The following is a 115343-nucleotide window of genomic DNA, read 5'->3' as shown; positions in this document are numbered from 1 at the left end:
ACATACTTGGCCACCAAGTGCTCTTGCCTGAAGGTAGGCCGCAAGGAGTAACGGATGCCAGTGGGCAAATTATAAGCCTCGATAAAACCCGCGAGCTTCGACAGACGATATTAGGCTTGCGCACGAACTTCCGGGACCTTTTGGCTGCGATGAAGGGAACAACGTGAAATTTTTCGCACCTTCGTTTTAGGTTTTTTTGTAAGTATGTCCTTCAACAGCTCTCCCAAGGCCTCGGCGACAAGGGGCGGGACAGCGTTCGCGACTTGGGTAAAGCGCGGTACTTCGCGCCGCCGCCGATCTCCTCCGGTCGTATACTTCCCTTTGAATGAAAACCAATCGGGAAATGACTGGAGCCGGGCGTTTTCACGCACGGTCAACGTCCTTGGCTCGCGATAATGTAGGAGGTCGTCCGGCATGCTGGTGATGGTCGGAGCCGGAAGGTCCGGGTCGAGCACCCTCAATGCTTGCTTTTTAAGTCCGTAGCGGGTCCGAAGTGCATTGCTTATCGAGGTATTGAGCCTTCCCTCCAGATGGCTTTCCTTGATGATGTGTGAGAACCGCTCAACGATTTCCGCAGAATGTCGTGCAAGGCGCAAATCAGATGTGCAAGTCGCTCCGCTTGCCATCAGTTTTTGAAATTGCGTGCGCGCGCCGGCATGGCAAATTTCTTCAAAGCCCGCCGTATCTTTTGAGGCCTGAACTCCCCCTCTAGCAACTTCTAAGTCAGAGATTGCCGACCAAGCACCAACGGGTGCCTTAATGCCTTTTGTCCTAAGGAAAGACGGCAAGCGGCGGCGTAGCAAGGTGAATGGATTTTCTTCGCAAAACCCTGGTTTTATCGCAATCAAGAAATAACGTGTCCGGGCTTGGGGTACTCCAAATTCAGAGACGTTAATCAATTCCTCGTAAACGTCATACTCTTCCGAAAGGCGGTTGCGGAGCTTTTGCGCATAGTTCTTGGACTTGCCTTCCGTATCAAAGTCGAGCGTAAAGCCACGCACGTTCTCTATGAGGACTGCCCTCGGCTGTAAGGCATCAACTAACCGCAAGTACGACGCAAAGAGTTGGTTTCGCGGATCATCATGTTGCCGGCGCCCGGCGCTTGAAAATCCTTGGCAGGGCGGCCCGCCGACAAGAAGGTCAATCGATCCCTTGAGTGCTTCAAGCTGGTGTTTATTCTTCTTTAAGAAAGTGCCAATTGAAACTGGCTCCTTTCGGAGCCATTTCGGCCATTGAAATTTGTAACGGGTGTCGGCGCCGACTAGGTTCGTTGAAAGGGTTTCAAATGCGAAGGCATCGTGCTCGATTGCGAAGCGGCCAATCAGGCCTGCTTGCATGAGCCCGAGCGAGAGGCCCCCACACCCGGCGAAGCAATCCGCGAACCTGATAATTTTTCGCCGCTTTAATGGCATGTTTTCCGGCGACCGCATCTTCAAATCCAATATGCATCGGTTTGAAGATGAGAGCCAGGTGCAAATATTTCGTTTAGGAATTTCCTAACCCGCTATTTCTGCCTCGAAAGGGCAATCGTCGCCTTCGACAGCCAAACTGGTAGATGAAATGAAAGTCGCCGACTCGAATGAACAGCCGGCGATTTTGACATTCAAGCCGCCTGATGGGATTTGCGTGTCTTTTTCGACGGCGCAGCCTGCTTCTCTGACGTGCGCTTCGGCTTAAACGTTCCGCTCAAGGCAAGTTCGATCTCCCCATCGACCAGCCAGAAGTCGCAGTATCGGCGATAGAGGGTTGAGGCCTCCGAGGTAGCACCGGCTTCCTTCATGGCCTCGATGACAGTTTCGAGGGTGACGTTGATGAAGGGCACGAGTCCCGCCACCGGCTCCTTGAGCTGACGGACATAACCGTTCGCAGCACTTTGGACCAAATGGTTGAGCCGTGGCGCGATGAGGACGAAATAGCCTTCATCATAGAGCCCGTTTTGGATCATGATCTGCGCGAGACAATGTTCCCGCCAAAGCTGCTGGAGCGGATTTGTGCGCAATTCCGCGTTGTCAGCATCGACGAAGAGGCCCGTTTCGCGGGAAAGTTCATCGTAGCGAGGCCGAAGGGTCGGCACGGGTTCCGTGCAGCTCTCCGAATATTTCACCTCTACGGCGATGAACCCGCGACGGCCGGCGTCGGTCGTATAGCGCATGACAGCATCGAAGGCGGTGCCGTCATGCGTGAAACGCGGGTCTCGGCGCGCTGGGGAATGTTCGAAGATGACCTGGGTGATCGTGCCCATGAAACCAGGGATGATCTTTCTCATGACAGCGGTGGCCAGTTCAAGGTCAAGCCGCATTGGTCCGATCAGGTTGAAGACCAAAGGCGTGGACGATAACAAATTGCAGTAAAGCCTCTCTTCGTCGATGGCCGCGCCGATTTCCCGGTAGCAGACTTCTTTGAAGGCGAGAGCTGCGATGTCGCGGGAAATGAAGTTCGCGCCGGTCCTGGCCGCCGCTGAACTAAGACGGCTGCCGAGCCGAACCGCTTTGCCCTCGGACGAGATATAGGTCCCGGCCGGCAATTGCTTATCGGTTCGCCAGAGCGCTTGGAGCAGGCGAGCGGAGGCCCGAAAGCGCGAGTCGTGCGGTTGATGAACCTGATGCTTCCGGAGAACGGGCTCGGGGATAAGCGGCAAGTAATCGAACTGTTCAGGGAATTCGGGTGCCATGAAAACCTCCTTGTAGGCGAAGGAGATTCACGGCGGTCGATCCGTTGTTGCCAAAAATTAGTGACGTTCTTGCATCAGCGGCAGTTTTTCGCAGGGCATTTTCGAGAAAAATCGCTGTTTCGGGCCAAGTGGCGGTCGCTGGACTCTATATTACACGTCGGGGACCGTTTCCGGTCTTCATCGGGACGCTCCGACACTCATGAAGTGAAGGAGATTGTCCAATGTTGGCTATAGACGAAGAACGCGCGCGATATGCGCATATCGACCTCCGCCCGCTCGACGGCATGTCAGTCCGGGATGCGTGGCTTTGGATTCTCGATCTCAAAGACCCTGACCATCAAGCCTATGCTCTCGTCGAATACGTTATTTATCTGGATTCAGACGATCTTTTCAATCTCGGGCGTTCGCTTGTCAACCGCTGCCAATCTCGGCCAGACCGTGGAGCATTTGCTCCTCCCGCTCTCGCCGATCTTCAAAAATGTTACGCAGAGCACGACTCGTCAGTGTTGCACTTAGCCCTGACCGGCCGCGTGACCAAGCGCAAAAACCGCGCATATGTTCAGCGGCCTGGGTGGTACTACTTCTCCGGTATTGAGGCGTCCTTAAACGGGCAGAAGACCGGCGCTAAGCAGGACCCGAGTTCGCCCACCCCCTGATTTCAGATCCTTAGCCAAACGGATTTCAGAAAGCCCAGCGCGTAAAACTGCCGCGCTGGCATTGAAATCAAATAGTTGGCTGCATGCTGATCGCCACTCCATGCGCTGCGAAGCCATTGGTCAGTGGCGCAGATGCCGAGCAGCTTCCCACGACGAACCGCATGGCGGGGACGGGGCTATTGAAGACCCCGCTCCCGCGACGATCCCCTAAATTCATCGGAACTGCAATGATAAGTGATGACACAATTGAATGGCTGCGGAGCTTCACCGACCCTGCCGACCGCGCACGAGCTTTGATCGGGTCCGGCCTTGCCGGGCATCCTGATCCGCGTATCCAAGAACTGGAACGGTACGCTGGGGGCTTCGGCGATGAACACCGAGAGGTCCTGCGCGTCCTGACGCGTCAGCCGAAGCGGACCTTGGAAGTATGGAACCAGCAGCAGCGGGCGGCCCGTATTTATGGTCCGCGCCCCCCGCTGCCGAAATTTGGCGCGACCCTCCCGGATGATGGCTGGGAGCCAAAGCCGGAAACCGTCGAAGGCAATCAGGGGCAAGCTAGTTCGTCATCGGCATCTGTCGCGGGACAAGCCATCGCAGCCTCGCATCGGGACACCGATGATGGTCGTGCCGACGGCGTGAAGCGCGGTGACGAGCGGGAGCTGAAAATTTCTCGTGAACTCTTCCTCCGACTTGAACTGGCAGTCAACACCGCGGCGTCCGGAGCCTTACCAGGGGCCGTCGGTCGCGTACCGACCACGCCAGTGGCTATCGATCCCAATAATCCCTTCACACGTGGGCCCAAGCTGCGCTCGTCCGTGTTGACCCTAAAGGACGCGACGAAGATATACGATGGGATGGCCTTCGCCATGTGGCGTCACGGCGCGATCATGAATGTGCATGTCACGATCGTTTGGAGCGCCGCGAACGTGCAGCCGTCGGCGGCGACCGTGATCTTGGGCAGATATCTTAACGAAGCGCAAAAATGGGCGCGTCGCGGCAGGCCGTGGCATGAACGTCTACGCCGCCGTGCGGAGATGCGAGAAGGCGACGAATTGTTTTGGGTTTACGTCCATGAAAATGGGCACGCGCGCGGCTTTCATACCCATGTCATGGTGTCCCTGCCGGTTAAAAACATCAAACCCTTTGAGGCTTGGTCGCATCAATGTCTTAGGCGGCTTTGTCGGCGCGAGCGCTTGCCGGGCAATGTGTTTCGATTACGCCGGTCCTATGCGACTTCGGAGGCCGAAGCCGTGCGGGCTGGCTGGCGCTGGTATCGCTACCTCATGAAGCAGACCGATCCTGGCGCAAAGATTAGGCCGCCGAAGTCATTAGTCGAGTTCAGCGCTCGCCAAATCTTGAAGCCCTATCGGTTTAGAACCTCGTTGCCCGTGCAGTGCGCGCAGTTGGTCGGGCTCAGTCAAAATATCTCGAAAGGGGCGCAGAGGCAGTATCCCTTTATCAATCGCCTGAAGCGGGGCGAGCTTCACGCCATCTATGATGGGAAGGAACTCGCCGAAGGGCGCGTCTGGCGGGAACAGGACCCTGAATATCTCGCTGCCCTCATCAATGCTTGGTGCGAGCGGCCTTAACAAGATCGGCGGTGCGCGAGTGCTTGTCGATTTCAGAACAGTAAGAGATTCGATTTCCGAATTCAGCGTAGGGGTTTCCAAAAAACTGACAAGAAACCAATGATTTACACCATAGGCGACGAAGAGTTGTTCTTCTGGCGAATTGGCCCTGAAAGTCGAAGGAAGAGGTCAGGCTGATGAAAAAGACGGCCAACGAGGTGTGTCGGCGTCATGCCCGGCGAAACACGGCGAAGTCTGGGACGGTGTGGTCGGTCTTAGGATGCAAGGAGGCAGGAGGTGAGGTGGGCGGCCATCACCGCACATAAAAATTCCCTCTCCCCCGGGGGTAAAGCAGTAAGTAAAAGAACTAAACTAAGAAACTCTGACAGTATTTAGACAGTAAGTCTCAAGAGCTTGACGTTGAATGTCAGTGTTTAATAAAAATGGGGTCTGTCAAGACTTTGACAAGCCCCATTTTAACGCATGGTCAGAGCGTTTTGGAGAGTGGCCTCAAGCCGTCGCTTGGCCGGGGCAATGAGGCGTCTGCATCGAGCAGTTTGAGAAAAGCGTTCAAGCCACGAACCAGCTCTTTCTTTTGGCCGTCCCGCTGAATCGAGCCCGTACCTGGGTAGAAATTATAAGGCCCAACTTTGAGCTGATAGTCCGATGTCCGCCGCAGCGGATAACCGGCCCGCAGGATTTCCTCTACAGCCTTCGTCAGGATTGCCGGGTCGCCCCTCAGATAGAGGTCAATGTCGCTTTTCTTCTTAGACATTGGCAGCCTCCCGAAGAGGGCGTGATGCCAGCCAGCGAGAGGCTTCCTCGACCGTGACAAGGGTCCGGTGGCCAGCCTTGACGGCTGGCGGATTTGCTCCCATGCCAAGGTGCGGCCGATGCCGGCCCAGCGGGCAAAGCGGTCAACCGACATTGCGCCTTGAGGATGTGGTTCTTGGATTTGAGGCATTCTTCTTTACTCCTGCGCCGCCTGATTGACGGCGCAGGGATATAGGCGGCGACATGAAGAGACTTCAGGCGACCGAACGCGACTTGCCAAGCGTTTGCGGGGTGTTGGTTGACGGCTCTTCTTCGGTGGAGAGCGCAGAGTGTTTGTTGAAATCTCTGCGTCACCATAAAGCCCAGTGGCCTCTAGGCATCGTGATTCATTGCTGATGCGACAGCACTCGGATCAAGCAGAAAGCTGTTTGCAAGGAGGTAGGCTGAGGTGAACCCCGCATCCAGGGGTCCACGCCAGCTTGGCCACTGAAGATCATCGTCTAGCTGTTAGCTAAAAGCCGCCTCCTGCGACTTCGTCAGGCGCCCACGTCATCTGCCTTCAGGGTCCAGACCGCATGTGTTTTGTCGCCGACTTCAGCCAACAATTGATCGACGTCGACCGGAACGTGCTGCTCGGTCATCGAGGCGATCGGGTGAAATTCGGGTGTGTGGCTGGTAACCCGGCCAAATTCATCGCAGTGATGGTGCGCGGCTCCCGGCAGCATCTCCATCGGCAGGGGGATTTTGGCAATGGGGTTGTGATAAACATTAAGACCCTCGATCCAGTCCTCATCGTAGCCGGTCGAGTTCACGATCACCTTGAAGAGCTTCGGATGCGTCGCATTCGGGTTATGGTCGACCATCATCCCTTTGCGAATGACCAAGACGCGCTTGGACCCGAACTTGCCGAGGACGCCCAGCCGATTGAACTTCGCGATGGTGCCCGCAGTGGTAGATATAACCGCGCTGACGTTCTCCGCGCCCGGTAGCCTGAAGAAGCCAGAGGGGATCGTCTTGTCCTCCCACTTGTGCTCGTCGATCCGTTGGGGCAGCATCGTCAGGTTGCCGTGCGCGTCGGTTTTCGCAACTTGTTCATAGCCGAACAGGTATCGTGTGAGGGCGGATGCCGAACGCACCATCGACATGGGAGCGGAAAAATCGGCGACAGCGAGGACGAACGGCGCCCCAGCGACGTGCTCTTGTTCCCAATACTTCTTCTTGAGCTTCGAATAAAGCGGGCTACCAAACTTGATCGGCATGTATTGCTTCATGAACAGATCGATCTCTTCCGGCGTTTCCGTAGGCGGCGCCGGAACGAGCTTCCCGTTCTTCAGCGTCGGTCCCACGGTCACGGCTTCGACGAAAAGCGAGCCGAGCATCCCGTCGCAGCAGAAGTCTGGCGTGTTGTGACTGCGGTCCAAAACGTAGCCGGCTTCGATTAGCATAGCGAACAGGTACAGCTCCCAGATGCGTTGATCGAAGCCGGTCGTCTGGAACTGCTCGACGAAGTTGCCGTCGGCATCTTCGTGCCATCGCATCAGTGACTCGATGATTCCGCGCGCCGGCGAATAGCCCTCGTCGTTGGTGAGCCGCACGAACGAAGGGTTGAGCCGCCCTGCGTTGTGCAGGTGGGCGAAGAAGTCGACCGGCTGTCCGTCCTCGTCACCCTGGTAGTGATCCTCGGCCCGCGCGCAGGCGGCTTCCCGCATTCCTACGAACAGAGATTCCTTGCCCCCTTCGGGCGTCGGGTGGAATTCCGTCACGTTCACGGCACGGAACCGCAGCTTCCGGTCCCGTGCCATCACGATGCCCCCAAAGTCCCGGTCCGCGATATCCCTCGTCGCGATACCGATCACGTCGCCACCAGCGGCTTCGAAAAACGCCAACTCGTCGAACACCAGCCACGAGCCTGGCGCGCGGGCATATCCGCCCAAAGCGTTGAAGCGGGTGAACGAGATCTCGGTTATCTGGGGGTCGTCCATAGGCTCATCATCGCACAGCGACTGCCGACTCGCCAGCGGGGACGGTGGTCTTGTCCCTTTTTGCAATCGGGTTCAGCCATCCCACGACGGCGAACATGGCCCGCTCACGACGATGGAACGGACGCCATTCGTGGGTAACGACGTCTGCCTTTTAGCTTGCGAAGTGCGCAGCAGTGCAAATCGTCAAAAGTGATTGTTCAGACTCATTTCGTTTAGGGCGTTGAGTAGCCAGCTCCGCATGTACTCAATACGAAGGACAACTATTCCTGTATCGCCCGTGCGCCAGCGGCAGACAATGCCGCTTACACGGGCCTCTGCCGGTGTCCATGCCTGATCGGCAGATAGGCATTCCACGTAGCGCGTGTTCCAGACAGTTGAGCCACTGAAACCAGGTGGCAGCGGCAGACTACGATCGCCATCGATCATCTCAGCCTTTTCAGGCGAATGATGGAGCGTGAAAAAGAACCGGCTGTTCAATCCATCTGGTAACTCCGCCATCTCCTGCGTTCCATAGGAGGTGGAACCGCTAAGCAGGTTCTCGAAGTGGAAGCTCGAATTCTCCTGCGCATAGCCACGGAAAAACAGGATTTCACGAGGGACGGGGACATGCGCCCAAGTGATCAGCGCTTCGGGAATAGTCGCCGCTTGATGGCTTGCCTCCCACACCTGGGCAGTGATCGGAGCGATTGCGCAGTCGATCGGGTATCCTGCGGAGACCTGCCCATTCAGCATCCGAAAGACATTGTCGGTTCCTCGTAGACCGTACGCTAAATCCGGGAAAGGATCGCCGGTCTTATCGTCGATCAGCACATGTTCGTTCGTCAATAGAAAGCGCCGACTGAATATCTCGATGAAGGAGCCAGTGCCAGACAAGCGGGGCACATCGTTCGGCTTCTCGTACGAGATAGGCGAGACAAACGGGGCCGTAAAGTTTTTCATCTGCGCGACTGCCTGACGTGCATGTGCCTTCCATTCGTCTTCTGTCATGACCTCTTTCATTCGGGCGCCTCCGTTGATGTCCAGCAGCAAGCAGACGAAGATCCATATGATTTTGTGTGGTTGTATTCTACCCCACGGTCGTCCTAAACGGACGCGCTCGTCCTTCAAGGGACGACAAGGCTCAGAGGTCGCTCATCTGCGAGGATTGAATGACAGCAGACGGATGCAAATAGGCGATCATATAGCGCCCGTAATGTGCCGCGATCTTTAACGTGTTTGCTGCCGAAGATTTTGCGTTTAGGATGGGATCGGAGCAAAAAGATCGGCAGAAAAACACCCGAACCCGACTACAAATTTTTAATGTTGGTACACGTGTTGGTACAAAAAAATATATGCTTGTAAAATACAATATTTTTCAAGTGTATAAGTACATAATTCGGTTCCCTCTTGCTCATTAAATCCATCAAAACAATTACATTTGATTTTGGGGTTGGTCCAGCCGCGGGCTGATGGGCTCAAGACCCCTCGCTCCGCGCCCAAGACCCTGCGCGACGAATGCCCCCGGAAACGACTCGAATAGCTGACTGAGTCCTCCCTGAGCGGGTCGGTACATCGATTTCTTTTGCGTCGTGCGATCCCTCCGCGCACCTGGCAGCGGCCCGCCGTGCCGCTTCATCGGAGCCGGGCACACCAGTTGCCTAGATGAATCCCCGCGCCGCCAATTTGAGGCGAGCGCGGGGAAAGGGCTGGGCCCTGCGGAGTTCAGCTTTTGAAGCGAACCAGAGGGCGGTTTTTGGTCCAAAGGACGCTGAGGTCGCCCTTCGTTATCGCCACTTTGCTGAGGACAGGAATGGCAAGCGGAACGCAGAGCTTGCCCTCTTCGTCGGTAAAAACCGCCGTCCATAGGGCTACCACCGCGCTGTCCTTGGACTCGAAGAACTTGCTGAAAGCCTTCACGCCGCGCTCTTGGATGGCAAGGCCGTCCGCAATTCCCAAGCACCCGTCGAGCAAATTATTGCTCTTCAGGTGCTCGTAGGCGTCCAGGCCCGTGAACTTGCCGTCTCCCTGACCTGCGATGAACGAGAGATCCATGTTTGTTTTGAGGTCGTATTCGGCCGGACCGGTCAGTTCGAGTTCAGGGTGCAGCGGGGTTTTCATCCATTCGGGATGGGCGGGCGCAGCCGTCCGGTCCACATGGAGAACGGAATCGATCTTTTCTTCCACCGGGGCGGCTTCTTTTATTTTTGACTTCTTAACCGGGGCGGCCCCAGGGCCTTCGTCGGGTTCTGACATGACATGCTCCTTGTCATCAGTGAGTTCGTCCACTCGGGGTGGCGCTGATGGCTTGTTTGCCATCGCCGATCATAGCCCAGAATGAGCCCCTTCCGCGACGGCAAACGCACGTAGGTCAAAAATACAAGCGCCGATAATCCCATACAAGACTCAAGCCGCGTCAAAAATCCTGCATACTTGCGGCAGTTGGCACTTACCGAATGGCCGACCTCTTCGCCGGCCGCACTATCCGGCTGCTTGCAGGATCAGCTGGGTGATCTCATCGGGGTGGGAAATCAGCGAAAGATGGCTCGCCTTCACTTCGATGGTCGTGGCGCCCATGCGCTTGGCCATGAAACGTTCGAGATCGGGGTTGATCGTCCGGTCTTCCGTCGAAACCGCATAAAAGCTCGGCTTCGACCGCCAGGCAGCATGCTCGGTCTTGCCGGCTAACAGAGCCTTATGAAACGGCTGCTGGACCGCATAGAGAACCTTCGCCCTTGCTTCCGGCAAGTCGCCCGCGAAATCGCGCAGGAACGCCGCCTCGCCGAGACGCCCCTCATCGCCGTCGAAGACGATTCCAGCGGACGCCGGCGGCGTCGGATATGTCTTGGCCAAGGCTGTGTAATCCTCGCCCGCATCCGGTGCCCGCGCTGCGATATAAACAAGTGCCGAGACGCTCGGATGCACACCGGCCTCGGTGACGATCATTCCCGAGAACGAATGCCCGACCAGCACGGTCGGGCCATTTTGCTGCGCCAGTACGCGTTGGGCCGAGGCCACTGCTTCTGGCAGCGTTGTCAGAGGATTTTGGACGGACGTGCAGTTGAAGCCTTGCGGCTGCAATCTCGCTATCACCTCGGACCAACATGACCCGTCAGCGAATAGCCCATGCACGAAGACGATGTTACGCGCCTTCGTCGGAGCCGGGTTTGCGGCCATGCCGCGGGTCGAAATCAATGAAGCGGCGGCGCCGGCAACAATGGCGCGCGAAAAAATACGTCTGTTCATCATCATAATCTTTCTTCCTTCGATCATCGGGAAGGCCGAGTCATTCCTTACGCCTTCCCAGCAAGCCTTGGGCTCCCGGCGCTGGCACCGGGAACCGTATCGTCACGTCGCGAGCGCGGCTTCCTCGGGTGCGAGTACCTTGTCTTTCGTTCTGATTACATAGAACGTCGGTATGTCGCGCCAAGCTGCCGTATTGACTGGAAGCCCGTCGGCCAGTCCATGCACCGTTATTTGATCGCACGCCGGATGACGGAGGCTGCATTTCTACTCGAATCAAGTGACGAGGGGATTGCACGTCGAGCGGGCTATGAGACTGCCACTGCATTTTCGAAGCTGTTCCAACGACATCACGGCCGCGCATCAACCGCTATACGCTTTTCCTTATTCCGCTCTAGCGACAGCCGCCTTCCGATCGCCGGCATGCCTCATCACAAAAATGTTCCCGCTCGCCCGGGGCGCGCGAGCATGGCCGAAGCCTTGGTGGCCGAACAAAACTCACAAGGCACTCATGGGAGCGGCGGACGAATGCCGGGCCTCCATTGCTTATGAAGGGACAGGCATTTTTGCGGACAGCGATAATCTCTCCAATATCGCATTCACGAAATTCTTCGGGTCATTTTGAAAAAATCAGCAGCTTGGACGCAATAAGACTTTATTTGCATAGGCTTGAGACGTCCGCTGCTTTTGTCTATATCTGCGTATCGGACGTCCCCGCGCGGCCTTGTTCATCTGTCGCGTGGGTTTGAACGGAGTGCGCGGAATGCATCTAAGTCGTCGCGGCTTTATCAAGCTCACTGGCGCCGGTCTCGCTGCAACCAGTCTTGGTGCTCTTGGCTTTGGCTTCGCAGGTGCCGCGCTTGCGTCTTCGCTCCGGCCTTACAAGCTGGCAGCCACAACCGAAACCCGCAACACCTGCACCTATTGCTCGGTTGCCTGCGGCATCCTGATTTACAGTCTTGGCGACCGCGCGAAGAACGCCAAATCCGACATCATCCATATCGAAGGTGATCCGGACCATCCCGTGAACCGCGGCACGCTTTGCCCCAAAGGCTCGGCTCTGCTCGATATCGTGCATGCGCCCACACGGTTGAAGTATCCGCAATATCGGGCGCCCGGCAGCAGCGAGTTCAAGCAGGTCTCGTGGGATTTCGCATTGAGCCGCATAGCGACGCTGATGAAGCAGGATCGCGACGCGAACTTCATCCCCAAGGACTCCGCCGGCACGACGGTCAACCGATGGCTCAGCACGGGCATGCTGGCGGCCTCCGCGTCGTCGAACGAGACGGCTTATGTGACATGGAAGGTCGCCCGAGCCCTCGGAATGGTGGTCTTCGACAACCAGGCACGCGTCTGACACGGACCGACGGTGGCCAGTCTGGCCCCAACATTCGGTCGCGGTGCAATGACCAACACGTGGCAGGATATCAAGAATGCCGATGTTGTTGTGGTCATGGGCGGCAATGCCGCCGAAGCGCATCCGTGCGGTTTCAAATGGGTGGTCGAGGCAAAGATCGAGAACGCGGCCAAGCTCGTCGTAATCGATCCGCGCTTTACGCGCACGGCAGCGGTCGCCGATGTCTATGCGCCGATCCGTCCGGGAACCGATATCGCGTTCCTCAACGGCATGATGCGCTATCTTCTGGAGAAGGATGCGATCCAGCACGAATATGTGCGGGCCTATACCAATGCCGGCCTGATCGTGAAGGAAGGCTACGGCTTCGAGGATGGGCTGTTTACCGGTTACGAAGCGGATAAGCACGCCTACGACAAGTCAAGCTGGGACTACGAACTCGACGAGAACGGCTTTGCCAAGATCGACGACACGTGGCAGAACCCGCGCTGCGTCATCAACCTGCTTCGCCAGCATGTAGACCGCTACACGCCGGAAATGGTGTCGCGTATCTGCGGCACCCCGCGCGATAAATATCTGCAGATCTGCGAACTGTTCGCCTCGACCTCCGCGCCCGACAAGGCGTTGACGAGCATGTTCGCACTCGGCTGGACCCAGCATTCGATAGGGACTCAGAATATTCGCGCTATGGCGATGGTCCAGCTCCTGCTGGGCAATATCGGTATCGCCGGCGGCGGGATGAATGCTTTGCGCGGTCATTCCAATATTCAGGGGCTGACCGATATCGGCCTTCTGTCAAACCTGATGCCGGGTTATCTCACGCTTCCGAGCGATAAGGAGACCAGTTTCGAGGACTATATGAAGAAGCGGCTCTTTAAGCCGCTGCGTCCCGGACAAACCAGTTACTGGCAGAACTATCGGAAGTTCTTCGTCAGCTTCCAGAAGGCGATCTACGGCGACGCTGCACAGCCGGACAATGACTGGGCCTATGATTGGCTGCCGAAGCTCGATATCCCGCTCTACGACATCATAAAAGCCTTCGAGATGATGGCGAATGGCGAGATGAACGGCTACATCTGCCAGGGCTTCAATCCGCTGCAGGCATTTCCGGACAGAGGCAAGATCCGCAAGGCGCTGGGCAAGCTGAAATTCCTCGTCGTGATGGATCCGCTCGACACGGAGACATCGAGGTTCTGGGAAAATTTCGGTCCGCAGAACCCGTCCGATCCGGCCTCGATCCAGACCGAGGTCTTCCAGCTTCCGACAACCTGTTTCGCCGAGGAGGACGGCTCGCTCGTCAATTCGTCGCGCTGGCTGCAATGGCATTGGAAGGCCGCAGAGCCGCCAGCCGAAGCGCAGAGCGACATCTGGATCATGTCCGGCATCTTCCATCGGCTGCGTGAAATGTATCGCAAGGACGGCGGCGCGTTTCCAGACCCGCTCCTGAACCTGACCTGGAATTACACGAATCCGGTCGATCCGAATCCGGAGGAATTGGCGAAGGACATGAACGGTCGCGCCTTGGTCGATATCAAGGACGCCACGGGTGCAACGACATTACGCGCCGGTCAATTGCTGGATGGTTTCGCGCAATTGCGCGACGACGGCACGACCATGTCAGGCTGTTGGATCTTCTCGGGCTCCTACACCGAGAAGGGCAATCAGATGGCGCGCCGCGATGCGACCGACCCGCGCGAGCAAGGCATTGCGCCGAACTGGGCCTGGGCCTGGCCGGCCAACCGCCGGATTCTCTATAACCGTGCCAGCGCGGATCCGGCCGGCAAACCCTGGAACCCAGAGAAGCCGATCATCGAATGGAACGGCACGAAATGGGTCGGCATCGATGTGCCCGACTACGCGCCGACGACGAAACCTTCCGATGCGGTCGGTCCCTTCATCATGAATGCTGAAGGAGTCGGGCGGCTTTTTGGGCGCGACCAATTGGTCGAGGGACCGTTCCCGGAACATTACGAACCGTTTGAATCGCCGTCGCCCAATGTGCTGCACCCCAAGGTCAGCACCAACCCCGCGGCGCGCGTATTCGCCGACGACCGGGCGGACTTCGGAACCTCGGCGGATTTCCCCTATGTCGCGACCACCTACCGGCTGACCGAACACTTCCACTTCTGGACCAAGCACGCGCTAATCAACGCGATTCTCCAGCCGGAGGAATTCATCGAGATCGGCGAGGTCCTAGCGAAGCAAAAGGGAATTACGCAGGCCGGATGGGTCCGCCTGACGTCGAAGCGCGGGGTGATCGTGTGCAAGGCCTATGTCACCAAACGTATCCGTCCGCTGATGGTGGACGGAAAACCAACCCATGTGATCGGCGTGCCGCTGCATTGGGGCTTCACCGGCCAGGCCCGCAAGGGCTATGGCGCCAATACGCTCACGCCGTCGGTCGGCGATGCCAATACGCAGACCCCTGAATTCAAGGCATTCCTTGTAAACATCGAGAAGACGACACCGCCCGTCGCTTAAAGCGGCGTCGTTTCAAGTTGAATGGTGAGCACGCTTTAAGCAGTCGTTTAACCGCATGATCCTGTCCAAAAAGTCTGCTGCTTTTTGGGATCATGCTCTAGAGCGGGATGAGGAAAAGTGTGAGCGGTTTTCCGCCCGCGTCCCGCTCTAAATCATCGTGATGTAAGGAGCCGTCGATGGCAGATCTGCAATCGCAAGATTACATCCGGCGCTCGGCGTCGACCCTGACGCCGCCGTCGGTTCGCGATCACGAGCAGGAGGTCGCGAAACTGATCGACGTGTCGCGCTGCATCGGCTGCAAGGCCTGTCAGTCGGCGTGCATGGAGTGGAACAATCTGCGCGGCGAGGTCGGATATTTCGAAGGCACCTACGATAATCCGCTCGACCTCGATCAGAACACCTGGACGGTGATGAAGTTCACCGAATGGGAGGATGACAAGGGCAATCTCGAATGGCTGATCCGCAAGGACGGCTGCATGCATTGCGAGGACCCTGGCTGCCTCAAGGCGTGCCCGGCGCCCGGCGCGATCGTGCAACATGCCAATGGCATCGTCGATTTCATCAGCGACGCCTGCATCGGATGCGGCTATTGCGTCAAAGGCTGCCCGTTCAACATTCCCCGCATCAGTCCGGAGGATCACAAATCCTACAAGTGCAGCCTGTGCTCGGATCGGGTCTCGGTCGGGTTGGAACCGGCCTGCGTCAAGTCATGCCCCACTGGCGCGATCATGTTCGGGTCGAAGACCGACATGACGACATGGGCGGGGGAGCGTATCGTCGATCTCAAGTCGCGCGGCTTCGCCAATGCCGGCCTCTATGATCCGCCGGGCGTGGGCGGCACGCATGTCATGTATGTTTTGCAGCATGCCGACGACCCGACGATCTACGCGGGCCTGCCTAAGGACCCGCATATCAGCGTCTTCGTCTCGATCTGGAAAGGACTTCTGAAGCCCGTGGCTCTGGCCGGCATCGCCTTCGCTGCCATCTCCGGCTTCATGCATTGGATCACCGTCGGGCCGAACGAGGTGCAGCCGGAGGACGAAACGGAAGCGCAGCGCCTGCTTCGCGAGGAGCCGCCAAGCGTGAAGGATGCTGCACAATGACCTATCCCAGAGGAACATTGATCCGCAATCCGACCCTCACCCGGGTCAACCACTGGATCACCGGCGGCTGCTTCGTCCTTCTATTGCTCTCCGGGCTTTCGATGTTCGACCCGTCGCTGTTTTTCTTGTCGGCACTCTTTGGCGGCGGTCAACAGACGCGGGCGATCCATCCGTGGATCGGCATCGTGCTGTTCATCAGCTATGCCGGGCTGATCGTACAGTTCTGGCGCGACAATATGTGGAGCCGCGACGATATCGCCTGGCTTCGCGCGATCAATCGTGTGCTGGTGAACGAAGAAGAAAATGTTCCGGAAGTCCCCCGTTTCAATGCTGGCCAAAAATTCGTCTTCTGGTCGATGGCGCTGCTCGTGCCAGTGCTGCTCTTTACGGGCCTGGTAATCTGGGAATATTATTTCTCGACTTACACCTCGATCGAAACGCAACGCGTCGCGGTCCTGATCCATAGTCTCGCGGCAATAGCGGCGATCCTCGTGTGGATCATCCATGTCTATGCCGCGATCTGGGTCAAAGGCTCGCTTCGGGCGATGACGCAGGGCTATGTGACGCCGGGCTGGGCGTGGCGGCACCACCGCAAGTGGTTCAGAGGGCTGGCGGCAAGTGGCTCCCGCGGGCCGACGCCGCGCGCCCACAGCGACGCGCCGCGCAGATGAGAAGCAACGCATGAGGCGGCGTCGATGAGACAAGGCGAAGTTGGTTCTCAAGGCGTCTGGATCGGCGATCCGCAGGGCGGCGTCACGGCGCCCGACGCGCTGATCCTGCCCAACCTCGCGACGCGATTTTCCCGGACCGCCGCCCGGCTGGAGGTTCTGTCGGCCGGCCATCCATTGGAGGAATGGCTGCGCTTCATGGCGCAACTTGCGAAGGCTCAGCACCTTGCCGCAACGAAGCTCGGGCCGTTCGCCGGGCCGGATCTCGCCGCGGTGGAGCAAGCGGTCGAAGCGGGCATGCCACCTCTCGCGGCCGACGGCCATCGGCGCGACCCCGTCTGGCGAAACGGACTGGCTCTTGTGCTCGATGAGCTCGACAAGAGTGCCGCGCCACCGGAAGCCTTGGCAGAGATGGCGAAGCTGCGGGCTTATGCGCCGGAAGCGGTCGAAGCTCTCGCCGACGGCTTCCTGCATGGCAGCGTCGATCCTTCCGATGCGGGCGCCGCGCTCTATGTGGCGGCGGCTCTGCAAGTCTATTTCACGAGCCTGGCGTCTCGTTTGCCCGCGCCGTCCTTGTCGCTGTTGCCGCAGCGCGGGCTTTGTCCCTGCTGCGGCTCGACGCCGGTTTCCGGCGTGGTGACCGCGTCGGGCAAGACGCCGGGCACGCGTTATCTTTATTGTTCGCTCTGCTCTACGGCATGGAACCATGTGCGCGCCGTTTGCATCACCTGCGGCGAGGCGCGCTCCTTGATGCAGGAGGGAATCGAAGGCGATTCAGGCGCCGTCAAGGCCGAGACCTGCAACGAATGCCACAGCTACGCGAAAATGCTCTATCAAACAAAGGATATCAACGTCGATCCTTTCGCCGACGACCTCGCGACATTGGGGCTCGACATTCTCGTCGGCGAGGCGGGCTGGTCGCGCCACGCGCCAAATCCGCTGCTGCTTGCCGGATAATCCGTATCTAAAATTTCAACGCGATCGCAAGCAGGCCGGCGGCGAGCCCGAAGCCGACGACCGAGGCCGAAACGAAGGCGAGCACTTGCGGCCGGAAGGAGCGGGCGAGCATCGCGAGCGACGGCGCGCTGATCGGCGGCAGCGTCATCAGCAATGCGCCAGCGGGTCCGACGCCCACGCCGAGCGCAAGCATCGCCTGAACGATCGGCACTTCGCCAGCGGTCGGGATGACGAAGATCGCGCCTGCGACCGCGAGTGCCGCGATCCATCCGATATGATTGCTGACCTCCGGTCCGACAAAAGGAAAAAGCCAGGCGCGCGCCGCGCCCAGTGCCAGGACCAGTATGATGTATTCGGGAATCAGCCGCACCGACATGCGCGCCAGGATTTGCATCCACCGCGTGAAGGTGCCGGATGTCTGCGGTTTTTCGGTCAATTCCGCGAGTTGCGTCTGCGCCGCCGTGGCTTCTTGCGGCGTGACCATCAAGTTCACCAGATAGCCGATCCCAAACACCATCAAAATGCCGAGGCCGAGGCGCAAGGCCGTCCAATCCCAGCCGAGCACGAAACCCATGAAGACAAGCGTCGCCGGGTTCAGCACAGAATTGCCGAGCCAGAACGCGATCGCCCCGCCGGGTGACGCTTGACGCTCGCGCAGCCCGACGACGACAGGCGCCGCGCAGCAAGTGCACATCATACCGGGGAGCGCCAATAAACCGCCCGCGGCGACACTGCCGAAACTCGTCCGGCCCAAAAGTTTCGCGACCCAATTGACGGGCAGCAAGGCCTGGATGGCGGAACCGAGCAGCAGGCCGAGCACCATGGCCTGCCAGATCGCCTTGCCATAGGCGAACGCATAATCGAGCGCGGCGCTGAGCGAAGGAGCCGGCGGACTTGCGGCCTTGCCCATCAAAATGGATTGACCGATCGAATGATTGGCCGCGGCGACAAAGGCGCGATTATAGTAGGGGAACCACTTCACGTAGAAGAGGCCCAAGACCGCGATCAGGAGAAAGGTTATCCATCCCAGAGCTGGATGAGGAAAAGTGGGAACCGGTTTTCCGCCCGCATCCGGCTCCAAATTATCTGATGCCGGATGGGGCTGGCGCGCTGTGGTCATTGATCCCCCCAAAGCTAATGTGCGATGCGGATCGCCGGTTCGCCTTGTGCGACCGACCCGATGATGCTGACGCGCGGATAACCCGCGGCCTCGATGGCAGTTCTAATAGACTCAGCGCGATCCGCCGCGCAGGCGACGAGCAGTCCGCCCGAGGTTTGCGGATCGGTGAGCAGGGCGCGCTTCCAGGCCGGCAAGTCCGCCGGCAAGACGACCCCGTCCCCATAGCTCGTCCAATTGCGTCCCGATGCGCCGGTGGCAAATCCCGCCTCAGCGAGAGCTTCCGCCTGCGTCAGAAACGGGATGCGCTTGTAGTCTATGTCGAGGCTGACGTTGCCGCCGCGGGCCAGTTCAAGACCATGGCCGAGGAGCCCGAAGCCGGTCACGTCCGTTATGGCATGCACATCCCCGTCATGCGCGAGCTTATGACCGATGCGGTTCAGCAGAGTGGTCGAGGCCATCATCTCGGCATAGGCATCATCGGGGAGCTTCTGCTTTTTGAACGCCGCCGAATAGATGCCTATGCCGATCCCCTTGGTCAGGATCAACACATCGCCGGGGCGGGCGCCGGAATTGCGCCTTATGTTGCCCGGTTTGCATAGGCCTATCACGGCGAGGCCGTAGATCGGCTCGGCGGAATCGATCGAATGTCCGCCTGCGACCGGAATGCCGGCCTCGGCGCAGATCGAGGCACCGCCTTGCAGGATCGCGCGCACCGTCTCCACCGGCAACTTGTCGAGCGGCATTCCCAGGACCGCCAGCGCCATGATCGGCGTTCCGCCCATGGCGTAGATGTCGGACAGAGCATTGGCCGCGGCAATGCGGCCGAAATCGCGCGGATCATCGACCATGGGCATGAAGAAGTCGGTGGTGGCAATGACGCAGTTTTCGTCATCGATCTGCCAGACAGCCGCGTCGTCGCCTGTCTCCGTCCCGACGAGAAGATTCGCAAAGGGGCCCGCTTGCGGCTGATTGGCGAGAAGCTGCTGCAACACGGATGGGGCAAGCTTGCACCCGCAGCCTCCGCCATGCGCCAAATCGGTCAGGCGAGGGGGCGATTGGGACATGGATGCGCTTTCCGTCATCGAGATCCGCTCCGGGAGAAGGCTGGCGGAAGAGAGTGGGAGTCGAACCCACCTGAGACAGGCTCGCAGCCCCACTCGGATTTGAAGTCCGAACGCCCCACCAGGGACGATTCTCTTCCATGTTGATCGGCGGATGAAAGCCCGGCGGGGCCGAACAGATCCAACCGATGTTTATTGACGCGGCGCAGATCGCCTTGACGGAGCGTGACGCCGTGCCGGTCGAAAAATTCAAGGATCTGGATCGCCACCTTGCGGCCGTTGGCCAAGCGGTCACGGAGCTGCGCGGCGGCGAAGACGCCATCTCCATCGGCGGCTACACTTTCAATCATTGCCGTCATTTCATGGACGGTCGGCCGCAGGAAGAAATGGTCATGCGCCACCTCATCGACCAGACCCATGCGCCCAGCGAGTTTGAGCAGGCGCCTGACGTCGGCCTCTGGGTGCGGCATCGCCTTTGCGATGTCGCGCACGCGCGGCGGCTGAAACCGGTCCGCGCCGCCGAGCTGCGGCGCGATCGCGGCAAAGGCCGCTTCGTCCTTCGGCGTAAAACGCGCCGCATGCGTTGAAAGCCGGACGAACGCACCGTCGAGAACCACTTCGCCGGTCAGGGCCGCTTTTTGCAAGGCGATGACGAAGGCCGGCGTAGTGAGCCTCGGTTGTAAAAGCAGACGCAGCTTCTCGCGGCCGATGCCCTGAAGATCGGGGGTCTCGGCGTGGAAGGTAGCAAGCTGATCTATGAGGCTCGCCACGAACATCTGCCACCGCGCAGGCGAGATTGCGATGCGAGACACGCCATTGTCGAGGAGAACGAGTCCCAGCTCATCGGCAAGCCGCTGCGTCTGCGCGGCTGTCAAAGCGCGGTCGCGACCGAAGCCGGCCAAATCCCATGCATAGGGCGGCGTCGCGAGCAGGGCCGCGAAAGCGGCACGCGGATCGGCGATGGCAAGAGCCGCGCGCTGTGCTTGGCGTTCCGGCGTGCGCCGCCGCCGCGCAGGCGGACGCAAGTCGATGAACCGGCCGCCGCCGATCGTGCGTTGCGCCGATGCGTCGCGAATGACAAAGCGATCCTGCTGCGCGGCGGCGATCGGCCGTTCGAGCACGAGTTGGATATCTGCCACGGCTCCCGCCTGGATCGGCTCGTCGGCGAGCACGACGATACGCGCGCCGACCTCCGCCGCGGCGTGATGGAGCCGCACCGGAAACCATTGGCCGACCGGTTTCGTCTCGCCCGGAAGCAGGCGCAATCTCGCATCGATGCGATCGGTCGGCGCATGCAATTTTGGATCGAGCACGACGTCGCCGCGCTGGATTGCTTCCTTGTTGATGTCCTCGCCCACCAGATTGAGAGCGCAGCGTTCGCCTGCCCCGCCAATCTGCGCTTCACTATTCTGAGCGTGCAGCGAGCGCACCCGCGCCGCGCGGCCGGATGGGCTGATGAGCACATGGTCGCCGACTTGCACCGACCCTGAGAGCACAGCGCCGGTCACGACGACGCCGACGCCTGAGAGGGTAAAGACGCGATCGACCGCGAGACGGAAGCGCGCGTCTGCCGCGCGGTCCACGGGGTCGGAGGCGGCGGCGATAAGGCGGGTGCGCAAGGCGTCGAGACCTTGTCCCGTGACGGCCGAAAACGGCAGTATGCCGGCGCTCTCGAGCACCGTTCCGGCGATCACCGCCCTTATCTGGTTCTCGACATCTGCCAGCCGCTCGGGCGTGGCGATATCGGCCTTTGTCAGAACCACCAGACCACGCTTGATCCCGAGCAGGTCGATGATCGCGAGATGCTCCAAGGTCTGCGGTTTGACGCCATCATCCGCCGCGACCACGAGAAGGACGAAGTCGATCCCGCTTGCGCCAGCCAGCATCGTATGCACGAAACGCTCATGGCCGGGCACATCGACAAAACCCAGAATGGGTCCGGCCTCGGTTGGCAAATAGGCGAAGCCGAGGTCGATGGTCATGCCGCGTGCCTTTTCCTCCTTGAGGCGGTCGGCATCCACGCCGGTCAGGGCTTTGACCAGAGCTGTCTTGCCATGATCGATATGGCCGGCGGTTCCGATGATCATGGCGTCACATCCAGCCGCTTCTGCTGCGCCTGCCGTTCGGCCTCGACGATCGCCGCGGGCGAAAGTGCCGCGCGGACAGGCCCGAGAAATGGCGCGGCCAAACGGCTGCCGCCCGCCTGTCCCCGCAGCAAATAGACGAGCGCCATCGATTGGTCCGCGAGCGCGCCGCTGCCAAGATGATGCGCTGCGCCAAGCATCGCCTGCGCATCGGCGTCGTCAAGTTCGGCGGCGCGCCGCCACCACTGCACGGCCGCGGCCGGATCGCGTTCGACGCCGATCGCGTTGTGATAGAGCATTCCCAATCGCGTCATGGCGCTGGCTACTCCATTTTCGGCGGCGGACCGGGCCCAGCGATGCACCTCCGTAAGATCGGCCGAGATCGACTTATCTTCAAGCAGCAGGAAACTCAGCATGTCCTGCGCGATGGCGTCGCCTTGCGCCGCCGAGGCCCGGTAGAGTTCGGCCGCGCGGGCTATGTCCGCCTCAACTCCCGCGCCCTTATAATAGGCCGTCGCCAGGTTTCGCTGTCCGACCGGATCGCCGCCTTCGGCTGCGAGCGTCAGCCATTTGAGGGCAAGCGCAGGATCGCGCTCGACCCCAAGACCCTCAGAGAAGCAGGCGCCGATATTGTTCTGGGCGCGTGCCACGCCCGCATGGGCAAGCGGCCCCCATAGCGCAAGGGCCGCAGCATAATCGCCTGCGTCGGCCGCGGCGCGCGCTTCGGCCAAAACATCGCGGCGCGGATTGCGCCGGCCTGTGATCCACTCAAGCCAACGCATGCGTGTTCAACCTCGAGAGCGTGGACAAAAACGCCGCTTCATCGGTCAGGCATCTCAAATCAAGCACGAGGCCTCCGTCCTCGATCCGCCCGATCACCGGGCGATCGAGTCCACGCAACGCCGCCGCAAGTCGTTCGAGCGCCCCACCTCCGGCGCGGGATCGGATGACGAGACCAGCGCTGGCGATCGTGTCGAGCGGCAGCGCGCCGGACCCGATCTGGCTGCGGCATTCGCATAGAGCCACCATGAAATTCGCGCCGACGGCTTGCGTCACGGCGGGCAGCAGGTGCTGCGCCAGCGCCGCGATCTCAGGCAGAGGCCGGGCCAGCAGCCGCAATGTCGGAAGGCGCTCGGCGAGGCGATCAGGGTCACGGTAAAGTTTCAACGTCGCCTCGATCGCTGCCAGCCGGATCTTGTCGACGCGCAATGCGCGTTTCATCGGATTGCGATTGACCGCCGCGATCAACTCGCGCTTGCCGACGATGAAGCCGGCTTGCGGTCCGCCGAGCAGCTTGTCGCCGGAAAATGTGACGAGGCCGGCACCTTCGGCCACGGCCTCGCGTACGGTCGGTTCCTTCTGCAGACCATAGTGCGAAAGATCGACAAGCGTGCCGGATCCGAGGTCGTTCATCAAAGGCACATTCGCTTCGCCGGCAATCACGGCCAGTTCGCGCGCGCCGACTTCGGCGGTGAAACCCTTGATCTGATAATTGGAGGTGTGGACTTTAAGGATCACACCGGTCTGCGCATTGAGGGCAGAACGATAATCCTTGGCGTGGGTGCGATTTGTCGTGCCTACCTCGACCAGCTTTGCGCCCGCTCGTGCCATAATGTCCGGCATGCGGAAGGCGCCGCCGATCTCGATCAATTCGCCGCGCGAGACGATCGCCTCTCGGCCATCCGACAGCGTATTGAGACAGAGCAGAACAGCTGCCGCGTTATTATTGACGAGCGTCGCATCCTCTGCGCCGCTGAGCGCGCAAAGCAGCGAGCGCACATGATCGTCGCGCTCGCCCCGTCCGCCCGCTGACAAGTCGAACTCCAAAGCCACGGGCTCGCGCATGGCCGCCGTCGCTGCCTCGATCGCGACTTCGGCCAGGACGGCGCGGCCGAGATTCGTGTGCAACACTGTGCCTGTGAGATTGAACAGCGGGCGCAGACCGGAACGGTCTTCCGCCTCGAGCCTGTCGCGCGCTTCGAGCGCCAGCTCATCCGCGCTTAGGACTGAGGATGCGCCAGACCGAAGCGCCGTGCGCGCGTCCCCAAGCGCCGCGCGAATGGCGCTCGTCGATGCAGCGCGGCCAAACCGCTCCAAGAGCTTTGTCGCCGCGGCAGTGTTCAGAACGGCATCTACGGATGGGAGATCGCGCAGACGTGCCGAGCCTAAACCTTCCATGTGCACCTCAGAACCGCATCGCCGGTCACGTTGCCTCGCGAGCGGCCACGTCAAGCATTGCCAGTGGGCCCAGCCTCATCCGTCCTCGAACTCGGATTTCGGCAATGCCACCGCTAAAACCGGGATCATTCCGCCCGGCTTTCGGCGGACCAAGCCGCCCGCCTCGAACCTATATAGTGGAGCTTGGCACGCGCGGCCACTCATGGAACTGTCGCCGTTTTGCCAGGCAGAGGGCTCCATCGGTCTTCGAGCTGGTCGCCGCATTTGTTACGGACACCCCCGACGGACGCTCAAGGCCGCACTGGCGCAGCCTAGGCGTATTTCAGGCGGCTCAGGGCTCTTTTCCTGCTGGCAAAAGCAGTGATGAAGGCAGCATAGCTCCAGGTAAGGTTTTTGGCTGACGTTTGCGCGCCGCTCGTCTGATCGAATTGCTCCGACAATTCGCCGGACGCTGGCGTATGTGCCCGCACCACGTCCATGAATCGATCGCCGCGGTCCATGCAGGCTTCGAAAAGCGTCTCTCTATGTCGCGGTTCGAGCGAAGGGACTGCGAGCGCTTCGGGCGATAGGCCAAGCATATTCGCCAACAGTCCGCGGTTCTCGTCAGCAACCGGAATCGTTTCGCCTCGCCCGATCGATTCCGCATAGCGGAAATAGAATTCCGCCGCGCCAAGCGTCGCAAAATAATAGGCGCCCCCGCTATAATATTTATCACCGGCATAGCGTCCCATCGCGGCTGCGCCATGCGGGCCTTGTTCTTTATTGATCCTGTACTCTTTGATGAAAAGCTGTTCGAGCCGGGCCAGCGTCGCGAGAACTTTCGGATCGAGCACGCTATGGGGTCCGTTCGGCCGTGCCGCGTGGAGGACGCCGAGGATCACGGCAATATCGAGCCGCATGGCAAGCAAAGAGCCGCCCGTCTGCGGCGTGCCGGGCAAAGGGCTGAGATAGACGCCTTGACCGGGATCGAAATGATCTTCGAGATGCAAGACGAGCTCTTGCGCCGCAACACGATAGGCTTGCCCGCGCGCTCCATCGCCCCGCATCTCTGCCCACGCTGCACCGTCGCTCAAGGCCGCATATTGGACGATGCGGGTGTGGTAGTGATAGGCCGAAGCCTCCTCCCAAATGTCGAAACAAGGCTCCTGCCAATGGCGAAGCGTGAAATCGAGATCGCCTTCGAGCAGGGACTGCAAAACCGTGTCGCTGGCCTTATCGCGAGGGCCGCCAAGATTCCAAAACCGCAGCAAGGTGAGAGCGCGCAAGGCCGGACCGTCGTGCTGCGGGCGCGACCATTTGCTGATATCGAGCGTTCCGTCGGGATTGAACCGCGCCTCGCCCAGGACACGCTCCCCAAAGAGCGCTTCGAACTCGGCGTCGGGCCGGACATAGGCGCGAAACGACGCATCGATCGCCTGTCTAAAGTCGGGGCCGGCCAGAACGGCCCGGCCGTCGAGCCGCGAGAGCGCCGCGCTGAACTGGATGAAATCGTCGAAACGCGCGACGGCCTCGAAGCCTGACGATTGATCTTCGATCAAGAGGCGCAAGGCGTCCATGACCAGGGCCGAGTCGCGCAGCCAATGAAAGAAATAATCGGGATCTGGATCGTAAGACGCGCGTTCCGTTGAAGCCAAGATGGAGCCCCGCACGGGCCTGATCGTCTGAGCGAAGCCGCGTCGTTCCTTGACGAGATCCGTGGCCGAAATGGCACGCGGCATCGCCACGGCGCAGAATTGATATTGCCGCATCATCCAGTCGGGAAGCGTGCCGGGTTTTATGTCCGCTGCGTGCTCTTCGGCCAAGGGATTCAATTCCTCCGCGCATGGCTCTATTTCAGATGCGGGCTTTTAAAGCCGAGGCGGCGCAAGCCCGATTGAATGTCGGGATCTTTCATGAACAGACTCCACAAAAGGCCCGTGCGGTGGTTCTCCATCATGCTGACGATGGGTCCTTGGTCGATGGCAAAATAGCTCTCCGAGACCCAATCGGCATCCTCGCTGAAGGCATCGTGAAAACCAAAACGGCCCCAAAGCCTACCGCCCAACTTTTCATAAAAATGCCGGGCGGCGCGAAGCGCAGCCTCGGGCGCGTAGGGAAAACTCGATAGAGCGGCGGTGGGAGCGATTACGCCATTATCATTGTCCGGCGCATGTACGCTGTAGCCTCGGGGATCGTCGCTCGCCGTGAGGCCCCAAGAGGAAGGCCCGTAGCCCTTATGATGTCCGGGATTGCGGACGCAATGTTCGAAATTGATCCGCACATGATTCACATTCTGCCGCCAATAGTCGGCATAAACATCCTCAAGCCCGCGTGGATCCAGACCGCAGAAGGCGTAATGGCAGAAAAACAGGGGACCGCCATAAGGCGGTCCGAGCGGCAGTTCGACGTCGTAATAGGTGCGGCCGTTGAGAAAGCCGCGGCTTTGTGCCCAACCTTCGTGATAGACCGATGGCTTGATCGCATATCGCGGCGAGGACGCGGCAAGGACATAGGTCAGCAGGCATTCGTTCCAGCCGCGAATCTCGTGCCCGAGGCTGAAGCCGTTGTTAGGGCTCCAATGCCAGGTCAGCACGTTGCGTCCATCGCGCATGTGCCAATCCCATTCGACATCGAGCCACAGCCAGGTGACACGGTCGCGCAATCTGGCCTCGGCTGGCGTATCACGGTCGAAATATTGCCTTGCGCACAACAGGCCTTGAAAAAGCAGCGAGGTCTCGACGATGTCGCCGCCATCGTCCTTGCGGCTGAAGGGTATGGTTGCGCCGGTGCGGCCATTCATGAAATGCGGAAAAAGGCCGTGGTAGCAGGTCGCTCTTTCCAAAAGATCGAGCATCAATGCGAGACGCGCCAGCGCGTCGTCCCGCGTAATCCAAGCTCTCTCGACCGCGACGATGATGGCCATGACGGCGAAACCCGTGCCGCCCGTTGCGACGAGGTCGTCCTTTGAGTCCGAAGGCTCGCGGATGCGATCGCGCGCAAGGCCGCTTGCCGGGTGGGCCCCATCCCAGAAATAGAGAAAGGTTTGACGCTGAACGAGATCGAACAGCGCGGCATCCGACAAAACCGGTTTTTGAGCAGGGGCGGCGCGCGGTTTGTGGGCGGCCGTCATCGTCTCAGCATCCTGCCCGGCGCGACAGCGCATTTTTTAGGGTGACCCGGATTCCGCTCCAATAGATGTTTTAGCCTTATAATGTGCGAGCTCATTGCGCTCCCCTTGAAATGTTTCAGCGCAGGTTTGCGGAAAGGGTTTGTTTCTTCTTCGCCGCCGCAGAACTCGGCAGGGCTGGAATCTTCAAACGCTGACCTTGCGGATTCATGTTTAGATATAGAACGCGCGTATAGAACTTGTCTTGGGCCTGCGGTCCATTGATGTAAATGACAGCCGTCGCGGCCAATTCATGTTCGAACACATCGAAGAGCGTTTTGCGTGCTTCCGGAGAAAGCGACTCTATCGCCTCGTCGATTAAAAGCCAGCGCGGCTTTTGGAGCAACACGCGCGCGAAAGCGAGGGCTTGCTGCTCCGGCACGGTCAGTTCTCTGTCCCACTGCGCGACATGATCGAGCCGGTCCGACAAGTGCGACAGACCCATGCGCGTCAGAACTTCGAGGAATTCATGTCCTGCGAACCTATCCGGTGCAACTGGATAAGCGAGAACGTCCCGCAAAGCGCCGTCAGCTATATAGGGCCGCTCCGGCATGAACATGATGCCATCTGCCGGCGGCAAGCTGATCGTCCCCGTTCCCCAACGCCAGAGACCGGCCATGGCGCGGAAGAGGCTGGTCTTGCCCGAACCCGGGGCACCAATAATCAAGACATGCTGCGATGGCGCGATCTCGACATGCGCTTCATTCAACGTGGTGCAGCCCGAGGGCGAAAAGATGCATAGATTATCCAAACGGAGCTTGTCGTCGGCCGTGGTTACAACTTCGACGCGGCTCGCTTCTTTGCCGATCTCATCCATTTCGATCAGCGCCCGGCGAAAATCGCCGACACGAAACAGCGTCGCACGCCAATCCGCGATCGCACCGAAATTATCGACGAACCAACGCAGCGATTGCTGCACTTGGTTGAAAGCGCCGACGGCCATGAGCAATCCGCCGACGGTCAGATGTCCCGCGAAATAGGCGGGCGAAGCGACCACGATCGGCGCCGCGATGGTGAACCATCCATAGCCTGCCGTGAGCCAGGTCAAATTCGTCGTAGCGCGGACGAGGCGGCGGAGTATGAGGAGAAGACGATCGAACTCCTTGCCGAGGCGACCTTGTTCTCCCGCCTCGCCGCGATAGACCGCGATCCCGTCGGTGTGTTCGTTCACATGCATGAGAGCGAAACGCAGATCGGCCTCACGGGCATAGCGTTCGGCGTTGATGAGGATGAGGGGGCGGCCGACCCGCCAGCTCGCCCAGGACGCCGTCCCGGCGTAGAAAAGCGCCGCCCAGACCATATAACCGGGTATGGAAAGGCTTCTCCCAGGAAGCTCGAACGTCACGCCCTCCGACAAAGCCCACAGGACGGTGATGAAACTCGCCAAGAGAAGCGTTGCCTGGAGGAGACCGACGCCGAGATCGATCGAAAGTTCAGCGAGATGGCGGGCGTCCTCGTGGATGCGCTGGTCCGGATTGACCCCGATCTCGCCGGAACCTGCGAGCAGAAAAGCGCGATCCGGCGTGAGCCATTGCGCGAACAGATCGCGTGTCAATCCTTCGCGCAAATTCACTTTCGCCGTCAGGTTGAGCCAGGTCTGGGCGACATTCAAGACAAGCAGGAAGCAGGCTATGCCGGCAAAAACCAGAAGCTGGGAGCCCATGGCCGGGAGATCTTTGCGGAAAAGAGCGTCGTAAAACGGTTGATTCCACGCATTGAGCCGGATTTGTCCAAAGGCGGTTGCTCCGACCACCGCCACAAGACCCGCGCCGAGCCAAAGCAAGCTTGCGCGCTGGCGCGAAGCATAAAAGGCCTCCCAAATCGTTTTCAGTTGCGGCGCGAACTCGTCATCTGCAGATCGTGGCTCGACAAAGATCTGGTCTGCCATATGAACCTGCTCCACCCGCGTCTCGCTCTTTGTAGGTCTATCCATCATAGCACTACCCGCGCAAAGATCGGCTATGCTCACCGGCCGCCGTTTGAGGAGATGGCCGAGCAATGGACGTGATTAATTCGCTTCTCGCCGCCATGACGTTGGAGGAAAAGATCGGTCAGCTCAATCTGGTGGCGGCTGGCCAAGCCGTCACCGGGCCCGCGGGCGGCGGCGAGGCGAGTGCGGACATTCGTGCCGGGCGCGTCGGCGGCCTTCTGAACCTCTGGGGCCGGGACACGACTGCGGCGGCTCAGAGATTGGCGGTCGAAGAGACGCGGCTCGGCATTCCGCTTCTCTTTTGCCTTGACGTGCTGCACGGACATCGGACGATCTTCCCTATTCCGCTTGCCGAAGCAGGCGCCTTCGATCCTCTCTTATGGGAGCGCACGGCGCGCGCCGCGGCGATGGAAGCAGCAAGCGACGGGATCGCGCTGACTTTCGCGCCCATGCTCGATGTATCGCGTGATCCGCGTTGGGGACGGATCGCCGAAGGTCCAGGCGAGGACCCTTTCGTCGCGGCGAGATTTGCCGAGGCAAAGATCCGCGGCTTCCAAGGCGAGAATTCGGCGGCGCGCTATTCGATTGCCGCGACTGCCAAGCATTTTTGTGCCGCCGGCGCCGTCACGGGGGGACTCGATTACGCCGCGGTCGATCTCTCCGAACGCGCTTTGCATGAAGTCTATCTGCCGCCGTTCCATGCCGCCGTCGCAGCCGGCTGTGCCGCGATCATGCCGGCCTATAACAGCGTCGCCGGTATTCCGATGACCGCGCATATCGGTCTTCTGCGCCGCTTGCTGAGGGATAAATGGGGATTCGATGGGGTGATCGTCAGCGACTACAATGCCATCGCCGAATTGCTGCAACATGGCGTCGCCTCCGATCCCGTCGAAGCCGCCGCGCTCGCGTTAAGGGCGGGCATCGATATGGACATGGCAAGCGGCGTCTATGGCCGCTATTTGCCCGAGGCCTTGGCGCGGCAGCTTGTCGGTCAGGAAGACATTGACTCCGCGGTGCGCCGTGTCCTGACCCTTAAACAAAGACTCGGTCTCTTTGAGGATCCTTACCGGCGCATTGAGACGGCAGAATCTCCGGCGGCGGTCCCGATCGAACTCGCGCGTGACGCGGCGCGGCGCGCGATCACGCTTCTCACCAATCGCGGGATCCTGCCGCTTCCCGCTCATCTCCGCCGCATCGCCATTATCGGCCCGCTCGCCGATGCGCGCGCCGAGATGATGGGCCCATGGGCACTTGCCGGCAATCCAAATGATGGCGTGACGATCCTCGAAGGTTTGAAGGCCGCTTTGCCAAACTGCGAAATCACCTTCGCAGCGGGCGTTGCAATCGATGGTGAAGACAAAAGCGGCATCGAGCCCGCTTGTGGGCTCGCCGCCGGTGCCGAACTGATTATTCTCTGTCTCGGCGAATCGGCCGATATGAGCGGTGAAGCGGCGTCCCGCGCCATGCCAGGTTTGCCGGGCCGCCAGCGCGAACTTGCGGAAGGTGTTTTTGCGATTGGAACGCCTGTCGTCGCACTTCTCTCATCGGGCCGTCCGCTGACAGTGCCTTGGCTGGCCGAACGGGCACAGGCGCTGGTTGCCACTTGGTTCCTCGGTGATGCGGCCGGGCATGCAATCGCCGACGTGTTGACGGGACGCTTCAACCCGACCGCGCGGCTGCCGGTCGCTTGGCCGCGCGAGGCAGGACAGATTCCGATATTCTATGCGGCACGATCCCCGAGCCGGCCCGCCAATGCGGCTGATCCCTACACCAGCAAATATCTCGACCTTTCGACAGAGCCGCTCTTTCCATTTGGGCACGGCCTTTCCTACAGCCTGGTCAGATTGGAAAATCTTCGTGCGAACAGGAAGGAATTCGGCGTGCATGATAAGATCGAAGTCGAAGTCGACGCGATCAACGAAGGGCAGTGTTCGACCGAGGAAACGATCTTCCTTTTCATCCATGATCTTGTGGCACGTGTGGCGCGTCCGCTTTTGGAACTGAAAGCCTGGGCCAAAGTTGAGTTGGCACCCGGTCAAACCGGAACCGTCACGTTCGCTCTCATGGGCGGGAGCTTTTGCTATCCCGATGAGACTTTTGCGCCCGTGCTTGAGCCGGGTTCCTTTGACATTCATGTCGGCCTCAATGCCGATCGAAACGCTTTGCTCACAATTCGTTTGCACGCCGTGTCAGAAGCGGCGGCAAGCTACGCAGTTTCGGTCACTGCAAAAATTTAATGCGCGGCGGGAGCCTCGATAGCCCTCATTTCGATGGCTTTTGCTTGGCCTTGTTTGCAAAGAGACGAAATAGTCCGCAATCACCAGCAGCGTACTCGTTGTGTGTTTTACCGGTACGTAAAAAGTCAAAAGCCATAGGATGCTGTTCAAAGATGTCCTGCCGCAAAGGATTAAGAACACCAAAGCATGCGCCTATTTTTGGATCAAAGCATAAGCATACTGCCGCGCGCGAAGTCGGCGCGATCTAGCCTAGAGGTTACTTAGATCGATGCGGCCAGTATTGAGCGTTGCCATCTCATTCTTGAGCGCCCAGTTCATCATCCTCACCCTGTGCGAAACGGGAGAAACGATTGCTCATCGTTGAATGAACGCCTAGTGGGTAATGAACGTCGAGGATGCGTCCTTGGGCGTGATGGCCGTGGAAACGTGAATTGGCCGAGACGAATGCGCCAGGCAATTGATGCGCGTTTGAATGGTTCGTCCTGACGTTCGTGACAGCTACAAGGCGCGCGCATAATTCTGACGAACAGCCGAACAATGCAGTCGCAGACGCGGTTCGCGTAACATGGCTGCAAGTTCGCGGCCATCTTTACGGAAGAATTTATCTCATAAATCATTTTCACGATTTTGCGCGGCATGGCATTTGATTAGAACGATTCATTTGGCGGGCTGTCACTGAATCTTTCCGCGCTTGAGCACGAAATATTTTGGAGGTTCGCGAGCATGGCCGTCGGTCGAAAGCCTGCAGTTGACTTGTACAGCTTGGTTGCAAGCGTGAATGGTGTGATGCGCGACATCAAGTTTCGCAAGGATCAGGTCGTCTTTGCACAAGGCGATCCAGCCGACTCCATATTTTATATTCAAGAGGGCAAAGTCAAAATCGCCGTCCTCTCCGAAGAGGGGAAGGAGGCGGTGATCGCCATTCTCGGAGCGGGGGATTTTTGCGGCGAGGGATGCCTGGGAGGCCAAGCCATACGCATGGCATCAGTTATTGCAATGACCGACTCCACCATCCTACGATTGGAAAAGGCCTCTGTCATTCGTATGCTGCACGACAGCGCGGAATTTTCCGATCTGTTCACCACCCATCTTTTGTCCCGCAACATTCGGGTGGAGGCCGACCTTGTAAATCTGCTTTTTAATTCGAGTGAAAAACGCCTGGCGCGTCTTCTTTTGACCCTCGCGAATTTCGGCAAGGACGGGCAGCCTGAGCCGATCTTGCCGGCGATCAGTCAGGAGACTTTGGCCGAGATGATCGGGACCACGCGGTCTCGCGTCAGCTTTTTCATGAACAAGTTCCGTCAGCTTGGCTTTATCGATTACAATGGCCACATCGAAGTTCGCAGCTCATTGCTGAATGTGATCCTGAATGATGATTGACGTAAGCCGTTGAAGCTTCGCAGCAGACCCGGCAAAAGTATGAGCATTTTCGAACAGACAACTTAAGTTAAATTAAGTACAATTGAGGCTAGCGATTCGACTAATTTCGAATCGGAGTGAGGGCACGATTAATCAGTCTGTCGTGTAAGTCCTGTTGAGCGTTGGGGGAGGAGCGCATTTCCCTCCTGTATACATTCAACGCTGGAGAAGCACGCCATGCGGCGCGTCCTTGTTATTGACGACGACATATCCGTTCGCATCGCCATCGAACTCTCGTTGCGCCGGCAAGACTGCATCGCGGTTCTGGCCGAGAACGGTCCGCTCGGAGCTTCGGTTTTTGAATCGTCTAAGTTCGACATGGCGATGGTCGACATCTTCATGCCGGATATGGACGGCCTCGAGATCATCAAAAACTTTCGCGAGCGCGCGCCTGCGCTCCCAATCGTCGCCATGTCAGGCTACAGGTTCCATCATGCTCTGAGTTCTTCGCCGGATTTCCTCGACATGGCGATGAAGCTCGGTGCGACCTATCTTCTGCGCAAACCTTTCGGGCCGGGGCAGTTGAAAGCCGCAATCGATGCCTGTCTTCCCGACCCACTTCATCGCGTCGGCTGAGCCTCGCCGCCATTCGGCTCGGGCGCGCGGAGTGGGAGGCATGTAGAAGCCGGTCGGCCAGCATCCAGCGGCGAAAGACCTGCCGGATGCCCCTGGTGCCCGAGCTTCATCTTATGTATTTATAGGTATAAATACATAACTCTTCCGTTAGAACTTACACATTATGCATAATTATTTAGAACCAATAATAGTATACATGCTCAGAGCGGCGTTTATATAGCTATATACTGCTCAGATTTAGCATCCTTTAACCCAGGGGATGCAAATTTGAACCCATGAGCACGGACAAAAGCTTAGCCGAGGCACAATTCAAGGAGCGCATCGCGAAAGTCCGCGTGCGCTTTATTTCAAAACTCGCCGATACGATCCAGACAGTGGATGCGGCTTTCGCGCACCTGACGGGTGACGGAGACGATGCCGTTGCGGCCGTCGCTTCGACCTATCGCCGGTTCCACGACATGGCGGGTGTCGGTTCGACAATCGGCTTCGAGGCAACCGGCCGCGTGGCGCGGACTCTCGATGCTCTTTTATCAGGCCCATTTCGCGATCGCCGCGGCTTGCGGGACGATGAGCTGGCCGAGCTCAAAGAAGGTCTCGGCGCATTGCAGATGGCCGTGCTGATGGAAATTCGGCCTAAAGACTGAAAGCGGGGCGTTGGCACCCTGGACCTAATTGCTACGCGTTGAGCGCTAAAGGCGGGATATTGCGCTGGATGCCGGTCGTGGCCGGAAAGCCCGCAAGCAGATGGTCGAGCCTGCGTGCGACGATGTCAACGCCGGTTGGTGCATCGAGCGCGGCGATGGCGGCCTCCTCGAGGGCACTTGCGGCCGCGCTGATTTCAGCAAAGCCATAAATGCCGCCGGCGCCAGCCAAGCTGTGAGCCATGTCCCTAACTCTGCTCAACGTGTCGCGCCGTGCCATCCCGCCTTCGAGCAGAGAACGGTAGCGTGTCAAGGCCGTAGCATTATTGGAGAGTCGTTCAAGAAACCCATTCCGCAATGTTGTCAGCTCATCCGGCGGATGCGCGTAATTGCGCACCGAGGCCGCAAGAGTCATCGGATCGAACGGCTTCGAAATGATGCCTACGGCGCCGAGCGAACGGAAAAGATCGAGTTCCCGGCTCTGAGCCCGCGCGGTCATGAAGACGACCGGAATGTCGGCCGTTGATACATTGGCACGCAGGCGCGCGAGCGTGGCAGGCCCGTCCATCACTGGCATCATGACGTCGAGCAGAATAATGTCGGGCAACCAATCTTCGACGATTGCGAGCGCCTCTTGGCCCGAGCCGCAGCTTCGCGACACGAGATCGGGGTCAAGTCCAAGCGAGACTTCAGCGACCTCGCGAATGTCCGGCTCGTCTTCGACATGCAGAACGCGAAGTGCCGTCACGCGACCTCCTTCGATGCGCTTGCCAGGGCAGGCATCAATCGATTGCAGACTATTTCCACGAGAGTCTTGAGCGATGCTTGAGACTTCGTCAGCACGACCTCGATCTGTCCATTGCGCTGCAGGCCGGTATCATGCGCCGATAAGACGATCACAGGAATCAGATCGCCGTTTTTGTTGCGAAGATCCGGCAATAATTCCAAACCGGAATTGGAGCCGAGTGAGATGTCGAGCAAGACCATGTCGATATGATTGGCTATGATCGCGCGGCGCGCACTTTTGAGGGTATCGGCTGAAATCACGTCCGCCACGGTGCTGAACGCGCGAGCCACGAGAGGAAGCAGGTTGCGATCGTCGTCGACATGGAGAATGCAGGGACGCCTGTGCGTATCCGAAGCAATCGATGCCTTAAGGACCATGACGAGGTGCCGGAAGTCAGGTGGCTTGCCGAACCAGCTCAATATGTTGAGCTTGGAAGATCTCACATCATCGCGCCCGCGGATGGGGTCGGAGGAAATCACCGCGATCGGCGTGTTGCGATATTGCGGCAATGTCCGCAGATTTTGAATAAGGGTGATGCCGTCACCGTCGGGAAACTGCAAGTCGACCAAGATAGCGGCGTAAAGAGTGGCTTCGGCGTAACTGCGCGCGGCCGCGACCGTATGAGCGACATCGACAGCGAACTCGGCCTGCCCCAATCGCGTCCGAATGGCGGCCGCCGTCTCATAGTCGTCTTCGCAAAGCAGGATGCGTTTGGCATCAGCTGCGGCTTTGCCGTCGATTTCCGACTCGCCCGTCCCTTCCCAGGCCGGCATTGCAACGTAAAAAATCGTGCCGCCGCCGGGTGCATCCTCAAAGCCGACTTCCCCGCCCAGCCGTTCGACGATTTGCTTCACGATGCTGAGGCCGAGGCCGGTACCGCTCTTCTCTTTCGAACTGGTACCGTCGGCTTGAGCGAATTTCTCGAAAATATGGGGCTTGAAATCGGCGGGAATACCGCAGCCATGATCGTGCACCGATATGCGGACCATGCTGCCCTTTTGGACGACGGTGACCAGCACCTCCTCGTCCGGCGGAGAGAATTTGATCGCGTTGCAGAGCAGGTTGGTGAAGACCTGCGCGAGTCGATCTGCGTCCGCGCGCACGCCAGCATCGGCGGCCACGGTTTCGAGACGCAGGCGCACACCGAAGTTTTCTGCATAGACGCGATCTGCTTCCATCGTCTGCTTGAGCAGTGCGACCGCGTCGACGCGGTCCAGATTGAAGACGACGCGGCCGGCCTCTAGCTTTTCTATGTCGAGAATATCGTTGATGAGACGAACCAGCCTCTGGCTGTTCTTATGTGCGATCGCCAGTAGGCGGGCGGCGGATTCGGGCAAAATGCTGCCCCATTGTCCGGCGAGAAGACTGAGCGCACCGGAGATCGACGTCATCGGCGTGCGCAGCTCGTGACTCACGGTCGTGACAAACTCGTCCTTCAAACGCTCCGCGCGTTTGCGTGCGCTGATGTCGCGGATCGTGGCCGTCACCAGCCTTTCGTCGGCCCCCTCGATGGGGCCCAGCATGATCTCGACGGGAAACTCGCTGCCGTCCTTTCGCCGTCCCTGGAGCTCGATTCCGATGCCGGTTTGTTCCGCCAAAGCGTCTTCGCCGAGCATCTCCGAAAAGCCTTCCGGAATGAGTTTGGCGATGTGTTTTCCTAGAAGTTCATCGCGGCAATATCCGAAGCGCTTTTCCGCTTGAACATTGACGAGGAGGATTTCGCCGTTGGCGTTCAATGCCACCATTGCATCCGGCGCCGCCTTCCAGCAGGCCTCGGCTGCCAGACGAAACTCATCTTCCGCTAACCCGCGCGTCGATGTATCGGCAACCATGTTCAGCATCGAACTTTGCCCGCCATCCAGGCCGCCTTGCTTGCAACGAAAAGCGGCTTCATCAGCTTTCACTCAGGGCGACGCGGACCAGATCGGCAGCGTTTCTGGCGCCAAGCTTGGCCATGATATGGGCGCGATGGACTTCGAATGTGCGGGTGCTGATCCCCAACAGGTGGCCACCCTCCTTGTTGGACGTGCCGCTGGTAATCAAAGCCAGCACTTCGCGTTCGCGTGGCGTCAAAAGCTGATAGCCGGACGGAGGCGCGGCTGGCGATGGGATGTCGTCACGCTTGTTGGCATGGCCGGTGCGCGCCCACCAATTGATCGATTCACGGCTGCGCGTGAGGGCAATATCGGTATCCGTCGTCGGCTCAAAGCCGGTGCCGATCCGCTCCATGATCTCGCAGAGGCGTTTTGTTTCCTGAAGCGCCCGCTCCACCATGACGCGTCGCGCATTGCAAGTTGCCTCCGCGCCTGACTGGTCCTCTTCCGTCTGTATTTCGTGGAGGTAGAAGAGTAAGGCGGTCAGCGGCTCGTTGAGCTGATGCGCCATCGCGGCGCCGACCTCGTCGACCGCCCACATCCGCACCGTAGAAACGAGATCGGTTTGCAATCGCGACAGGTTCTGGGCTGCGTAATTAAGCGGAAGCGGAGAAGACATTTGATTGCGGGAATTATTCAGCGACATCGCGTCAATCCTTGTTTTCCGTGTCTTCTGTCGAAGATCATTTGGAAAAGCCGGTCCAAGTTTTAGTTATGATCAATGTCTTGAACGCATGTGGTGGTATGAGAGGAGTGGGCAATCGTTGTGGAAATCGAGCCTCACCGCGATGCAATCGGGGAAAGTTGGATATGTCCGCAATCAACCCTTCAAACGGCATTGAACGAAATGTTCGAACGCTGGCATCTGGCTTCGCCGCTGAATCAATCGAAGTATCCCACATTACCACCGCTTCGTTGTGACGGCGAAAGCGTAGGGGGATGCGAATGTCCATGGGCTCGACCTCGCGCCTCAAGTCTGCATCAAAACCAACAAGACTCAGGTTACGTGAGACTACGATAAGTATGATCGTACGCAAGTTAAGATGCTGTTCAAAACTGCACACTTGGCTCGACAAAACTCATGCGTAAAATACGTAGGTATGCCGACGTATGAGTATCGATTAAAATTAGTTGCGCCGTACGCGAATCCACAAACACGATTTCTCATGGCTGCCGGCCGAGCTTACATCAGCTTGGTCTCTGGCTCGATGTCCGTTCATGCGCAGGCGCTGCAATAAGCTACCCGCTCTCTTTGATGCATTGCTATGACGTCTTGATCGTTGCTATGACGTCGAGAAAGACCACGCGTTTAGCAATTCCATACTGGCAATCCGAATGTTGGCATCGCCCCTTATCTCACCGCATGAACTCACGCTCGGACTCTCATCACGCAATTCTACGTAGTGCTAATCTTGACAGGAGCCTAATGGTTCCATCGGCGCGCGTTTATGAAGCTGCCTAGAGGGAGCACCATAAAAAAACTCCGGTGGTTCTCACGGCCGATATTGGCTAACCTGAGCAATATGGTCCGCCCATAATTCATGCGCTGCTAGCAAGCGGCTGCTGGCATCGAGGTCGAGAATGAAGATCGAGTTGGAATTTTGTCCACCAGAAGAGAATGAACGGTCCTCCGTTCGAATTATCCTCGATCCGGCCGGCGAGTCTCCGATGTCCGGTCTGCCCTTGGTGACCCATAATCTGAAAAGCTATGAGGAACTCGAAATACAGGTCCTCATCATTGAGAAGCAGATCAGCAAAATCCGCAGGGAGGGCGCCAAATTTTTCAAAGTTCCGTTCAAGGAAGCTTAAGCCGCGATGTAAGGCAGCGCGCCATGTCGCGTTATATTACTTTCATCTTTTCATTGTTCCTCGGCTTGGCGCAGGGACCAGGCTCAAGCTATGCTCTGGCCGATGACATCGCTGCGCTGATGGCTACCGCGGAAGGGACCTATCCGGCCGCGCAGCTTACGGTGATGTGCGTTGCGATCCATCCGGCGACGGCAACGCCCACGCAAGATCTCGTGCTCCTGCAAAAACTCGGCGTCCATTGCGCGCGTTCGGACAATAATTGGGACTCAATCGAACGCGTGGGTTCGGCCGGAGTCTATCGATGGGAGGGCTTTGACGCATTCTGGTCGCCGCTGTGCAAAGCCGGGATCAGGCCGATCATGATCGCGACCTATAACAATCCGATCTATGCGGCACGGGTGTTCGCGCCGGTCGAGGGCGGCATCAATATCGCGGCTTTCGCGAATTTCGCCGTGGCGATGGCCAATCATTATATTTCGATCTGCCCGAACATGATCGAAGAGTTGTTCAACGAACCGAACGAGAGCAATTGGACGACGGTGCAATGGTCAGGCGCATCCTATGCTCTGATGCTCGCGCCCGTCTCTGCCGCGGTCAAGGCTGCGCAGCCTCGCGTCACGGTCTACGCCGGCGGTCTCGGCTTCAATCCGGGCCCCGAGTCCACGGCCTGGATCCGGCAGATGGTCGGCGCCGGACTGAAGTTTCCAGCCGTCGATGCCTATGCGTTTCATCCTTATAATTACGATCAAAGAAATCCCGCGGCGACGCTTCCGCCCGAGCAAATGCTGATCGATGCCAAGGCCTTCGCGCAGGCTGCGGCCTCGAGCGGCCAGCGCAAGCCTGTGGCACTCACGGAATATGGATTTCCTTTGCCGGCGCTTGGCGGGGATTTAACGAAGCAAGGCGTCTACACGGTAAGAGGCATGCTCGCAGCCATCATCGGCCGATATCCTTCATTGACCTATTACGATCTGATCGATGATGGCACTGACGGCAGTTTGGATAATACATTCGGGCTGTTTCGGAACGGCGCTTCCAATGCGCCTTATGAAATCAAGCCGGCAGGTGTGGCCTTTGCCGCGATCATGAATGCGATGGCGCGCGCAAGCGCCTTTACGATTGCTTTCGATCCTACGATCTCGGCCCCGACGATTTCCTTCGAGAAGCCGGAAGGCGCAGCCATCGTCATTTGGACCTATGACGCGAAAGGAAAGAAATCCTACGCGCGGGGGATCGGAGCCTTCAAACATGTATCCTGCAAGGATGTGTTCGGCAAAACCTATCCATGCCTCTATGCGGACGGCACGCTCTCGATGTCGCTTTCCGAGTCAACAGGCCCTATTGTCGTCACCGCGCAGAAATAGCCTCTGCGCATCATTCCTCTGGAATACCAGGGGTGCGACCCGCCGGCACCTTTGCGAGCCGGGCACGGGTTTTGTATGACCTTAGAGATCAGCCGGTCATATCTTGTCTCTATCACGCCTGAAATCGCCGCCGTGCTCGCTCTGCTTGAGGCCTGAGCCCGGACCCTGCCATTGAAGCCCGGAACGTCAATGCCGCCACCTTTCAAGAAGCTGCTCGTCGCCAATCGGTCCGAAATAGCCATTCGCGTGTTCCGGGCCGCGACCGAACTCGGCATTGGCACCGTCGCGATCTATGCCGAAGAAGACAAACTGTCGCTGCATCGCTTCAAAGCCGATGAGGCCTATCAGGTCGGCAAGGGCGTCGGCGCCGATAAGAATCTCGGACCGCTCGAAGCCTATCTGTCGATTGCCGAAGTGATCCGCGTCGCGAAAGAAGCGGAGGTCGATGCGATCCATCCGGGCTATGGCTTTTTATCCGAAAGCCCGGAATTCGCCGATGCCTGCGCCGCTGCGGGCATAAAGTTCATCGGCCCGTCGCCGCAGACCATGCGCACGCTCGGTAATAAGGTATCAGCGCGCAATCTCGCGATCTCAGTCGGCGTTCCGGTCATGCCGGCGACCGAGCCTTTGTCCGATGCGCCAGACGACATCAAGAAACGCGCCGCGGAGATCGGCTATCCGGTCATGCTCAAAGCCTCATGGGGCGGCGGCGGCCGCGGCATGCGGCCGGTCGAAAGCGAAGACGGTCTTTTGGATGCCGTCGCCGCGGGCAAGCGCGAAGCCAAATCCGCCTTTGGCAAGGATGAAGTCTATCTCGAAAAGCTCGTGAAGCACGCGCGCCATATCGAGGTGCAGATTCTAGGCGACACGCATGGCACGTTGCTGCATCTCTTCGAGCGCGATTGTTCGATTCAACGCCGGCATCAGAAAGTCATCGAACGCGCCCCGGCACCCTATCTGACGCCGGAGCAGCGCCAGGCCTTTGCCGATGCGGCACTGAAGATCGGCCGGGCGACGGATTATGTGGGCGCGGGCACGGTCGAATTCTTGATGGATGCCGATACGGGCGCGTTTTATTTCATTGAGGTCAATCCGCGCATCCAGGTCGAACATACCGTGACGGAAGTCGTCACCGGGCTCGATATCGTCAAGGCGCAGATCAAGATCGCGGCGGGTGGGCACCTTGGCAAAGTCGAAGAGACGGGCATCCCGCCGCAAGATGAGATCAAGCTGTCCGGCCATGCGTTGCAATGCCGGATCACGACGGAAAATCCGGAGAATAATTTCATTCCGGATTATGGCCGCATCACCGCCTATCGCGGCGCCTTTGGCTTCGGTATCCGTGTCGATGGCGGCACAGCCTATTCGGGCGCGGTGGTCACACGCTTCTACGATCCGATGCTCGAAAAGGTGACGGCTTGGGCGCCGACACCGGAAGAGACGATCGCGCGAATGACCCGGGCCTTGCGCGAATATCGCATCCGCGGCATCGCGACCAATCTCGCCTTTCTCGAAGCCGTGCTGCGGCATCCGAAATTCGCGGCAAATGAATATACGACGCGTTTCATCGACGAGACGCCGGATCTCTTCCAGTTCATGAAGCGCGCCGACCGCGCGACGAAGCTCCTGACCTATATCGCCGATGTGACCGTGAACGGACACCCGGAGGTCAAGGGCCGGGCCAAGCCGCCGGCCGAGGCGCGCAAGCCCGAAGTGCCGCGATTTGCGCCGAAGCTGGGCGTCGAAGGCACGAAGCAGATCTTCGACCGGCTTGGAGCCAAGGGCTTCGCGCAATGGATGCTCGAGCAAAAGCGTGTGCTCGTCACCGACACGACCTTGCGCGACGCGCATCAATCTCTGCTTGCGACGCGCATGCGGACCTTCGACATCGTAGAATCTGCCGAAGCCTATGCGCGCGGGCTGCCGCAGCTCTTCTCGCTCGAATGCTGGGGCGGCGCGACCTTCGATGTCGCCATGCGCTTTTTGAACGAGGATCCTTGGGAGCGCCTCGCGATCCTGCGCGAGCGCGTGCCGAACATTCTGTTGCAGATGCTGGTGCGCGGCGCCAATGGCGTCGGCTACACGAATTACCCGGATAATGTAATCCGCTTCTTCATCAACCAATCGGCCGAGGCCGGCGTCGATCTCTTCCGCATTTTTGATTGCCTGAATTGGATCGAGAATATGCGGGTCTCGATCGATGCCGTCTGCGAAGCGGGCAAGCTCGCCGAAGGCGCGATCTGCTATACAGGCGATATTCTCGATCCCGATCGCGCCAAATATTCTCTCAAATATTATACGAGCCTTGCCAGGGAGCTTGAGCAGGCGGGCTGCCACATCATCGGCTTGAAGGATATGGCGGGGTTGTTGAAGCCCGCTTCCGCCGCCGTGCTCATCAAAGCCTTGAAGCAGGAGGTCGGGCTGCCGATCCATCTGCATACGCATGACACGTCCGGCATTTCGGGCGCGAGCGTGCTCGTCGCGGTGCAAGCCGGCGTCGATGCGGTTGATGCGGCCATGGATGCGATGTCGGGCGCGACTTCGCAGCCTTGCCTTGGATCGATCGTCGAGGCACTGCGCCATGTCGAAGGCAATACGGAACTCGATCCGGAGGCGATTCGCCGTTTGAGTTTCTATTGGGAAGCTGTGCGCACGCAATATGCGGCATTCGAAAGCGACCTGAAGGCGGGCGCGTCGGAAGTCTATATGCACGAAATGCCGGGCGGCCAATTCACCAATCTGAAGGAGCAGGCACGCTCGCTCGGCCTTGAATCGCGCTGGCATGAAGTCGCCAAAGCCTATCGCGCGGCGAATGACATGTTCGGCGATATCGTCAAAGTGACGCCATCCTCCAAAGTGGTCGGCGACATGGCGCTGGTCATGGTATCGCAAGGGCTGACGCCGGAAGATGTGCTCGATCCCGATCGCGAGATCGCTTTTCCGGGCTCCGTCGTCGAAATGCTGCATGGCGATCTCGGCCAGCCTCCAGGCGGCTGGCCGCCGGCCTTGCAGAAGAAGGCCTTGAACGGCGACAAGCCGATCACGGTGCGTGCAGGCACGCTTCTGCCGCCGGCCGATTTCAAAGCTGTGCGTGAAGAGGGCGAGAAGCGCCTTGGCGAGCCGCTCGACGATCGCGCGCTCGCGTCTTATTTGATGTATCCGAAAATCTTCGCCGATTTCGCGGGCGTCGCGCGCAAATATGGGCCGGTCTCCTGCCTGCCGACGCCAGTCTATTTTTACGGCATGCAGATCGGCGAGGAGATCGCCGTCACGATCGAAAAGGGCAAGACTCTCATCATCCGCTTGCAGGCCATCGGCGAGACGGAAGAAGAGGGCCAAGTGCGCGTCTTCTTCGAACTCAACGGGCAGCCGCGCATCGTGAAAATTCCGAACCGCGCAGCGGTCGCCATGCTGCCGGCGCGCCGCAAGGCCGAGGACGGCAACGACGGTCATGTGGCTGCGCCCATGCCGGGTGTCGTCGCGGTGCTCTCCGTGCAACTTGGCCAGATGGTGAAGGCAGGCGACGTGCTTCTTTCGCTCGAAGCCATGAAAATGGAGACCGCCTTGCGCGCGCCGCGCGACGGGAAAGTGTCGGAGATCCTGATTTTCCCGGGTCAGCCGGTGGAGGCCAAGGACCTCATCATGATAATTGCGTGATCGTCAGCTTCCTTCGTGGAAGCGTCATGGCCGGGCTTGTCCCGGCCATCCATGCCTTTCACATCACCTTAGAACGTGGATGGCCGGGACGAGCCCGGCCATGACAGCGTTTAAAGGCGGCATCACACCTCAACGATCCGCCCCTCGACCTTCGCGTCGATCGTCTGAAGCTTTTGCGCGTAGTCCATCACCGCGCGGGCCAATAGAATATCGCCCGTGTCGACCGTGATGCCGTCGCCCGCAAACATCGTATAGCCGTCGCCGCCGCGCGCCATGAAATCATTGCTGGCAAGCTTATAGGTGCGGGCAGGGTCGAGCGCTTCGCCGTTGACGAGCGCCGATTGCACGCGCGATCCGGGCGCGGCAGCAGGCGCGATCGTCACTTTAAGCCCTGAGATTTGCGGAAATCGGCCGCTGGCCTGCGGCAGACGCGAAAAGCCGTTTTCGAGCGCCGTCAGGATCGCCTGGCCACTCATATTGGCCGAGACGACCTTATTGCCGAAAGGCAATTCCACGAGCACGTTGCGGCGTGTCCAATCCGAGCCCGTTTCATAGATCCTGTTGCCTCTGATACCCCCGCCATTGGTGATCGCGATGTCGGCGCCCACGGAGGCCCGAAGCGCATCGGCGACGAGATTGCCGATGGCGCATTCCTGCGTGCGCACGAGCTCCGTATGGCTGTCGAGCGGAGCCGCGAGCGTCGCGACCTCCATATCGAGTTCTTTCGAGAGCGCGCCTTGATAGGCGCGGGTCTTGTCGAGGATCTCCTCGTCCGGCGCGACGCTTGCCGTATCGACAACCTTGAAATCCGGCCACCAGACGAGACCCGAGGGTTCGGTCTTCGATTTGGCAAGGTCGATATCGATGACGACCACGTAATTGGCGTCTTGATGCGATTCCGCCAAAGCCGTGCGGCCGTCGAAATCGAGATGGAGATCGTGGTTATGGCCGGAGAGGATGAGATCCACTTGGTGCGCCGCCATCAAGGCGCTGCCTGTCGCCTTGTCGGCATGGACGATCGCAACCACGAAATCGGCGCCATTGGCCCGTGCCGCTTTGGCTTTGTCCTTGATCGTCGCGAGCGTCGACGCAAAGCTCAAGTCTCCGCTGCGCGATGCCATGGGCGTTGCGTCATAAGCGGCGCCGATGAAAGCCAGTTTCACGCCACTGACGTCGCGGCTCAGCATATCCTGGTGATGCGGCAGCGCTTGGCCGGAGGCATCGCGCAGATTGGCGGCGAGGATCGCGAAATGCGCCTCATCAATCCGCTGTGAATAGACTTCGGGGCCGAAATCGAATTCATGATTGCCGGGCACGAAAATATCGAGGCCGAGATCGTTGAAGAGCGCGATCATGTGCCGGCCTTGATCGAAGCTTGACATCAGGCTTGGCGAGAGCGTGTCGCCGGCATGAACGAAATTTAACGTCCGGCCCTCGCGCAAGGCGCGCGCGCGTTCCGTCTTCACCACCGTCGCAAGCCTTGCAAGGCCGCCGCGCTTTTGGGCGTTCTCGTCCATCTCGTAGACGTCGTTGACGAGGACAAAGGTCAGATGCGCGACAGGCTCGGCCACAGCGCGTAAAGGAATGAGGCTGGTGCCGGCGGCCAAGGAGGCCAGCGTCGCGCGGCGGGTCAGATACGGCATGCAGGGTCCATCAAGATCATGTTAGCTGACTTTTGCAGCGCGTTCTTTCACATAGATAGTTGATCATATTATGATGCCAAAAGCCCGAGTGCATGAAGCGATGAATGCTTTATCTCCAATCTCTGCGACGACCGCCTATGGCGGCCGGATCGGCGTGCTTTTGGTCAATCTCGGCTCGCCGTCCGGCACGGATTACTGGTCGATGCGGCGTTATCTGAAGGAATTCCTGTCGGACCGCCGCGTGATCGAGACGCCGCGTCTCATCTGGTGGCCGATCCTCAATCTCATCATTCTTTCGACCCGGCCCGCCCGCAAGGGCACCGATTACGCGGCAATCTGGAACAAAGCGCGCGATGAAGCGCCGCTGAAAACGATGACGCGCGCGCAGGCGGAAACGCTCGAAACAGCCATCGAAATCGGCAGCCTTGGCTTTCCCGAAGAAAAGGTCCGCGTCGCCTGGGCGATGCGCTATGGCGAGCCCGCGATCGAGGAAGCGATCCATTCCCTGCAAAAGCACGGCTGCGACCGGATCCTCCTGGTGCCGCTTTATCCGCAATATGCGGCTGCGACTTCGGCGACCGTCTGCGACAAGGCCTTCGAAGTCCTTTCCAAAATGCGCTGGCAGCCGACATTGCGGGTAGCGCATCCCTATTTCGATCAGCCGGCCTATATAGAGGCGCTCGCAGCTTCCCTGCGCAAGGAACTGGCCAAGCTCGATTTCACTCCGGAGGTGATCCTCGCCTCCTTCCACGGCATGCCGCAGGCCTATGTCGACAAGGGCGACCCATATGCCGTGCAATGCGAGGAAACGCGAAGGCTGCTGCGCGACGCCATGGGGTATAGCGACGATCAATTCCGCTTGACCTTCCAATCGCGCTTCGGACCGGCGCAATGGCTGAAGCCCTATACGGACGAGACCGTGAAGGCGCTTCCGGGCCAAGGCGTGAAAAAGCTCGCGATCATCACGCCGGGCTTCGTCGCCGATTGCTTGGAGACGATCGAAGAAATCGGTATCGAGAACCGCGATTATTTCCTCTCGGCCGGCGGGCAGAAATTCGCGCGCATCCCGTGCCTGAACGAGAGCGAGGAAGGCATGAGCGTCATCTTCGATCTCGTGAAACGCGAGCTCTCGGGCTGGGTTTAAAAGCCCTCATTCCATTCATGCGCTCTATTGTCGCACATTCGCTCTGCCATTTGGCGGAGTGAAATACCCATTATTTATGTGTATTTTGATATATATCATATCATCACTCATATCCAGGATAGGATGATACATGATCACTGCCGCGCAAATGCGTGCTGCTAGAGCGCTTTTGGGAATCGACCAGCGTGAGCTCGCGATCCTCTCCGGCATCTCGCAGCCGACGATCCAACGCATGGAAGCAAGCGATGGAGTCGTCCGCGGTGTCGTCGATACGTTGATGCGTGTGGTCGCGGCTTTCGACCAGGCGGGCATCGAATTGATCGGCGACAACATGGCGAGCGGCGGCAGTGGCCGAGGCGTGCGTTTCAAGGAGCCCGGCACGGGCGTGCGCAGCAAAGACAGCGAGACGGTCGCGGGCGAGACCGGCCGTCCCATGATTGCGCCGAAGCAGCGCCGGGCCCAAGGCGCCGCGCGGGCAAGGCGGATTGAAGGATCGTCATGAACGCACGCGCACTGCAGCCGACATTTTGGGATCTGTTCACGCCGAAACTCGTCACCGTTCTCAGCGAGCGCTATGGGCTTGCCGATTTTCGCGCCGACGTGATCGCGGGTCTCACCGTCGCCATCGTCGCGATCCCGCTGTCGATGGCGATCGCCATTGCTTCGGGCGTGACGCCCGATCGCGGGCTTTATACGGCAATCGTCGGCGGCTTCTTCGTGTCCTTGCTCAGCGGCAGCCGGTTTCAGATCGGCGGCCCGGCCGGCGCCTTCATCGTGCTGGTCGCGGCAACGGTCGCGGCCCATGGCGTCGAAGGGCTCATCCTCGCGACCATGCTGTCCGGGCTCATGCTTCTCTGCATCGGCTTTCTGCGGCTCGGCACCTTCATCAAATATATTCCCTATCCGGTGACGGTCGGATTCACGGCGGGCATCGCGGTCATCATCTTTGCGAGTCAGATCAAGGATCTGCTCGGGCTGCATCTCGCCGGCAGCGAGCCGGGCGAACTTCTGCCCAAGCTCAAAGCGATTGGCGAGGCTTTGCCGACCTTCAGCGCGCCCGCGCTGGCGATCGCGCTTTTAAGCATCGTGACGATTGTCGGTTTGAAGCATTACAGGCCGCATTGGCCGAGCCTCTTGATCGCCGTCGCCATGGCATCTTTGGCGACATGGGCCTTCGGCCTGCCGATCGAGACGATCGGCACGCGCTTCGGCGGCATTTCGCACGGCCTGCCAATGCCGCAACTGCCGGTGATCTCGCTCGATAAAGTGATGGCGGTCCTGCCGGCGGCGATCTCTTTCGCGCTTCTGGGCAGTATCGAAAGCCTGTTGTCGGCCGTGGTCGCCGATAGCATGACGGGCCGGCGGCATCGCTCCAATTGCGAACTTGTGGCGCAAGGCACTGCCAATATAGCGTCCGCGCTTTTCGGCGGCATTTGCGTGACGGGCACAATCGCGCGCACCGCGACCAATGTTCGCTCGGGTGCGCGCAGCCCGATGGCCGGCATACTGCACGCGCTCTTCGTTCTTCTCTTCATGGCGGTTGCCGCCCCGCTTGCAGCCTATATTCCCCTGGCCGCACTGGCAGGCCTCCTCGGCGTGGTCGCCTGGAACATGGCCGAGCGCCATGCCTTCGCGCGATTGCTGCTGGCCTCGCGCGGCGATGCGCTTGTCTTGGTCGCGACCTTTCTGCTCACGATCTTTCGCGATCTGGCGACCGGCATCGTGGTCGGCTTCTCCTTGGCGGCTCTTTTGTTCCTGCATCGCATGGCGCAGGCCGTCGAGATCGAGAGCGGTCATCCGGGCGCGGAAGACGAAGACGATGCGGGGACACCTTATGATGCCTCCGTCGCGACGGACCGGGATGTCATCGTCTATCGAATCTCCGGCGCTTTCTTTTTCGGGGCGGCGGCGACGGTCGCAGCCGCGCTCGATTCGATCGCCGAATTTCCAAAGGCCTATGTCATCGATGTCTCGGCGGTGCCGATGCTCGATTCGACGGCGGCGGCGGCGATCGAGGGATTCGTCCGCAAGTCCCGCCGCCAGGGCGTCGCCATCTATGTGACCGGCGCACACGGACATGTCCGGCGCATCTTGCGGACGCATGGCGTGCGCCGGCCCGATGTATCTTTTTATGCCGATGTCAGCGCCGGAATAGCTGCCGCGCATGCGGCTTTGCAGCCTGCGGCAGAGCCGCTCCAGAGCGCAATTTTAATTGATCGATGAGACCGGTTTCGTCGCAGTATTACATTTGAAACAAGGCGGTCATCGCTCCATTTTCCGCCAAAAGAGGAGATAGCAGATGACCACCACCACTCTTGAACGCTCCGCGCCTGCCGCGGCTCTGCCGACCCGCCGTCTCGGCCGCACCGACATGAACATCACCCGCGTCGGCTTTGGCGCCTGGGCGATCGGCGGCGCGGACTGGGCCGTTGGCTGGGGCACGCAGGATGATCGTGATTCGATCGCGGCCATCCAGCACGCGATCAGGAGCGGCGTGAATTGGATCGATACGGCGGCGGTCTATGGCCTTGGCCATTCGGAAGAGGTCGTCCGGCAGGCCTTGGCCGATATTCCGCAAAGCGAACGTCCCTATGTCTTCACAAAGTGCGGCCTCGTCTGGGACGAGAAGGACCGCAAAGCCTTTCCGAAACAGGTCGGCGCACCGGCGAGCCTGAAGCGCGAAGTCGAGGCCTCGTTGAAGCGGCTCGGCGTCGAGCGCATCGATCTTTATCAGATGCATTGGCCGGCCGAGGACGGCACGCCGCTTGATGTCTATTGGCAGGTGCTTCTCGACATGAAGAAAGAGGGCAAGGTGCGGGCCGTCGGCCTCTCCAATCATAATGTCGCGCAATTGGAAGCAGCCGAGCGCATCGGCCATGTCGAGACGCTGCAGCCGCCTTTCTCCGCCATTCGCCGCGAGGTCGCGGGCGCCGAAATCCCCTGGTGCCATGCGCATGAAACCGGCGTCATCGTCTATAGTCCGATGCAGGCCGGCCTCCTCACGGGGGCGTTCACAGTGGAGCGCGCCAAGGCTTTGCCGAAGGACGATTGGCGTTCGCGCAATGGCGAATATCAGGGCGACAAGCTCATCGCCAATCTGAAGCTCGCCGATGCATTCAAGCCGATCGCGGAGCGTCACAAGACGACGGTCGCTTCAGTGGCGCTTGCCTGGACGCTCGCCTGGCCGGGCGTCACCGGCGCCATCGTCGGCGCCCGCAATGCGGCACAGATCGACGGCTGGATCGACGCGGGCCGGCTCGAACTGACCAAGGACGACATGGCCGGGATCGCCGCCGCCATCAAGGCGACGGGCGCGGGCAAGGGTCCGGAGATGCCGCAGGCCTAGGCCGCGACCTATAAGATCCCTCATCCTGAGGAGCGCGCCGATAGGTGCGCGTCTCGAAGGACGAGGGATCGGCATTACATTGCTCTCCTCCAAACCCTCTCCTTCGAGACGCGTTCCTGACGGAACGCTCCTCAGGATGAGGGTTTGAGTTGCATAGTCATCTAAGTCATGACCCTAAATCGATGCGTGCCGCCACGGCTGAACTGCCGCACGGACGTCAGAATTTAATCCTCGCATCGGCGACGAATGTCCGTCCCGGAAAGGGATGGAACAGGAAATATTTCTCGTTGTTGAGATTGTCTATGCCGAAGTCGAAAGCGACATTTTCAGTCGCATCGTAATGAATGCGCGTATCGACCACGATGAAACGGTCGAAAGCGCCATAGACATGCGGAATGATGTCGGTGTTGTCCAAGGTCGAATATTGCTTGCCGCTATAGCGGGCGGCGACCGTAAAGGCCCAATGCGTATCGGGCCTGTAGGTGACGCCTATGGTCGAACGCCAGTCCGGCACATAGGGCACGCGCTTGCCGACGACCGTATCCGGCTTCCCGGTCAAAGGATTGGAACCCGCCCAAGTCGGATCGGATAGAATGCGCGCATCGACATAGGTGATGTTGCCGAAAAGTTCGACGCCTTTGAACAGCACGTTGTTTTTTTGCGCGGCGAGCTCGACGCCCTGATTGCGGATCGCATCGATATTTCCGACCGATGTCACCGCCACTTGGGTCGATCCGGCATTGACGAAATTCGTCTGCGAGATAAGCGCGTTGTGAACGGTCTCCTGGAATATGGACAGGCGCACCTTGCCGTCCGCCCATTTGCGTTCGACGTTGACCTCGGTTGACAGGTCCTGCTCAGGCGTGAGGTTGGGATTGGGAATCACAATGGCCGAGCCCGAGGTGACGGTCTGATAGAGTTCGCCGACCGTCGGATAGCGATAGGCTTCCCCGAAAGAGCCGATGACATCCCATTCGGGCGTCACGGACCAGGTAAGCGAGGCTTTGGGTGAGGCATTGGCCGAATGTTCGCGCGGCTGGAACACGGATTTCGTGCCGGTGATCGCGCCGGCCGAACTTGTGGTGGTGCTCACGTTGAGGCCGTCAAAGGCATTCCACGTCTCTAAGCGCGTGCCGACGGTCAGTTTCAGATTGGGCAGGATTTTCCACATGTCCTGCGCCCAAAGCGCACCTGTCTCCGTCTTGCCCTGTCCGTTCGAATAGAACTGGCCATTGCCGACATCCGATCCAAAATTCCAGGCTGGTGTTTGATAGGTCGGATTGTTGAGTACGTAACGGTCGCCGTGCAGACCGAAGCTCAATTCGTTCGGTCCATTGATGCCGAAAGGCCGGTAGACGCCTTTCAAATCGGCGTTCTGCCAATTCGTGCCATCCATGCGTTGGACCTTGCCGATCTCGGAAAAGCCTATGCCCGTCGGCGTTACCGTGAAGGGGTAGCGTTGAATGTCAGTCAGATAATTATAGGTGGAAATGGCAACATCGAAGTCGAAAGCACCGTGCGTATCGCTCGCGAGCGACAGCGCATTAGCAAGGTGCTTCTCGGTCCATTGATAGTTGTTGCCTGCGAAACCCGCGACGCCGCCAAAGGTCGGACCACCGGTCGCTGTCGAGGTGAGATAGCTCACCGGATTGGAATTTTGATCGTTCGACCAAAAGCCAAGCGTGTAGCGGCCTTGCAGCCAGGGTGTGAAATCATAGGCGAGCTTCAGATTAGTGACGATCTGCTGCGAATGCGTCAGCGCGCCTGTGCCGAGTACATTGGCGGCGAGTCCCTGTTTGTTCAGAGCCAGGAAGGTGCCGGCCGTTCCGGCGGGAATGGTGGCGCTCGTCGTATAGGTGAGCGGTTGCGCATAAGAGTCGAGGTAATTGAAGTTGAGCAGCCATGAGAAGTTCTCATGCCGGTCGCCGAGGGCCGCGCTCGTCTGATGCGTCACGAATGTATGATTGGTGCCGTATTGGTTGAAAGGTTGGATCGATTCCGTCTGTTTCGCCGTCATCAGAAGCTGGTCCGGCATCTTCGTGGTGATGAGCAGCACGCCGCCGATCGAATTGCCTGGATAAGCGGCGGCATAGGGCCCTTCGAGAAAATCGATCCGGGCGATCGACTCCGGCGCGACGAGATTCCAATGCGGCGAACCATTGGTGTTGTTATTATTGATCAGAGCCGAGAGCAGAATGTCGTCGGCATAGATCAAAGTGCGGGCGCTTGAATTTACACCCCATGTCCGCGTCGCGAGCACGGCCTGATTGTCGCCGTCGTTGCGCTTGCGGACAAAAAGGCTCGGCAGATATTTGATCGCATCTTCGGGATCCTTGAGATTGATCGTCTGTTCGATTTCCTGCGAGGTAATCGTCTCGACCTGTTGCGGCAATTGATATTTCTGCACGATGGGCGGCGGATTATCGGCGCCAATGGCAAGAGGTTCGGGCGCGGATGGCGCCGGCGCGCCAGCGCCATTTACGTCGACCGTCGGCAATTGTGTTGGGGATGCGGCCTTTGCGATGGATGGCGATAAGGCGAGCACCAGAGTAAGCGCAAACGGACTTGCGCCGGAAAGGCATGCAGCTCGAAAAAACATGGAGGTGAATCCCCTGATCTCGGCGGTGAGACCGAGCAGCGATGAAGCGGACGCAGCCGTCAGGCTGCTGTGGCGTCGATCAGGAGAAAGCGGGTGGTGCGCGCGGCTGCGCGACAGGCAGGAAGGCGCGCGCGGCCGGAATGAAGCTCGCGACTTTGAAGACAAGCTTTTGCGGTAGCCGCTGTGGCGCCGCGATGGCTGCCGGGATATCGGCGGGCGCGGGAAAAGCCGCGTGCGAGACGGAGCACAACAATGTGCAGCATGGACAGGATTTGTCATGCCCGGTCGGCGCGGGCGTGCTGCCGTCTTCGCCTTGATGAGCGCAAATCGGCATAGCATCGAACGGGTTGGCATTGGCCACGGCATAAGTCGCGCCGGTCGGTGCAATGATCTGCACCAATAGCGCGATCAGGCTAAAGATCAGGCCAAACTCAATACGCCGCCGCAACCCGAGCCCCCGCTGGCTGCTGTGTCAATGCCGCAACCGTAGAATGACACTGTGAAAAATGCCAGTGGCACGGCGGATATCTTACAATTCCATCGAAGTGCAGATTGACGCAGTATCTCGCCGTTTCGGCTTGAAAGAAAAAGCACGCGGGCAATTTCCCAATTGGACCGCGGAATGCTTCCCGGTTCATTGCGGTGGCGGCGCGATGCCAAGCACCGCGGCGACAGCGAGAACAAGGATGCCCAGGACGAGTTCGAAGGTTGCGCTCCTACGCAGCGTTCTCGCCTGCGTCAGCCCATTGAAAGAAGCGGTCCGCAACTCCGGCATCAAGACGAAGCGATTGACATAAGCGAGAGCCAGCATCGCCATCACCACGCCGATCTTGGCGAAGAGCACCTCGCCATAGAATGTGTCGAAAAGCCTGCCGAAAGAGCCTGCGACCCGAAAGCCTGCATTCGCAATGCCGCTGATGATGATCAAGGTTACGGCAACCATCCCCATCACGGAATAGCGCGACAAGGTGTCGAGCGTCCAAAGCCGTGCTTCATTCGGATTGAAATTTCGCTCCTCGACAAGTGCGAAGAGGAGCGGCGGAAGACCGCCAACCCAGGCGCCGGCCGCGAGCAGATGGACGCCATAGGCGGCAATCATCAAGGCTCCATAAAGGCCCGCGCCGCCTTCCGCCGCATGACCGAGCCAGGCCTGGTTGATGAGGAGCAGGGCGCCAACGGCGGCGAGCGTTGAAAGCCGGGTGCGATCCTTCATCGGCAAAAGGATGACCGCTATGGCCGTAGCCAGCAGGGCGAGCCGAGAGATCGCCACCGGACCGAAGGCCGTTTGAAAAAAGAAAAGCCGCAAAGTCGCGGGATCGGCGACATTATCGAAGCCGCCGGTCATATTGGCGAGAATTCCGGCGAGCCATAGGATGCCGGAGATCGCCGCGATGGGAGCCGCGACGCGCATCAAGATGATTGTCGCGCGACGCGTTCGAGGCAGGCCGCCATAACCCGCCGAGGATTGCTCGCGACCCATGTAGAACCAAAAGAACGAAGACCCGAACAACACGAAGAGCGCCGCGAAATGAATCCAGCGCGCGATGAAGAGGACGTAGATTATCGGGATGGCATCCATTGCCGCGCCCTTCGCCGCCTGGGCCTAATCCATCATGGGTCAGGGTGCGACGGTGAATTTATAAGTGCCGGAGGTCGGGTGCGTATCGACCGAAACCACGTGCCAGCTCACGACATAGGTTCCGGGCTTCAGTGCATGGCCGAGCGGCACATGCAGCGTGCTCTGATTTGACGGATCGAGCGCCGGCTTTCCGACGGGCACGGCCGCGCCTCCCGCCGCGGCAAGCGTGACGCCCGAAAAAGCAGGAACGATATTTTGCGTGAACGTCAGCTGCAATTCGCTGGGCGAGCCGTTGACGGTTGCGCCGACGCCTGGAACGGCTCTGTCCAGGAACGCATGCGCGAAGGCCGCGGTCGCTGTGAAAGCACAGGTGAGAAAAGCGGCGGCGAGCGTTAGAAAGTGTTTCATGGGAGCGATTCCTTAATAGCGGTTTCCGCGTGCTTGGGATGGGCCGAACAAAGGTTTGCCGAGCGAGTCGGGCAAGATGTCGTCCAGGAAGAAATCGATGACAGCCACGGCACCCACATGCTTGCCGCTGGCTCCATTGATCGGAAACTGCGCCATCGCGCCAATTTCGAAATAGGAGCCGATGTAATAAATCGACGGGCCGACCACGCCGGTCGTCCTATATGGTGCAAACGCTCCCGGCACCACGGGATTGATGTTCGACGTTGGCGTGTTGAAACTGACTTCAAAGGCGGGGATCAGTCTTTTGAAGATGTCCGGAACTTCTTGAACGTAAGAGTTCATATAGAGCAGGCTATATTGGAATGTCGCGCCGTAGGTGAGGGAATATTGGTTTTGCGATCCATCCAGCAGGCTTATGGCGGTGGTCGGCATACTGTAATCGACTTCGCCGGTGATCGCGATGGGGCGCAGCCAGTCTGCCTGAAGATCGCCGAAACCTTTGCCTGCAAAGGCTTTCAATGTGACCGTCGAGAATGGATCTGATGGCAGGGACGAGGCCGAGGAACTGCCGGTATTTCCCCATTCAACGTTCACGGCCCCGGCGACGATGAATTCGTGTTCGGGGTTTTGGTAGAAGACATATTTCAACTGGGTTTCGATATTCGACCAGCCGACGGCGCTTGGGTTTTTCTGCCAAGTGATACCGTTGGAGCCGACCAAAAATCCCAAATCCGCTGTGATCGTCTTGGCGTATTCCCAGCCCAGGCTGGTGGAAATAGAGCCGAGCGAGCCGTCGGGATTACCCGTCGCCATATGAGCGAAAGTCGGAAGCGCCAATTCGTCGTTGACGCCTGGATCGTCGATTGCGAGCGTCGCCGGAAACACGCGATTGCCGACGATTGTATGTGCGTGCGCCGCGCAGGCGCCGATCAAGAGAGCCGCGGTAGCGCATGCGCCCGGCCGGCCGATAAGATGCGAAAGAGACATGGTTGCCCCAATGAATGCTAAGAGATGGACAGGCGCGATGGAGCGCCGCGGATGCGGCACCCAAGATCGGCGTGCGAACAATGGCGAGACGTTTCGCGATTAAGCGAAACGAGTCTCTCTTAGACGCTTAGGGGCGGCGCGCGGGGTTGCGCGAGCGGAACGATCCGGTGCGGAGCCGGAACGACATGCGCGGCTTTAAAGATGAGCTTTTGCGGTTGCCGCAGCGGTGCTGCGATGGTGCTCGGGATATCGGACGGGGCCGGGAAGGCCGCGTGTGAGACAGAGCATAATAAAGTGCAGCATGGGCAGGATTTATCGTGACCGGCTGGCGCGGGCGTGCCGGTATCCTGGCCTTGATGCATGCAAATAGGCATCGCATCGAGCGGACCGGCATTGGCCATAGCATAAGTCGCGCTCACCGGTGCGATGAGCTGCACCAGTAGCGTGATCAAGCTGAAGATCAGGCCAAGTTCGAAACGCCGCCGCAACCCATGCCCCCGCTGGCTGCCGTGATGGCGCGATCCTAATGCGGGTTTTCGAGAAAGGCCAGAGGCGCGGCCCGTGCCTGCGACTCTGTCGCATAATCGCATTGGGCCTATGCGGAAAATGTCACACCGGTCAGATCTTCCGAGACCTTCCATAGTCTCGCGGCGGCGGCAAAATCCTTCGCGGCATTTGCAATCCGTGCCGGTTTTGGTGCGCCTTTCAATTCGAAGAGTCTGTCCGGGCCGTAATAGCCGCCGCCGACCGCGTGCGGCGACGTGGCCGCGAACAAAGTCGGCAAGGCGCCATCGGCTGCCGACTGGCTGGCCCAGGGCTTGACCAAGAGGTTGAAGACGCGCGCCATGAAGCTCTCCGCGCCTGGCCCATTGGCGATGAGCTCCGTCCGCGCAATGCCGGGATGGGCGGCATTGCTCATCAAGCCCCAGCCGGCGGCGTCGCTGCGGCGTTGCAGCTCGAAGGTGAACAGCAGATTGGCGAGCTTCGATTGGCCATAGGCGAACGATGGCGAATAACTCTTTGCCGATTGCAGATCGTCGAAATTCATTTTCGCGCGCCGGTGCGCAAGGCTGCTCACATTGACGACGCGCGGTCTCGAACCGCGCCGCAGCAAAGGCAAAAGATGCGCGGTCAGGGCGAAATGACCGAGATGATTGGTGCCGAATTGCAGCTCGAATCCATCGCTGGTCTCTTGCCGTTTCGGCGGCGTCATCACGCCGGCATTGTTGATGAGAAGGTCGAGCGAAGGATGCGCCGCCGCGAAGCGGGCGCTGAAGGTTGCGATGTCAGCAAGATTTGCGAGATCGAGCTTTTCGAACGTGATCTTCGCATTTGGATGCGCGGCCTTGATCTTGCCGACCGACTCCGCGCCTTTGGTCTCATTGCGGCCGGCGAGCACGACGTCGGCCCCTGCTGTGGCGAGCGCCAGTGCGGTTTCATAGCCGAGCCCGCCGGTGCCGGTCACGAGCGCGAGCCGACCCGCTTGGTAAGGAATATCCTTGGTTGTCCATCCGGTCATGCTCCGCTCCCGTCTCGCTTGGCACTGAAGGTGGCCAATGCTGAAGCTCAGGTACGTAGTCGCAGGCTGGATTGAAAGAAGGCACCAAAAAGATCTATACGCACCTTATGGAAACCAAAACGATGGCCGAGCCCAAAGAGATCGGAGACCTTTGCGAAGACCTGTGCGAGGGTCTGACGGAGGCGCAGGAAGACCTGGGACGCGAGCTCATGGAGCGGATCGCCGGGAAATGGCCGCTTTGGGTGCTTTATGTGCTCGCCAGCGCCGATGCACCTCTGCGGTTTTCCCGCGTGCTCGAGCGCGTCGAGGGCGTCAGCCAAAAAGTGTTGACGCAGACATTGCGTCATCTCGAGCGCGACGGCCTTATCTCCCGCACGCTTTATCCGCAGGTGCCCCCGCGTGTCGATTATGCGCTGACGCGCTTAGGCCGTGAGCTTCTTGTGCAGATCATGCCGCTTGGGCGCTGGATCGCCGATCACGTCGGTGCTTTCGAAGCCGCGCGGCTTGATTTCGACAGCCAGAAAGCAGATGCGAAAGCGAAATAGGCTTTCCCAAAGGATCTGGGCCCGATTATCCGGCTGTCATTGCAAGGAGCGGAAACGGCTCTGACTTCGACAAGGAGGTCGCGGCCCTTCGCCTCGGGCTTCGGCAGATCGATGTCGACGAGCGCGTTTGGATCTTCGATCGGAAGAGAATTTTGATAGCCGACGGCGCGCATGACTCTCTCCGCCATGTGAAGGTCGAACCTCAATGGCAGAGATAGAGCGGCGCGGCTAAACAAAATACCTGGAGAGTGGAAAAATTTTCGTGATCGAAATCGTGCGCCGCTCGCGGCGCATGCTGTCTCCCGCTCAGCCGAAAAGCTTCTTCGCCGTTTCCGCGATGAGCGCACCTTGATGCCGCGCGCCATCGAGCTCGTTCGCGCTCGGCATGCGGGAGCCGTCGCCGCCGGCAATGGTGGTCGCGCCGTAAGGGCTGCCGCCGGTCACTTCGTCGAGCCGCATCTGCGCTTGAAAACTATAGGGCAGGCCGACGATGATCATGCCGAAATGCAGAAGATTGGTGATGATCGAAAAGAGCGTCATCTCCTGGCCGCCATGCTGGGTCGCCGTCGAAGCAAAAGCGCCGCCGACTTTGCCATTGAGCGCGCCGCGCATCCACAATCCTCCCGCCTGATCGAGAAAGCTCGCCATTTGCGACGAGATGCGGCCAAACCGCGTGCCGGTGCCGATGATGATTGCATCATAATTGGCGAGGTCCTCGATCACGGCGACGGGCGCTGCCTGGTCGAGCTTGAAATGCGCCGCCTTGGCGACCTCCAAGGGCGCCGTTTCCGGAACGCGTTTGATATCGACGGTCGCGCCCGCGGAGCGCGCGCCTTCGGCGATGGCGCCGGCCATGATTTCGGTATGGCCATAGGTCGAATAATAAAGAACCAGAACTTTTGCCATGATGTCTTTCCTTGCTGATTCACGTCTCCACGGGGAGCGGGATGAATTCGGTTTCGCCTGGGACTCCGGCGAAGTGGCCGTCGCGCCAGTCGGCTTTGGCCTGCTCGATGCGCTCGCGCGAGCTTGAGACGAAATTCCAGAAGATGTGCCGCTCTTCGGGCAGAGGCGCGCCGCCGAGCAGCATCACGCGCGTCTCCGCTAAGGCCAGCAGCACGATTTCGGCGCCGGGCTTGAACAGGACAAGCTGATCTTGGAGGAACTGACCTTCCTCGCCTTGGACACCGACCGCGCCGGAGACGACATAGATCGCGCGCTCGTCGTGATCGGCGGCGATTTGAAAACGCGCGCCGGACCGAAGGACAAGATCGGCATAGATCATATCGGAATAGACCGGCACCGGCGCTGTTTTGCCGAAACCGCTGCCCGCGATGAGGCGGGCTTCCACCCCATCGCCGGCGATCAGCGGCAAAGTCGCGCCTGCGTGATGCGAGAAGCCTGGATCGATCTCTTCATGCGTGCGCGGCAGCGCGATCCAGATCTGCTGGCCGAAGAGCAAACCGCCGCGCGTGCGGCGATCGGCGCTCGTGCGCTCCGAATGGACGATGCCGCGACCGGCGGTCATCCAATTGACGTCGCCGGGCGCGATCGCCTGGACCACGCCCGTACTGTCGCGGTGGACGATTTCGCCCTCGATCAGATAAGTCAGCGTCGCAAGGCCGATATGCGGATGCGGCCTGACGTCGATGCCGTCTCCGGCGCGAAAGACCGCGGGTCCGAAGGCATCGAAGAAAATGAAAGGCCCGACGGTCCGGCGCTGCGCCGAAGGCAGCGCGCGGCGCACCGTAAAACCGCCGATGTCGCGGCTATTCGGCAGGATCACGCTTTCGATGAGACTGTTCGACTGAATCGTCATGAGACGCCCCTGACGCTGGCGCCGAGTTCTAGCGCTTCGCATTTGGCCAAAAAACCCGTAAAGTCTTGACGATATCGTTCAGGAAATTCGACATGCAAGGACCCGGGACGCCGAGCCTCGATCAGCTCAAGACCTTTCTGACCGTGGTCGAAACCGGCAGTTTCGCGGCGGCGGGCCGCAAACTCGGCCGCGCGACCTCCGCCATTTCTTATGCGATCGCCAATCTCGAATCGCAGCTCGGCGTCGCTTTGTTCGACCGCGAATCGACGCGAAAGCCAGTGCTGACCGAGGCCGGCAACGCGGTTTTGTCGGAAGCCTGCGCGGTGAATTCCGGCATCGATCATCTGCTCGCGAAAGTGAGAGGCCTGCTCAGCGGGTTGGAGGCCGAAGTCGCGCTCGCTGTCGATATCATGCTGCCGACCGAGCGACTCGTCGATGCGATGCGCGCCTTCGAGGCGGAATTCCCGACCGTTAGCTTGCGCCTTCATGTCGAAGCTTTGGGCGCGGTAACGCAGCTCGTGCGCGATGGCGTCGCCACGATTGGCATCAGCGGGCCGCTCGATGTGCGGATAGCGGAGATCGAAACGAGCCAGATCGGCGGCGTGGAACTCGTGCCCGTCGCTGCGCCGAGCCATCCTCTGGCGCAAAACCGTATCAATGTGCCGGGCGCCGCGCGCGAGCATGTGCAGCTCGTGCTCAGCGACCGCTCCTCCCTCACGGAGGGCCGTGATTTCGGCGTCATTGCGACGCGCTCCTGGCGCATGGCCGATCTTTCGACCAAACATGCTCTGCTGCTCGCCGGGATCGGCTGGGGCAATATGCCGGAACCGATGGTGCGCGAGGATCTCGCGGCGGGACGTCTGACACGGCTCGACATTCCGGAATGGCGCGGAGGCGCTTATGTGTTCCAGGCCATCCACCGCACCGATACGCCGCCAGGGCCGGCGGCGGCTTGGCTGATCAAGCGCTTCTCCGGGCAGAGCGCGTGAGAGTTTTTCACTTAAAGAGAGCGCGCGATGGCGTGAAAGAATGTGCCGCTTACATGGCCGGCGCGATGACCGGAAAATCCAAGATCATTTCCCTCGGCATCCGCGTTTCGCGCAAAGGCCTGCGTCTCGGATGGGGCAGCGCTCGTCGTGCTTGCGTAATGGAATTCATGGCCGATGAGCACCGTCCGGCGCGGCCCTAGAATGCCATCGGCATTGAGGCGCGCGACGCGATAGCCGAGATTCAATTTGCGTTTGGCGAAGCTCGTCGTCACAGGCAAAAGGCCAAGCATGCGATGGGCCGTGCCATCGGCGTCTTCAAGCGCATCGCCCAGCACCATATAGCCGCCGCATTCGCCATGCACCGGCCGCGTCTCCGCGAAGCTGTGTATGCCTGCGCGGAAACGCTCCGCGGCCGCGAGTTTTCCCGCATGAAGCTCCGGATAGCCGCCCGGCAGCCAGCAAACGTCACAATCTCGCGGCGGCGGCTCGTCGGCGAGCGGTGAGAAGAAAGAAAGCGTGGCCCCCTGCGCGGCCCACCCCGATTCCACATGCGCATAGACGAAGGAAAAAGCCGCGTCGCGCGCAATCGCGATTCTTTGGCCCGGCGGCGGCAAGGCATGATGCGTGGAGCTTGAGGATGCGGGCCGCGTCGACGCTGCTGCTGCCACAAGCGCGTCGAGATCGACCGAGGCTTCGATCGCTTGCGCCAAAGCATCAAGGCGCGCATGAAGGTCGGCCGTCTCGCCGGCCTGGACGAGACCCAGATGCCGCTCCGGCAGAATGAGGCTCGCCTCGCGCGGCAGAGCGCCGAAGACCGGCAGGCCGATCGCAGCCATGCCGTCTGCGACGAGACGCCGATGCCGCTCGCTTGCCACTTTATTGAGGATCACGCCGGCGATTTGGATGCGCGGATCGAAGCTCCTGCAGCCGAGCGCGACGGCTGCTGCCGATTGCGCTTGGCCCGACACGTCGATGACGAGCACCACCGGCCAGCCGCAAAAAGCCGCGATGTCGGCGCTCGCGCCCGTGTGGCCGGGCGGAGCGGGATGAGGAAAAGTGGCTCCCGGTTTTCCGCCCGCATCCCGCTCCAAATGAAAAGGTCGTCGAACTCCGTCGAAAAGCCCCATCGAGCCCTCGGCCAGGATGAGATCGCTTCCTTGCGAAGCTTCATCGACGAGGCTCGCAAGCAAAAGGTCCGGCATGGCGAAACTATCGAGATTGGCGCTGGGCTTGCCGGTCGCCGCCGCGTGAAAGGCGGGATCGATATAATCCGGGCCGCATTTCAGCCCGCGCACGGCAAGCCCGCGCCTGACGAGCGCGCGCTGCAGGCCGAGCGTGATCGTCGTCTTGCCGGAGCCGGAGCGTGGCGCGCCGATCAGAAGGCCGGGTGCCGGAGATGCACTGCGCGGCGTCATGCTTTATCTAAGGCGGCATGGACGAACCGCCCATTGAGGAATTCTCCGAAGACTCCGGTCCGACTTTGCGGCGCGGCTGGACGACGGGCGCTTGCGCGACGGCGGCCGCCAAAGCCGCCTATTACGGCTTGGTGACCGGCAGCTTCCCCGATCCGGTCATCATCACATTGCCGGGCGGTCAATGTCCTGCCTTCGCTTTGGCGTTGAACGAGGCGTTGCCGGACGGAGCGCGGGCGGGAGTCGTCAAGGATGCCGGAGACGATCCGGATGTCACGCATGGCGTGCTCGTCGTTGCGACGATCACCGCCGCGCCGCCGGGCGCGGGCATTCTGTTTCGCGCGGGCCCTGGCGTCGGCACGGTCACGCGGCCGGGGTTGGTCCTGGCCGTCGGCGAGCCCGCCATCAATCCCGTGCCGCGCGAAATGATGAGACTTGCTTTGACGGAAGCAGCGAACGCGACCGGCGGTCCGCGCGATGTCACGGTGACGATCTCGATTCCCGGCGGCGAAGAGATTGCAAAGCAAACCCTCAATGCGCGGCTCGGCATCATCGGCGGATTGTCTATCCTTGGCACGACCGGAATTGTCATTCCTTTTTCCTGCTCGGCCTGGATCCATTCGATTCACCGCGGCATCGATATCGCCCGCGCGGCCGGGCTTGCGCATGTCGCGGGCTCGACGGGTTCGACCTCCGAATCCGCCGTGCGGCAATTGCATGGGCTGAGCGAGCAGGCCTTGATCGAGATGGGCGATTTCGCCGGCGGCATGCTGAAATATCTGCGGCAGCATCCCGTAGAGAAAGTCACGGTCGCAGGCGGCTTTGCGAAATTGGTAAAGCTCGGCCAAGGCATGCTGGATCTGCATTCGCGCGCGGGGCCCGTCGATCTCGCCTGGCTCGCGGAGCGCGCGCGCGAAGCCGGAGGCGACGATCGTTTCGTGCAATGGGTGCGCGGCGCCAATACGGCGAACGAGGTTTTGGACGAGGCGCAGAAGCGCAACTTGCCTCTGGCGGAACATGTCGCGGAACATGCTTGGCATACTGCGGCGCAGACTTTGGCAAGCGAGAGCGAGCTTGAGATCGTGGTCTTCGATCGTGCTGGCGCGCTCGTTGGCCGTACGCCGTTTCGCAAGGTCGACTAAGGCGCGCCTCATGCCTCGCCTTTCGGCCGGAAGCGGCGGTCGTAATCGGCGGAATAAAGCGCGCTTTCGCGAAAATCGCCAGCGCCGATCGAGCGGCCGATGAAGATGATCGCGCTGCGCTCGAGGCCCGCCGCTTTGACCTGCGCTTCGATCGTTGCAAGCGTGCCTTTGAAGATCTGTTCGTCGGTCCATGAGGCGCGAAAGACGACCGCGGCCGGGCAATCCGCGCCGTAAAAGGGCGTCACTTCCGCGATGATCTTGTCGATTACATGGATCGACAGATGGATCACGAGCACAGCGCCTGTCGCGGCATAGGCGCTGAGCTTTTCAGCCGGCGGCATGGCCGAGGCGCGTCCAGACGTGCGCGTGAGGACGACGGTCTGCGCGACCTCCGGCAAGGTGAGTTCCTGGCCGAGCGCCGCGGCGGCTGCCGCGAAAGCCGGAACGCCCGGCGTGATCGTATAGGGAATGCCGCGCGCGTTGAGCCGTCGCAATTGTTCGGCGAGCGCACTGAAGACCGAGAGATCGCCCGATTGAAGCCGCGCGACATCGAGGCCGAGCGCATGGGCGCGGATCATCTCCGCCTCGATCTCGTCGAGCGAACGCGGCGCCGTATTGATGATATGCGCGCCTTTCGGGCAATAGGTAAGGAGCTCCTGGGGCACCAAAGAGCCCGCATAGAGACAGACCGGACAGCTTGCGATGAGATCGCGGCCGCGCACGGTGATGAGATCGGCAGCGCCCGGACCGGCGCCGATGAAATGAATGGTCATGGTGTTTCTTTCGAAGCGGCGATAGCGCAAGTGACGCCGTCTGCGCTGACGCGAGGAAGCACAAGCTGCGAGCCGGGTCCAGCACCGGCAAGCGCCGCGGTTTCCGCGACGGAGGGTACGCCGAAAAGGGCCAGCACGCGCGACGACTTCGTCACGGCGCGCGGTGCGGCCTCTTTGAGCGCCGCGCGTGCGATAGGGACCAGCGGAAGACCCAGGCGGCGCGCGGCTTCGCCAAGCGCTGGCTCGGCGCATTTTTCTTCCGCTGTATAGAGCGCGGCGGGTTTGCCGTCGATCTGGCCGCAGGCCTTTTCGATCAACGAAATGATCGCACCGGCCGAGACGCCCGTTTTGCAGCCAATGCCGATGGCGAGAGGAAGCGCATTGATGGTTTGAACCTCAGTGATTATTTCGGAAATCTCGGATCGAAGTTGATTTTCACCGATAGCCCAATCCGTTTTGTAATCTGTCTCAGGCTGATAACAGTCGGCGGCCGTAAACGCACGATTATATGCGCTAGAGTGAAGTTTATCGGGTTTGTAAAGTTCGTTGGTGTCTCGCCACTTTTTCCATGCAAATTGGTAGGTCGAAACGAAGGTAGCTACGTCAATCTCTTTTTCCACGAAACGATGCATAATCGAAAGAAGTTCGGTTCTTGTGCTCTCTGTCATTGGATTTCTCGATCGAAACAGATGCTCCATTGAAGGACCGCGATCGCCGGCCTCAAGGCGTGAAACGTCCCGACCTGATCCGCGCGGGCAATCGAAAGCTGAACCAGTTCGCCGCCAAGCCGCGCGTGTTGCGCGATGAGCAGCGCCTGGGTTTCCAAAGTTACGGCATTGACGACGAGCCGACCGAGCGGCTTCAGCGCCGTGATCACGGCCTCGAGCACGCCCGGATCGGTAGCGCCGCCGCCGATGAAGGCGGCATCGGGTGGCGGCAGGCCGGCGAAGGCGGCGGGCGCCTGGCCTTCGATAATCTTGAGATCGGGCACGCCGAGCGCCAAGGCATTGCGATGCATCCGCGCCGCGCGGTTGGCATGCGCTTCGATCGCGATTGTCCGGCAGCTCGGATCGGCGAGCATCCATTCGATCCCGATGGAGCCGGAGCCCGCGCCGACATCCCAGAGCAATTGTCCCTGCAAGGGCCGCAGCGCCGAAAGCGTGACCGCTCTGATCTCGCGCTTGGTGATTTGCCCGTCATGTTCGAACCAATCGTCCGGCAGACCGGGCGTGAAGGGGATCACGCGCGCGCCTACGCCGGCCACCACTTCGAGCGCGATCGTATTCAAGGCATCGATAGTCTCAAGGGCGAATTGATCGGCTTGGCATGAGCGGATTTTTTCGCGCGGGCCGCCCAAAGCTTCGAGCACGGTGAGTTTGGAAGGTCCAAAGCCTCTTTCGGCCAAAAGCTGCGCCAGCTTTCGCGGCGTGGTCCCATCCCAAGAGAGAGCCAGGATTTTGGCTCCGGGATGAAGAAGCGGAATGATCCGCTCAAGTGCGCGGCCATGCAGCGAAATGCGCCGGCACTCCTGCCCGGCCCAGCCGAGCTTTGCCGCGGCGAGCGCATAGGCGGAGGGTGCCGGAAAGACGGCTATCTCCGCCGGATCGATCTGCTCTGCGATCAACGAGCCGACGCCATGAAAAAACGGATCGCCCGTCGCCAGCACGACCACGGGCTTGCCCCGTCGTGCCAGGATCGCCGGAAAGGCGTCCTGCAATGGGGAGGGCCATGCCAGGCTTTCGCATGCCGTTTGCCCTACCAACGCAAGATGCCGCGCACCGCCCACCAGAAACGTGGCTTCAGCGATCGCCTTCTGTGCGGGGGCCGACAGGCCATCCATGCCGTCGTCGCCGATCCCGACGATGCTGAGCCAAGGCGAAGTCATTGCGGCCGTCATAACCGGCGAGCCCGCGCGTTCTGTTCTTTGGATAAAGTGCAAAGCCCTTTATAGTCGTCGTTCAAGGCCGACAAAGACCGTGCCGGAAAGACAAGATCATGCGGGTGCTCATTCTTGGTGGGACGACGGAGGCGACGAAGCTCTGCGAGCTGATCGCTCCCAGCAATACGTCGGCTACGCTCTCTCTCGCGGGGCGGACGGCTAACCCGGCGCCGCAATCGGTTCCGGTACGCATCGGCGGCTTTGGCGGCGCGGAAGGATTGGCAGCTTATCTCACGCAGCAAAAAATCAATGTGCTGATCGACGCGAGTCACCCCTTCGCCGAGCGGATTTCCGCCAATGCGATCGCCGCCGCGAAGCTCGCCGAAATCTCGCTGATCACGCTGACGCGCGCGCCTTGGACGCCGGTCGAGGGCGATCATTGGATCGAGGCCGATGATCTTTCCGCCGCGGCGCTGGCCTTGGGCGATGAGCCGCGCCGGGTGTTCCTGACGAGTGGCAGACTTGGGCTCGCGGCCTTCGAGGCGGCCCCTCAGCATGATTATCTGATCCGCACCATCGATCCGCCCGAGGCTTTGGGTCTGCCGCGCGCACGCATCATTCTCGATCGCGGGCCTTTCAGCGAAAGCGCTGAGCGCATGCTGATGAGCGAAGAAAAGATCGAGATCCTGGTCACGAAAAATTCCGGCGGCGCGGCCACCTATGGCAAGATCGCGGCGGCGAGGGCGCTGGGACTTCCGGTCGTGATGATCCGTCCGCCGCCACGCCAAGACGGGCTGACGCTGCATGATCCGCAAGAGGTAATCCGCTTCATCGAGGCTCATCCCGCGCGATCCGGGGTCGATCGCGGCGTATAGATCCAAGGTGCGGCACCGGGCCTTGGCACGAGCCGCGTCTGCGACGAGCCGATAATCACCAATGTCGCCATATCGGCGACCGACGGGTCGGCCTCGGCAAGCGTCGTGATCAGCATGGCTTCGCCGGGGCGGCCGATGGCGCGCGCGAAGGCGACGGGCGTCTCGCCCGATTTATGCGTGCGCAGAAGATCGAAGGCCTGAATGATCTGCGTCGGCCGCGCTTTTGAGGCTGGGTTATAAAGTGCGATGACGAAATCGCCTTCCGCCGCCGCCTTGAGCCGCCGCTCGATCAAGGACCAGGGTTTCAGATTGTCGGACAGTGAGATCACGCAAAAATCATGGCCGAGCGGTGCGCCGAGCCGTGCCGAGGCGGCCTGCATCGCCGAGACACCCGGCATGACGGTGACGATGATGTCGCGTGCCGTGGCATCTGCGTCAAGCGCCTCGAACACCGCCGCCGCCATGGCGAAGACGCCTGGATCGCCGCCGGAGACGACAGCGACAGTGTGGCCTTGGCGGGTCAATGCAATAGCCTCGCGGGCGCGATCGAGTTCGACGCGATTATCACTCGCATGGCGGATCTGGCCATCGCGCTGCGGACAGCGATCGAGATAGGTCTTATAGCCGATGAGATCGGTGGCGCGGCTGAGTGCATCTTCAACTTCGGGCGTCCGCCATTGATCGGGGCCGGGGCCAAGTCCGACGACGAGAAGCTCGCCTGCCGCGCCGCCGTTCATGGTCTTCGTCCTTGGCCGGGCACGAGGATCAGCGAAAAATAGGGAGCCGTATCATCGGGCTTTTCCGACAGAGGCAGAATGCGTTCGCTCGGGGTCGTGCCATGTTCGACATAAAGCGCGCGGGCGGCGAGACCCGCGGTTTCGAGCGCGCTGCGCACTTTCTTGAAATTGGCGCCGAGCTTCATGATGACGGCCGCATCCGTCTCAGCGAGCCGGCGCGTCAGATCTTCCAATGGCAATGTGCCCGGCAATATGGTGAGCACGTCGTCGCCCCAGGTGATGGGCTGCGCGGCGGAGGCGGAGCAGCCCGACATGCCGGTGACGCCCGCCGTGACGGAGATGCGGAAGTTCTCCTTTAGCCGCATGAATATATGCATGAAGGAGCCGTAGAACATCGGATCGCCTTCGCAGATCAGCGCGACATCGCGTCCTTCTGCGAGTTTGGCAGCGATCTCCGCCGATGCCTCTTGGTAGAAGGCACCAAGCTTCTCGGCATAGGCCTTCTCCTTGAAGGAAATTTCGGTGGTGATCGGATAATAAAGCGGCAGTTCCTCGGTGCCGGGGATGATCCACGAGTCGGCGATCGTGCGGGCGGTTCCGACACAGCCTTTCTTGGCGAAATAGGCAAGCACGGGCGAGGCTTGAATGAGCCGCACGGCTTTGACCGTCACAAGCTCCGGATCGCCGGGACCAAGCCCGATGCCGTGCAATGTGCCGAGCGTGATGGTGCTGTCCTTGTGCGGAGCGATCAACGGAATGGCGGGGTCGCGCATATTCATTCCTTCTCGCTTGCAAGCGCGTTGACGGTCGCTGCCGCCATGGCGCTGCCGCCGCGCCGCCCGCGTATGACGAGAAAAGGCACGCGGCCATCCGCCATCAAGGCTTCTTTCGATTCCGCCGCACCGACGAAACCGACCGGCATGCCGATGACAGCGGCGGGTTTAGCCACGCCCTCGTCCAATAATTCGAGCAGCCGGAAGGCGGCTGTCGGCGCATTGCCGATGACAATCACGGCGCCGCCGATTTGATCGCGCCAGAGTTCCATGGCAGCGGCCGTGCGCGTATTGCCGATCCTGTCCGCAAGCGCCGGCACAGACGGATCATGCAGCGTGCAGATCACGTCATTCTTGGCAGGCAGGCGCGCGCGGGTGATGCCGTTGGCGACCATGGAGGAATCGCAAAGGATGGGCGCGCCGGACTGGAGTGCCGCTTTCGCGGCGGCGACCGCGCCCGGCGCGAAACAAATATCCGCCGCGGCTTCGACAAGGCCGCAGGCATGGATGATGCGCACCGCGATCTTTTCTTCTTCCGGCGAAAAGCGGGCGAGATCGGCCTCGGCGCGGATGATCGCGAAAGACCGCCGGTAGATCTCGGCACCGTCGCGAATATAGGTGGTAGCCGTTGCCGTCATGGGTTGGCCTTTCCGGCTTGGGCCTCGCGAAGCGCTGCGAGCATTCGCGCGAGATCGAGGCCGCGCAGGGTGGGCTCTGCATCGGCGCGGCCGTTGAAGATGAGATCGTAAGCGCCGTCGCGTCCCGCGAGCGCGATCTGCGCCGGCAAGGCGGACGCACAGCCTTTGGAACATCCAGAAATGTGCATCGCTATGCCCTTTGGTGAAAAGGCGCGGGCCAGTGGTGCAAGAGCCTCGGCCGCGCGGCGCGTGTCGATCTGTGCCGCCGCGCAGCTAGGGTGTCCAGGGCATGCAACTATGGCCAAACGCGCGTCCTCGGGCGAGACGATCAAGCCCGCGCGCTCGGAGAGTTCAAGGGCTTCGGGCTTTGTGCCCGGCAATAAGATGCAGCGCCAGGGTGTCAAGCGAAGGCCATTTGGCGCGAGGGACGCGAGCAGATCGAGCTGATCGGCATGCAGACGCCCGAAGGGCGCAGCGACGCCGATGAAACCTTCCCGCGGGCCAATGATATCTTGTGCTTCGGTGGCGCGAAGCGCGAGCGACGGCAGCGGAGCGTCGAGCGCAAAGCCTGCTGCCCGTGCCACCTCTGCAGCGCCGATCGCCTGCACGAGATCCGTCATGCGCCGGGCCGAGACAGCGCCGCGCAGCTTGAGAAAGGCGAGGGCGAGGGCCAGCGCGGCATCGATGGCGCCAGGCCGATCCGTCAAAGCGACGGGCGTGGACGCGCCGGCGCCGTTTGCAAGGGCAAGCACGACGTGCCCATCGTGGCCTGCGAGCCGTATATCGGCCGCGACATTATCGAGGCCGAGGCGTCCACCTTCATCGACGAGAAAGCAAAACTTGTCGGGCAAGGCATTCAAATCCGATGCGGCGGCAAGCCTTGCTTCCAGCGCGCGGACGAGGGCTTTGCCATCGACGCTTGCCGTGGTGTCGAGCCCTGCGAGCGGTGGTCCGATGACGGCGGGCGCGCCCGGCATGTCGGCATCGAGCAGGCCGAAGTCGTAGAGGGTGGCGGTTAAAGCGGGCAGCGTTCCGGCGCTGACGCCGCGCAATTGCAGATTGCCGCGTTGGCTGAGATCGATGAGGCCGTTTCCATAGGCGCGCGCGACGTGCCCGATTGCCCGGCATTGTCCGGCCGTGACGTCGCCGCCCGTGAAACGAAGCCGGACGAGAAGCCCATCGCCCGTCTCCATCGGACGAAGCGCCGTCGGACACCAGCCTTTGATCGTCGGTGGGCGTGGCGCTAGGTTCATGCCGCGCGCTCCAATGTCTCGGCGATCTGCGTCGCGACGGAATTGCGTCGCGTGATCCAAAAGCCGCGGCGGATCGCTTCGTCAAAGAGCCGTGCCGACGCGGCTGCCGCGGCTGGATTGGCGGCGATCATGAAATCCCGCACAGGTTCATTGCCGAGCGTCGCCTCAAACATCAGCTCGAATTGATGCGGTTCGACCGCGTCGCTCAGCGCGGCGAAGGCGAAGAGATTGGAGATTGTCTCGGCAATTTCGGCCGCGCCGCGATAGCCATGCCGCATTTGTCCTGCGATCCAGTGCGGGTTCGTCGCGCGGCCGCGCAGGACCCGCGCAATCTCTTCTTTCGTGGTGCGAACCTTCGCGGCATGTGTCGTGGCATCGACATGATAAAGTGCTGGCTTTGCGCCCAGCATCTCGGCCGCGGCGGCAAAGCCGCCTTCGTGCTCGGCGAAAGCATCGGAATCGAGCAGATCCTGACCGGCTATATCCTGCACATGCACGAAAGCGTCGGCATCCCGGACGCAGGCGCGGAAATCCGATGGCGACGCAACAGCCTCTCCAATCGCGCCATAGGCATGATGCGACGCATCCAAATAAATCTCGGCCAGTTCGCCGCGTTCCTGCCAGGCGCCGTTTGCGATCGTGGTCGAGAGACCTGTGCCGTAGGCGCCCGGCGCCGCGCCGTAAATGCGCGGGGCAAGCCCGCAGCGGCTCACGGCCGCGAGCGGATTTGTCTCGTCATCTTCGTCGAGCGCGGCGACGGCTCTGACAGCCTGATCGAAAAGCGCGATCTGAGTCGGAAAGACGTCGCGGAAAAGGCCCGAGATCCGCAGCGTGACATCGATGCGCGGCCGGCCGAGCCGCGCCATCGCCAGAATTTCAAAGCCCGAGATTCGCGTCGACGCATTGTCCCAGACGGGCTTTACGCCCATAAGCGCAAAAGCCTGCGCGAGATCGTCGCCGCCGGTGCGCATCGAGGCGCTGCCCCAAAGATCGATCACGATGCGCTTTGGCCAATCGCCATGATCCTGCACATAGCGCGCGACGATCTCCTCGGCGATGGTGCTACCGATCTCCCAAGCCGTGCGCGTCGGCACCGCGCGGGGATCAATTGCATAGAGATTACGTCCGGTCGGCAGAACATCGAGCCGTCCCTTGACCGGCGCGCCCGCGGGGCCGGGATCGATGAAACGCCCGTCGAGCGCGGCGATCAAGGCGTCTCGTTCGGCCGCGGCCGAGCGTGCATAGAGCGAGGCAAGCGCGTCCTCAGTCATGCCCATGGCCGCCGCCGTCTCTGCGATCTGTGTGCGCTCTGGCAGGCGGGCGAAGATATGCAGCCCATCATTGATGCGCATATCCTTGATGTCGCACATCCAGGCATCGAGTCTCGCAAGCGAAGCGGCGCGGTCGAGATCCGGCGTCAACCCGCATTCGGTGGCGAGACCGGCGCTCTCTGCTTTTGTCAGTATGAGATCGGCGAGCCTGTCGGCGCGCCGCCGGTCGAGCATCTGGGCGGATGAAAACTCATCGAGCAGCGCTTCGATGTCTTGCGTTGCGCCATGCGTGCCCGCGATCCGCAAGGGCGGCGTCATATGGCCGATCATCACTGCGGAAAGCCTTCGCTTGGCTTGCGTCGCCTCGCCGGGATTATTCACGATGAAAGGATAGATCACGGGCACGGCACCAAGGAGAGCGGCAGGCGCGCAGGTCTCCGAAAGAGCGACGGCCTTGCCCGGCAGCCATTCGAGCGTGCCATGCGTGCCGAGATGAATCATGGCATCGATCCGCACGATTTGGCGGAGCCACAGATAGAAGGCGACATAGGCATGGCGTGGCGGCATGTTGGGATCGTGATAATCGCTGCCGCGGTTCGTGCGGCGCCCGCGATCCGGCTGAACGGCAAGAATGAGTTTGCCTGAAGCGATGGCTTTGAAGCGAAAGCTTCCCTCATGCACGGCGGGATCATCCGCCGGCTCGCCCCAGGCTTTGGTCACGGCCTCGCAAAACGCGGCCGGCAGACATTGAAAGAGATCGAGATAAGTCGCGACAGGAAGAGCGATCGTCGATTGGCTTTCGAGCGCTGCGATCAAATCCGGGGCGGCTCCGAGCGGCCCGATGTCGAACCCGGCATCGCGTAAATCCTCGGTAATGGATGCGAGGCTTGCGGGGCCATCGAGGCCGACCGCATAGCCTGTGCGTCCGCCTTTCGCGGGATATTCCGAGAGCACAAGTGCGATCGTCTTTTCGTTGCGCGGCAGCTTCCGCAACCTTGCCCAGGCGGCAGCGAGATCGGCTACGCGGGCAATGGACTCCGTTTCGGGGCGATGAAAGACCGGCGTGAACTCCTGAGCCTCCGTGCGAGCGCCATCGGCCTTAAAAGAAATCGCCGGCCCGATGATGCGCCCGTCGACTTCGGGCAGCACGACATTCATGGCAAGATCGGCGGCGCCGAGCCCGCGCAGGCTTTGGTACCAGGCCTCGCGAAAGCTTGTCGCGAGTATGGCCTGAATGACCGGCGCGTCTGCGCCATCGAGCACGGAGCCGCCCGCGTCCTTGCGGCTCGAAAAGCCAGTCGTGTTGAGGATAACGTCAGGCCGGAATTCCCCGATCAGATGCGCAAGCGGTTCGATGACGGCGGCGTCTTTGAGACTCGTTACATAAACCGCCGTGACCTCGAAGCCGCGTTCGCATAAAGCGTCGCGCAAGGCGGCTATGGGTGCCGTATCGCCTGCGAGGTGAAAGGCACGATAGAAGACGATGAGTGCGCGGGGCTTGTTGTCGTCTCGGCCGTGCGCCGCGCGATACCAGATGCCGAAGGCCGGAACTTCGGCAGACTCGCGCCATTCGGCAGGGCGCCCGAGCCGTGTCGAAAGCCAGCCGAACAAGGCTTCCATATTGTCCGGGCCGCCCGCCTGAAACCAGGCCCAGATGCGCCGCAGATCCGCGATATCCAAAGTTGAAGCCGCGTCGAGCCGTGGATCTTCCATGGCATCGCCCGGGACCACCGCGAGATCGAAGCCGTGGCGCTTCGCGGCCAGGCTCAATTCGTCTATGCCATAGCGCCAATAATCGAGGCCGCCGAGACAGCGCACGAGCACGAAGCTCGCGTGCTTTGCCACTTGTTCAAGATAAAGATCGACCGAAAACGGATGCTGCAGAGCGCCAAGGCTGGCGAGGCGAAGCGTCGGTTTTTGCACGTCGATGGGAGGAGAATTCCCCTCATGCTGAGGAGGCTGTGCAGCAGCCGTCTCGAAGCGCGAGGGGACCTTGAAAACAGCGGGTTCAATTTGCTTTTCGCTTTCCCTCGCCCTTCGAGACGCCGCCAATTGAAGTCGCGCTTGCGCGACTTCAACATCAATGATGTCGATTTCGGATAAATCCGAAATCGATGGCGGCTCCTCAGGGTGAGGGAAAGGGGACCCATGATCCATCTGCGTATGAACCATCGCCGCCAGCGACAGATCGGAATCGGTAAAAGACAGAAACACGATTTCGGCGGGCGTCTGGCCAAGATCGACCGCCGGGACGTTTTCGTCCAGCGATCTGATCTGTTCGGCCAGGATATGCATCCGGTGTCCTCATCCTCCCTGCGGTCAAGCCGCGAGCGCGCGCAAAATGGCGGCGCGATCGAGGCCCTTTTCGCCGATGACGACGAGACGGCTGCGGCGTGGCTCGCCCTGCGCCCAGGCGCGATCGAAATGCGAGCGAAAGCGCGCGCCGACACCCTGCACCAGAAGCCGCATGGGTTTGCCCATGACTTCGACAAAGCCCTTGATGCGCAAAATATCATGCGCCGCGACGATTGTCTGAAGTTGCGCCAGCAAAGCATCCGGGTCTCGCGTCGCGCCTATGTCGACGACGAAAGAATCGAAATCGTCATGGTCGTGCTCCGTCTCGGTGTCGTGATGTGAGGGACGATTGGCGAGGTCGTCTTCCGCCGCGGCCATGAGGCCGAGCAGAACCGCGGGATCGATCACGCCGTCGCGAGTCGGCACGATTTTGACCGCGCGCGGCAGGCTGGCCGTGATCTCGGCGAGGACCTTTGTCTGCGTCGCCTCGTCCAAAAGGTCGGCCTTGTTCAAGACGACGAGATCGGCGCAGAGCAATTGATCTTCGTAGACCTCTTCGAGCGGGTTGTCGTGATCGACGGCCTGATCGGCTTCGCGCTGCGCCAGCACGGCAGCGGGGTCATCGGCGAAGCGCCCGGCCGCCACGGCGGCGCCATCGACGACGGCGATGACACCATCGACCGTCAGCCGGGCTCTTACGCTCGGCCAGTCGAAAGCCTTGACCAGCGGCTTCGGCAAGGCGAGCCCGCTCGTCTCGACGATAATATGTTCGGGGCGTTTCTCATGCGAAATGAGCGCTTCGATCGCAGGCAGAAAATCATCCGCCACGGTGCAGCAGAGGCAGCCATTGGCGAGTTCGACGATATTTTCTTCCGAACAGCTTTCGATTCCGCAGGCGCGCAAAATCTCGCCATCGACGCCGATGTCGCCGAATTCATTGACGATGAGCGCGAGCCTGCGGCCCTTCGCATGTTCGAGCACATGGCGGATGAGCGTCGTCTTGCCGGCGCCGAGAAAGCCGGTGACGATCGTGACGGGAATCTTGGAGAATGTGTTCATCGGCTCGCTTCCATTTCGGCAGGCGAGCCCATGCGCATCCAGAAATATCCGACGCTGACGCCAACGATCACCCAGAGCGCGGCATGGACGACAAGCGAAGAGGCCGTGAATTGCGCCGCGAGTTCGGCAGGGGCCGTGCTGACATAATTATGCGCATGCGGCGCGCCGATCGCATGCGGCAGAAGCACGAGGACCAAGCCGCCGAGCCGCGCCCAGAGTGGCGTCGCGCGGAACATGAGATAGAGTCCGAGCGCCGTTGCGAAGGCGGTCGCGATCCACCAGATCTGCCGTGACTCAAGCGCCGCGCCGGCACTGCCCGGCAATTCCGGCGCAAGGCCCAACCCTGTCGCAAGGCCAGTCGCCGCGAAGCCGCAGGCGGCCCAGGCCAAAGCGCGCATGGGCGTGATCTCTTCGCCCGCCAGCAGCATGGCGGCGAGCAGAATCAGCGCGAAGCCGATGGCGGTGACGATGGTCGCGACGGAGGTCGAGAGAGTCCGTTCGAGCCCGTCGGCGGGCGACCATTCTTTCGGCTGGTCCTGTGCGGCATGATCGTGATGATGATCGCCGGCGCCATGATCATGTACCGCCGGTGTCGCGGCGGCTTCGGCCGCTGTTTCATAGACCTCGGCCGTCAGAATCAGCGGGACGGTGATGAAATGTTGCAGGATGGCAAGGGCCAAGCCTGCGACGAGGCCGGCCAGCAAGCCGGTCGAAAAAACGCGCTTCAACATGAGAGCCCCTCGATTTCCGGCGCATGATCTTGGTCCGAAAAGTCTGTAACTTTTCAGAATCATGCACCTAATGGCAGGGGAAGTTCATGCCGTGGCGCCAATCATGCGCCGCATTGTGAAGAAGGCTCGGATGGGCGAAGCCCATGGCGTAGACGAGCGCGCTCCCGGCGACAAAAGCCACAAGGGCGGCTTTCAAAACCTCGATACGGGCGGCGGGCGCCGCAGCGGCAAGTGTTTGATCCAGGCTTTGGTTTTGGGTGTTCATACGATCCTCCGTCCCGCCCCACCGGCAGTCTCAGGGTTATAGGGCTCGATGGCAGGTCTCCTGGCTCACGGATCGACATCGCATACGACCTTCCCAGTCTCTTAAGACCAGTGGCTTTCGTATCCGACTTCCCGTTCACAGTTGCGGGGGCAGCTACGGATTGTCCGCACCGGTCTTGGGGACCGATCCGGCCGCATTCCCTTTTCACCTTCTGAATGAAGGACCATCGTATGATCGAATTGTGGGCGCGGCGACCGCGGAAGTCAATCTTTGGGGCGGCCCGCTCCAGAGGCACGGATCAGAACTCGATTCCGGCCTGCGCCTTCACGCCTGCCTGAAAATGATGTTTGACGAGCCCCATCTCGGTCACGAGATCGGCGATGGCGAGAAGCTCCGGCTTCGCATTGCGTCCGGTGACGATGACATGCAGATCCGGCCTGCGCGTTTCGAGCGCGGCCAGGACATCGGCCAGGGCCAGATAATCGTAGCGTAGCGCGATGTTCAATTCGTCGAGAACGAGAAGCTTGATGGATGGATCGTCCATCAACTCGCGCGCCTTGGCCCAGGCTTTTTGCGCCGCGGCGACATCGCGGGCGCGGTCTTGCGTCTCCCAGGTGAAGCCCTCGCCCATCGTGTGCCAGGAAATGAGATCGGGAAAGCGCGCCAGAGCGGTACGCTCGCCGGTTTCCCAAGCGCCCTTGATGAATTGCACGATGCCGACGCGAAACCCATGTCCGAGCGCGCGCAGAACAAGGCCGAAGGCGGCCGTCGACTTGCCTTTGCCCGTACCAGTGTTGACGATCAGCAGGCCCTTTTCGGCAATCGTCTTCGACGCGACTTCGGCATCTTGCAACGCCTTGCGCTTAATCATTTTTTCTTTGTGCCTTGCGTCGGCGTCGCTGTCGGTCATCGCGTCTCGCGTGAAATCGCCGCCTGACGGCAGCCTGTTGTGCGACATCTAGCACATTTGAGGCAAAGCCGTTCCATCCCGGTGGGGCGCCGGCGCCGCAGCGGCCAGGACCGCGCGTTTCGGCCGGATCGGCTCTCAAGAACTCAAGCGCCAAAACGCAACGGCCAAAACTCAACGGCCAAGGCTTCGCATTGCCGCTCAGCGCTCTATCTCTTCCTCAGCCGCGCCCGAGCGTCGCGCGGGAGTGAAGGAGCATAAGCATGAAGACGGTTGCTGATCAATTCGCCGAGGTCCTCGCGGCCGCTGGCGTTCAGCGCATCTACGGCATCGTCGGCGATAGCCTGAACGGGTTCACCGATGCCATCCGCCGCCAAGGCAAGATTCAATGGCTGCATGTCCGGCACGAGGAAGTCGCAGCCTTCGCTGCGAGTGCCGAAGCGCATCTGACAGGCTCGCTTGCCGTCTGTGCCGGAAGCTGCGGTCCCGGCAATCTCCATCTCATCAACGGGCTCTTCGATTGTCACCGCTCCCGCGTGCCGGTGCTGGCGATCGCCGCGCATATTCCCTCCGCCGAGATCGGCTCCGGCTATTTTCAGGAAACCCATCCCGAAAACCTGTTCAAGGAATGCAGCCATTATTGCGAGCTGATCTCCAGCCCGAGTCAGATGCCCCGCGTCGTCGAAATTGCGATCCGCGAAGCCGTCGGCAAGCGCGGTGCCGCGGTCATCGTGATTCCCGGCGACGTTGCGCTTCACGAGGCGGTCGAAGCGCCCGTGCCGACCTTCGCGAGCCTGATTCCATCCGAGCCCGTGGTCGTGCCGAAAGAAGCCGATCTCAAGGCGCTCGCCAATCTCTTGAACGGGGCTGGCCGCGTGACGCTCCTTTGTGGATCTGGCTGCGCTGGCGCGCATAGCCAGCTCCTGGCTTTGGGCGAAAAGCTGAAGGCGCCGATGGTGCATGCGCTCAAGGGCAAGGAATATGTCGAATGGGACAATCCTTACGATGTCGGCATGACTGGGCTCATCGGTTTTTCATCCGGCTATTTCGCGATGAACGATTGCGACGCGCTTTTGATGCTCGGGACAGATTTTCCCTATCGCCAATTCTATCCGCAAGGCACGGCTAAGATCGCGCAAATCGACATCAGGCCGGAGCAGCTCGGCAAGCGCGCGCCGATTGATCTTGGCCTTGTCGGCGAGGTCGGCGCGACGCTCGATGCGCTCTTGCCGCTGCTCACCGAAAAGAAAGAGCGCAAACATCTCGATCAGGCGATAGGCCATTATAAAAAGGCGCGCGAAGGCCTTGATGAATTGGCCAAAGGCGTGCCGGGCAAGAGGCTTGTGCATCCGCAGCAGGTGGCAAAGGCGATCAGCGATTTTGCCAGCGTGGACGCGATCTTCACTTGCGACGTCGGCCTGCCGACGGTGTGGGCCGCGCGCTATCTCGCCATGAACGGTGCGCGGCGGCTGATCGGTTCCTTCTGGCACGGCTCCATGGCCAATGCGATGGCGCAGGCGATCGGCGCGCAAGCGACGTTTCCGAACCGGCAGGTGATCTCGCTTTCGGGGGACGGCGGCTTCGCCATGCTGATGGGCGATTTTCTGAGCCTCGCGCAGCTCGGCCTGCCGGTCAAAATCGTCGTCTTCAACAATGGCACTTTGGGCTTCGTGGAACTTGAGCAGAAATCGACGGGCTTTATCGATTTCGGCACCGGGTTCAAGAATCCTAATTTTGCCGCCATGGCGGAAGCCGCCGGCATCAAGGGCATAAGGATCGAGGATGCGGGAGAGGTCGAGCCAGGCATCAAGGCGGCGCTCGCGCATAATGGACCTGTGCTTGTCGATGCCGTTGTGAACCGGCAGGAGCTCGCGATCCCGCCGAAGATCACCGCGGAAATGGCGAAAGGCTTCACGCTCTATACACTCAAGGCGGTGATCGGCGGCAAGGTTGACGAAGTGCTTGAACTCGCGCGCACCAATCTTTGGCGTTAAAGCATTATCGCCAAAGGGCGGAGACCTTTTGGATAAGATCGTGCGCTATAAATGGTGCAGCGGGTGGCATCCGCCGGAGCGGAGGACAGATGATGGAGATTCGCAAAGAATCCGACAGTCTCGGCGAAGTCGATGTTCCGGCCGACAAGCTCTGGGGCGCGCAGACGCAGCGCTCGCTGCATTATTTCAGCATAGGCCAGGATCTTATCCCGCGCGAGATGATCACGGCCTATGCGATTTTGAAACGTGCCGCGGCGACTGCCAATCATGCGGGTGGAAGCCTCGATGCCCGCGTCTACGGTCTCATCGTCCAAGTCTGTGATGAAATCTTATCCGGCCAACATCACGATATGTTCCCGCTGCATGTCTGGATGACGGGCAGCGGCACCCAGTTCAACATGAATGTCAACGAGGTCATCTCCAACCGGTCGAGCCAGCTTGCCGGCACGCCGCTCGGCAGCAAACAGCCGGTCCATCCGAACGATCACGTGAACATGTCGCAATCGTCGAACGACACCTTTCCTTCGGCGATGTATATAGCAGCGGCCGTCGGCGTCACCGGCCGGCTCGTGCCCGCTGTCGCAGCCTTGCGCGATGCGATCGCCGTCAAGGCGAAAGAATGGAATCATATCGTCAAGATCGGGCGCACCCATATGCAGGATGCGACACCGCTCACGCTTGGCCAGGAATGGTCGGGTTATGAAGGCATGCTCGCCGACGATCTCGAACGGATCGAGGACGCGCTGAAAGGCGTCTATAAGCTGGCGCTGGGCGGCACGGCGGTCGGCACGGGCATCAATGCCGGGCCGGGCTTCGCGGCAGCGGCCGCAGCCGAGATCGCGCGCCTGACGGGCCTCCCCTTTATCACTGCGCCGAACAAATTCGCCGTGCAGGGCGCGCATGATGCGCTCGTGCAGCTTTCAGGCACTTTGAGGACGCTCGCGGTTTCGCTCTATAAAATTGCGAATGACATAAGACTGATGTCCTGTTCGGGCTATGCTGAGCTTATGATTCCGGAAAACGAACCGGGTTCCTCGATCATGCCGGGCAAGATCAACCCGACTCAGGTCGAGGCTTTGACCATGATCGCCGCCCAGGTGATGGGCAATGATGTCGCTGTCGGTTTCGGCGGCGCCGGGGGCTATCTGGAAATGAATGTCTATAAGCCGCTGATGATCGCAAACATCATGCAATCGATCATTTTGCTTGCCGATGGGACGGAAAATTTCAAAAAACATCTCATCGAAGGCGCGCAGCCGAACGAAAAGAAGATCGCGGAAAATGTGGCGCATTCGCTGATGTTGGTGACCGCGCTCGTGCCTTTGATCGGCTACGATAAGGCCGCGAAGATCGCGCATCTTGCGATGCATGACGATCTCACGCTCAAAGACGCGGCCCTGCAGCTTGGCTTCGTCAGCGAAGCGGACTTCGACCGGGTGATCGATCCGGCAAAAATGGTGTGATCTGCAAGATCGTAAAGGACAGACCTATGTCGACCCCCGTGCCATCGCTTCAAATCGCTGAAACCGGTTATGAGGTCCTGCATAATCCGCATTTGAATAAAGGCACGGCCTTTTCAGAAGCCGAGCGCCGCGCCCATCGTATCGAGGGATTGCTGCCCCCGCGCGTCTGTAGTCTCGAGCTTCAGATCGCGCGAACCCATGAAGAACTGAGCAATCTCGACAATGATCTGCAGAGATATCTGTTCCTGTCCGATCTGCAATCGCGCAACGAAACCTTGTTTTATGCGGTCTTGATGTCGGATCCGGCGACCTTCATGCCGCTCGTCTATACGCCGACCGTGGGCGAAGCCTGCCAGAAATTCGATCATATTTTTCGGGCGTCGCGCGGCATGTATCTGCCGATCAGCGCGCGCGGCCGTTTGCGCGAAATCTTGAGCAACTGGCCGCAGAAGGATGTCCGCTTTATCGTCGTTACCGATGGCGAGCGCATTTTGGGCCTCGGCGATCAGGGCGTCGGCGGCGCCGGCATTCCGATCGGTAAGCTCGCGCTTTATACGGCATGTGCCGGCGTGCCGCCGCAATATTGTTTGCCGATCACACTCGATGTCGGCACCAATAATCAGGAACTGCTCGACGATCCGCTTTATCTCGGTCTCGAACGGCATCGCGTCCGCGGCGCGGAATACGACGCCTTCATCGACGAATTCGTCGAGGCCGTGCAGGCGCTCTATCCGAAATGCTGCATCCAATGGGAGGATTTCGCCAATATCAATGCCGTGCCGATCCTGGAGCGCTACCGTGACAAGATCTGCACCTATAATGACGATATCCAGGGCACGGCGGCGGTCGCGCTCGCCGGCATTTTTGGCGCGCTGCGCATCTCGGGCCAGAAGCTCGCCGATCAGCGGTTTTTATTTCTGGGCGGCGGATCGGCCGCGACTGGAATCGCGGAGCTGATCAGCGAGGCCATGGCGCTCCAAGGCATGGATATCAAAGCGTCGCGCGCCCGCAATGCGCTTTTCGACATCAACGGGCTGATGGTGACATCGCGCACCGATCTCGCCGATTTCCAGAAGCCCTTCGCGCTGGATCATGCGCCCATCTCAAGCTTCGTCGAGGCGATCAAAGTGCTGCGTCCGACCGGCATCATCGGCGTCTCGACCGTGCCGAAACTCTTCAACCAGAAAGTGATTGAGGCCATGTCCGCGATCAACGAAAGGCCGATCATCTTTCCTTATTCAAATCCGACCTCGCGGTCCGAATGCACGGCGGACGAGGCCTATCGCTGGTCGCATGGCAAAGCGATCTTTGCGAGCGGCAGTCCTTTCCCGCCGGTTGAGATCGCGGGTCAGACCTTCGTGCCGGGCCAGGGAAACAATGTCTATATTTTCCCGGCCATGGGCATGGCTGTCTTTGCAACGGAATCCACCCGCGTGACCGAAGAGATGTTCATCGTCGCGGCCAAGGCCGTCGCGGAGCAGGTCACGGAGGATAATCTCGCCAAGGGCTTGATCTATCCGCCGCAGAGCAGGATCTTCGAGGCTTCGCTGCATGTGGCCGGGCGCGTCGCCGCCTATATTTTCGACAAGGGCCTCGCCCGCGTGCCGAAGCCAGCGGACATAGACGCCCATATTCGCAACGCCGTCTATCATCCTGTCTATCCGGCCTGAACTCTATGCAAGGCAGCGGCGATCGCCATCGGCCTCGCCGCACCGCTTGTCTTCAGCAGAAATGGCGGGCGCGTTGAACTGGCCTGTTCAGATTTGCAATATTCTTGCGCCAAGCCCACTTTCAGCGTGTAGCATTCAAGGCTAGGGCCTGACGGAGTGAGCGAGCGGCATAGATGGGAAGCAAATGGGATCATGAACAAGGACGACGGCTTAGATGACCGTTATCCGCTTCTGCCGGCCGCCGAGACTGCCCCTGAGTAAAGGGGGGCAAAATGTTGAATTTTGAGGAATTCAGGAAAGCGGCCTCCAAATCGGCTTTGAAAGCCAGACGCAAGGCCCATGAGCTGCTGCCGCAGCATGTCGCCGCCGCCTATAAGGAAGCGGAAAAAATCGCGGCTCAAAGAGCAAATGCGGAAGCCCTGCATACCTATCTCGGCGATGTGCTTTGGCAAATCGCCGAGCTTGTCAAAGCCTCATACGACGGCCGCGGCTTGCTGGTGAAGACGCATGCGCAGCCGGGCGACAAGCAATTTCGCGTCACGATCGAGGATCCGAGCCGGCCGCAAAGAGGCGTTCTGTCGCTCGGCATAGATTCGGTGCCCTTCAGCGAGAATGGCACCGAGCCCTATCAGACCCTTGCGATTACGATGCGCCATCCGGAGAGCTCGCGTTCCGAATATCGTAATCTTCTCTACATCAAGGAGGGAATGCGCACGCTGTCTGGTCCCGATCAAAGAGAACTGTGCCGGGTGGTAAATGCGCGAATCGAAATCCTGCTTTCACAAGGCCAAAAGCCCGTTTCCGGCGGCGGCGATCTGCGGCACGGATAAGCGAAGTCGAGCGCCGCATGCCGGTGGCGGCAACCGTTTTCGCCGGCTTGTAGCAACGTCGCAGGGTTTCAGCTCGATATACGGCCATTGTGCAGCGCACCTGTCATATGACAAGCCATACCTTCGCCGTGCGGTGTGGTAGAATCGTAAAAAATGATGGGGCTAATCGTTTCAACCATTGCATGAACCGCAACGGCGTAGGCATTCTTCACGCGAACGCGTGCTGATGAAGAAAACCGAGCCCAAGCGAAGTTTCTCCCGCTACCGATCTTAAGCCGCGCTCGGCGCCCTCTGCATAATGGCCGCGATCCAAGGGGGGATGCCATGTATCCATTAGCGTCGGCACGCAGTGCCCGCAACGCGGTTTCGGTTGTGCCGGCTCTGGATGCTGGCGTGGTGAGTTCGCGCGAAGTTCCAGCAGGGTCGGTCAGGATCGTCAGGCGCGACGAAATAGCGACCTTGGCTCGCTGGCCGACCGCATTTCTCGACCAGCGGAAGGATCGCCGCTTCTACGAATTGGTGGAAGACACGCTCGGCGGATTTGAATATTTTTATCTGCTCGCCGGTTCCGCCATCCAGCCCTGCTTCGTCCTCGACCAGGATCTCGCCTCCGGCGTCGGCGCCCGAATGGGGGCTTTCGTTTCGGGGGTCAGGCGGCTGTGGCCGCGCTTTCTAAAGGCGCGCACGCTGATGGTGGGCTGCGCGGCGGGCGAGGGACATCTCGACGGCAGCGCATCGACGCAGGCCGCGACCGCGACGCTGCTGGCATCGTCGCTTCGGCGCGTCGCGCGCGACGTCAATTGCGTCATGATCGTGCTTAAGGAGTTTCCCGCCTCCTACCGCAAGCCCCTGCAGGTTCTGGAGGGCGCGGGTTTCGTCCGTGCGCCCAGCATGCCGATGACGACGCTGGCCTTGGAGTTCAAGAATTTCGAAGATTACGTCGATCGGATGCTGAGCTATCAGATGCGCAGCAAATTGCGCCGCAAGCTACGAATCGCCGCGCGCGCCAAGCCCGCGATCACGATGAGCGTCGAGCATGATATCAGCGACCTGGTCGATGAGATTTATCCGCTCTATCTTGCGGTCTACGATCGCTCGCCCTTGAAGTTCGAGAAGCTGACCAACGCATTTTTGCGCGAAATTGGAAAGCGGATGCCCGACAAGGCGCGTTTCCTCATCTGGCGGCAGGGCGAGAAGATCATCGCCTTCAGCCTCTGCACCGTGCAAGGCGATGCGGTCTGCCACGATTATGTCGGCTTCGATTATAGCGTCGCCTTCGAACTCAACCTCTATTACGTGGTGTTCCGCGACATCATCGAATGGGCGATTGGCAATAGCTACAAGCGCTTCTACAGCGGCAGCCTCAACTACGATCCGAAATGGCACCTGCGGCAGTCGCTCTATCCGATCGACCTCTATGTGCGGCACACATCGGCTCCGCTGAACGCGATCCTGAAAAGGCTCATGCCTTTGTTGGAGCCAACGCACTCCGATCCGATCCTGCCGCATTTCGACAATTATCGGGAGCTGTGGGAGTCGCCCTCGCCAGCGGCGTAGAACTGACGCGGTCAGGGCGAACTCAAGATTCGGCGTGGAGCGGTCCGCGGAAACGCATGGGAGCACTATCCGTTGATTGATTAGCGGAACGCGGTGTTTCCATTGCCCTAGCCTCAGAACGACTTCGTCACTTGCTGCAGGAAACGATCAAGGCTCCAGGCGCCGAGTCTCGACCGAGCTTGATCGGATCGGTCGACATTGGGGTCGGCATCTTTCGCCCTTTTCAGTTCCTGGTTTTCAGTTGGCGCCTAGGATGAGGCACGTGCCAGTTGCGACAATGACCAGTCCCGTAAAGCCATGAATGCCCAAGGCGGCGCCTCTGCTTCCGCCCGATCGAAGGACTGTCACCATGTCGCCAAACGCGATGAGGCTCGCCACGAGCATGAATTCGCCGACCAACCGCGGCGATCCATTGGCCATGAGCAGGATGACAAAAAGGCCCGACGCGATATCTCGCGTGCCCTTCACAGAAAGCCACGCGGTAAATCCGGTCGACAGGGGAGGTGAAGCGGCGATGCCGAACCCGGCTGATGCCGTGGCGGGCGCCAACCAAAAGCGCGCGCCGAGGAACAGAATTGCGGCCGCGATCAGGCCGGAAAGCACATATGCGATTTGGATCATGAAAGACTCCTATCATCTACAGATATACTAGCGATGCTAGTATTTATGTCAACAAGAATCTAGCGTTGACATAAATTCGTGCGTCGATAGGATTTATGGATGTCAATCGCCGAACGCAAAGAGCGCCAGCGTGCGGAGCGCTATGAGCTCATCCTGGCCGCAGCGCGCGAACTGGCCGAAGCCGAGGGCTGGGACGCCGTCACCACGCGACGTCTCGCGGAGCTCATCAACTACAGCCAGCCGGTTCTCTACGGCCACTTTAAGGGCAAGGCCGACATCATGGCCGCAGTGGCCACGAGAGGATTCGAGGAACTTGCGACGCGATTGAAAATGGAAACGGCGAAGGTCACTGATGCTCCGGACGTTTTGCGCAACGTCTGTGCCGCCTATCTTGATTTTGCCCGTTCGCGATCGGTCGTTTATGAGGCGATGTTCGTCTTGCCGACAAAGATCAAATTCGCCAGCGAGGAAACGCCGCCAGCTCTCCGTGCTGCTTTCGACGAGTTGGTCGCCGCGCTTGGGCCAGATCGGCAAGAGCCGGTATTTCTGGCTGAAGTGCTGTGGAGCGCGTTGCATGGAATGGTCGTCCTCATGCAATCTGAACGTATTCCAGCCGCTGGCGCCGAGGTTCGATTGAACATTCTCGTCCAAAAATTCAGCAGCAGTGGCGTTTAACCATCTCCGCTTGCGTCGAAGCACTCGATCGATCGCGACAGCGTTGCTGACGCTAACGCATAAATCGTCACGAATTGGCGATCGTCACCGCCCTGCCGACGTGTTCGTCGCTCGTCAGTTGATCGAGGAGAAGGGGCTGGTAAGTCGCGAGCCTGACGCCAACGATGCGCGGCGGGTAAGCCTCTATCCGACGGCCCTTGCAGGTGAGAGCCGACAGCGGCTCGGCGAGGAATGGCATCGGTTATTGCGAGGAATTGAGGACGACCCTGGCAAGATCAATCACCTCACCTCGACGTTACGGCGCATCGAAAGCGAACTTGTCTCGCGTCGGCGGCGAGAGAGCGCCGGGCGGCTTGCTCGAGAATAATCACTTTTCGCTTGCGGTGCGTGTCAATAAAGGGCGCTTTCTGGCTCACATTGCGTAAGACGGATCGATGCGGCAAGCGCTCGATCATTGAGACGCAAACCGCAAAGGTCTGCCTATCGATATGCCTGCGGCTTCCCAAAACTCGTATTGGAGATACAGCCATGCGCTATGAACTTACGACGATCTCCTGCTCGCCGCTAGGCACGCCTGATGCCTCCAAACGCGCCCGTGCGTGGGTCGAAGACGCCGTTGCCGGTCAACTGCTCGGCATCTGGCATTCTGATATCGGGACAATCGGGCAGCTGATCGTACTCCGCGCGTTCGAAAACAATGACGACCTGGCGAGCGAGCGGGAGCGAGCGTTGTTGAGCGCAGACCCATTCGGCAGCGCCAGCGGCGTTACGCCGATCCGGATGGAGAGCTTCGCGCCATTTCCATTTCTGCCGCCCGTGGTTGGGCGCGACTATGGCGGCACCTTTGAGTTTCGGACCTATTTTCAGAAACCCGGTGGCCTGCCCGGTACGCTGGCCGGCTGGCGCGACGCGATCCAACCAGCGCAGGCGTACACCGACCACCTGGTCGTCAACATGTACGCGCTCGATGGCGAACCGCGCATCACCCATATCTGGGGCTTCGATAGTGTGGCTCAGCGCGACAAGCTTCGGGGCGAGCACTACGCAGCCGGTCTTTGGCCGCCCCGGGGTGGTCCCGAGCGGATCGCAAGCGCTACCTCGATGATCGCAAGATCTGAACCGGGGTTAGCAATCGTGTAGAGGCGTGGAAGCTACTAAAGTGGCCTTTGCAAATGGGAATCGTCAGCTGGGCAGCGACAGTTATTCGCTCATCACCAAGGCGTTGAACGCCCGCTTGGCACAGATCGAGGGACAAAACCTCGCCGGTAAATCCGGAGCGCTCGCATGACCACTTCAAAGCGCCTCCATTTTTTTGATAGTCAGAATGTAAGTACCAAAAGCGAAGGGCCGCCTCGTGGCGGCCCTGTCATAACGCTCTAATTTCCTGGTGGGAAATTTGGAGCGGGCGAAGGGATTCGAACCCTCGACCCCAACCTTGGCAAGGTTGTGCTCTACCCCTGAGCTACACCCGCATCCTGAACGGCGCCGAGGCACCGTCACTTGGAGGTTATATGCCGTAAAGCGGCGATGATTGCAAATGAGGAATATTTGCCCGTGGGAGGTCGCCCTTGCCGGCAAAGAGATGCGATTTTCGCGGCGAAATCGCATCTTGGCACCTCGCAGAACTGCCGTTTGATGCGTTTGCCTCACGATCAAATTCGCGAAAACTCATCCAGCGGAGAGATCTTTTCATTCGGAAAGCTTGCGCTTTTCCCAAAAAGCGGCTCTCAGACAACGGCAAAATCGGTTGAGAGGAGGGCCAGATGGCCGGCAATCAGGGGCAGCCGCAAACGGTGGGCGGCACGGCTGCGAATGCGTTGATCAAAGACACGGAAACTGCGAGTTTCGGGCCGGATGTCATCGCCGAATCGCAAATCCAGCCGGTCCTCGTCGATTTCTGGGCACCCTCGTGCGAGCCTTGCAAGCAGCTGACCCCCATTCTTGAGAAAGTGGTCAAATCGGCCAAGGGGAAAGTCAAGCTCGTCAAAATGAATATCGACGAACATCCGCAGATTCCCGACCGTCTCGGCGTGCGCTCGATCCCGGCGGTCATCGCGTTTCAAAAGGCGCAGCCGATCGACGGCTTCATGGGCGCGCTTCCGGAAAGCCAGATCCGCGGCTTTATCGAGCGGCTTGTCGGGCCGATCGAAGCCAGCGAGGATTTCCTGCCGCAAGCCGAAGAGCTGCTGGCAGGCGGCGACCCGACTGGGGCGGCTGAAATCTTTGCCGGCATTTTGAAGGACGATCCGAGCGAGTTCAAAGCGCTCGGCGGTCTTATCCGGTCCTTTGTCGCGGCCGGCGAAATCGAAAGCGCGCGGCGGATTCTGAGTTCGGTTCCGGCGGCGGGCGAGCGCGATCTGGCGATCGTCGCGGCGAAAGCCGCGGTCGAACTTGCCGAACAGGCGGCCCAGGTCGGCGACCTCGCCGCCCTCATGAAGGCGATCGAAGCCGATCCGGATAATCATGAGGCCCGCTTCGAGCTTGCGATTGCGCTCAATGCGCAAGGCGAACGCGATGCGGCAGCGGATCAGCTTCTCGAAATCATCCGCCGCGACCGCACCTGGAACGATGACGGCGCGCGCAAGCAATTGCTGCAATTTTTCGACGCCTGGAACCTGATGGACCCGGCGACGCTCACGGCAAGGCGCAAATTGTCATCGCTCTTGTTTTCCTGATACGGTGGAAGCAGAAAAAAGCCTGTAACCGCTCTGGCCGCGGCCGATTGGCTGCTGCCCTAATTGACATGCGGTGCCGGTAAATCCGCTGGGACACCAAGATCATGACGATGAATGAAATGTATCACGGTCCCGGCGAGCTGCCGCATGTCTTGCCGGTCTTTCCGCTGACCGGCGTCCTGCTTCTGCCGCGCGGCCAATTGCCGCTCAATATTTTCGAAAAGCGCTATCTTGCCATGGTCGATGATGCCATGCGCAGCCATCGCATCATCGGGATGATCCAGCCCGACCCGGAACTGCGCAAATCGGGTTCGATCCCGGCGCTGTTTTCAGTGGGTTGTGCCGGTCGCATCACGCAAATCGCCGAAACGGGAGATGGGCGCTATCACCTGACCTTGACCGGCATCGCGCGGTTCAGGATCGTGAAGGAAGCCGACGTCGAGACGCTCTATCGGCAATGCGAGGTGGATTTCGGTCCCTTCGTCAGGGATTTCGATGCCCATCAAGGCGAAAACCAGGTCGATCGCGAAGGGGTGATCCGCACTTTGCGCGAATTCGCCGAGACGAATAATCTTCAAATCGATTGGAACAGTATCAGCGAAGTGCCGAATGAGGCGCTCGTCAATGCGCTGTCCATGATGAGCCCTTTCGGGCCAAAAGAAAAACAGGCGCTTCTCGAAGCCAACGATCTCAAAGGACGCGCCGAAGTGCTTGTGGCGATCACCGAGTTCGAGCTTGCGAGGGGCAAGAGCGAAAACATGCGTCTGCAATGAAGCGCGCCTTATACCGGAGACTGTGATGACGGAGCAGAATCAGGATAAGCCGCAGACGGCGCCTCTCGCGGCGGAGCCGTCGAAGATCGATCCCCGGCTTCTGGAAATTCTCGTCTGCCCTTTGACCAAGACCACGCTAGAATATGATGCCGCGGCGCAAGAACTGATCTCCCGCGCGGCGAAACTGGCCTATCCGATCCGCGACGGCATTCCGATCATGCTGCCCGACGAAGCGCGGCCGATCGATGAATAGCATCCGACCCAAAAGTGGGTCCGGTTTTGGGAGAATCGGATGCGTAAACAAAATGAAAAAAGCATCCGACCCAAAAGTGCCGGCTGTTTTGGATCGTAATGACCGCGCAGCTTGACGATCTTCTCAAATGTCTCGACCTCGAACCGGCTGGCATCGGCGCCTATACGGGCCATTGCCTGAATGCGGGCTGGCGTCGGGTATTCGGCGGCCTTGTGGTCGCCCAGGCGCTTGTCGCGGCGCAGCGGACGGTCGATGCCTGGCTGCCGCATTCGCTGCACGGCTATTTCATCCTGCCGGGCGATCCGGCCCTGCCGATTCTCTATGAAGTCGATACGCTGCGCGACGGCCAGAGCTTCGCCACGCGCCGCTGCAATGCATTGCAAAACGGCCGCGCGATTTTCTCGCTGATCGCGTCTTTTCAGAAAGACGAGCCCGGCCTCGACCATCAGCTGCCCATGCCCGAGGTCGCCCAGCCGGACACGCTTTTGAGCGAGGCGGAGATCGAAGCCCGCTACGCCCATCTCCTGCCGGCCGCCGTTCGCCAATGGTTCGATGCCAATAAGCATCCGATCGAGACGCGGTTTATCGATCTCGCCCGGTTCCTCGACAGGAAAGCCCGGCCGCCGGTGCAATATGTCTGGTTCCGCGCGGCGGGGCCGTTGCCGGACGATCCCGCCATCCACCGTGCGCTGCTGGCTTATATGTCGGATCTGACCCTGCTCGATACGGCGCTTGTCGCGCATGGCCGGACGATCTTCGATGCCGACCTTCAGGTCGCGAGCCTCGATCATGCGCTTTGGTTTCACAGGCCGTTTCGCGCTGACGACTGGCTGCTCTATGCGCAAGACAGTCCCAATTCCTCCGGCGCGCGCGGGCTGACGCGCGGGCTTATCTATGCCCGGGACGGGAGGCTGGTCGCCTCCGTCGCGCAGGAAGGCCTGATCCGCCAAAGCGCAAAGGGGGCCGAAAGCCATATAAAGCACGTATAATTCAGCCCAAAGGCCGGGTAACATCGATTGCGGTGGGCGCGCGGCCTTGGTAGCAAGATGCGGGAGCACTGCTGGGCACATGGTGGCCGCCACTGAAAAAGACGCAGGTGGGGAAAAGACATGAAAATTGTGATGGCGATCATCAAGCCGTTCAAATTGGATGAGGTGCGCGATGCTCTGACGACGCTGGGCGTGCATGGCATGACGGTGACCGAGGTCAAGGGCTATGGCCGGCAGAAGGGTCACACCGAGATCTACCGCGGTGCGGAATATGCCGTCAGCTTTCTGCCCAAGTTGAAAGTCGAGGTTGCGGTCGCTCCGGAACTCCTCGAACGGACGATCGAGGCCATCATCGCCGCCGCGCGCACCGGCCAAATCGGCGATGGCAAGATTTTTGTCAGCAATCTCGATCAGGCCGTCCGGATCCGCACGGGAGAGCGGGATCTCGACGCGCTATGAACTTTGACGGGGGGATTTGGTCATGAATTTCAGTATGCCTTGCAAGACCGGGCCACGCGCCGCCGGTCTTAGCGCCACCGGTCTTAGCGCGGTTCTTGGGCTTTTACTGATGGTGGCGGCGACGGGCCTCGCAGAAGCGCAACCGGCCGCTCTCGTCCCCAATAAGGGCGACACGGCCTGGATGCTGACATCGACCGCCCTCGTCCTCATGATGTCCGTCCCCGGACTTGCGCTATTTTATGGCGGTCTTGTCCGCAGCAAGAACATGCTCTCGGTTCTATCCCAGATCTTCATGATCGTCGCGCTCGTGTCGATCATCTGGGTCGTCTACGGCTATTCGCTCGCCTTCACGAATGGCGGGGCTCTGAATAATTTCGTCGGCGGCTTCGACAAGGTCTTCCTGAAGGGCATCACGCCCGACTCGACCTCAGCCACTTTCTCGAACGGCGTCGTCATCCCGGAATATGTCTATATGGCCTTCCAGATGACCTTCGCCTGCATCACGCCGGCCTTGATCGTCGGCGCCTTCGCCGAGCGGATGAAATTCTCGGCGGTCCTCCTTTTCATGGTCCTTTGGGTCACGTTCATCTATTTCCCGATCGCACATAGCGTCTGGTATTGGGCGGGTCCAGACGATATTGCCGCGGCGGCGAAAGCTCTGGCCGAGGCCTCGGGCGAGGCAGCCAAGGCCGCGGCTCAGGCAAAACTCGACGCAGTCACGGCCAATGCGGGCTATTTCAACCAGATAGGCGCGCTCGATTTCGCTGGCGGAACGGTCGTCCATATCAATGCCGGCATCGCCGGTCTCGTGGGCGCTTTGATGCTCGGCAAGCGGATCGGCTATCCGCAGCAGCATATGCCGCCGCATTCGCTGACCATGACGATGATCGGCGCCTCGCTGCTGTGGGTCGGCTGGTTCGGTTTCAATGCCGGTTCGAACTTGGAGGCGAATGGGGTGACCGCGCTCGCCTTCGTGAATACATTCGTTGCGACGTCTGCCGCGGCGCTTTCCTGGCTCTTCGTCGCATGGGCCTTTGAAGGCAAGCCATCGCTGCTCGGCCTTGTGTCGGGTGCCGTCGCCGGCCTCGTCGCGATCACGCCCGCCTCCGGCTATGCCGGGCCGATGGGATCGATCGTGCTCGGTCTCATCGCCGGGGCGGTCTGCTTCATCTTTGTTGCCAAGATCAAACCGAAGGTCGGCTATGACGACTCGCTCGATGTGTTCGGCGTGCATTGCATCGGCGGAATCATCGGCGCGATCGGAACCGGTATTCTGGTTGCGCCCTATCTCGGCGGCGTCGGCCTGACCGACTATACGCTGAAACCCGGCGAGGCTTCGCCCGGCGACTATGTGATGGCGACGCAGGTCCTGACGCAGGTGAAGACTGTGGTCTTCACGCTTCTCTGGTCGGGCATAGGTTCGGCGATCATCTATAAGGTCGTGGATCTCGTGATCGGCTTGCGCGTCGCGCCGGAAGTCGAGCAGGAAGGCCTCGACGTCGCCGAGCAGGGCGAGCAGGCCTATAATATGTGAGACGCAGCAAATCCTTCCCCACCCAACTCGGGCTTGCCCGAGTTGGGCTTTGAAATGCGCAAACCGGCTATAAGCCGGTTTGCGATGGGGAAGGTGCCGAGCGTAACGCGGCGGCTTGGGATACCACCCGACCCCGTCGGCCACAGCCCCGTTGCTTGCGACGGGCGTCGCCCTCCCCTCAGGGCGAGGATCTCGCCTCCCAGGCGCGAGGATTGGTACAGCGCCTTTTCCTTAAGGTTAAATCGCCTTTAACCGCATCCCTATAGCTTGCGAACTGGCCTCCTGGCCGGACCCGGCCTTCCGCCGGGCGAATGCGCAAGTGACACGGGATGCGGACGAATATTCTCTTCGCTGCGATCGACCATGTTCCCGATCCGCTGCGGGCTTTCGCCATGCGCCGGACCGCGGAACTGGGCGGGCTCGCGCTGGTCCTCGGCACCAGCCTGCTGGCGATCGCGCTTGCGACCTGGTCGGTGCAGGACCCGAGCCTCAACCATGCGACTCAAGGCGCCGTCCGCAATCTGCTCGGCGCTCCGGGCGCGATCGTCGCCGATCTGATCATGCAGATGTTCGGCCTCTCGGCGGTGGCCTTTTTGGCACCGTTGACCTTCTGGGGCTGGCGGCTTTTGACCGCGCGCCGCCTCGAACGGCTGAAACTGCGTTTCATTTTGTGGGTTCTCGGCGGTCTCGCAGCGGCTGGATTTGCCTCTTTGCTTCCGGTGACCACACGCTGGCCCTTGCCGACGGGCCTTGGCGGCGTCGTCGGCGACGCCATGCTGGCGCTGCCGCATAAATTATTTACCGGCGCGGGCCTCGTCGCTGTCGCCGTCTTCTTTGCCGGTTTCGCGGTGCTGGCGCTCTCGGCCTCGGTGAAGCTGAGCGCCCATGACGCCTTCGAATATGATGGGGACGAAGACGAAGAGTTGATGCCGCGGCCGCGTGGGCGAGCCCTGCCGGACGATGAGGATGCAGGCGGGGAGCCGGGTCTAGGCTTGATTTCGCTTGGTGCGCTCATTCATGCCGGTCTCAGCCTCAAGGCAGGCCTCAAGCGGCTGTTTCGGTCGCGCAGCAATGCGGCCCAGCCGCGCGGGCCGGCGCCGTGGCAGGCGGCGGCGCGCGAGGACGGCTTTTCGGGTTATGTCGACGAAGTTCCCTGGCCGGACGAACGCGTCGAGCCGCGCTTCGACAGTCTGCCATTCGATGCGAGCGTCTATGCGCCACCGGCGACCCGCGCCGCGCCGCCGGAACCCGAACCTGAAGACGAGGAAGAAGACGCAGGACCGCGCCGCGTGCGTCCGGGTGCGCCGCCCTTAAAAAGCGGCCAGCGCATTGCCAAGGAAGTGCAGCCCTCTCTCCTCGATCGCCTGGCGCCGTCCAATTATCAATTGCCGCCGCTCATGATTCTCTCCGAGGCGAAGAAACAGCCTGCCTCGGCCGGAAAATTGTCGGAAGAAGCGCTCGAACAGAATGCCCGGCTGCTTGAAGGCGTGCTCGACGATTTCGGCGTCAAGGGCGAGATCATCAATGTGCGGCCGGGTCCGGTCGTCACGCTTTACGAGCTTGAACCGGCACCCGGCATCAAATCCTCGCGCGTGATCGGTTTGGCCGACGACATCGCCCGTTCAATGTCGGCGGTTTCGGCCCGCGTCGCGGTGGTGCAGGGCCGCAATGCGATCGGCATCGAGCTGCCGAATCAGCGCCGTGAAACCGTCTTTTTGCGCGAGCTTCTTGCAAGCGAAGATTTCGAGAAATCGAAATTCTCGCTCTCGATCGCGCTCGGCAAAACCATCGGCGGCGAGCCGATCATCGTCGATCTCGCGAAAATGCCCCACCTCCTTGTCGCGGGCACGACGGGCTCCGGCAAGTCGGTTGCAATCAATACGATGATCCTGTCGCTTCTCTACCGGCTGAAGCCGTCTGAATGCCGGCTGATCATGGTCGATCCGAAAATGCTGGAATTGTCGGTCTATGACGGCATCCCGCATCTGCTGACGCCCGTCGTCACCGATCCGAAGAAGGCCGTCGTCGCGCTCAAATGGGCGGTGCGCGAGATGGAGGAACGCTACAAGTCGATGTCGAAACTGGGTGTCCGCAACATCGACGGCTTCAACGCGCGGGTGATCCAGGCCCATAACAAGCGCGAAACCATCACCCGCACGGTGCAGACGGGCTTTGACCGCGAGACGGGCGAAGCCATCTACGAGCAGGAGGTGATGGAGCTTTCGCCGCTGCCTTACATCGTCGTGATCGTCGACGAAATGGCCGATCTCATGATGGTCGCCGGCAAGGACATCGAAGGCGCGATCCAGCGCCTGGCGCAGATGGCGCGCGCGGCCGGCATCCATCTCATCATGGCGACGCAGCGGCCCTCGGTCGATGTCATCACCGGCACGATCAAGGCGAATTTCCCGACACGAATCTCGTTCCAGGTGACGTCGAAAATCGACAGCCGGACAATTTTGGGCGAGCAGGGCGCCGAGCAGCTGCTTGGCCAGGGCGACATGCTCTATATGGCAGGCGGCGGCCGGATTTCCCGCGTTCACGGTCCCTTCGTCTCGGACAATGAGGTCGAAAAGGTCGTCGCGCACTTGAAAAGTCAGGGCCAGCCGGAATATCTCGACGCCATTACGGCCGAGCTTGATCTGTCCGCCGTGGAGGATGGGGAACGGCCGGCGCCCGGCAGCATGGATGCCGAGGAATCCGGCGATCTTTATGACCGTGCGGTGGCAATCGTCCTCCGCGACCGCAAATGTTCGACAAGTTATATCCAGCGGCGGCTTTCGGTCGGCTATAATAAGGCGGCCTCGCTCGTCGAGCGCATGGAAGAAGAAGGCGTGGTCGGCGCCCCCAACCATTCCGGCAAAAGGGCTATTCTTGTCGGCGGTGGCATAGATCGCGGCGCTTTCGACCTCGCCGGCGAGGGTTAATCTGTCCACAGGCCGCCAAATAGGCCGGAAGGCTGGACGGTTGAGCCGGCGCAGGTAAAGTCCTATTCACGCCACATGAACGGTCTATCGCGGCGTGCGATGATCAAGGATGATGCGATGAAAAGAGCGGCCTGCTTGTTTCTGGCACTTTGGACGGCGGGTTTTTGGGCCGCGCCCATTGCGGCGTCCGCGGAAAATGCGCCGCTCAATCTCGGCCCGAATCCCAAAACGGCCGGTGCTGCGGCGAAGAACACCCCCGCGCCGCCACCCCCGCCACCGCCCATCGATCCGGCCACCGCCATCCAGAAGGCCAATGCCTATTTCTCGTCGAATGCGACGATGATCGGCGATTTCGTGCAGATCGGCGGCGACGGGCGGCGCTCAGAGGGCAAGATCTATGTCCAGCGGCCCGGTAAGCTGCGGTTCGAATACGCGCTTCCGGCGACTTTGGAGATCGTCGCGGATGGCATGTCGGTCGCCGTGGTCGACCGCAAGCTCGGAACCAAGGATGTCTATTTCATCAACCAGACGCCGCTGAAGTTTCTCCTCAAGGACCAGATCGATCTGTCGCGTGACGCGCAGGTCGTCAGCGTGACGAGCGATCCGAATGTGGTCTCCATCCTCATCGAGGATAAATCGACCTTCGGTGGGACATCTTTCATAAAATTAATGTTCGATCCGGTGAAGTTCACGCTCAAGCAATGGCAGATCACCGATCCGCAGGGTTACGAGACATTGGTCTCGCTGTTCAATGTGGATTTGACCAAAAAACCCGATCCCTGGCTGTTTGGGCTGGCGCCGCCGCCGGCCGAACACCCCGTCAACGCCAATTGAAAAGCGGCCCGCATTTTGGGCCATCTTGCGGGTTTGAGAGGCCATTCCTATCTCTCTGGCAGAGAGCGAGGCAGTTCGTCGAGCGTATCCCCCCGTTTCGCTTTGGTGGACTAGTGCTGGCCCCCTCCCGGCCTTGTTTCGCTGCTCGGCGCCCGGATCATATCCGGGCGCTTTTTTTTGCCTTGGTGTCGTAACTTGTGGGCGAAACGGCTTCGTGCTTGCAGCGCGCAGATAGGCGTGGTGAATCCGCGTTTAAGTGAAGGATTTTCTCATGCGGCTCACGCTCGCTACCTGGAACATCAATTCGGTCCGGCTGCGCATCGGATTGGTCACGCGATTTCTCGCCGAACATGCACCCGACGTCCTGTGCCTTCAGGAAACCAAATGCCGCGATTCCGAATTTCCTCTCTCGGAGTTTCATAAAGCTGGTTATCAACACATCGCGATCAATGGCCAGAAGGGCTATCATGGCGTTGCGATCGTCTCGAAACTGCCTTTGACCTCGATCAGCAAGCGGGATTTTTGCGACAAAGGCGATGCGCGCCATCTCGCCGTGAATGTCGTGCCGGAAGGTGCAAAGCCGATCGCGCTGCATAATTTCTACGTACCGGCCGGCGGCGACGAACCCGATCCTGCGATCAATCCGAAATTCGAACATAAGCTCGCCTTTCTCGATGAAATGACGAGCTGGATGGGCAGTGAGAAAATCGCGCATGAGCAGGCGATCATGGTCGGCGATCTCAATATCGCTCCGCTGGAGCACGATGTCTGGAGCCATAAGGCTTTGCTAAAGATCGTCAGCCACACGCCGGTCGAAGTGGAGCGGTTAGAGAACGTGTTCAAGGCCGGCCCGTGGTTCGACGCCTTGCGCCATTACGTGCCGCATGAGGAAAAGCTCTATACGTGGTGGAGCTATCGCGCGGCGGATTGGGCGAAGGCTAATAAGGGCCGCAGGCTCGATCACGTCTGGGTCAGCGAGAGCCTCGCGCCGCGCCTCGGCGGCATGAAGGTTTTACGCGAGAGCCGCGGCTGGGAGCGGCCGTCGGATCATGTGCCTGTGCTGGTGCATTTGGATTTTTGAGGGGTGAATAGGCCATCCCTGCCGTCATGCGCGGACTTGATTCGCGCATCCAAACACCTTGCTTAATCGGGTTGCACAAAACGGAGTGAGACTTTTTCGCGGTGCGCCTGGATGCGCGGATCAAGTCCTCGCATTACGTTCCCTGCAGTTATTCTACCCCTTCAGCGCTTGCGACCGCAGCAAATCGCCGACGAAGCTCTGCAGGCTTTTCGCCATCTGCCGCCGCAGCCGTTCGGCGCTTTGCGGGAACTCCCGCAAGATGCGGTGAAACAAGGTCCGCGAGATTTTGAGCACGCTCGATGGCTCGCGTGCGATGGCCGTCGCCTGGCGCTGCGTTTCAGCGATCATGGCGAGATCGCCGATCAGGCTTTGCGGACCGGCGATCCGTTCCGCCGCGCTGCCGTCGTCTTGGGCTGTCAGCGCGATCGATCCGCTCAGAACGATATAGCCCGAATCGGCCGAATCGCCGCGGCGGAACAAAACATCGCCCGCCCGCAAAATATGCGTCTCGGCCGAGAAGGCGAGCAGCCTTAGAGCTTCGGGCTCGAATTCTGCGAAGGTCGCATTACGGGCAAGATTGCGGACGTCGTCGTCGAGAGCCATGGCTTGTGCATCTCTAAAGCCGGAGGCTTCCTTCTAAACGCATCATCACGAAGAGTCTGCATTTTTTCGGGATGATGGTTTAGGGCATCAGTTTGTAGCCGCCGGCTTCCGTGATGAGGAGCTGGGCCTTCGTCGGATCGCGTTCGATCTTCTGGCGCAGCCGGTAGATATGCGTCTCGAGCGTATGGGTGGAGACGTTGGAATTATATCCCCACACCTCGCGCAACAGGACATCTCTCGTCACGACGGCGCGCCCGGCCCGGTAGAGGAAGCGCAGAATGGCGGTTTCCTTTTCTGTGAGCCGCAGCTTGCTGCCTTTCTCGTTGATGAGATGTTTCGAACTCGGCTGGAACGCATATTGGCCGATTTGAAACTGTGCGTCGTCGGACGCCTCGTGCTGGCGCAAATGCGCGCGGATCCGGGCCAAGAGAACCGAGAAGCGGAAGGGCTTCGTGACATAGTCATTGGCGCCGGCATCGAGGCCCTGCACCGTATCCGAATCCGAATCATGTCCGGTCAACATGATGATCGGCGCGGAAAAACCTTTTTCCCGCAGGAGCCGGACGGCCTCGCGGCCATCCATGTCGGGAAGCCCGACGTCCATCAAAACGAGATCCGGCTGCTCCGATTCGGCGGTGGCCAGCGCGGCCTCGCCACTCGACGCATGGACGGCGGAGAATTCTTCGTGCAAAGCAATTTGTTCTGCCAAAGCCGCGCGAAGATCTTCATCATCGTCGGCAATCAGGATCTTGCGAACCTGCATCATGGATCATTCCTTGTGGAACCGCGTGAAGTCGCAACGAGGTGCGACAGGGGGGATGCGCGATCTTGCCGATAGCGTGGCCAATCCCGGCGTCGCTTGCAAGGGGATAGGGTCGAAAAAACCGTCCACTTCGTCGGGATATGCGCGTCCGCGCCCATCTTCAATCCGCTCTAGCCTTGGTTGTCTCGAAACGGGACGCAAAGCTATGGCGCAGCTTGTTGTCATGAAAAAGGCGATCAAAAGCGACGGTCAAGCCATAGTGCAAGGGCGTTTGCAGGCAGGCCCCGTAACCGTGCCTTGCGCGATCGGCGCCTCCGGCATAAGGCGCGATAAGCGCGAAGGCGATCTCGCGACGCCAGCCGGGGCTTGGCCTCTGCTCAATGGCTTTTATCGGGCCGACCACGGGCCGCGTCCGAAAGCTTGGCGGCCATTGCAGCGGCTGCGCCAAGATATGGGCTGGTGCGACGATGCGTCGTCCGCCGTCTACAATAGACCGGTGCATCTGCCTTTCGCTGCCGGACATGAGATCATGTGGCGGGACGACGGCCTCTATGATGTCGTGATCGTGCTTGGCCATAATCTTCATCCGCGCCGGAAAGCGCGCGGCAGCGCGATCTTTCTCCATTGCGCGCACGACGATCTCAAGCCGACAGCCGGATGTATTGCGCTGCGGCCCGCCGATCTGCGCCGGCTGCTGCCGCGTCTATCGGCGAAGACAGTGCTGGTCGTGCGATGATGAGATCTATCGGCCAATCGTTATATCCGGCTCTTGCGCCTGTACGAGTTTTCCAGGATCGGCGGCCGACCCCAGCACGATCACGAGATAACGCCGCGGCACCTGCGCATCGCCTTTGATGATCTGGCGGATCGGGCCGACCGCATTGACGATGGCCGAGCCTGCCGGATTGGTTTCAAAGCTTGCAAGCGCCTGGATGGGACCGCTGCCATCGGCGTGATCGACGAGACCTAGGACGTAGTGCTGTTTTGGCTCAAGTCCAGTGACGGCCGCTTCGAGAACCTGGATGAGACCTTGATCGAAGAGGGACACGCTGGTCGGCGCCTGAACATGGGAGGGCGCTTTGGTCGGTGGCGCAAGGTTGATATGCGTGGCCATGCCCGCGGTGCCGAGCGGCTCCAGCCCATCCGTCCCGCTGCCCTCAGGCACGGCATCCGGCACATAGGTCACGGCCTGTGGCGCCTGGCCGATCGGCACGGTGGCGATCACGCGATTGGTCAGCGTGTCGATCGCGGTCATTTTGTCGTCGTTCTCAAGCCCGACATAGACGCGCGTGCCGTCGCCGGACGGCCAGACGCCATGCGGTAACTTGCCGACCGGAATCGTCGCGACTTTCGAGAAATCGTCGGTGCGAAAGACCTGCACTTGGTTAAGGCCACCGATCGTCACATAGGCGAACTGGCCATTCGCATTGCGTACGATATTGACGTGATTGGTGATCGGTCCGGTATCGAGCGTCTTGAGCAGCGCGAAGGGCGGCTTCGCGTCGAAGACTTGCGTCTTGCCGGTATCCTTCAAGGTGAGCCAGAACTGCTTGCCGTCGGGTGTCGCGGCGATGTTGGGGCAGAAGGGGCTCGCCTGCGTCAGCCTCGCGACGATCTTGTGATCGGCGACGGTGATGACATCCGTCTCGGGATTGAAGGAGGAACAGACGAAACCGTATGTTCCGTCCGGCGAGAAAATCTGCATGCCTGGGCCGGCCGGCGTGATGATGCGGGTCTTTTCTTCGAATGTCTTGCCGTCGAGCACGGCGACGTAATTCTCACCGCGCACGGTGACCCAGACTTCGCTTCCGTCCGGCGTGAAGAAGGCCTCATGCGGGGAGCGGCCGACATAGGTGATGTGTTTCACTTTATTGGTTGATGTATCGATGAAGGCGACGGAGTTCGAGCCGATCGAAACGACGGCAATCGTGCGATGATCCGGCGAAAAGCCCATGCCATGGACGAGCAATTGGCCCTTATAGAGCGGGCTGAAATTCATCGGTGCGGGATCGCCCAGACGAATGAGGCCCAAGAGCTTGTTGTCGGCTGGATCGATGACCGAAACCGTGTTGGAGAATTGTTCGGCGGCGTAGACGCGATCGTGATGGCTGACGGGAATATCCGGCGCGGTATCGGCCGCGGGCGCCTGGCCTGCCCATGCGCAACCTGCGCAAGCGGAAAAAACCGACGCGAATAAAGCGCCGCCAAACAGCACGGCTGAAACATGTCGGACCATCTTATGGCTCCTAGCGATTTTGAGGATTGGCGGGGACCGCGAGATCGGACGGCTGATCGGGTGCCGCGGCCGGCGGCGGCAGGGGCTGACCCAAAGCCAGCCGCATGGCGGTGATTTCCTGCTGCTGCTCGACGATGATTTCCTGTGCGATCCGGCGCAGCTGCTCGTGTCCGTAGCGCAACTCGGCCTGGGCCATGTCGATCGCGCCCTGATGATGCGGGATCATCATCGCCGTGAAATCCTGATCGATGTCGCCTGAGGGCTTTGCGTGCATGCCCGCCATCATCTTGTCCATGGCGGCATTGTTTTCCGCTAGGAACCGGGTTTCGTCCGAATGCTGCGGCGAAGAACCTGCGGGCGCGGCCTTTGCCATTGCCGCGGAGCGCGGCGCCCAGACCCCGCTCGGTCCGGCAAGGCAGATCGCCGCCATAAGGGCTAATGCGAACTTTGCTCGAATCTCGCGCTTTTGCATGTGCGCAATCCTTGAATCGGGCATCATGCTTTGATCTCGATTTTGTCGCGAACTTGATTGGAAAGCTCGTGAAGCTTCGGCTCGGGCTCGCTTGAGATCACGCCAAACCCGATCCCGTCGCGCGACCAGGCGAAGCCCGACGCAGTCTTGGAGTCGATTGGCCGCATCGGCGCGTTCGTATCGATCGCTTCCATGACGCGCACGAAGATGCTGATGCGGCCGCCCTGCGCATTTTGATAGATGAACATGGGTGCCGCGCCTTGTTCCGTGGCGACGAGGCGGCTGCCGATAAACTTATATCCCGCCTCGGAAAGATCGGGCGCGGTGACATGCCGGGCTTCGTTGGTGTTGCTCCACCCCACTTTTTGCGTCAGATCGGCCGATGTGAGTTCGACCGGCTGGTTGTTGTCTGCGACGAACACGCGTTGTGCGATGGCGGCTTGATGGCCGAGCGCCGTCAAGCCGGTTTGCTGACCGGCGCCATGCGCCCACCAGCCTGTTCCGGCGCCGATCGCGAGGGCGAGAAAAAGACTAGCTGCGATGCGCTGCGGCTGCCAGGTCCGCGCCAACCGCGCTTCGGCGAGCCTTTGAACATTGAGGCTGCTGGGCAAGGGCTCTTTCGCCTTATGCGCGAGGCCCCGCCGGAGGATTTCGCTTGCCTCCTGCCAAGCGGCGATGCGGGCTGCCGCTTCAGTGTGGCTTTCGAGATAGCGCTCGACACGCAGCCGGTCATCGGCATTGAGAAAGCCGTCGACATAGGCATGCAGATCGTCTTCGGTGATCGCCTTCTCCATCGGTGTCATTTCACCCTCCGCAGTGCCGGTCTCTGCCGGCCTTCCATGGTGTCGCGCAATTTGTCCCTCGCCCGGCTCAATCTCGACATCACGGTTCCGACCGGGATTTTGAGTATTTTCGCGGCATCGGCATATTCGAGCCCCTCGACGGCGACTAGCAGCAGCACTTCGCGCTGCTCCTCGGGCAATTGATCGAGGCTGGTGAGCGCCGCGTGCAATTCGGCGGTCGCCTGTTGCGATGCGGGAACGGACACATCGGCCTCGGCGTCGGACACGACGATCGATGATCTGAACCGTAACCGCCGCCAGCGGCTCACGCAGAGATTGTGCATGATCGAGAACAACCACGGACGCATTTCGCCTTCGCTCGTGCGCTCATCCATGTGATCGAGCGCTCGCACCAGACAATCCTGGACGAGATCATCCGCGTCGCTTCGATTGCGCAACAGGGCGAAGGCGTAACGCCGCAGGGCCGGGATATTCTCTTCGAGTTTCGTCAGTGCCGACATGACCTGTTCCGACAGCTCGGCTCGATTCGGATCGAGCCTTCATGGGACGCTTCGGGAAGCGGCCTATTCCGGTCTTGCGAAAAGATTTTTACGGCGTCGAGCCAGCCCCGGAGAGTTCGGCAAGGGCGCGGCAGGGGAAACCGCGCCCTTTGATGTTTCGAAACGCTCAGTCGGTGGCGTTGCCGGGACCTTCCGGATGAAAGGGGCTCGCGCCGAGATCGAGACGGCCGCGCGTGCCAGACCGGTCATAGTGGGCCATATCCCACGACGACGCGCCCGCCGCATTATCGTAGAGGGCATAGAAATCATTGGCGCGGACCGGCATGGTCTGCGAGACGGAAGCCGCGGCGGCGCCGACGGAAGCAGCCATCACAAGGCCGGCAAGAGCGAAAGTGCGAATAGACGTCATTGTTCAATCCTCCATTGCCTGGGTTCAGGAACGACGACCGATTTTTTCAACGACCGATCAATCGCGCCTATGCCCTGTAGACTCGTGGAGCGGATACCTATTCCCTCGGCCGGTGATTTTTCCGTTCAACTGAAAGTGATGGGTTTGTGAGTGCTCTAAGTCATGAACTCACAAAGCGGAGCGGGTGAACCTTCTCCCTCTGGGAGAAGGAAGTGCACCTAACCTTTGAGTTTGAGGTCACACCAAGTTATCGAATCCGCGCTCTAGCGCCCCTGCATCAGCCTTGCGACGACTTTCGACGTATAGGCGACCATGGGGACGATGCGCGCATAATTCAGCCGCGTTGGGCCGATGACGCCGAGTACGCCGACGATGCGCTGCTGCGGATCATGGAAAGGCGCCGCAATCATCGACGATCCCGACAGGGAAAAAAGCTTGTTTTCCGAGCCGATGAAAATACGCACGCCTTCGCCGCCTTCGGCGCGGCTCAAAAGATCGATCACGTCTTTCTTGGTTTCGAGATCGGCGAAGAGAAGCCTTATCCGTTCGAGATCTTCGATCGCGTTCAGATCCTCGAGCAGGTTCGCCTGGCCGCGCACGATGAGCTGCGGCGCATGTCCGGCGGCATATTCGCTCCAGCTCGCGAGGCCGGTCGCGATGAGCCGTGTGGTTAACTCGCCGAGTTCCGATTCGGCCGCCTGACGCGATGCCTCGATCTCGATTTTGACCTCGGTGAGCGTCCGGCCCCGGATGCGGGCATTGAGATAATTTCCGGCCTCGATCAGCGCCGAGGGCGGCAGACCATGCGGAATGGGCACGATGCGATTTTCGACCGAGCCGTCTTCGCCGACCAGAATGGCGAGGCCGCGTTCGGGCTCGAGCTGCAGGAACTCGATATGTTTGAGGCGGATATTGTCCTTGCTCGTCACCACGATGCCGGCGCTGCGGGTCAGGCCCGACAGCATGGTGACCGCCTCGCCGAGGACGCCTTCCATGGTCGGCTCGTGCGAGGCGGCCTTGACCTGCGCATCGATGCGCTCGCGTTCGTCCTTGCCTATATCGCCGAGTTCAAGCAAGGCATCGACGAAGAACCGCAAGCCCAGCTCGGTCGGCAGGCGGCCGGCGCTCGTATGCGGCGCATAGATCAGCCCAAGCTCTTCGAGATCCTGCATGACGTTGCGGACGGAGGCTGGCGAGAGCGCCATGGGCAAAAGCCGCGACAAATGGCGCGAGCCCACCGGCTCGCCGCGCTCCAGATAAGATTCGACAATGCGCCGGAAGATCTCGCGGGATCTTTCGGAGAGATTGGCAAGAGCGCTAGCGTCTGTCTGAAAGCTCTCTCGGGCGTGATCGATCGGTACGGCCATGGTTTTAAAATGAACGGTGGCCGAGATTGTTGCAAGCCCTTCTTGGAAATGGGTGCTTTTCTCTATGTGGAAGTTATTTAACGAGACTTAGACGAAGGAAAGCCGTATTCGGCGCTTAAGCGCCAATATTAAGATTCCGCTCGCTTAACCCTCTTCCGTAGGAGAGGATTGGACGAATAATCCAAATGAACGATTTCAACCTGTCCTTCACGCCGCTTCTGCCCCTGCCGCTTTTCGCGGTGCTGGGGATTTGCGCGCTGATCGTCGTCGGGCTTGGCTTTTATGCGCGCCGGCGCGGCACGTTTCTGCGAGCTGTCGGCTTTGCGCTTCTGCTGCTGGCCTTGGCCGATCCCGCCATCGTGCGCGAGGATCGCGAGCCACTGAAGGATGTGGTCGCCATTGTCGTCGATCGCAGCGGCAGCCAGACCATCGGCGAACGGCCGCAGCAGACGGAAAAGGCGAAAGCGGCGCTTGAAAAAAGTCTCGATGCCTTGGGCCATGTCGACGTCCGCGTCATCGAGAGCGGCCGCACGGATGCCGACAGCGACGGGACGCAGCTCTTCTCGGCCCTGAATACCGGCCTCGCCGACGTTCCGGCCGAACGCGTCGGCGGCGTCTTCATGATCACCGACGGCGTCGTGCACGACATTCCGAAAGATGTCGAAGCGCTCGGCATCAAAGCGCCCCTGCATGCCCTGATCACCGGCCATGAAGGCGAGCGCGACCGCCGCATCGAGCTTCTGGATGCGCCGCGTTTCGGCATTGTCGGCAAGGACCAGACGATCGAGCTGCGCGTCGACGACACCGGCAGCAAGGGTGAGCCGGTCGTGCTGCACGTGCGCCGCGACGGCAACCCGATCGCCAATGTCACGGCGCATCCGGGCGAACGTATCCGCATTCCGGTGCGGATCGAACATGGCGGGCAGAATGTCGTCGAGATCGAAGTCGATGCCTTGCCGGATGAACTGACGGCCATCAACAATAAGGCCGTGCTGTCGATCGACGGCGTGCGCGACAAGCTCAAAGTTCTGCTCGTCTCCGGCGAACCGCATCAGGGCGAGCGCATGTGGCGCAATCTTCTGAAGTCGGACGCCAATGTCGAATTGGTGCATTTCACCATTCTGCGGCCGCCGGAGAAGCAGGACGGCACGCCGATCAACGAACTCTCGCTGATCGCTTTCCCGACGGCCGATCTCTTCGGCCGCAAGATCACCGATTTCGACCTGATCATCTTCGACCGCTATTCGAATCAGAGCGTGCTGCCGACAATCTATCTCGACAATATCGTGCGCTATGTCCGCGATGGCGGCGCGTTGCTCTTCGCCGCCGGGCCGGATTTCGCGCGGCCCGAAGGCCTGTTCTATTCGCCGCTCGGCCGCATCGCGCCGGCACGGCCCGACGGCAGCCTGACCGAACATGCGTTCCGCGCCGTCGTGACGTCCGATGGCGCGAAACATCCGGTGACGCGCGGCCTTGCGGGGGCGGATCAAAATCCGCCCGCCTGGAGCCAATGGTTCCGGCAGGTCAATGCGGACGTCGCGCGCGGCACGAGCGTCTTGTCCGGCGCGGACGGTAAGCCGCTGCTCGTGCTGTCGCGCGAAGGCAAGGGCCGCGTCGCGCTTCTCCTCACCGATCAGATGTGGCTCTGGGCGCGCGGCTTCGAGGGCGGCGGCCCGCATCTCGATCTGTCGCGCCGGCTCGCGCATTGGCTGATGAAAGAGCCGGACCTCGAAGAAGAAGCTTTGCGCGCCACAGTCGAAGGCCATGATCTCGTCATCGAGCGCCAGAGCCTGAAAGATCAAGTCCCGCCCGTCAAAGTCACGGCGCCCTCCGGCAAGCAGGAGACGGTGACGCTGAGCCCTGCCGAGCCGGGATTGTCCCGCGCACGCGTGAAGACGGATGAGATCGGGCTTTATCGGCTGACCGATGGCCAGCTCTCCGTGCTGGCAAACGTCGGCCCCGAGAATCCGCGCGAGTTCCAGGAAGTCGTCTCGACGCCCGATAAGCTGAAACCGCTCGCCGAGGCGACGGGCGGCACGGTGCGGCGAATCGCGACCGACGCGACTGGCGATATCGCTTTGCCGCGGTTGGTCGCCATGCGCGAAAGCCCGGTCTATGGCGGCCCGGATTATGCCGCGATCAAGCGGACGGGTACGAGCGAAGTGAAGGGCGTCGGCGTCGCGCCGCTCGCCATCGGATTCTTGGGCCTGCTCTTCTTGCTCGCGAGCCTGCTCGGAACATGGGCGGTCGAGGGGCGGAGGAACGCGGGGCTGCGGAAGGGGTGATTGTCCGCGGCGCTCGCGCGTCAATGCCAGTTGCTTGCCGCTTCCGCGCATAGGCGCTTGAACCCAGCAATGGCCTCATTATTCGTCTTCGCTTGATAGGAGCCGTCCAACACGTAGGTGTCAGTGCCTTTGGGCGTAAAAATCCTGATCGTGCTTTTGGGCGGCAGGCTGATCTGTTTTAAAAACCGGTAGACGGAGCCGGCGAGGCTGAGACGTTGCTCCGCGCCGCTGCTCACGCCGCTGATCGTGCCCCAAAGATAATGCAGATTGAGAGAGGATTCCCCATTGACGACAATGCTGGCCTCTCTGAGCGGCGAATCCTCAAAGCCATAGGGCGACTCGCTTTGCATCACCGGGCGTTCCTGCGGGATGGCATTCGCTTTCACGCCGACGGAGAAATCGGTGTCGGAACATTGCGCCTCGAAACGGAAAAACGACTCCTGGAGCGGTTTTTTTTGATCGCCGTCGTGACTTTCGGGATGGGCTTCCGCAGCCGATAATTGATCGAGATCGGCGGGCGAGCGGAGCGTTCCGACAATCCAGACGGTCTTGTCTGTCACGCCCTGTCGCCAGATCGACCCAAGCGGGCTTTCGTCGGCCATAGTAGGGGTGAGGCCAGTGGACATCATCAGCATGGCGACGGCGATCTGGACTTTCATCCTAGTCAAGCGATCTCTCCTGATCCAACTTCAATCAATCGTTTCGCACACTCACAAGCTCACGCTAAAAAAACAAGAGATCGCGGCCATCGACGGGCATTATGCCCGAAGCACTTTGCCCCTCACGCCGTCGAAGGCGTCTTCGGTCAATTCGCAATAAAGAAGCCGTTCAGGATCGACGGGGCCCGGAAAAATCAGCCTTCCGGGCGGCACGGGTTTGAATCCCATGCGCCCATAATAGGGCATGTCGCCGACGAGCAGGACGAGGCCATGGCCATTGGCCTTGGCGGCTTCGAGCGATTTCATGACCAGCGCCTCGCCGATGCCGCCCGAGCGGAAGGCGGGTTCGACCGTGAGCGGTCCCAATAGAAGCGCCGGCGTCTCGCCGCAGCGGATGCGCGTCATGCGATTGGCACCGACAAGCAGCGTTCCGACGCGGGCCACGAATGACAGCGCATAGTCCGGCGCGACGCGCTCGCGCAGACGATAGGCGGAACGCGCAAAACGGCCGGGGCCGAAAGCGCGCTCATCGAGTTTCTCGATGGCGGCAAGATCGGCTGGCGTCTGCGGCACAAGGACGAGGGAAAGATCGGTCATGAACTCAGGGTAGACGGAACCCTCTCCCATTGGGAGAGGGTGGTCGGCGGGGCCGACCGGGTGAGGGGTTACGATCGGGCAATCAAAGGAGATTGTAACCCCTCATCCGCCCCGTTTCACGGGGCACCTTCTCCCACAGGGAGAAGGTTAGCGCACCATGATTTGATGCTTATCTTCCAAGGCCATTAACGCATACGATTCGCCTTACCATATATGAGACGGCGGCAGGTTCTCCCAAACCTCGCGGAGCCTTGCCCGAGTCGCCGGGCTCGTTCCGTCCGGCAAGGCATCGGGGCTGAAAAAGCCGATCTCAGCGATCTCCCAATCGGGTAAGCGCGGCGCGGTTTGGTGGAAGCCGCGCACCACATAGCAAGCCACATGATGGCTGCGCCAGCCCCGCCGCTGCAGGAAAATGCCATGCAGCAGAGGCGGCGCATCGATCGCGATATGCGCTTCCTCGGCCAATTCGCGGGCAAGACATGCGCTCAGCGTTTCGCCGGGTTCTATGCCGCCGCCGGGCAGATACCAGCCCTCAAGATAGGTGTGCCGCACCAGCAAAACCCGGCCGTCCGGGTCAATGACGATACCGCGGACGCCGAGGCCAACAGGCTGCATGAGACGCTGACGCAGGCGGACGGCGCCTTCCAGCCAGGCCTTGGGCGATGCGGCAAGCCTTCGCAGTTGCGTCAGGCTCATAGCCTGTTTAGAAGCATTCAAAACTAAAAGCCTATCAGACATCCGGAGAATGAAGGGTGAAAAGTCTCGAACAGCTCACCGAGCGTGAAATCCTTTCGGTCGCCATATCATCCGAGGAAGACGACAACCGCGTCTATATGGCTTTTGCCGAGGATCTGAAGGAACGCTATCCAGCCACGGCCAAGCTGTTTACGGATATGGCGCAAGTCGAAGTCTATCATCACGACGCGCTTCTGAAGCTTTACGAAGAAAAATTCGGCAAGCAATTGCTGCCGATCCGCGCCTCCGACATCAAGGGATTCATCAAGCGCCCGCCGATCTGGCTCACCCGCAACCTGCCCTTGAGCAAAGTGCGCATGGAAGCCGAAATCCGCGAGGCCGAAACCGCGGCCTTCTATACGAAATGTGCCCAGCGCGCGACGGACGACAAGGTGCGCCAGCTCCTGCGCGAACTCGCAGTGGCGGAACGCGGCCACGAACAGCTCGCGATCGAACTCGAGACCCAGGCGCTTCCGCCCGACGTTCGCGAAAAGGAAGACAAGGCGCGCACCCGCATGTTCGTGCTGCAATATGTGCAGCCGGGCCTCGCGGGCCTGATGGATGGATCCGTCTCGACTCTGGGTCCCTTGTTCGCGGCGGCCTTCGCGACGCACAGCAATTGGCAGACCTTTCTCGTCGGTCTCGCGGCTTCGCTCGGCGCCGGCATCAGCATGGCATTCGCCGAGGCGCTTTCCGACGACGGCTCGATCACCGGGCGTGGCTCGCCGGTCTTGCGCGGCGCCGTCACCGGTCTGATGACGACGCTCGGCGGTCTTGGCCATACTTTGCCCTATCTCGTGCCGGATTCCCTGCACAACGCTTTTTGGATCGCGACCGGCATAGCCGGCACGGTGGTTTTCATCGAGCTTTGGGTGATTGCTTGGGTCCGCGCGCGCTATATGGACACGCCTTTCCTGAAGGCCGTCTTCCAGATCGTGCTCGGCGGCCTGATCGTGCTTGCGACCGGCATTTTGATCGGAGCGTCTTGAGCCTATCCGGGGTCTCGTAAAAGGGGTCTGGACCGGATTGCAACGCAATGGTTTCTTTTAATAGTCGCTAGTTGCGGCGCAGCAGCCTTTAATATCGGCTGTAGAAACTACCGCTGTTGCGAATCGTGGTGACTAGAGTCACTTATTACGTTCATGGCAGATTTGTTCACTGCGGCTGATTGGATTTCCGCCCTCATTTTTTGTGCGGCGTTGGCTATGACTGCGCTGTCGATAAAAGAAATTCGGCTCGCAAGATTACTAATCTGGATAGCATTATTGATTTGTACCGCGAGATGGGGTGCTTGGGCTATGATTACAGAAGCCAACTGGATGATACGAGGTGTGGTTGGCGCCTTAATGGGCGGCTTTATACTGGCCGCGATCCCAGCTGCGTTTCACTGGATAAAAAGTAAGGACGGCGAAGCAGCGGCGCAAACACCTTCAAGCAATTCTGGTGCGATGCCAACCGGTGCACAACAACCTTCGCTTGACCCCCCTCGCGGAAGCACAGGGATAAAGATAACGGGGGGATCAAATATTGATCTATCAGGGAACGTTTCCATCGGACTAGATACAGCTGTCGATGCGAAGGATGTTTCGAATTTAAAAGCCCGAGACAATCTTACGATAGACCCATCTAAGGAGAGTTTTATCATCCCAAGTGCTAACTTAATTTCCAACCTATCGGTGGATGAGTTACGACGCAAAACTGATATGCTAGCCGAAAAATTGGTATCGCTTGAGGCGTCATATGAAAATAAAAAAAACGATATCACTTCGGCATGGATGAACAATAGCCGAGCAAGCCATACTGAAACTGAAAGACATGATGCGTTCGTTAAAATGAGTGATGAAATGAAAATCCTGAACAAAGAAGAAGCTGATTTTTATAAAAGTGACGTCTATTCACAGGTGCGAGCGGTCCTAGAGACATTGATTTATAAGCTGGATATCAAGGTAAAGCCTTCGCAGTTGCCCGTGGCCCTAGGATATGGAGTTTTAGCTGGCCCTTACCCGCTCACAGAAGCGGCCAACGTGTTGAAGAAGTTAGCTATAAGACTTTAGGCTAGATTTCTCTCGCGCTGCCCTGTCGTTCTTCGAAAGCATCAAGCCGGAAAAGTCCGTGGGCTCTTATCGCTGGCTCAGGCGTTGTGGCGTAAAACTCGATCGTGACCTTCCTCCTCGCCCATGTCTCCGATGTGCATCTCGGCCCTTTGCCGCAGCCGCGCCCCGTCGATCTCATCGGCAAGCGGCTGACCGGCTATCTGAACTGGGTGCGCGCAAGGGCGCATATCCACGATATGGAAGTGCTGTCGCGCCTCGTCGCCGATCTCAAGGCGCAGACGCCCGATCATATCGCGATGACCGGCGACATCATGAATATCGCTTTGCCCGAGGAGTTTCCTTTGGGCCGCACCTGGCTCGAAACCCTCGGCTCCGGCGATATGGTGAGCTTCGTGCCGGGCAATCACGATGCCTATGTGCAAAGTGCGATCGCCGCCATCGATGAGACCTTCGCGCCCTGGACGGAAGGCGAGCGCGATACGAGCCACGCCTATCCCTATATGCGCGTCAAAGGCGAGGTCGCGCTGATCGGCGTGACGTCGGGGATCGCGACCGCGCCTTTCATTGCCTCCGGGCGGCTCGGCTACGGACAGATCAAAGCCTGCGAGAGGCTGCTACAGAGCGCGGCGGAGCGCGGCTTGGCGCGCGTCGTCATGATCCATCATCCGCCGCATCGCGGCGGCGCTCCCATCGGCCGCGCGCTGTCGGACGCTTATGACTTCGAACGCATGATCAAACGGACCGGCGCGGAGCTCGTGATCCACGGTCACAATCATAAACTGCAGACCGCACGCATCGAAGGCCCGAGCAGATCTGTTCCGGTGATCGGCGTCGCGTCGGGCTCGGCCGTCGGCGGCACGCCCGATCATCGCGCCGGCTATAATCTCTTTGCGATCGAAGGCCGCGCGGGCGCCTTTACGATCAAGGGGCGCGCGCGTGGCCTCTTGCCGGGCACCAAAGACATCGGCGACCTGGGCGAGATCGTTTTCTAGCGCGGCCATATCGCGGCGGCCTCAGATACATATAGCGATACCTCTTTGCGCGTTTGCACATGACTTGCGGATGAACCCACAATTCACGTCACATTTAGGTGCCATAGGCTTTCATCAAGCTGCATCGCGCGCGCCGCGGTGAGGCATGTTCATTTGAAAAGAGCTTCGATGCGCCTGATCCGCTCTACTTTGCTTTCGATCTTCCTTGGCACTTGCGCCATTTCCGCCATGAGCCCTGCCGCGCAAGCGCAGATCGTCATTGCGGCCGAACTCCCTCCGCCGCCGCTCCCGATCTACGAGCAACCGCCGATTCCGGGACCAGAGGAATGGCTATGGACGCCGGGCTATTGGTCCTATGACGACGCCTATGGCTATTATTGGGTGCCGGGCACCTGGGTTCTGGCGCCGCGGCCGGGGCTTTTGTGGACGCCCGGCTATTGGGCGTTTGAAGGCGGCTCCTACCAATTCATCCCCGGCTATTGGGGAGAGCATGTCGGCTTCTACGGCGGCGTCGCCTATGGCTACGGCTACACCGGCTTTGGCTATGAAGGCGGCTATTGGGAGCACGACCATTTCTTCTATAACCGCACCGTCAACAATATCGTCAACGTCAACATCGAGAACGTCTATTCGAAGAACGTTGTCGTCGAGGAACGCGGACCGCGCATCAGCTTCAACGGTGGACAGGGCGGTCTCAACGTGCGGCCGACGCCGCAGCAATTGAGCTTCGCGCACGAGCAGCACGTCGATCCGACGCCGATGCAACGGCAGCATGTGCAGACCGCAAGTCATGACCCGGCGCTGCGCGAGACGGAGAACAAGGGACGTCCGCCTGTCGCGGCGACTTCGCGTCCGAACGAGTTCAAGGGCAATGGCGTCGTCTCGGCGCAGAGTGCGGGGAGCCGTCCGCAAGGACAGGACATCCCTCATGGAAAGCCGGGCGCTGCGCCTGGGCCCGAGCCGCATGGTGCGCCCGGCGCAAGACCTGCAGAGGGGCATGGACCCAATGAAGGGCGGGGTCCTAACGAAGGGCATGGCCCGGAGGAGCGGCCGAACGCCGTTGCGCCGCATGAACCGGGGCTTGCGCCCGAGCATGGCACTCAGCATGGCAATGAGCCGAGACCGGTCGAGCAGGCGCCCCGTGCCGAACCTCCGCACGCTGAACCTCCGCATGCCGAGCCACAGCAGCACCCTGTCGAGCCGCAGCGCCCGGCCGGGCCGCGCAATGAAATGCAGCATGCCGAACCGCCGCGTCCGATGGAGCCGCGTGAGGCCCCTCATGCGGAACCGCCCCGCGCGGAACCGCCTCGCGCGGAGCCGCACCCGCAGCCTCAGATGCAGCCGCACCCGCAGGCCGAGCCGCACATGCCCGCTGCCGCGCCGCATCCGCAACCACCGCATCCGGCTGGCGGCGAGGAGCATAAGCCCGAGTGGCCGTAAGGCAGGATTGTGCTTTCAGTGATGATGCAGCGCCGACCAGGCCGCGAATAGCGTCAGAAGATAATAGGCACCTGCCGCGACAAGCGTGAAAAGCGCCATCGATCCTAAAAGATCGATGGTGAAACCGAGGATCTGGCGGAAGTCCTGACGCGACTTCCGCGTCTTCGGAGCCGCGGCGGGGGCAGGCACCACGGCGTTTGCAACGGGTGGCTCTGAGGCCTGCGGCGCCGCCTCGGACATCGTATCGGCGGCGAGCGCCTTCTCGCGTTCGACGAGACGTCGCGCGATATAATCCGTGACCGCTTTGACCATGGTCTCGATCTTTTCGCTTTCGGCGAGTTTTACGCGGCCATGCCGTGTATCCTGCAAAAAGCGATAGAGGCGGCGGTCGCGGCCCATTTCGACAAAGCCGATCATGTCGATGAAGAGGCGCGGATGCGCACCCGGCGTCACGCCGACATCGAAGAGATCGACATCTTGCGGCACTTCCGCGAGTACGGGCTCAAGCGCCTCCTGCAACATTTCGAGGCGGGCGAGTTCGGCGCCGCGCAACTCGGCGAGCACTTCGGAATGTTCCGCCTCTTCGACGCGGGCGCGCCTTATCGCGGCTTTGAGCGGCGGTGTGAGGCCGTCTTTCGCGGGCTCTCGCGGCGCGGGCCCAAGTGGCGTGGGCCCAAGTGGCGGGGGCCCAAGTGGCGTTTCCAAATCGCGCGTCCGCTCGTCCAAGGCTTGCGCCTCCTGAAGGGTTTACCTTTCTTAAACTAGAAGGCGAAAATCGGGCAGGCGCAAAAAGAAGAGCGCACGCCTTTTCGAGCGTGCGCTCTTTTAGAATCTGCGGATGAGATCAAGCTTGCTGGAGCGCCGAGAGCTTCCAATCCACCGGCGAGCCGCCGGCCGGGCGCACGAAGGTCCAGACTTCGGTCGCATCATCCGGCCGGCTCGGATCGCCCGAGACAATCCGGCCGGTCGAGCGCTCGACCATCCAGTCGGTGAGCTGAAAGTGCATCGCGACGGTGGCATATTCGCTTCCGCCTTCGCGCCACGCCTCGGCCAGATCGCCTTGCAGAAGCTTCGGCGCGCCGACCTTGTTGACGAGGCCCTTGCTCGCATTCTCCGCCAATTGCTCGGAGAAATAGGAGACCATTTCGGGCGTCATGAGATGCCGCAAGGCTTCGAAGTTCTCCTGACCGAAGGCGGTCTCAATCTCGCTCAAGCGCTGCTCGAACGTGTTGAAATCGGCCGGTTGGATCTGGATTTTTTCACGCGGGGCGGAGCTGCCGCCGCCGAAGCCCGAGAAGGGCGCGCCGCCCGAACTGCCCGCGGGCGTAAAGCTCGAACCCGATCCCGCGAAGCCGGGCTGCCGGCTGCGGAAGAAGTTCAGGGCCAGTTTCACGACCAGGAACAAAAGGCCGATCTGGATCAAAAGACCGAGGATCGAGCTGCCGCCGCCCATGCCGCCGAAGAGGCCATGGCCGAACAGGAGCCCGAAGAGCCCGGCACCCAGAAAACCGCCGAGAAGGCCGCGGCCGAACCCCCCACCGAAAAATCCGCCGGTGTTTCCGAGCGTATTCGGCCGGAAAACGCTGGAATTCGGCGAAGACATGGAGCGATCGATCGGCGAAGCGCCGCGCGGCGACAGGCTGGTCGAGGGCGGCGCGCTGAACGTGCTCGATCCGCGGCTGCCGAAGGAACCGCCGGAGCCCGCGCGCGCGAATGTGTCTCCGGTCATGCCGAGCGCCAGCGCGGCGGCAAGGCCAAGGATCATCGACATATGACGAAGGGACATGGAACTCTCTTTTGAACAGGCCCAACGAAAGGGCCGGACGCGCAGAATATGGGATGGCTTTCGCAAAAGCGCAAAGGTGCCCGCATTGCCAACTGTCGGCCAACTGTCGGCAATGTGTTCTGGAACACGAAGGTAGGCGGCAATGGGACGTCGCAAAGCCGGGCGAGCCGGCTTATCATTGCGCCATGAGACCCAAAAATCCCCTTTTCGGCTGCGGCCCTAAAACCAGTTACCACCACGGCAGCCTGAAGGATGCGCTGATCGAGGCGGCGCGACTGCTTGTCGCCGAGCGCGGTCCGGCCGGGTTTACGCTGGCCGAGGCCGCCAAACGCGTCGGCGTGACGTCGGCGGCGCCCTACCGGCATTTTGCCGACCGCAATGATCTCATGGGCGAATTGGCGCGTCGGGGGTTCGAGCTTTTCGGCCAGCGCCTGGCCGGCGCCTGGGACGAAGGGCGCCCCGATCCGCGTCAGGCCTTGCGGCGGATGGGCTCCGCCTATCTTGCTTTCGCGCGCAGCGAGCCCGGCCTTTATGCCGCAATGTTCGTCAATACGCGCACGCCCGTGTCGCCTGCCTGGGGCGGCGTGGCGGCACTGGCGCTCGACGGGCTGCATCGGGCGACCGATGCCGTTCTCGGCAAGATCGGCCAGAATTCCGCCGAGGCGCGCCAATTGGCCTTCGAGCTTTGGTCTCTGTCGCATGGGGTCGCCATGCTGTCGCTCGCCGGCCATCTCGATCCCGCGCGCGGCGACGATCCGGCCTTGGTTCTCGATCGTGCCGCCGAGGCACTGGTCGAAAACGCGCTGCGAAAGCAAGTGCATTGCTAAGCGCATCGAGGCGAGGCCGGCGGGACTCGAAAGCCGATCAACTTTTTCCTTGGCAGGGTCCGGCATCTCGACTTTTGGAATGTTAATGTCTATAACATTTACATTGAGCCGCTGCGATTACGATCACGGCGGCGACACAGGAGAGAGCCATGAGTGCTTATTCCGGACCGTACCAGCAATCTTATGATCAAGAGCCGCCGCGTCATCATCGCCATGGCTGCGGCAGCTTCCGCTGGCGGCCGATCGAGATCGTCGCGATGATTTTGGGCTTCGTGTTCTTCTGGCCGGTCGGCCTTGCGATCGTGCTCTGGAAGGTCTGGCAGCGCAAACATGATTACGAAGGCGATCTGTCGACATTCATTCAGGAGAAGTGGCAGGCGAAGCGGGAATGGGCCATGGCTCATAAAGCTGAATGGGGCTGCGGTGCCTCGCGCTTTTCAGGCTTCGGCCCGCGTTCGTCCGGCAATGCCGCCTTCGACGAATGGCGTGGCGCCGAACTCGCAAGGCTTGAAGAGGAGCGTCAGAAGCTCGTCGCCGCCGAGCGCGAATTCGGAGACTTCATGGAAAATCTGCGCCG

At 60.3% G+C, this 115343-nt stretch carries 101 protein-coding genes, 2 tRNA genes, 2 pseudogenes and 1 riboswitch (2 of these 106 running past the window's edge); of the genes and pseudogenes, 48 read left to right on the top strand and 57 right to left on the bottom strand.

Annotated elements, in window-relative coordinates; all coding sequences use genetic code 11:
• Positions 1-167: the 3' portion of a DNA-binding transcriptional response regulator gene (locus A3OQ_RS0102260; protein WP_020173732.1), read on the top strand. 763 nt of this gene lie to the left of the window's left edge; the window shows 167 of its 930 coding nt (coding positions 764-930); its start codon lies beyond the left edge, outside the window; its stop codon occupies positions 165-167.
• Here A3OQ_RS0102260 and A3OQ_RS21165 read toward each other — a convergent pair.
• Together A3OQ_RS21165 and A3OQ_RS21160 are read right to left on the bottom strand one after the other, a co-directional pair.
• Entirely contained in the window at positions 111-1430 is a 1320-nt protein-coding gene (locus A3OQ_RS21165; protein ID WP_244427078.1) for a DNA cytosine methyltransferase, read from the bottom strand. The two genes, A3OQ_RS0102260 and A3OQ_RS21165, sit on opposite strands and share 57 nt — an antisense overlap.
• Positions 1431-1603: 173 nt before the next feature.
• The gene (locus A3OQ_RS21160; protein ID WP_020173728.1) at positions 1604-2671 is read right to left on the bottom strand and encodes a PGN_0703 family putative restriction endonuclease; all 1068 of its coding nucleotides are present in this window, start codon (positions 2669-2671) and stop codon (positions 1604-1606) included.
• A 221-nt stretch (positions 2672-2892) separates the two neighbouring features.
• Here A3OQ_RS21160 and A3OQ_RS0102240 point away from each other — a divergent pair, with 221 nt between their 5' ends.
• Positions 2893-3327, top strand: a complete 435-nt coding sequence (locus A3OQ_RS0102240) for a hypothetical protein (RefSeq protein WP_020173727.1) — start codon at positions 2893-2895, stop codon at positions 3325-3327.
• 83 nt (positions 3328-3410) lie between these two features.
• A complete protein-coding gene (locus A3OQ_RS0102235; protein WP_020173726.1) occupies positions 3411-4916 on the top strand; it encodes a hypothetical protein in 1506 nt (501 codons plus the stop codon).
• A gap of 466 nt (positions 4917-5382) precedes the next feature.
• Here A3OQ_RS0102235 and A3OQ_RS0102230 read toward each other — a convergent pair whose 3' ends face one another.
• The 5 genes from A3OQ_RS0102230 to A3OQ_RS0102205 form a co-directional block, all read right to left on the bottom strand.
• The gene (locus A3OQ_RS0102230; protein WP_152428293.1) at positions 5383-5670 is read right to left on the bottom strand and encodes a hypothetical protein; all 288 of its coding nucleotides are present in this window, start codon (positions 5668-5670) and stop codon (positions 5383-5385) included.
• Positions 5671-6205: 535 nt separating this feature from the next.
• A complete protein-coding gene (locus tag A3OQ_RS0102225; RefSeq protein WP_020173724.1) occupies positions 6206-7651 on the bottom strand; it encodes a hypothetical protein in 1446 nt (481 codons plus the stop codon).
• Between the two features lie 183 nt (positions 7652-7834).
• Positions 7835-8650, bottom strand: a complete 816-nt coding sequence (locus A3OQ_RS0102220) for a hypothetical protein (protein ID WP_152428292.1) — start codon at positions 8648-8650, stop codon at positions 7835-7837.
• 702 nt (positions 8651-9352) lie between these two features.
• Positions 9353-9883, bottom strand: coding sequence for a hypothetical protein (locus tag A3OQ_RS0102210; protein WP_152428291.1), 531 nt, complete (start codon positions 9881-9883; stop codon positions 9353-9355).
• Between the two features lie 225 nt (positions 9884-10108).
• Entirely contained in the window at positions 10109-10879 is a 771-nt protein-coding gene (locus A3OQ_RS0102205; protein ID WP_026595406.1) for an alpha/beta fold hydrolase, read from the bottom strand.
• Between the two features lie 195 nt (positions 10880-11074).
• On the opposite strand from A3OQ_RS0102205, the pseudogene A3OQ_RS24990 reads away from it, so the two are divergent.
• From A3OQ_RS24990 to fdhE, 5 genes and pseudogenes are all read left to right on the top strand, one after another.
• A pseudogene (locus A3OQ_RS24990) lies at positions 11075-11272 on the top strand (AraC family transcriptional regulator); the annotation flags it as partial.
• Positions 11273-11633: 361 nt separating this feature from the next.
• The gene (gene fdnG, locus A3OQ_RS0102190; RefSeq protein WP_083931453.1) at positions 11634-14705 is read left to right on the top strand and encodes a formate dehydrogenase-N subunit alpha; all 3072 of its coding nucleotides are present in this window, start codon (positions 11634-11636) and stop codon (positions 14703-14705) included.
• A gap of 176 nt (positions 14706-14881) precedes the next feature.
• Entirely contained in the window at positions 14882-15808 is a 927-nt protein-coding gene (gene fdxH, locus A3OQ_RS0102185) for a formate dehydrogenase subunit beta (protein ID WP_020173716.1), read from the top strand.
• Positions 15805-16479 carry a formate dehydrogenase subunit gamma gene (locus A3OQ_RS0102180; RefSeq protein ID WP_020173715.1) on the top strand — a complete coding sequence of 225 codons (675 nt, stop codon included), beginning with the start codon at positions 15805-15807 and terminating at the stop codon, positions 16477-16479. Before fdxH ends, A3OQ_RS0102180 begins: the two co-directional genes overlap by 4 nt.
• Positions 16480-16503: 24 nt before the next feature.
• Positions 16504-17433: a formate dehydrogenase accessory protein FdhE gene (gene fdhE / locus A3OQ_RS0102175; protein ID WP_020173714.1), complete on the top strand. Its 930-nt coding sequence runs from the start codon at positions 16504-16506 to the stop codon at positions 17431-17433.
• Between the two features lie 7 nt (positions 17434-17440).
• Here the strand turns inward: fdhE and A3OQ_RS0102170 are convergent, their stop codons facing one another.
• The 9 genes and pseudogenes from A3OQ_RS0102170 to A3OQ_RS21155 form a co-directional block, all read right to left on the bottom strand.
• The gene (locus tag A3OQ_RS0102170; RefSeq protein ID WP_020173713.1) at positions 17441-18553 is read right to left on the bottom strand and encodes a permease; all 1113 of its coding nucleotides are present in this window, start codon (positions 18551-18553) and stop codon (positions 17441-17443) included.
• Between the two features lie 14 nt (positions 18554-18567).
• Positions 18568-19617 (bottom strand): selenide, water dikinase SelD, encoded by a 1050-nt coding sequence (selD, locus tag A3OQ_RS0102165; RefSeq protein WP_020173712.1) that lies wholly within the window; start codon positions 19615-19617, stop codon positions 18568-18570.
• Positions 19618-19658: 41 nt separating this feature from the next.
• A tRNA-Sec gene (locus tag A3OQ_RS24255) sits at positions 19659-19754 on the bottom strand.
• Between the two features lie 117 nt (positions 19755-19871).
• Positions 19872-21701: pseudogene (selB, locus tag A3OQ_RS0102160) on the bottom strand (selenocysteine-specific translation elongation factor); the annotation flags it as partial.
• Complete coding sequence (locus tag A3OQ_RS0102155; protein ID WP_020173710.1) at positions 21698-22480, bottom strand: tetratricopeptide repeat protein; 783 nt, start codon at positions 22478-22480, stop codon at positions 21698-21700. The pseudogene selB and the gene A3OQ_RS0102155, both read right to left, overlap by 4 nt.
• Complete coding sequence (selA, locus tag A3OQ_RS0102150; RefSeq protein ID WP_020173709.1) at positions 22467-23876, bottom strand: L-seryl-tRNA(Sec) selenium transferase; 1410 nt, start codon at positions 23874-23876, stop codon at positions 22467-22469. Before selA ends, A3OQ_RS0102155 begins: the two co-directional genes overlap by 14 nt.
• A gap of 311 nt (positions 23877-24187) precedes the next feature.
• Complete coding sequence (locus A3OQ_RS0102145; RefSeq protein ID WP_152428290.1) at positions 24188-25678, bottom strand: glycoside hydrolase family 15 protein; 1491 nt, start codon at positions 25676-25678, stop codon at positions 24188-24190.
• Between the two features lie 26 nt (positions 25679-25704).
• Complete coding sequence (locus A3OQ_RS0102140) at positions 25705-26985, bottom strand: glucoamylase family protein (protein WP_040580429.1); 1281 nt, start codon at positions 26983-26985, stop codon at positions 25705-25707.
• A gap of 115 nt (positions 26986-27100) precedes the next feature.
• Entirely contained in the window at positions 27101-28954 is a 1854-nt protein-coding gene (locus A3OQ_RS21155) for an ABC transporter ATP-binding protein/permease (protein ID WP_244427077.1), read from the bottom strand.
• A 65-nt stretch (positions 28955-29019) separates the two neighbouring features.
• On the opposite strand from A3OQ_RS21155, the gene A3OQ_RS0102130 reads away from it, so the two are divergent.
• The 4 genes from A3OQ_RS0102130 to A3OQ_RS0102115 all read left to right on the top strand — a co-directional run bounded on the left by A3OQ_RS0102130 (position 29020) and on the right by A3OQ_RS0102115 (position 33827).
• Positions 29020-31188, top strand: coding sequence for a glycoside hydrolase family 3 N-terminal domain-containing protein (locus A3OQ_RS0102130; protein ID WP_020173704.1), 2169 nt, complete (start codon positions 29020-29022; stop codon positions 31186-31188).
• A gap of 723 nt (positions 31189-31911) precedes the next feature.
• A complete protein-coding gene (locus tag A3OQ_RS0102125; protein WP_026595402.1) occupies positions 31912-32568 on the top strand; it encodes a Crp/Fnr family transcriptional regulator in 657 nt (218 codons plus the stop codon).
• 216 nt (positions 32569-32784) lie between these two features.
• Positions 32785-33183, top strand: a complete 399-nt coding sequence (locus A3OQ_RS0102120; protein ID WP_020173702.1) for a response regulator — start codon at positions 32785-32787, stop codon at positions 33181-33183.
• Between the two features lie 275 nt (positions 33184-33458).
• Complete coding sequence (locus tag A3OQ_RS0102115; RefSeq protein ID WP_020173701.1) at positions 33459-33827, top strand: Hpt domain-containing protein; 369 nt, start codon at positions 33459-33461, stop codon at positions 33825-33827.
• Between the two features lie 31 nt (positions 33828-33858).
• Here A3OQ_RS0102115 and A3OQ_RS25265 read toward each other — a convergent pair whose 3' ends face one another.
• From A3OQ_RS25265 to A3OQ_RS21145, 3 genes are read right to left on the bottom strand one after another with little or no spacing between them, the layout of a single operon-like run.
• On the bottom strand, positions 33859-34572 hold the full coding sequence (locus tag A3OQ_RS25265) for a response regulator (protein WP_020173700.1): 714 nt from the start codon (positions 34570-34572) through the stop codon (positions 33859-33861).
• A complete protein-coding gene (locus tag A3OQ_RS21150) occupies positions 34569-36452 on the bottom strand; it encodes an ATP-binding protein (protein ID WP_152428289.1) in 1884 nt (627 codons plus the stop codon). The genes A3OQ_RS25265 and A3OQ_RS21150 overlap by 4 nt, the downstream gene beginning before the upstream one ends.
• A 52-nt stretch (positions 36453-36504) precedes the next feature.
• Complete coding sequence (locus A3OQ_RS21145) at positions 36505-37131, bottom strand: LuxR C-terminal-related transcriptional regulator (RefSeq protein WP_020173698.1); 627 nt, start codon at positions 37129-37131, stop codon at positions 36505-36507.
• 1022 nt (positions 37132-38153) lie between these two features.
• Between A3OQ_RS21145 and A3OQ_RS24975 the strand changes: the two genes are divergently transcribed.
• From A3OQ_RS24975 to pyc, 3 genes are all read left to right on the top strand, one after another.
• Entirely contained in the window at positions 38154-38294 is a 141-nt protein-coding gene (locus A3OQ_RS24975; RefSeq protein WP_244427076.1) for a hypothetical protein, read from the top strand.
• 23 nt (positions 38295-38317) lie between these two features.
• Positions 38318-39658, top strand: coding sequence for a cellulase family glycosylhydrolase (locus A3OQ_RS0102090; protein ID WP_020173696.1), 1341 nt, complete (start codon positions 38318-38320; stop codon positions 39656-39658).
• 189 nt (positions 39659-39847) lie between these two features.
• A complete protein-coding gene (gene pyc / locus A3OQ_RS0102085; RefSeq protein WP_020173695.1) occupies positions 39848-43315 on the top strand; it encodes a pyruvate carboxylase in 3468 nt (1155 codons plus the stop codon).
• A 122-nt stretch (positions 43316-43437) separates the two neighbouring features.
• Here the strand turns inward: pyc and A3OQ_RS0102080 are convergent, their stop codons facing one another.
• The gene (locus A3OQ_RS0102080; RefSeq protein WP_020173694.1) at positions 43438-44958 is read right to left on the bottom strand and encodes a bifunctional metallophosphatase/5'-nucleotidase; all 1521 of its coding nucleotides are present in this window, start codon (positions 44956-44958) and stop codon (positions 43438-43440) included.
• 100 nt (positions 44959-45058) lie between these two features.
• Between A3OQ_RS0102080 and hemH the strand changes: the two genes are divergently transcribed.
• From hemH to A3OQ_RS0102060, 4 genes are all read left to right on the top strand, one after another.
• Positions 45059-46102, top strand: a complete 1044-nt coding sequence (hemH, locus tag A3OQ_RS0102075; RefSeq protein WP_244427242.1) for a ferrochelatase — start codon at positions 45059-45061, stop codon at positions 46100-46102.
• 130 nt (positions 46103-46232) lie between these two features.
• Positions 46233-46604: a helix-turn-helix domain-containing protein gene (locus A3OQ_RS21140; protein WP_020173692.1), complete on the top strand. Its 372-nt coding sequence runs from the start codon at positions 46233-46235 to the stop codon at positions 46602-46604.
• Positions 46601-48325, top strand: coding sequence for a SulP family inorganic anion transporter (locus A3OQ_RS0102065; protein WP_020173691.1), 1725 nt, complete (start codon positions 46601-46603; stop codon positions 48323-48325). Before A3OQ_RS21140 ends, A3OQ_RS0102065 begins: the two co-directional genes overlap by 4 nt.
• Positions 48326-48401: 76 nt before the next feature.
• Positions 48402-49448 carry an aldo/keto reductase gene (locus tag A3OQ_RS0102060; RefSeq protein WP_020173690.1) on the top strand — a complete coding sequence of 349 codons (1047 nt, stop codon included), beginning with the start codon at positions 48402-48404 and terminating at the stop codon, positions 49446-49448.
• 217 nt (positions 49449-49665) lie between these two features.
• On the opposite strand, the gene A3OQ_RS0102055 is transcribed toward A3OQ_RS0102060, so the two are convergent.
• The 7 genes from A3OQ_RS0102055 to A3OQ_RS0102025 all read right to left on the bottom strand — a co-directional run bounded on the left by A3OQ_RS0102055 (position 49666) and on the right by A3OQ_RS0102025 (position 56540).
• Positions 49666-52047: a TonB-dependent receptor gene (locus A3OQ_RS0102055; RefSeq protein WP_083931450.1), complete on the bottom strand. Its 2382-nt coding sequence runs from the start codon at positions 52045-52047 to the stop codon at positions 49666-49668.
• A 79-nt stretch (positions 52048-52126) separates the two neighbouring features.
• Positions 52127-52495, bottom strand: a complete 369-nt coding sequence (locus A3OQ_RS21135) for a DUF2946 family protein (protein WP_152428288.1) — start codon at positions 52493-52495, stop codon at positions 52127-52129.
• Positions 52496-52681: 186 nt separating this feature from the next.
• Positions 52682-53626, bottom strand: coding sequence for a copper homeostasis membrane protein CopD (gene copD / locus A3OQ_RS21130; RefSeq protein WP_020173687.1), 945 nt, complete (start codon positions 53624-53626; stop codon positions 52682-52684).
• 39 nt (positions 53627-53665) lie between these two features.
• On the bottom strand, positions 53666-54034 hold the full coding sequence (gene copC, locus A3OQ_RS0102040) for a copper homeostasis periplasmic binding protein CopC (RefSeq protein ID WP_020173686.1): 369 nt from the start codon (positions 54032-54034) through the stop codon (positions 53666-53668).
• A gap of 12 nt (positions 54035-54046) precedes the next feature.
• Positions 54047-55021, bottom strand: a complete 975-nt coding sequence (locus A3OQ_RS0102035) for a hypothetical protein (RefSeq protein WP_152428286.1) — start codon at positions 55019-55021, stop codon at positions 54047-54049.
• A 119-nt stretch (positions 55022-55140) separates the two neighbouring features.
• Positions 55141-55509, bottom strand: coding sequence for a DUF2946 family protein (locus tag A3OQ_RS0102030; protein WP_020173684.1), 369 nt, complete (start codon positions 55507-55509; stop codon positions 55141-55143).
• Between the two features lie 107 nt (positions 55510-55616).
• Complete coding sequence (locus tag A3OQ_RS0102025; protein ID WP_020173683.1) at positions 55617-56540, bottom strand: oxidoreductase; 924 nt, start codon at positions 56538-56540, stop codon at positions 55617-55619.
• 122 nt (positions 56541-56662) lie between these two features.
• Between A3OQ_RS0102025 and A3OQ_RS0102020 the strand changes: the two genes are divergently transcribed.
• Positions 56663-57085, top strand: a complete 423-nt coding sequence (locus tag A3OQ_RS0102020) for a winged helix-turn-helix transcriptional regulator (protein WP_244427075.1) — start codon at positions 56663-56665, stop codon at positions 57083-57085.
• Positions 57086-57391: 306 nt separating this feature from the next.
• On the opposite strand, the gene wrbA is transcribed toward A3OQ_RS0102020, so the two are convergent.
• On the bottom strand, positions 57392-57991 hold the full coding sequence (gene wrbA, locus A3OQ_RS0102010; RefSeq protein ID WP_020173681.1) for an NAD(P)H:quinone oxidoreductase: 600 nt from the start codon (positions 57989-57991) through the stop codon (positions 57392-57394).
• 19 nt (positions 57992-58010) lie between these two features.
• Positions 58011-58904, bottom strand: coding sequence for a pirin family protein (locus A3OQ_RS0102005; RefSeq protein ID WP_020173680.1), 894 nt, complete (start codon positions 58902-58904; stop codon positions 58011-58013).
• Positions 58905-58996: 92 nt separating this feature from the next.
• Here A3OQ_RS0102005 and A3OQ_RS0102000 point away from each other — a divergent pair, with 92 nt between their 5' ends.
• Positions 58997-59893, top strand: a complete 897-nt coding sequence (locus A3OQ_RS0102000; protein WP_026595396.1) for a LysR family transcriptional regulator — start codon at positions 58997-58999, stop codon at positions 59891-59893.
• An 11-nt stretch (positions 59894-59904) separates the two neighbouring features.
• On the opposite strand, the gene A3OQ_RS0101995 is transcribed toward A3OQ_RS0102000, so the two are convergent.
• Positions 59905-61308: a cobyrinic acid a,c-diamide synthase CobB gene (locus tag A3OQ_RS0101995; RefSeq protein WP_020173678.1), complete on the bottom strand. Its 1404-nt coding sequence runs from the start codon at positions 61306-61308 to the stop codon at positions 59905-59907.
• Positions 61309-61325: 17 nt separating this feature from the next.
• On the opposite strand from A3OQ_RS0101995, the gene A3OQ_RS0101990 reads away from it, so the two are divergent.
• The gene (locus A3OQ_RS0101990; protein WP_020173677.1) at positions 61326-62447 is read left to right on the top strand and encodes a cobalt-precorrin-5B (C(1))-methyltransferase; all 1122 of its coding nucleotides are present in this window, start codon (positions 61326-61328) and stop codon (positions 62445-62447) included.
• An 8-nt stretch (positions 62448-62455) separates the two neighbouring features.
• Here A3OQ_RS0101990 and cobM read toward each other — a convergent pair whose 3' ends face one another.
• Genes cobM through cbiE form a run of 3 tightly spaced genes read right to left on the bottom strand, consistent with a single transcriptional unit; the run spans position 62456 to position 65105 of the window.
• Complete coding sequence (cobM, locus tag A3OQ_RS0101985; RefSeq protein ID WP_020173676.1) at positions 62456-63220, bottom strand: precorrin-4 C(11)-methyltransferase; 765 nt, start codon at positions 63218-63220, stop codon at positions 62456-62458.
• A complete protein-coding gene (locus A3OQ_RS23875) occupies positions 63217-63918 on the bottom strand; it encodes a cobalamin biosynthesis protein (RefSeq protein WP_083931448.1) in 702 nt (233 codons plus the stop codon). The genes cobM and A3OQ_RS23875 overlap by 4 nt, the downstream gene beginning before the upstream one ends.
• The gene (gene cbiE, locus A3OQ_RS0101975) at positions 63885-65105 is read right to left on the bottom strand and encodes a precorrin-6y C5,15-methyltransferase (decarboxylating) subunit CbiE (protein WP_152428285.1); all 1221 of its coding nucleotides are present in this window, start codon (positions 65103-65105) and stop codon (positions 63885-63887) included. The genes A3OQ_RS23875 and cbiE overlap by 34 nt, the downstream gene beginning before the upstream one ends.
• A 110-nt stretch (positions 65106-65215) precedes the next feature.
• Between cbiE and A3OQ_RS0101970 the strand changes: the two genes are divergently transcribed.
• Positions 65216-65974, top strand: a complete 759-nt coding sequence (locus A3OQ_RS0101970) for a cobalt-precorrin-6A reductase (RefSeq protein ID WP_020173673.1) — start codon at positions 65216-65218, stop codon at positions 65972-65974.
• On the opposite strand, the gene cobJ is transcribed toward A3OQ_RS0101970, so the two are convergent.
• The 9 genes from cobJ to cobO form a co-directional block, all read right to left on the bottom strand.
• A complete protein-coding gene (gene cobJ / locus A3OQ_RS0101965; protein ID WP_020173672.1) occupies positions 65938-66711 on the bottom strand; it encodes a precorrin-3B C(17)-methyltransferase in 774 nt (257 codons plus the stop codon). The two genes, A3OQ_RS0101970 and cobJ, sit on opposite strands and share 37 nt — an antisense overlap.
• The gene (locus tag A3OQ_RS0101960) at positions 66708-67490 is read right to left on the bottom strand and encodes a precorrin-2 C(20)-methyltransferase (protein ID WP_020173671.1); all 783 of its coding nucleotides are present in this window, start codon (positions 67488-67490) and stop codon (positions 66708-66710) included. Before A3OQ_RS0101960 ends, cobJ begins: the two co-directional genes overlap by 4 nt.
• On the bottom strand, positions 67487-68122 hold the full coding sequence (locus A3OQ_RS0101955; protein ID WP_020173670.1) for a precorrin-8X methylmutase: 636 nt from the start codon (positions 68120-68122) through the stop codon (positions 67487-67489). Before A3OQ_RS0101955 ends, A3OQ_RS0101960 begins: the two co-directional genes overlap by 4 nt.
• Positions 68119-69375, bottom strand: a complete 1257-nt coding sequence (gene cobG, locus A3OQ_RS0101950) for a precorrin-3B synthase (protein WP_026595391.1) — start codon at positions 69373-69375, stop codon at positions 68119-68121. The genes A3OQ_RS0101955 and cobG overlap by 4 nt, the downstream gene beginning before the upstream one ends.
• Entirely contained in the window at positions 69372-72941 is a 3570-nt protein-coding gene (cobN, locus tag A3OQ_RS0101945; RefSeq protein WP_020173668.1) for a cobaltochelatase subunit CobN, read from the bottom strand. Before cobN ends, cobG begins: the two co-directional genes overlap by 4 nt.
• 24 nt (positions 72942-72965) lie before the next feature.
• Positions 72966-74000 (bottom strand): cobalamin biosynthesis protein CobW, encoded by a 1035-nt coding sequence (cobW, locus tag A3OQ_RS0101940; RefSeq protein WP_020173667.1) that lies wholly within the window; start codon positions 73998-74000, stop codon positions 72966-72968.
• Positions 73997-74731 (bottom strand): CbtA family protein, encoded by a 735-nt coding sequence (locus A3OQ_RS0101935; protein ID WP_020173666.1) that lies wholly within the window; start codon positions 74729-74731, stop codon positions 73997-73999. Before A3OQ_RS0101935 ends, cobW begins: the two co-directional genes overlap by 4 nt.
• Positions 74732-74798: 67 nt before the next feature.
• A complete protein-coding gene (locus A3OQ_RS0101930; RefSeq protein ID WP_020173665.1) occupies positions 74799-74996 on the bottom strand; it encodes a CbtB domain-containing protein in 198 nt (65 codons plus the stop codon).
• A gap of 33 nt (positions 74997-75029) precedes the next feature.
• A riboswitch (cobalamin riboswitch) is annotated at positions 75030-75239 on the bottom strand.
• A 55-nt stretch (positions 75240-75294) separates the two neighbouring features.
• Positions 75295-75906, bottom strand: coding sequence for a cob(I)yrinic acid a,c-diamide adenosyltransferase (gene cobO / locus A3OQ_RS0101925; RefSeq protein WP_026595390.1), 612 nt, complete (start codon positions 75904-75906; stop codon positions 75295-75297).
• A gap of 260 nt (positions 75907-76166) precedes the next feature.
• On the opposite strand from cobO, the gene poxB reads away from it, so the two are divergent.
• The 5 genes from poxB to A3OQ_RS0101895 all read left to right on the top strand — a co-directional run bounded on the left by poxB (position 76167) and on the right by A3OQ_RS0101895 (position 83417).
• Positions 76167-77897 (top strand): ubiquinone-dependent pyruvate dehydrogenase, encoded by a 1731-nt coding sequence (gene poxB, locus A3OQ_RS0101920; protein ID WP_020173663.1) that lies wholly within the window; start codon positions 76167-76169, stop codon positions 77895-77897.
• A gap of 89 nt (positions 77898-77986) precedes the next feature.
• The gene (gene fumC / locus A3OQ_RS0101915) at positions 77987-79360 is read left to right on the top strand and encodes a class II fumarate hydratase (RefSeq protein WP_026595388.1); all 1374 of its coding nucleotides are present in this window, start codon (positions 77987-77989) and stop codon (positions 79358-79360) included.
• A gap of 26 nt (positions 79361-79386) precedes the next feature.
• Complete coding sequence (locus A3OQ_RS0101910) at positions 79387-81030, top strand: NAD-dependent malic enzyme (RefSeq protein WP_020173661.1); 1644 nt, start codon at positions 79387-79389, stop codon at positions 81028-81030.
• A gap of 272 nt (positions 81031-81302) precedes the next feature.
• Positions 81303-81860 (top strand): hypothetical protein, encoded by a 558-nt coding sequence (locus A3OQ_RS0101900; RefSeq protein ID WP_020173659.1) that lies wholly within the window; start codon positions 81303-81305, stop codon positions 81858-81860.
• Between the two features lie 324 nt (positions 81861-82184).
• Complete coding sequence (locus A3OQ_RS0101895; RefSeq protein ID WP_020173658.1) at positions 82185-83417, top strand: GNAT family N-acetyltransferase; 1233 nt, start codon at positions 82185-82187, stop codon at positions 83415-83417.
• Positions 83418-83654: 237 nt separating this feature from the next.
• Here A3OQ_RS0101895 and A3OQ_RS0101890 read toward each other — a convergent pair whose 3' ends face one another.
• The gene (locus tag A3OQ_RS0101890; RefSeq protein ID WP_020173657.1) at positions 83655-84038 is read right to left on the bottom strand and encodes a DUF4267 domain-containing protein; all 384 of its coding nucleotides are present in this window, start codon (positions 84036-84038) and stop codon (positions 83655-83657) included.
• A gap of 99 nt (positions 84039-84137) precedes the next feature.
• Between A3OQ_RS0101890 and A3OQ_RS0101885 the strand changes: the two genes are divergently transcribed.
• The 3 genes from A3OQ_RS0101885 (at position 84138) to A3OQ_RS0101870 (ending at position 85853) form a co-directional block, all read left to right on the top strand.
• A complete protein-coding gene (locus tag A3OQ_RS0101885; RefSeq protein WP_020173656.1) occupies positions 84138-84713 on the top strand; it encodes a TetR/AcrR family transcriptional regulator in 576 nt (191 codons plus the stop codon).
• A 43-nt stretch (positions 84714-84756) separates the two neighbouring features.
• Positions 84757-85080 carry a hypothetical protein gene (locus A3OQ_RS24245; RefSeq protein ID WP_152428284.1) on the top strand — a complete coding sequence of 108 codons (324 nt, stop codon included), beginning with the start codon at positions 84757-84759 and terminating at the stop codon, positions 85078-85080.
• A 161-nt stretch (positions 85081-85241) separates the two neighbouring features.
• Positions 85242-85853: an NIPSNAP family protein gene (locus tag A3OQ_RS0101870; protein ID WP_020173653.1), complete on the top strand. Its 612-nt coding sequence runs from the start codon at positions 85242-85244 to the stop codon at positions 85851-85853.
• Between the two features lie 257 nt (positions 85854-86110).
• Here the strand turns inward: A3OQ_RS0101870 and A3OQ_RS0101860 are convergent.
• Positions 86111-86185 (bottom strand) — tRNA-Gly (locus A3OQ_RS0101860).
• Between the two features lie 291 nt (positions 86186-86476).
• Between A3OQ_RS0101860 and A3OQ_RS0101850 the strand changes: the two genes are divergently transcribed.
• The 9 genes from A3OQ_RS0101850 (at position 86477) to xth (ending at position 96238) form a co-directional block, all read left to right on the top strand.
• Positions 86477-87388, top strand: coding sequence for a thioredoxin family protein (locus A3OQ_RS0101850; RefSeq protein ID WP_020173651.1), 912 nt, complete (start codon positions 86477-86479; stop codon positions 87386-87388).
• A 104-nt stretch (positions 87389-87492) separates the two neighbouring features.
• Entirely contained in the window at positions 87493-88161 is a 669-nt protein-coding gene (locus A3OQ_RS0101845) for an LON peptidase substrate-binding domain-containing protein (protein ID WP_020173650.1), read from the top strand.
• Positions 88162-88186: 25 nt separating this feature from the next.
• Positions 88187-88414 (top strand): Trm112 family protein, encoded by a 228-nt coding sequence (locus A3OQ_RS0101840; protein WP_020173649.1) that lies wholly within the window; start codon positions 88187-88189, stop codon positions 88412-88414.
• A 98-nt stretch (positions 88415-88512) separates the two neighbouring features.
• Positions 88513-89403 (top strand): acyl-CoA thioesterase II, encoded by an 891-nt coding sequence (gene tesB / locus A3OQ_RS0101835; RefSeq protein ID WP_020173648.1) that lies wholly within the window; start codon positions 88513-88515, stop codon positions 89401-89403.
• A 120-nt stretch (positions 89404-89523) separates the two neighbouring features.
• The gene (locus A3OQ_RS0101830; protein ID WP_020173647.1) at positions 89524-89862 is read left to right on the top strand and encodes a P-II family nitrogen regulator; all 339 of its coding nucleotides are present in this window, start codon (positions 89524-89526) and stop codon (positions 89860-89862) included.
• Positions 89863-89884: 22 nt separating this feature from the next.
• Complete coding sequence (locus A3OQ_RS0101825; RefSeq protein WP_425280274.1) at positions 89885-91396, top strand: ammonium transporter; 1512 nt, start codon at positions 89885-89887, stop codon at positions 91394-91396.
• 329 nt (positions 91397-91725) lie between these two features.
• Positions 91726-94323 carry a DNA translocase FtsK gene (locus A3OQ_RS0101820; protein ID WP_020173645.1) on the top strand — a complete coding sequence of 866 codons (2598 nt, stop codon included), beginning with the start codon at positions 91726-91728 and terminating at the stop codon, positions 94321-94323.
• 117 nt (positions 94324-94440) lie between these two features.
• The gene (locus tag A3OQ_RS23330) at positions 94441-95157 is read left to right on the top strand and encodes an outer-membrane lipoprotein carrier protein LolA (protein WP_244427074.1); all 717 of its coding nucleotides are present in this window, start codon (positions 94441-94443) and stop codon (positions 95155-95157) included.
• 271 nt (positions 95158-95428) lie between these two features.
• Positions 95429-96238: an exodeoxyribonuclease III gene (xth, locus tag A3OQ_RS0101810; protein ID WP_026595385.1), complete on the top strand. Its 810-nt coding sequence runs from the start codon at positions 95429-95431 to the stop codon at positions 96236-96238.
• A gap of 153 nt (positions 96239-96391) precedes the next feature.
• Here the strand turns inward: xth and A3OQ_RS0101805 are convergent, their stop codons facing one another.
• Both A3OQ_RS0101805 and A3OQ_RS0101800 read right to left on the bottom strand, forming a co-directional pair.
• A complete protein-coding gene (locus A3OQ_RS0101805) occupies positions 96392-96841 on the bottom strand; it encodes a cyclic nucleotide-binding domain-containing protein (protein ID WP_020173642.1) in 450 nt (149 codons plus the stop codon).
• Positions 96842-96920: 79 nt separating this feature from the next.
• Complete coding sequence (locus A3OQ_RS0101800) at positions 96921-97604, bottom strand: response regulator transcription factor (protein WP_026595384.1); 684 nt, start codon at positions 97602-97604, stop codon at positions 96921-96923.
• Between the two features lie 205 nt (positions 97605-97809).
• Between A3OQ_RS0101800 and A3OQ_RS0101795 the strand changes: the two genes are divergently transcribed.
• The gene (locus A3OQ_RS0101795) at positions 97810-98340 is read left to right on the top strand and encodes a L,D-transpeptidase family protein (RefSeq protein WP_020173640.1); all 531 of its coding nucleotides are present in this window, start codon (positions 97810-97812) and stop codon (positions 98338-98340) included.
• Between the two features lie 6 nt (positions 98341-98346).
• On the opposite strand, the gene A3OQ_RS0101790 is transcribed toward A3OQ_RS0101795, so the two are convergent.
• The 6 genes from A3OQ_RS0101790 to hrcA form a co-directional block, all read right to left on the bottom strand.
• Positions 98347-99840: a YncE family protein gene (locus tag A3OQ_RS0101790; protein ID WP_020173639.1), complete on the bottom strand. Its 1494-nt coding sequence runs from the start codon at positions 99838-99840 to the stop codon at positions 98347-98349.
• Between the two features lie 10 nt (positions 99841-99850).
• Positions 99851-100213: a DUF305 domain-containing protein gene (locus A3OQ_RS21120; RefSeq protein ID WP_244427239.1), complete on the bottom strand. Its 363-nt coding sequence runs from the start codon at positions 100211-100213 to the stop codon at positions 99851-99853.
• 122 nt (positions 100214-100335) lie between these two features.
• Positions 100336-101115 carry an anti-sigma factor family protein gene (locus A3OQ_RS0101780; RefSeq protein ID WP_026595382.1) on the bottom strand — a complete coding sequence of 260 codons (780 nt, stop codon included), beginning with the start codon at positions 101113-101115 and terminating at the stop codon, positions 100336-100338.
• The gene (locus tag A3OQ_RS0101775; RefSeq protein WP_020173636.1) at positions 101112-101615 is read right to left on the bottom strand and encodes a sigma-70 family RNA polymerase sigma factor; all 504 of its coding nucleotides are present in this window, start codon (positions 101613-101615) and stop codon (positions 101112-101114) included. The genes A3OQ_RS0101780 and A3OQ_RS0101775 overlap by 4 nt, the downstream gene beginning before the upstream one ends.
• 166 nt (positions 101616-101781) lie before the next feature.
• A complete protein-coding gene (locus A3OQ_RS0101770; protein WP_020173635.1) occupies positions 101782-102024 on the bottom strand; it encodes a hypothetical protein in 243 nt (80 codons plus the stop codon).
• 263 nt (positions 102025-102287) lie between these two features.
• Positions 102288-103391: a heat-inducible transcriptional repressor HrcA gene (gene hrcA, locus A3OQ_RS0101765; RefSeq protein WP_020173634.1), complete on the bottom strand. Its 1104-nt coding sequence runs from the start codon at positions 103389-103391 to the stop codon at positions 102288-102290.
• 185 nt (positions 103392-103576) lie between these two features.
• Between hrcA and A3OQ_RS0101760 the strand changes: the two genes are divergently transcribed.
• Positions 103577-105676, top strand: coding sequence for a membrane protein (locus A3OQ_RS0101760; RefSeq protein ID WP_020173633.1), 2100 nt, complete (start codon positions 103577-103579; stop codon positions 105674-105676).
• A gap of 20 nt (positions 105677-105696) precedes the next feature.
• Here A3OQ_RS0101760 and A3OQ_RS0101755 read toward each other — a convergent pair whose 3' ends face one another.
• The 3 genes from A3OQ_RS0101755 to A3OQ_RS0101745 all read right to left on the bottom strand — a co-directional run bounded on the left by A3OQ_RS0101755 (position 105697) and on the right by A3OQ_RS0101745 (position 107628).
• Positions 105697-106344 carry a hypothetical protein gene (locus tag A3OQ_RS0101755; protein ID WP_152428282.1) on the bottom strand — a complete coding sequence of 216 codons (648 nt, stop codon included), beginning with the start codon at positions 106342-106344 and terminating at the stop codon, positions 105697-105699.
• Positions 106345-106434: 90 nt separating this feature from the next.
• On the bottom strand, positions 106435-106932 hold the full coding sequence (locus A3OQ_RS0101750; protein ID WP_020173631.1) for a GNAT family N-acetyltransferase: 498 nt from the start codon (positions 106930-106932) through the stop codon (positions 106435-106437).
• A gap of 204 nt (positions 106933-107136) precedes the next feature.
• Positions 107137-107628 (bottom strand): NUDIX domain-containing protein, encoded by a 492-nt coding sequence (locus tag A3OQ_RS0101745; RefSeq protein WP_020173630.1) that lies wholly within the window; start codon positions 107626-107628, stop codon positions 107137-107139.
• A 56-nt stretch (positions 107629-107684) separates the two neighbouring features.
• Between A3OQ_RS0101745 and mbfA the strand changes: the two genes are divergently transcribed.
• From mbfA to A3OQ_RS23325, 4 genes are all read left to right on the top strand, one after another.
• Positions 107685-108656: an iron exporter MbfA gene (gene mbfA, locus A3OQ_RS0101740; RefSeq protein WP_020173629.1), complete on the top strand. Its 972-nt coding sequence runs from the start codon at positions 107685-107687 to the stop codon at positions 108654-108656.
• Positions 108657-108809: 153 nt separating this feature from the next.
• The gene (locus tag A3OQ_RS0101735) at positions 108810-109721 is read left to right on the top strand and encodes a hypothetical protein (RefSeq protein WP_020173628.1); all 912 of its coding nucleotides are present in this window, start codon (positions 108810-108812) and stop codon (positions 109719-109721) included.
• Between the two features lie 104 nt (positions 109722-109825).
• Complete coding sequence (locus A3OQ_RS0101730; protein ID WP_020173627.1) at positions 109826-110713, top strand: metallophosphoesterase family protein; 888 nt, start codon at positions 109826-109828, stop codon at positions 110711-110713.
• Positions 110714-110881: 168 nt separating this feature from the next.
• Positions 110882-112153, top strand: a complete 1272-nt coding sequence (locus A3OQ_RS23325) for a YXWGXW repeat-containing protein (RefSeq protein ID WP_051116010.1) — start codon at positions 110882-110884, stop codon at positions 112151-112153.
• A 15-nt stretch (positions 112154-112168) separates the two neighbouring features.
• Here A3OQ_RS23325 and A3OQ_RS0101720 read toward each other — a convergent pair whose 3' ends face one another.
• Together A3OQ_RS0101720 and A3OQ_RS0101715 are read right to left on the bottom strand one after the other, a co-directional pair.
• Complete coding sequence (locus tag A3OQ_RS0101720; protein WP_020173626.1) at positions 112169-112879, bottom strand: hypothetical protein; 711 nt, start codon at positions 112877-112879, stop codon at positions 112169-112171.
• A gap of 118 nt (positions 112880-112997) precedes the next feature.
• On the bottom strand, positions 112998-113939 hold the full coding sequence (locus A3OQ_RS0101715) for a Tim44 domain-containing protein (protein WP_026595380.1): 942 nt from the start codon (positions 113937-113939) through the stop codon (positions 112998-113000).
• 185 nt (positions 113940-114124) lie between these two features.
• On the opposite strand from A3OQ_RS0101715, the gene A3OQ_RS0101710 reads away from it, so the two are divergent.
• Both A3OQ_RS0101710 and A3OQ_RS21110 read left to right on the top strand, forming a co-directional pair.
• Positions 114125-114766 carry a TetR/AcrR family transcriptional regulator gene (locus A3OQ_RS0101710; protein ID WP_020173623.1) on the top strand — a complete coding sequence of 214 codons (642 nt, stop codon included), beginning with the start codon at positions 114125-114127 and terminating at the stop codon, positions 114764-114766.
• Between the two features lie 149 nt (positions 114767-114915).
• Positions 114916-115343 carry the 5' portion of a DUF2852 domain-containing protein gene (locus A3OQ_RS21110; protein ID WP_020173622.1) on the top strand. 85 nt of this gene lie beyond the right edge of the window, so the window shows 428 of its 513 coding nt (coding positions 1-428); it begins with the start codon at positions 114916-114918; its stop codon lies off the right edge, out of view.

It is taken from the genome of Methyloferula stellata AR4 (genome assembly GCF_000385335.1).
In the GTDB taxonomy this organism is placed as follows: domain Bacteria; phylum Pseudomonadota; class Alphaproteobacteria; order Rhizobiales; family Beijerinckiaceae; genus Methyloferula; species Methyloferula stellata.
This window is presented reverse-complemented; position numbering and strand designations above follow the sequence as displayed.

Bases quoted from the DNA above. Each gene is read 5' to 3' on its own strand.
- A3OQ_RS0102220 (WP_152428292.1), bottom strand. From the start codon at position 8,650: ATGAAAGAGGTCATGACAGAAGACGAATGGAAGGCACATGCACGTCAG.
- A3OQ_RS0102090 (WP_020173696.1), top strand. From the start codon at position 38,318: ATGTCGCGTTATATTACTTTCATCTTTTCATTGTTCCTCGGCTTGGCG.
- A3OQ_RS24975 (WP_244427076.1), top strand. From the start codon at position 38,154: ATGTCCGGTCTGCCCTTGGTGACCCATAATCTGAAAAGCTATGAGGAA.
- A3OQ_RS0101995 (WP_020173678.1), bottom strand. From the start codon at position 61,308: ATGACGCCGCGCAGTGCATCTCCGGCACCCGGCCTTCTGATCGGCGCG.
- A3OQ_RS0102080 (WP_020173694.1), bottom strand. From the start codon at position 44,958: ATGCCGTATCTGACCCGCCGCGCGACGCTGGCCTCCTTGGCCGCCGGC.
- A3OQ_RS0102210 (WP_152428291.1), bottom strand. From the start codon at position 9,883: ATGTCAGAACCCGACGAAGGCCCTGGGGCCGCCCCGGTTAAGAAGTCA.
- cobJ (WP_020173672.1), bottom strand. From the start codon at position 66,711: ATGAACGGCGGCGCGGCAGGCGAGCTTCTCGTCGTCGGACTTGGCCCC.
- wrbA (WP_020173681.1), bottom strand. From the start codon at position 57,991: ATGGCAAAAGTTCTGGTTCTTTATTATTCGACCTATGGCCATACCGAA.
- cobM (WP_020173676.1), bottom strand. From the start codon at position 63,220: ATGACCATTCATTTCATCGGCGCCGGTCCGGGCGCTGCCGATCTCATC.
- cobN (WP_020173668.1), bottom strand. From the start codon at position 72,941: ATGCATATCCTGGCCGAACAGATCAGATCGCTGGACGAAAACGTCCCG.
- A3OQ_RS0101795 (WP_020173640.1), top strand. From the start codon at position 97,810: ATGGCGCAGCTTGTTGTCATGAAAAAGGCGATCAAAAGCGACGGTCAA.
- fdxH (WP_020173716.1), top strand. From the start codon at position 14,882: ATGGCAGATCTGCAATCGCAAGATTACATCCGGCGCTCGGCGTCGACC.
- tesB (WP_020173648.1), top strand. From the start codon at position 88,513: ATGACCGCGCAGCTTGACGATCTTCTCAAATGTCTCGACCTCGAACCG.
- A3OQ_RS0101805 (WP_020173642.1), bottom strand. From the start codon at position 96,841: ATGGCTCTCGACGACGACGTCCGCAATCTTGCCCGTAATGCGACCTTC.
- A3OQ_RS21145 (WP_020173698.1), bottom strand. From the start codon at position 37,131: ATGTCGCTGAATAATTCCCGCAATCAAATGTCTTCTCCGCTTCCGCTT.
- A3OQ_RS21120 (WP_244427239.1), bottom strand. From the start codon at position 100,213: ATGGCAAAGGCCGCGCCCGCAGGTTCTTCGCCGCAGCATTCGGACGAA.
- hemH (WP_244427242.1), top strand. From the start codon at position 45,059: ATGAATGCTTTATCTCCAATCTCTGCGACGACCGCCTATGGCGGCCGG.
- cobG (WP_026595391.1), bottom strand. From the start codon at position 69,375: ATGAACCTAGCGCCACGCCCACCGACGATCAAAGGCTGGTGTCCGACG.
- A3OQ_RS0101745 (WP_020173630.1), bottom strand. From the start codon at position 107,628: ATGAGCCTGACGCAACTGCGAAGGCTTGCCGCATCGCCCAAGGCCTGG.
- A3OQ_RS21140 (WP_020173692.1), top strand. From the start codon at position 46,233: ATGATCACTGCCGCGCAAATGCGTGCTGCTAGAGCGCTTTTGGGAATC.
- A3OQ_RS23330 (WP_244427074.1), top strand. From the start codon at position 94,441: ATGAAAAGAGCGGCCTGCTTGTTTCTGGCACTTTGGACGGCGGGTTTT.
- cobO (WP_026595390.1), bottom strand. From the start codon at position 75,906: ATGACCGACAGCGACGCCGACGCAAGGCACAAAGAAAAAATGATTAAG.
- xth (WP_026595385.1), top strand. From the start codon at position 95,429: ATGCGGCTCACGCTCGCTACCTGGAACATCAATTCGGTCCGGCTGCGC.
- A3OQ_RS0101990 (WP_020173677.1), top strand. From the start codon at position 61,326: ATGGACGAACCGCCCATTGAGGAATTCTCCGAAGACTCCGGTCCGACT.
- copD (WP_020173687.1), bottom strand. From the start codon at position 53,626: ATGGATGCCATCCCGATAATCTACGTCCTCTTCATCGCGCGCTGGATT.
- fumC (WP_026595388.1), top strand. From the start codon at position 77,987: ATGATGGAGATTCGCAAAGAATCCGACAGTCTCGGCGAAGTCGATGTT.
- A3OQ_RS0101970 (WP_020173673.1), top strand. From the start codon at position 65,216: ATGCGGGTGCTCATTCTTGGTGGGACGACGGAGGCGACGAAGCTCTGC.
- A3OQ_RS0101820 (WP_020173645.1), top strand. From the start codon at position 91,726: ATGCGGACGAATATTCTCTTCGCTGCGATCGACCATGTTCCCGATCCG.
- A3OQ_RS0101870 (WP_020173653.1), top strand. From the start codon at position 85,242: ATGCGCTATGAACTTACGACGATCTCCTGCTCGCCGCTAGGCACGCCT.
- A3OQ_RS0101825 (WP_425280274.1), top strand. From the start codon at position 89,885: ATGAATTTCAGTATGCCTTGCAAGACCGGGCCACGCGCCGCCGGTCTT.
- A3OQ_RS0102180 (WP_020173715.1), top strand. From the start codon at position 15,805: ATGACCTATCCCAGAGGAACATTGATCCGCAATCCGACCCTCACCCGG.
- A3OQ_RS0101885 (WP_020173656.1), top strand. From the start codon at position 84,138: ATGTCAATCGCCGAACGCAAAGAGCGCCAGCGTGCGGAGCGCTATGAG.
- A3OQ_RS0102130 (WP_020173704.1), top strand. From the start codon at position 29,020: ATGGACGTGATTAATTCGCTTCTCGCCGCCATGACGTTGGAGGAAAAG.
- pyc (WP_020173695.1), top strand. From the start codon at position 39,848: ATGCCGCCACCTTTCAAGAAGCTGCTCGTCGCCAATCGGTCCGAAATA.
- A3OQ_RS0101830 (WP_020173647.1), top strand. From the start codon at position 89,524: ATGAAAATTGTGATGGCGATCATCAAGCCGTTCAAATTGGATGAGGTG.
- A3OQ_RS0102120 (WP_020173702.1), top strand. From the start codon at position 32,785: ATGCGGCGCGTCCTTGTTATTGACGACGACATATCCGTTCGCATCGCC.
- A3OQ_RS0102155 (WP_020173710.1), bottom strand. From the start codon at position 22,480: ATGCGTTGGCTTGAGTGGATCACAGGCCGGCGCAATCCGCGCCGCGAT.
- cbiE (WP_152428285.1), bottom strand. From the start codon at position 65,105: ATGACTTCGCCTTGGCTCAGCATCGTCGGGATCGGCGACGACGGCATG.
- hrcA (WP_020173634.1), bottom strand. From the start codon at position 103,391: ATGGCCGTACCGATCGATCACGCCCGAGAGAGCTTTCAGACAGACGCT.
- A3OQ_RS0101895 (WP_020173658.1), top strand. From the start codon at position 82,185: ATGTATCCATTAGCGTCGGCACGCAGTGCCCGCAACGCGGTTTCGGTT.
- A3OQ_RS0102240 (WP_020173727.1), top strand. From the start codon at position 2,893: ATGTTGGCTATAGACGAAGAACGCGCGCGATATGCGCATATCGACCTC.
- A3OQ_RS0101735 (WP_020173628.1), top strand. From the start codon at position 108,810: ATGGCAGATTTGTTCACTGCGGCTGATTGGATTTCCGCCCTCATTTTT.
- A3OQ_RS0102055 (WP_083931450.1), bottom strand. From the start codon at position 52,047: ATGTTTTTTCGAGCTGCATGCCTTTCCGGCGCAAGTCCGTTTGCGCTT.
- A3OQ_RS0102065 (WP_020173691.1), top strand. From the start codon at position 46,601: ATGAACGCACGCGCACTGCAGCCGACATTTTGGGATCTGTTCACGCCG.
- selA (WP_020173709.1), bottom strand. From the start codon at position 23,876: ATGGAAGGTTTAGGCTCGGCACGTCTGCGCGATCTCCCATCCGTAGAT.
- A3OQ_RS21160 (WP_020173728.1), bottom strand. From the start codon at position 2,671: ATGGCACCCGAATTCCCTGAACAGTTCGATTACTTGCCGCTTATCCCC.
- A3OQ_RS0102060 (WP_020173690.1), top strand. From the start codon at position 48,402: ATGACCACCACCACTCTTGAACGCTCCGCGCCTGCCGCGGCTCTGCCG.
- A3OQ_RS0102005 (WP_020173680.1), bottom strand. From the start codon at position 58,904: ATGACGATTCAGTCGAACAGTCTCATCGAAAGCGTGATCCTGCCGAAT.
- A3OQ_RS0102000 (WP_026595396.1), top strand. From the start codon at position 58,997: ATGCAAGGACCCGGGACGCCGAGCCTCGATCAGCTCAAGACCTTTCTG.
- A3OQ_RS21165 (WP_244427078.1), bottom strand. From the start codon at position 1,430: ATGCGGTCGCCGGAAAACATGCCATTAAAGCGGCGAAAAATTATCAGG.
- A3OQ_RS0102125 (WP_026595402.1), top strand. From the start codon at position 31,912: ATGGCCGTCGGTCGAAAGCCTGCAGTTGACTTGTACAGCTTGGTTGCA.
- A3OQ_RS0102230 (WP_152428293.1), bottom strand. From the start codon at position 5,670: ATGTCTAAGAAGAAAAGCGACATTGACCTCTATCTGAGGGGCGACCCG.
- A3OQ_RS0102235 (WP_020173726.1), top strand. From the start codon at position 3,411: ATGCTGATCGCCACTCCATGCGCTGCGAAGCCATTGGTCAGTGGCGCA.
- A3OQ_RS0101800 (WP_026595384.1), bottom strand. From the start codon at position 97,604: ATGCAGGTTCGCAAGATCCTGATTGCCGACGATGATGAAGATCTTCGC.
- A3OQ_RS0101955 (WP_020173670.1), bottom strand. From the start codon at position 68,122: ATGACGGCAACGGCTACCACCTATATTCGCGACGGTGCCGAGATCTAC.
- A3OQ_RS0101760 (WP_020173633.1), top strand. From the start codon at position 103,577: ATGAACGATTTCAACCTGTCCTTCACGCCGCTTCTGCCCCTGCCGCTT.
- fdhE (WP_020173714.1), top strand. From the start codon at position 16,504: ATGAGACAAGGCGAAGTTGGTTCTCAAGGCGTCTGGATCGGCGATCCG.
- A3OQ_RS0101850 (WP_020173651.1), top strand. From the start codon at position 86,477: ATGGCCGGCAATCAGGGGCAGCCGCAAACGGTGGGCGGCACGGCTGCG.
- A3OQ_RS0101910 (WP_020173661.1), top strand. From the start codon at position 79,387: ATGTCGACCCCCGTGCCATCGCTTCAAATCGCTGAAACCGGTTATGAG.
- A3OQ_RS0102025 (WP_020173683.1), bottom strand. From the start codon at position 56,540: ATGACCGGATGGACAACCAAGGATATTCCTTACCAAGCGGGTCGGCTC.
- A3OQ_RS0101790 (WP_020173639.1), bottom strand. From the start codon at position 99,840: ATGGTCCGACATGTTTCAGCCGTGCTGTTTGGCGGCGCTTTATTCGCG.
- A3OQ_RS0101960 (WP_020173671.1), bottom strand. From the start codon at position 67,490: ATGAATATGCGCGACCCCGCCATTCCGTTGATCGCTCCGCACAAGGAC.
- poxB (WP_020173663.1), top strand. From the start codon at position 76,167: ATGAAGACGGTTGCTGATCAATTCGCCGAGGTCCTCGCGGCCGCTGGC.
- A3OQ_RS23875 (WP_083931448.1), bottom strand. From the start codon at position 63,918: ATGGAGCATCTGTTTCGATCGAGAAATCCAATGACAGAGAGCACAAGA.
- A3OQ_RS0101770 (WP_020173635.1), bottom strand. From the start codon at position 102,024: ATGACGTCTATTCGCACTTTCGCTCTTGCCGGCCTTGTGATGGCTGCT.
- A3OQ_RS0102140 (WP_040580429.1), bottom strand. From the start codon at position 26,985: ATGACGGCCGCCCACAAACCGCGCGCCGCCCCTGCTCAAAAACCGGTT.
- A3OQ_RS0101710 (WP_020173623.1), top strand. From the start codon at position 114,125: ATGAGACCCAAAAATCCCCTTTTCGGCTGCGGCCCTAAAACCAGTTAC.
- A3OQ_RS0101900 (WP_020173659.1), top strand. From the start codon at position 81,303: ATGTTGAATTTTGAGGAATTCAGGAAAGCGGCCTCCAAATCGGCTTTG.
- A3OQ_RS0101935 (WP_020173666.1), bottom strand. From the start codon at position 74,731: ATGTTGAAGCGCGTTTTTTCGACCGGCTTGCTGGCCGGCCTCGTCGCA.
- A3OQ_RS21155 (WP_244427077.1), bottom strand. From the start codon at position 28,954: ATGGATAGACCTACAAAGAGCGAGACGCGGGTGGAGCAGGTTCATATG.
- A3OQ_RS0101845 (WP_020173650.1), top strand. From the start codon at position 87,493: ATGACGATGAATGAAATGTATCACGGTCCCGGCGAGCTGCCGCATGTC.
- A3OQ_RS0102205 (WP_026595406.1), bottom strand. From the start codon at position 10,879: ATGATGATGAACAGACGTATTTTTTCGCGCGCCATTGTTGCCGGCGCC.
- A3OQ_RS0101890 (WP_020173657.1), bottom strand. From the start codon at position 84,038: ATGATCCAAATCGCATATGTGCTTTCCGGCCTGATCGCGGCCGCAATT.
- selD (WP_020173712.1), bottom strand. From the start codon at position 19,617: ATGTCCCAATCGCCCCCTCGCCTGACCGATTTGGCGCATGGCGGAGGC.
- A3OQ_RS0102170 (WP_020173713.1), bottom strand. From the start codon at position 18,553: ATGACCACAGCGCGCCAGCCCCATCCGGCATCAGATAATTTGGAGCCG.
- A3OQ_RS0101840 (WP_020173649.1), top strand. From the start codon at position 88,187: ATGACGGAGCAGAATCAGGATAAGCCGCAGACGGCGCCTCTCGCGGCG.
- copC (WP_020173686.1), bottom strand. From the start codon at position 54,034: ATGAAACACTTTCTAACGCTCGCCGCCGCTTTTCTCACCTGTGCTTTC.
- A3OQ_RS0101715 (WP_026595380.1), bottom strand. From the start codon at position 113,939: ATGTCCCTTCGTCATATGTCGATGATCCTTGGCCTTGCCGCCGCGCTG.
- cobW (WP_020173667.1), bottom strand. From the start codon at position 74,000: ATGAACACATTCTCCAAGATTCCCGTCACGATCGTCACCGGCTTTCTC.
- A3OQ_RS0102225 (WP_020173724.1), bottom strand. From the start codon at position 7,651: ATGGACGACCCCCAGATAACCGAGATCTCGTTCACCCGCTTCAACGCT.
- A3OQ_RS21150 (WP_152428289.1), bottom strand. From the start codon at position 36,452: ATGCTGAACATGGTTGCCGATACATCGACGCGCGGGTTAGCGGAAGAT.
- A3OQ_RS0102020 (WP_244427075.1), top strand. From the start codon at position 56,663: ATGGCCGAGCCCAAAGAGATCGGAGACCTTTGCGAAGACCTGTGCGAG.
- A3OQ_RS0101780 (WP_026595382.1), bottom strand. From the start codon at position 101,115: ATGACACCGATGGAGAAGGCGATCACCGAAGACGATCTGCATGCCTAT.
- A3OQ_RS0101930 (WP_020173665.1), bottom strand. From the start codon at position 74,996: ATGAACACCCAAAACCAAAGCCTGGATCAAACACTTGCCGCTGCGGCG.
- A3OQ_RS0102035 (WP_152428286.1), bottom strand. From the start codon at position 55,021: ATGTCTCTTTCGCATCTTATCGGCCGGCCGGGCGCATGCGCTACCGCG.
- A3OQ_RS0102115 (WP_020173701.1), top strand. From the start codon at position 33,459: ATGAGCACGGACAAAAGCTTAGCCGAGGCACAATTCAAGGAGCGCATC.
- A3OQ_RS0101750 (WP_020173631.1), bottom strand. From the start codon at position 106,932: ATGACCGATCTTTCCCTCGTCCTTGTGCCGCAGACGCCAGCCGATCTT.
- A3OQ_RS0101775 (WP_020173636.1), bottom strand. From the start codon at position 101,615: ATGTCGGCACTGACGAAACTCGAAGAGAATATCCCGGCCCTGCGGCGT.
- A3OQ_RS23325 (WP_051116010.1), top strand. From the start codon at position 110,882: ATGCGCCTGATCCGCTCTACTTTGCTTTCGATCTTCCTTGGCACTTGC.